Raw genomic sequence first — 114,893 nt, forward strand, 5'->3', positions numbered from 1 at the left:
ACACACCACCTGGACAAACCAATCCTTCAAAAGAGGTTTGCCCATCAAGGGTGGTACAAAGATAACAAGACTGCTTGCGTCCACTATGTGGTTCCCAACCAACAAACCCGTTGCGTGAGGAACAAAAACACAACAACACAACAACACCACAGTTGTAACCACAGATTTCCCACCACCACGCCCAGGCGCGGAACGGTGCGGACACAAAGTTACGGCGGTCATAGCGTGGGGGAAACGCCCGGTCCCATTCCGAACCCGGAAGCTAAGACCCACAGCGCCGATGGTACTGCACCCGGGAGGGTGTGGGAGAGTAGGTCACCGCCGGAACATCATTAAACGGTCGAGGACCCCCAACCACGTTGGGGGTCCTCCCGCATTTAACACCCCACCCAAAAACACCCCCACCGGGAACCCCACCCGGCTCAGCGGGAACATTGGCGGTGCCGGCATCGTTGTGGTTCGGTGGGCTTGTTTCCAAAAGCGCCGCTTCCCGCTTTCGCTCAAAGGATTCCCATGACCCAGCGCACCATCGTTATCACCGGCGCCAGTGACGGGATCGGCGCCTCCGCTGCCCGGACCCTTGCCAAAGCAGGGGAGCGGGTGGTCGTCGTCGGACGTTCCGTGGAGAAGACCGAGCGGGTAGCAACGGAGATCGGTGCTGACTACTTCGTCGCGGATTTTGGCGTCCTGGCGCAGGTGCGCCGGCTTGCAGCGCAGCTCAAGGCGAAGTACCCGCAGATCGACGTCCTGGCAAACAATGCCGGCGGGATCATGGGCAAGCGTGAGCTCACCGTCGACGGGCACGAAAAGACCTTCCAGATCAACCACCTGGCACCGTTCCTGCTGACCACCGAGCTGCTGGACGTGCTCACGGCCAGCAACGCGACAGTGATCAACACCGCCAGCGCCGCCAACGGTTTCGGCAGGCTGGACCTGACGGACCTGGACGCGGCCAGAAGCTACTCGACCAACCGCGCCTACGGGACCGCCAAGCTGGCCAACATCCTCTTCACCAGCGAACTGAACACCCGCTACGGTGCCGCGGGAATTTCCACGGCGGCCTTCCACCCGGGCGTGGTGGCCACCAACTTCGCGGCCGAGTCGACCAGCCCCATGCGGCACGCGTACAAATCCATCCTCAACCGTTTCCTGCTCAGCCCCGAACAGGGCGCAGACACGCTTGTTTGGCTCGCGACGTCGACGCCGGGGCGGGACTGGATGCCGGGGGCCTACTACGCCAAGCGGGCGCTGGCCAAGGCCAACAAACAGGCCTACGACGCGCAGCTCGCACGCGGACTGTGGGAGCGCAGCGAGGCCATGGTGACCCAGCCGCTCGAGGAACTCGATCCCCGGGTGTAACCGGATTCAACCGGGCGTCACCCGGCGGGGCGTCACCGCGCCGGGTCTACCGCGCCGGGTCTACCGCGCCGGGGCTACCGGGCGGCGTCGACCCTGTCGATTGCGGCCAGGGCGCTTTCCATGGTCCCGGCCAGTTCACTGGCCGGGGCGGGCTTGGCGAAAAGGTACCCCTGGAGTGCATCGCAGCCGCGGTCCATCAGGTATTTGGCCTGCGCGGGCGTCTCGATGCCCTCCGCGGTGACCGTCAGGCCGAGGTCGTGGGCGGCCTTGATCATGGTGTCGAAGAACGGCAGGTGTTCCAGGCCGGTGGCGACCATCGATATAAAGGACCGGTCGATTTTGACGATGTCCAGCGGCAGCTCCTTGAGCCGGCGCAGCGACGAATAGCCCGTTCCGAAGTCGTCCATCGCAACCCGGACCCCGGCGTCCCGGAGCTGCCGGAGCTGGCGGAGCACATCGCTGCCGGCGTCAAAAAACGCGCTTTCGGTCAGTTCCAGCGTCAGCTGGCGCGGGCTCACGCCGGTGGCGGCCACGATCGCGAGAATATCCGTGCCGAACTCGCGGTTCTGGAACTGCAGGCCGGAGACGTTTACCGCGACGCTGTGGCTGGCATCGCCGGCCAGCCAGGGCCGGATTTCCGCGCAGGCACGGCGCATGACCTCATCGCCGATTTCACGGATCAAGCCGCTTTGCTCAGCCACCGGCAGGAACTGGTTCGGCGGCACCAATCGGCCGTGCAGTTCCCAGCGCGCGAAGGCCTCGAACTGGACCACTGAACCGATCCCCGGCGACACCACCGGCTGGTAATGCACCGAGATCTGGCCCAATTCCACGGCCTGCCGGAGCCCGGCCTCGCCTTCGGCTCTGTGGCCCGGGGCGTGCAGCATGTCCGGACGGAAGCGCAGCCAGGTGTTTTTTCCATCGGATTTGGCGGCATTCAGGGCCGCATCGGCCTGCCGCAGCAGCTCGGCTCCGTCCAGCGTGTGCGCGGACTTGGACGCCAGGCCCATGCTGACGCCCGGCCGGACAGGGGAGCCACCAACGCGCGGTGGTTCGTACAGTGAATCGGCGATCCGTTTCGCCACCGCGTCGGCGTTGAGGCACTCGGTCAGCAGCACCGCGAACTCATCTCCGCCGAGCCTGGCAACTGTGTCGTGGGGGCGTACGCAGTTGCGCAGCCGGTTCGCGACCTCGACGAGGAGTTCATCGGCCGATGACCGGCCCAGTATGTCGTTGAGGCCTTTGAAATCGTCCAGGTTCAGCAGGAGCACATCCACCGGGTCCGGACGGCGCAGGGCAGCGGCCAGGCGGTCGTTGAACTGGGTGCCGTTAGGCAGCGCGGTGAGCGGGTCCCGCAGCGTGCCGGCCCTGAGCTCGTCGTCGTGCTCGGCGACGGCGGAGGGAATACGAACGGACGCGGTGGCACCCGGGCGGCTCCGCGCCGTCTGAGCTGTTCCGGAGACGTAGCCTGGGCGGCTGGGCGGCAGCCCGTTCCGGGGGCCGGTGCCGCGGACCGCCAATGCGACGGACGGCGCAGCAGACACTGATGAGCCTGCGGCCGCGGGGATCAGCGAGCAGGTGATCTCGACCGGAAGCGCGCTTCCGTCGAAGCGGCGGCCGGAGCCGGCGAAGGGCGCTGCGGAGCGGGGTGTTGCGGCGTCCAGCCCGGCGAGCACGCCATGGAACTCCTCACGGGATACTTCGGCCAGCAGCAAGGACGCATCAGCGCCCAACAGCTGCGTCCGGGAGTAGCCGAAGAGCTCCTCCGCCGCGTGGTTCAGGAAGGAGATTGATCCGTCCGGATCGAGCAGCAGCAGTGGATCCGGGCTGTGCTCCAGAAGTGATTGTGCAAACCCTGGGTCCATGCTGTTTTGTCTGCCCTCGAAGCGACCGATACGGATGGCAGGGGCCGTGTGAAGATCACGCGACGCTGCCCTCACTGAATCATAGGCGGTCGACGGCACGGTAGCCTGATTCGGCCCATGCGGGGGCGGAGTGTGTCGGCGCAGGCCTTTGCAGGCCGGCGGAACGCACGGCTAGACCGGGAGCGGCTCCGCCTCGGGTGCCGCCTCGAGTGCCTCGATGGCGGCCATTGAGCGGCGGATCGCGAGTTCGCGCCGGGCTTCGGGCTCCGGCCGGGAGAACAGGAAGCCCTGCAGGGCGTCGCAGCCACGTTCCATCAGGTAGCTGGCCTGCGCCGGCGTTTCGATGCCTTCGGCGGTGACCTTCAACCCCAGGCTGCTGGCCATGTTAATCATGGACGTCAGGATGGGGAGCTTCTCGGCCCCGGAACGCAGCATGGAAATAAAGGACTTGTCGATTTTGACCACGTCCACCGGGAGCTCCTGTAGCCGGCCCAGCGAGGAGTAGCCGGTCCCGAAATCGTCCAGTGCCACCCTGATCCCGGCACCGCGCAGGCGTTCCAGCTGCTCGATGACGTGGGAGTGGGCATCAAAGAACACACTCTCCGTGACCTCCAGGACCAGCTGGTGCGGATCCGTGCCGCCACACGCCGCGATGTCCAGGACCCGCTCCGCGAAGTCCCGGTGCTGCAACTGCACGCCGGAGACGTTCACCGCCAGGGACCGGGCCGGATCCTCCGCAAGCCACCCTGAGAGTTCTGCGCAGCTGCGCCGCAGCACTTCGGCTCCGATCTCCCGGATCAGTCCGCTGCGCTCGGCAATCTCGATAAACCGTCCGGGGCCATCAGCTGGCCCTGCCATTCCCAGCGGGCCAGGGCCTCGAACTGCACGACTTTAAGTTGTTCGCTGGAGACCACCGGCTGGTAGTGAACCCTGATCTGTCCCAGTTCCACCGCCCGGCGAAGCCCAGCGGTGAGCTGGGTGCGCTCCAGCAGTGCCGTGAGCATCTCCGGACGAAAGTGGACGTAGCAGTTTTTGCCGGCTTCCTTGGCCGCGTACATCGCGAGGTCAGCCCGCCGCAGCAGTTCTGAGGAGGTGGCGGTCCCGTCATCGCTTGAGGCGACGCCGAGGCTCAGGCCCGGCCGCATCAGGGTCCCTTCAATCGAGACCGGGGCGTTCAGGGCCCCGACGACCCGCTGGGCTACAGCGTCGGCGTCCCGGCAGCCCACGAGCAACACGACAAACTCGTCCCCGCCCAGCCTCGCGACGGTGCCGTGGGGTCCGACGCATCCCTGCAGCCGCCGGGAGATTTCCACCAGCATCTCGTCCCCGGCGTGGTGGCCCAGGACGTCGTTGACTTCCTTGAAGTCGTCCAAATCCAGCAGCAGCACGTGCACCGGTTCGCTGGTCAGCAGCGCAGCGGCGGCGCGTTCGTTGAACAGCATCCGGTTGGCCAGGCCGGTAAGCGGGTCGCGGAAGGCCAGTTCCTTGAGCTTGGCCGCCTGTTCGGCGAGCTCTTCCATGGCGCGCCGCGCCTGGTGCTGGGCTCGGCTGCGCGAAGTGATATCCCGGAAGTTCCAGATCCGTCCAACAACCGCGCCTGCGACCTCCTGCGGCCGTGAGTTGAGCTCCACGGTGCGGCCGTCGCTGAACTCCAGGAGGTCGTTGCTTTGCATCAGCTTGTCCGCATACAGCAGGGAAACTCTCCCCCGGAAGTAGTCCGGGTTTGCCAGCTGCCCGGCGATGAAGTCGATCAGGGCCATCGGGTCGGAAGCCGCAACGAGATTCGGCGGCATGCTCCACAGCTTGAGGTACTGATCGTTGACCCCGGTGATCTGCCCGTCGTTGGAGACCACCAGGATCGCGTCGGCGGTGGTTTCCAGCGTGGCATCCAGCAGCGAGACGGCCAGGCGCCGGCCGGCATCGGTGTCCTGGCGGTGGCTTCCGTCGCGGAGGGCGACCGCCATGGCCGCGCCGCCGTCGTGCTGAACCAGTGAGCAGGTGATCTCCAGGAAAATTTCGCGGCCATCCTGGTGTCGGCCTGCCGCCGCGACCGGGAGCGTCGCGGCTGGGTTGCCCCTGCCCAGCCTGCCGAACACACGCAGGAAACCGCCGCGCTCGTCGTCGGAGAGCAGGATCTGGTGCCCGCCGCCGAGCAGTTGTTCCCGCCGATATCCAAAGAGCCGCTCCGCCGCCGCGTTGACGAACACGATGGTTCCGTCCGCGGTCAACAGCATAAAGGCATCGGGCCCCTGCTCCAGCAAGGTCTTTTCAATCCCAGGTCCCACGGCGATACCGGCCCCCAAAGCTTCGGATGGTGATGGTGTCCGACGGTCTTGCCGCGGGCAATGCGTTTCACTGAATCATATGGTCCCCGACGCCAGTGTCCAGCACCCCGGGGCCGGGCAGATCGCGGCTTTTCCTGCGGAATTGCCGCCGGTGCCACCCACACCGGCGTTCGGCTCAGCGGGTTTCGGAGACCCGGCCGCCCCGGAGCGTGCCGAAGACCTCGGTAGAACGCGCAATCGCCGAATTCAGCGCGGACTGCGCCTCCGCGCCGGAAAAGAGGAACCCCTGCAGGGACTCGCAATCCAGCCCCATCAGGTATTCGGCCTGCGCGGCTGTCTCGACGCCCTCCGCTGTAACGGTCAGCCCGAGGCCGTGGGCCATGGTGACCATACAGCTAAGGATCGGCAGCTTTTCGGTACCCGTTTGGATCATGGCGGTGAAGGACTGGTCGATTTTGAGGGTGTCCACCGGAAGCTCCTGCAACCGGCCCAACGAGGAGTAGCCGGTGCCGAAGTCATCCAGCGCCACCCCCACCCCGGCGTTTCGTAGGGCGTTGAGCTGCTGGATTACGTGGCCGTCGTCGTCGAAAAAGACACTCTCGGTGACTTCCAGGATCAGCTGCCGCGGATCAACCCCGCACGAGGCGGTAGCCGCCTGGACCAGTTCGGCAAAATCCCCATGTTGGAGCTGAACGCCGGACACATTGACGGCCAGGCGACGTGCGGAATCCTCCGCCAGCCAAGGCTTCAGCTCGGTGCAGGCCTTCAGCAGCACCTCGGTACCGATCTCGACAATCAGTCCGCTGCGTTCCGCGGCCGGGATGAAGCGCTCCGGCGGGATGGTCTCGCCGTCGCGCACCCAGCGGGCCAATGCCTCAACAGTAACCACGGCGCCCAGCGTGGCCGAGATGATCGGTTGGTAGAGCACTGTGATCTGGCCACTGTCCACTGCCAGTCGAAGGCCGGTCTCCAGCTCGGTGCGCTGCACGAGGGACTGCAGCATTTCGGGCCGGAACCGCAGGTAGCGGTTCTTTCCGGCGGCCTTCGCCGCGTACATGGCGACGTCGGCCCGGCGCAGCAGTTCCGAGGCGCCAACGGCGTCGTCGCTGATGGAGGCCAGGCCCAGGCTGAGGCTGGGCCGCAGCATGGTCCCGTCAATCCAGACCGGTACCTTCAAGGACTCGACGATCCGGCCGGCCACCTCGTCGGGGTCCAGCGAGCCGACCAGCAGGACCACGAACTCGTCACCGCCCAGGCGTGCTACAACGTCGTTCGGGCGTACGCAGCCGCGCAGCCGCCGGCCCACTTCGATCAGCATCTGGTCTCCGGCGTGGTGGCCCAGGATGTCGTTGACCTCCTTGAAATCATCAAGGTCCAGCAGCAGGAGGTCGACGGCGGTCCCGTACGGCCCGAGCAGGGCGGCGGCGAGGTGGTCGTTGAAGAGCTTGCGGTTGGAGAGGCCGGTGAGCGGGTCCTGGAACGCGAGGGCCTTGAGCTGGGCCGACTGCTCGGCCAGATCGGCCATAGCCTTGGTGATCTGTTCCTGGGCAAGCCGGGCAGCGGTGACGTCGCGGAAGCTCCAGACGCGGCCCACCACCTGATTGGCAACCGTTTGTGGCCGGGAATAGCGCTCAAAGGTCCGGCCGTCACGGAAGTCCAGGACATCGTGGCTTTCCGCGGCAGGGTCGGAGTAGAGCGCGGTGACCTTTTCGACAAATTTGGCAGGATCTTTGAGTTGGTCCAGCACGTAGCCCATCACGGCTTCGTCGTTCTGGCTGGCCAGCAGGTTCCGGGGGATCCCCCACATGGAGACAAACTGGTTATTGACTCCCGCGATTTGGCCTTCGGCGCTGACCACCAGGATGCCATCAGCAGTGGATTCCAGTGTGGCACTGAGCAGCGACATGGCTTCTCGGAGCCCGGCATCCGTCTGCACCCGGCGGGAGGTGTCCCGGATGGTGACGGCCATGCTGGCCGGTCCCGCGGCTGGGGTCCCGGCGTCGTGCGGAAGCAGGGAATAGGTCAGCTCGCCCTGGAACTCACTGCCATCCCGCCGGACGGCGTAGGCCTCGACCGGGGGCGGCCAGGCGTCCTCGCGGAGCACAAAGAACAGTCGGTGAAATCCGCTCCGGAATCCTTTGGCGAGCAGCACACGGTGGTCGTGTCCCAGCAGTTCGTCCCGGGAGTAGCCGAACATACGTTCGGCGGCTGCGTTGACCATCAAGATGGTGCCGTCCTCGGCCACCACCAGCAGGGCGTCAGGACCCGCCTCCAGAATGGCTTCGGGGCTCGGTGCCGGGTACGCGGACGCCGTCACGCGGCTTTCACCGTGAACATCTGCGACCACCTGTATTCCATCGACGAGTCCTGCCCTCAGAAAATCATAGGGGCATCACCGGGGTACCAACACCAGGCCGGGGACACCGGCGTTTCACCCTGCCCGCACCGGCTGCCTCCGGCGGGAGCCGCTGCGGGAAGCCGGCGGGAGCACGGTGGGAGAGCAGGCGGGAGCCCGGCTCCGCAGCCGGTCGCTGAAATTCTTACCGGGCGGCTCTTTCGCGGGTGCCGTGTTCGCGGGTGCCGTGCGATGTGGAGGTGTGGGAGGTGCCGGGGTCCTCCGCGGCGGCGAGGACCGCTTGATAGTGCGCGACAAGTTCGGCGCCAAGCATGGACCATGTACGGCCCTGGACCGAAGCATGTGCAGTGGTTGCGAACGCACGGCGCTTGGCGTCGTCGCCCATCAGGTCCACCACCCGGTCCCGGAGCGCCACCAGGTCACCGGGTTCGTAGAGCCAGCCGGTGCGGGAGTTCTCCACCAGGTCCAGCGGGCCGCCGCGGCCGGTGGCGACCACCGGAACGCCGGAGGCCATGGCTTCCTGGATGGTCTGACAGAACGTTTCCAACTCGCCGGGGTGGACAAAAAGGTCAAAGGACGCCACCGCCCGAGCCAGTTCCTCACCGCCGAGGAAGCCGGTAAATACGGCGTTGGGCAGGGCGTCCTCGAGGGCTTGCCGCTGCGGTCCGTCGCCCACAATGACCAGCCGGGTGCCTGGCACGTCGGCCAGCACCGCCAGGTCCTGCACCTGCTTCTCGGCCGCCAGCCGGCCTACGTAGCCGATGAGGCGCTCGCCGGCCGGGGCGACGGAAGCCCGCCAGCCGGCGTCGCGCTTGTCCGGGGAGAACCGCCGGGTGTCCACGCCGCGACGCCACATCTCGATCCGTGGGATGCCGCGGCCGCGGAGTTGCTGGAGTGCGAAGCTGGAGGGGACGAGGGTGCGTGAGGCCAGCAGATGAATGTTCTCCACCCTGCTCCACGCCCAGTTCTCCAGGAACGGCACACCGTAGCGGCCGGCATAGCTGGGGACCTCGGTCTGGTAGATGGCGATAGTGGGGATCCCCAGCTGGTGCGCTGCCTGCGCGGCCCGCCAGCCAAGGACAAATGGTGACGCCAGGTGGACCACGTCCGGTGCATACTCGGCAAGGATTCGCTTGACCCGGTAAACACCGCCCATGGCTACCCGGACGTTCGTGTAGCCGGCGAGCGGGACCGAGGGCAGCCGGTGGATGCTCGCTCCATAGACCTCGTCGGGGGCTCCGGTGTCCTGGGTCGACGGAGCAATTACCAGCACCTCGTCCCCGCGCTCCTGAAGATGCTCCAGGACGCGCAGGATGGAATTTGTTACGCCGTTCATCAAGGGCAGGAATGATTCAGCCACAATTGCGATCCTCACCCCTCAACACTGCGGGGGCAGGCTTTCGGCACGGGGTAGGGCGCGTTGCGGGGGAGAAAAGAGTGGGTTAACGGGGTGTGGTCGCTTTGCCTCGCACGCGTCCGAGTGGGCATGCTCCGCGGCCGGGGTGAGGGGTGGACATAGGCCGCAGATGCGCCCGGGTCGCCGCCAAGAGTGGGCATGTCCAACGGTTGGGGCGGGGATGCGCTTGGGCCGGGGCCAAGAGTGGGCATGCTCCGCGGCCGGACCTACAGCAGCTCGACAGCTTTCCCTGGTTAAGCTTCCGGCGGCCCGAGGAGTTCCCGGGCCTGCCGCTGGGACTCAAGTTGTTCGGCGGTGACGACGGAGTCACGCAGGAATCCGGCGCCGGCGATGATCCGGCGCAATTCGGCGACGGTCCGGGCCGTGCTCCCGCCCCGGTGGGCCACGGCGTGGCAGTTGCCGCAGAGCGGGACGAGGTCTGTGAGGGGGTCCAGTTCATAGCGGCTGCCGAGACGGGACACCGGGACAAGGTGGTGTACGGGCATCAAGTCCGCGCCGACGTCTCCGTAGGTGAGTTCGAAGGAAAAGCCGCATGCTGCGCAGCTTGTGCCGTGGAGCGCGATGCAGGCCCGCCGCGCGTCGGGATCACGTTCGTAGCGGTTCACCTCCGCCCGGGTAACGGCGCCCTGCGGGTAGGTGCCGGGAGGGTGTTGGGTGGGGTCCGCGCCCGCCGGAGGCCCGGCGTCGCGCCACAGGGCCCTGAGCGCCGCTTCGTCCGCCGGTTCAACGCCCAGCCCGAATGCGTCGACATCCTCCCACTCGATCCCGGGAACCGCAGCCTTGAGGACGGCGACGGCGATGTGCTCACCGGGCGGCAGCAGCGCATCGACGGCCAGGTGCACAAACACCGGCGCATCGTCCTGCACGGTGCCCGGTATCCGGGCAGCCACCTGCCCGGCTACCGCCTGCCCGGCTACCGCCTGCCCGGATTCCTGTTGCCCGGATTCCTGTTGCGCCGCCGCCCGTTGCGCCGCGTCCTGCTGCTCGGAGACCACAACACCATGGCCGATCAGTCCGCGGCCGCCAGGCCCCTGCAGAAAAAGCCAAGCGTCGGTGCCAGCGGACAAGTTCCACGCACCGTTGACGCGCCACGGCACAAAACACCGGCCGGCCTCGGCGACACGGCCGCGAACTGTTGCGTCATTCCAGTCGTTCCGAGGGTCCGGGTCCCAGCCCAGGATGATGGCGCTCATCGGGCCATTCTCGCAGTCGGGCGGCCATCGGCGCAGGCAATTCGACACAAACGGCCGTCAAGCGGGGCGCTTGACGGCCGGGTCCTGCAAGTGACTGCGGGTTTGTGCTGCGGGTTTGTGCTGCGATTTTGTGCTGCGGGTCCGGGCCCGCGACAACACCGCGCCGGCTCCGCACGCCGGGACCTAGCGGGCCGGTACGGGTTCCCGGTCCACCACCGGGTGGTCGCGGCCCAGGTTCCCGACCGTGGCGGCCCCCTGTGGTGACCCGAGCTCCTCGAAGAACTCGACGTTGGCCCGGACGTAGTCGGCCCACTCATCCGGAACGTCCTCCGAATAGTAGATCGCTTCGACCGGGCAGACCGGGTCGCAGGCGCCGCAGTCCACACACTCGGCGGGATGGATGTACAGCGCCCGTTCACCCTCGTAAATGCAGTCCACCGGGCACTCGTCGATGCACGCCTTGTCCTTGACATCTACGCAGGGCTGGGCGATCACGTACGTCATGGCGGGCTACACCCCCGTGTAGACGGTCTTGCCCCAGGTGAAGAAGTCCAGGGCCGACTTTCCTTGTTCGCGGAATGTGTTTGTGGAGGAGTCCTTGACGCCGCCGAACGGCACGTTGAGGTCCAGGCCCGCCGTCGGACGGTTGACCTTAATAACGCCGGCCTGCGCCCGCGCGGCGAAGTCCGTGGCGAACGCCAGCGAATCGGTGCAGATGCCGGCGGTGAGGCCGTAGCGGGAATCGTTGATCGCGGCGAGTCCGGCCTGGTAGTCGGCGACCTCCAGCACGGCCACCACCGGGCCGAAGATCTCCTCGGACACGGCGGCGTCATCGAACGGCAGCTCGGTGAGCACCGCCGCCGGGAAGACCAGCGGCCCGGCGGGGTCGCCGTCGTATGAACCGGCCAGCAGCGTGGCGCCGCGTTCGACGGCGGAGCGCACCGCCGCCTGGTTCTGCTCGAACTGCTGCCGGCTCACCACGGCACCCATCGCAGCGTCCAGTCCGTCCCCGGGCGTGTACGCCGCGGCCTCCTCCGTCAGTGCGGCAAGGAATTCCGAGCGGATGCCGGGCGTGACGTAGACGCGGGACGTTGCGGTGCAGGCCTGGCCGGTGAGCCCGAACGCTCCGGCGGCGACCACCTTGGCGGCCTTGCGGGCATCGGCGTCGTCAAGCACCAGAACACCGTTTTTGCCGCCCATCTCCAGCTGCACCCGGGCCCGGCGGGCGTTCAGGATCTCCTGCAGGCCCAGGCCCACCGCCGTCGAACCGGTGAAGGACAGCCCCGCGATCCGCGGGTCGCGGGCCAGGGCGTCGCCCACCACCCGGCCCTTGCCGTGCACCACGTTGAACACCCCGGCGGGCAGCCCGGCGTCCTGCAGCGCGCGGGCGAGGTGGGTGGCGGAGAGCGGAGTGAGCTCGGCCGGTTTGATCACCACGGCGTTGCCGCTGATCAGCGCGGGGGCGGATTTCCACGCCGGGATGGCGATGGGGAAGTTCCAGGGCGTGATCAGCCCGACGACGCCGAGCGGCTCGCGCCTGGTGGTGATGGTGGTGTCCGGCAGGCCGCTGGGGAGGACTTCGCCGGTCGCGGCCCAGCCGAGGGAGCCGAAGAAGCGCAGCACGTCGGCGGCACGCTTGACCTCGCCCTTGGCCTCGGCGAGGGTCTTGCCTTCCTCACGGACCAGGTCCCCGGCGATGGCGGCTTGGCGGTCCAGGAGCAGGTTGCCGGCGGCCAGCAGGATCGCGCCGCGGGAGGGGGCCGGCAGTGCAGCCCAGGCCGGCTGCGCGGCGGCGGCTGCGCTAACGGCGGCGTCGACGTCCGCGGCGGTGCCGCTGGGGGAGAGGGCAGCGAGCTCGCCGGGCCGGGCCGGGTTGAACCGCTCGGTGTCTGCGCTGCCGAGCCATTGGCCGTTGATGAGGTGCCGGGCGGTGATGAGTTCGCGGTCGGCGGAGGTCTCTGCGGGGGTGGTGAAGTCTGTTGCCGTGGAAGTCATGGTGTTCCTTCGGGTGGTCGGGAAGAGTTCGGAGGTCTGGAAGCGGTCGGTTAGAGGCTGCGGATCAGGCCGCCGTCGCACCGCAGCGCGATGCCGGTGATGTACGAGGCCGGAGCGCTGCAGAGGAACGCGGCAGCAGCGCCGAACTCCGCGGGTTCGCCGTAGCGGCGGGCGGGTATGGTCTTGCGGGACTCGAGCTGGATTTCCTCGACGGTGCTGCCGCGGCGCTTGGCGGCGGCTTGGTCCAGTTCGGCCACGCGGTCGGTGGCGATCCGGCCGGGAAGGAGCATGTTCACCGTGACGGCGTCCAGCGCGACCTCGGCGGCGAGGGTTTTCAGGTAGCCGGCCAGCGCTGCGCGTCCGGTGTTGGACACTGCCAGGTTGGTCAGCGGCGCCACCACACCGCTGGAGCCGACGGCGAGGATCCGTCCCCAGCGCCGTTCCCGCATGCCAGGCAGCACGTGGGAAATGAGCGCGTGGTGCGGCTTGACCAGGAGGTCGAAGGCGGCCGCGAGGTCGTCCGCGCTGAGGGTGGCCGCAGCGCCGGGCTTGGGGCCGGGCCCGTTGAGCACAAGGATGTCGATAGGGCCGAGTTCCGCCACGGCCTGCTCGACGGCGGCCGCCACCCCTTCGGCCGTGCCGAGGTCCGCCTCGATCGCGACGGCGCCCGGCCCGTAGGCGTCCGTCAGTTCGGCCACGATTTCCTTGGCGCGGACCTGGCGCCGGCCGGTGACGGCCACACGCACGCCTTCGGCGGCGAGGGCTCGGGCGATGGCAAGCCCCAGGCCGCCGGTGGACGCGGCCACAAATGCGGTCTTTGTGCTGATTCCGAGGTCCATCAGAAACTCCCTGCCGTTGTGTGTATGTCCGTGGCCGGCACCGTGGCCGGCACCGTGGCCGGTTCGGGGGGCTGTGCGTCAAGGGCCGCCGCGGCCTCCGCCAGGTGCGTGAGCATGCTCAGCCGGAGGGTTTCCGGGAACGGCGCGGCCGGGGCGCGGACGCCGGCGTCGGCGATGAGGCCCCGCCGGCGCAGGCACTCCTTGCGGACGGACAGCGCGATCCGGGCCTGCTGCTCGAAGTTGATCAGCGGCAGGTAGGGCAGCAGTGCGTCCCGGGCCGACTCGTACCCGTCCCGCTGCCAGGCGCGGACGCAGGCGATCAGGGCCTCGGGGTAGGAGAATCCGGTCATGGCACCGGCGGCACCGGACTGCAGCTCGTCCAGCAGCCCCTGGCCGCCGAGCCCGCCGAACACGGACACTTCGAGGGCCCGGCTGAGCCGTCCGATGGCCACGGAGGTGGGCGGCGCCTCGGCCTTGACGGCGATGACGTGGCCGCATGCCTGCACCACCGAGATCAGCGCTTCGGTGCTGATGCTGACTCCGCTGGCCAGCGGATAGTCCTGCAGCACCACGTTGGCGCCGGTTGCCTGATGGATCGCGTTCAGGTGCGCGCTGACCACGGCGGGGTTAGCGGAGTTGGCCTGCACCATCACGGCTGCGAGGCGCTCGCCGGCCACGGCCTGGGCTGCCCGTATTTCCTCGACAGCCGTGCCGGTGTACAGCGAGGTTACGCCCACCACCAGGGGAAGGGTCGTTTCCTCGACAACGACTTCCAAGACCAAGCCGCGTTCCGCCGGGGTCAGGGCCGCGGCCTCGCCGAACACACCCAGGACGGTCAGGCCGGTAGCGCCGATGGATTCGTAGTAGGCCACGAGACGGGCGAGGCTGTCGGTGTCGACATCCAGGGTGCTGCCCTGGAATGGCGTTGCGAGAACACCCCACACTCCGGGTGCCAGTGACTGCCGCATCTGCTTCTCCTTAGTTTTTGGTCGCTCAAAGGGCTGCATCTCTAATGTCCCGGCCAGACCGGCGCGCGCTTGTCCTGGAAGGCGCGTACACCCTCCGTCGAGTCCGCGCTGTCAAGTGCCGCCATGAGGGCCGGCAGCCGCTGGCCGCGCGCCTCGGTGGCAGTCAGGTGCCCGGTCCGGGTGACCATTTGCTTGACTGCCCGCACGGAGGTGGGGGCGCAGGCGAGGATCTGGTCCAGCCAGCGCTGCACCGCGGCGTCGAGGTCCCCTGCGGGGACCACCTCGTTGACCAGGCCCATGGACTGCATTTCGGCGGCCGGCACTTTCCGTCCGGTGAGGAGCATGCCCATCGCCTGTGTGTAGGGGATACGCCGCACCAGCTGGTGGATGCCGCCGTCTAGCGCCAAACGCCCGACGCGCGGTTCAGTCAGGCCAAAGCGCGCGGTGTCCGCGGCGACCACGACGTCCGCGCCGAGCACGATCTCCATCCCACCGCCAAGCGCATAGCCGTTGACCTTGGCGATAACCGGGATGTCCAGGCTGGTGCGCAGGCTGAGGCCGCCGAAGCCGTTCGGGTCCAGGCCGGCCCAATACTGCAGCCCGGTCTTGTCCGCAGCGGCGGTGGACATGTCCGCTCCGACGCAGAACGCCCGGGTGCCGGCGCCGGTGATGACGACGGCGCGGACGTCCGGATCTGCTTCCAGTTGCGCCCAGATCGCGTTGAGCCGTGCCTGGGCGGTGCTGTCGACGGCGTTGAGCACGTGCTGGCGGTCGATGACCACAGTGGCAACGTGGTTCTCGATGACCAAGGTGACCTGATCCACCCTGGTCTCCCCAGCTTCTGCAACGGACGTCACTTCAGCACCCCCAGCTGCTGCAGGCGTTTGATGGCGTCGGCGTCGAAACCGTTTTCCAGCAGCACCTCCACGTTGTGCTGGCCAAGCTGCGGGGCGGGCCGGCGAACCGTGGGCGGGGTCGCGGAGAGCCGGATCGGTGCGTTGAGCATCCGCACAGTTCCGACGCCGGGGTGCTCGGCCTCCACGATCATGCCGTTGGCGTGCGTTTGCGCGTCGGCGAGGGCCTGCTCCAAGGTGTGCACCGGGGCGTTCAGCAGGCCTTGGTCCTCCAGCTTTGTGGTCCAGTATTCGGTACTGTTCGTGGCGATGCGCTCGCGGAAGATCGCCTGCAGCTCCGGCTTGTGCTGGAATTGCTGCTCCAGATTGGCGAACTCGGGCCGGAGCGTGAGGTCCTCGGCCAGGCCCAGGGCTTCGGAGATCCGCGCCAGCGGGTCCGGCGTGAAACCGCCCACCATGCACACTGCGCCGTCGGTGGTTTCGAAAACGCCGCTGAGCGGCATGGCACCCCAGTTGACCTCGTAGCCGCGGTTGAGCTGCATACACGCCTCCTGCATCTGCAGGTGCAGCATGGAGTCGTACATGGTCACCTCCACCTTCTGCCCGACGCCGGCGGTTTCGCGGGTGCGCAGCGCCAGCAGAATGCCCTGCATCAGGTGCATGCCGGTGATGTAGTCACACAGCGTGGTGGGGTAGATCGAGGGCTTCTGGTCGTCCGATTCGCGGCGCCACATGACACCGGAGTAGGCCTGGGCGATCGCGTCCTGGCCGCCCTTGTGCGAGTAAGGACCGATGGGGCCAAAACCCGTTCCGGAGGCCCAGATGATGCCCGGGTTCTGTTCCTTGAGCTCCTCATAGCCAAAGCCCATCCGCTCCATCACGCCGGAGCGGAAGTTGCTGACCACCACATCGGCATCGGAAAGCAGGCGGCGGAGCACTGCCTTGCCCTCCTCGGTGCGGGTGTCCACGGAGATGCTGCGCTTGTTCCGGTTGATGGACAGGAAGATCGGGTTGTCCTGGCCGTCCTTGTCCGGGAACGAGTTGCGCGAGATGTCCCCGGCGCCGGGGCGTTCGACCTTAATGATGTCAGCGCCGTAGTCGCCGAGGAGCTGGGTGCAGGACGGGCCCATAAACACCTGGGTGAAGTCCACGATCTTGATTCCGTCCAGCGGCAAGGGCGTGCCGGCGGGCGCTGGTGCCGTCCCGGGCGCGGCTGCCGCGCCCGGCAGGTCATCGATAGCCAGGCTCATACCGCCACCACCGAATCCAGGTCCAGGGTGGCGTTCGACGACGGGACGTCGCCCGGGTCCGCGCCGTGGACGCGCATGCCCTGCTGGATTTCCGCTGCGGAGACGTCGCGGACCAGGGTGCCGTTCCGGACGGCCAGCGCGGCGGCGACGCCGACGGCCTGGCCCATGGCCATGCAGGGCGGGATCTCGCGGGACATCTTTTGCGCCTCGGGGGTCGCGGAATAGTGGCGTCCGGCCACAAGCAGCTGGTCCACTTCCTTCGGCAGCAGCGAGCGGTACGGGTAGTAGTAGTCCCGGCCGCGGGCTACGGTATCGGCAAAGTGCCGGCGGGTGGTGACGTCATCCTTGGTCATGACGTACTCGCCCTCCAGCAGGCGGGTCTGCCGAACACCCATCTGGGAGGCGACGTCGAGCATGTAGCACTTCTCGAAGCCGGGGAGGTTGGCGCGGACGTAGTCCACGGCCTCGGAGATCTTGTCCCGGGCCGCGAACTCGGCCGCGGTCATGTCCGCCGGGTCGACGCCGTCGTAGCCGGTCATGTGCGGGGCATTGCACCAGACCACGCCGTCAATCGGGGTTTTCAGCCACCACAGCTCCCAGGCGCCGCCGAGGAGGCGCTTGATGGTGCGGTTGATGGCTCGGGCTTCCTTGGGGTTGGCCTGCTCAAACGCCTCGGCGGCGTTGGTATCGACGTTGCCGAGCCGGAAGACCAAGGTGGTGAGGTAGCTGTCCTTGATGTGGCTGGCGCCGGCCCGGGACGCGACGTCGATGTCGCCGGTGGTGTCGATGACAACGTCGGCCATAAAGGCCTGCGGGCCGGACTTGGTCTCGCAGATGACACCCTTTATCACGCCGTTGTCCACAATCGGGCGGGAGAACCAGGAGTGCAGGCGCAGGTTCACGCCGGCTTCCCGGACGAGGTCGTTGGAGATCCGCTTCCAGCCGTCGGGATCAAAGGCCGCTGCGTAGCAGATGGGCTTCGGTGTGACGTGGGTGTGGAAGTCGAAGGTACCGAAGCGGCCCCACTTGTTCCACAGTTCCTCGGAGGCCTTGCGGTCCTCCGCGGGCGGGACGATGGCCAGGCCCAGCTTCTGCAGCCGTTCGACGTATTCGGAGACGATGCCCGTGACGGTGATTTCCTGGCCGTTGATCATGTCATCGAGGACCAGGACCATCCCGCCGGAGGCGAGCCCGCCGAGCGAGGAGTAGCGTTCCAGCAGGGTGACGGAGGAGCCGGCCCGGGCTGCCGTCACGGCGGCGGCGACACCTGCGGGGCCACCGCCCACCACAAGGACATCGGAGCGGGAGATCACGGGGGCGGTGAGGTCCGCCGTCGTGGTGCTGAGTTCAAGGGAAGTCATGGAATTCATGGAGGGATCCTTAGTTTCCGACGAAGATGCCGTTGGCACGGCGGGCGGCGAGGTAGAGGACGATGGACAGGACGGAGAGGACCGCGACGTACACCGGGAAGACCCAGCCGGCGCCGACGGACTGCAGCCAGACCAGGAGGAAGGACGCGGTGCCGCCGAAGAGCGCGACGCCAATGCCGTAGCCCAGCGCCACACCGGTGCCGCGGCAGTTTTTGGGCATCAGCGAGGTGCTGACCACGTTGTAGAGGGTCATGTTCAGCACCAGGACGAGGGAACCGCCGAGCAGGACCGCGGCGAACCCGCCGATGCCGGGCTGGACGTACATCAGCATGAGGAAGACGGAAGGAATGGCCAGGATCCGGGTGACGAGGAACCAGCGGGACATGGACCGGCCGTCAGCCAGCTTCCCGATGATCCAGCTGCCCACCACGAGGATCACGCCCAGGACGGTGGTGAGGGCGAAGACAGCCGTGGGATCTTCCTTGAAGTTGCTGCGGGCGGCGCTGGGCAGCCCCACGTTCCAGGCGTAGTTGTAGGCCTGGGCCGCGCCGACAACAAAAACGATCGCCAGCACGGAAAGCCAGTGTTTACGGACCCCGGTCCAGACGGCGCCGGCGGAGTTGTTGGCCAGCTCTTCCGGGTTCATGGTTTCCGGCAAGGCGCGGCGAAGGTAAAGGACAACAAAGCCAAAGGCAGCGCCGATAAAGAACGGCACCCGCCAGCCCCAGTCACCCATCACGGCCCCGCCGAGCGTGAGGCTGCAGAGGAAGCTGACCAGTGAGGCGAGCAGGATGCCGATGTTGACGTAGAAGGACATGATCCCGGCGACGTAGCCTTCACGGCCTTCCGGAGCCAGCTCCACGGCGTGCGAGGTGGAGAGCGGGGCCTCGATGCCGGTGGAGATGCCCTGCAGGACGCGGCAGATGACGAGGATGATCCCGGCCCAAGCACCGATCTCCTGGTAGCTGGGCGTGACGGCGATGACCAGGGTGGTGCCCGCCATCAGCATGATGGAGAGCAGCATCACCCGGCGCCGGCCGATCCGGTCGGCCAGGGTGCCCAGCAGCACGCCGCCGAGCGGCCGGAACGCGAACCCGACGGCGAAGACGGCGAGTGTGTTCAGGGTCGCGGAGAGGGGGTCGGTGCTTGGAAAGAAGTTCGGGCCAATGAACGCCGAGAGGAGGCCGAAGACCATCCAGTCGTACCATTCCAGGGCGTTGCCGAGGCCCAGGCTCAGCAGGCCCCTGCGGACTTCAGGGGCGAACTTCTTGGCGGCCGGGCGGGTGGTTGCCGCGACGTCGTCGTCGGGCTGCGGAGTGTTCAGCATGGGTGTTTCAAGCATGGAAGTGTCCTTACGCTTACGCCTTGGGGGCGTGGGAGGGTATGACGCATCGCCGTCCGGGGATTACGGTCGTTGGCTGCGAATGTGGCAAGGACTGTCGGCGGTCAGGGTCGGACAGCGACAGTGGGTGGGACGGTAGGGGCCGCTTGGGGTCGGCGCCGCTACCACGCGTGAGGTGCGTTGACCCAGATTGCTACGCATACCTCTTCGTAGCTGTTTTTGTACCAGTGCGGGGTGTCCGAGGCGAAAGTGATGGAATCGCCGGCCTCGAGCGAATAGCATTCCCCGTCCAGGAAAATGTCTTTCCGGCCGGAGAGGATGAGCCCGAACTCCTCGCCGCTGTGGCGGAAAGGAGTGGCGCTGGTGTCGTGGCCGGGCGGGCTGACAATCCATTGGGCCTCAAGAGCGCCGTTAAGATCAGGCGTGAGCAGCTCATAGACCGCCTCGCCTACTGACTTCTTGGTGACGCCCTTCAGGTTGCGCCGATCGGCTTTGCGGACCACCGGGGACCTGGGCTTTTCCTGGCCGACAAAGAATTTCCCGACCGGGATGTCCAGGCCGTGGGCCAGTTGCGCCAGGGTGGTGAAGGACGGGTTGGCCAGGCCGCGTTCGATCTGGCTGACGATTGCCGGGCTGAGGCCCGTGATCTCCGAAAGCTTAGCGAGCGTCATGCCTTTTTCCTTGCGCATGGAGCGCACCTTGTTGCCGACAGTGGCAAGCAGTGCACTTGTAGCTACCGGGACGCTGCCCGTGGCGCTTTCGGTGGTCATTCGATGTCCTTCACTTGGTGAGCTGACTCACATAACTATAGTGAAGATTTTTAGCGGGTCAATGATTTTGCCCTAAGTAAAATGAAAATATTTACAGAAGCGGGGTTTTGCGACCCGCGCCCTCCGCTGCTCGATGCATCCGTGACCCGACGCCGCCACACAGAAGCTGGTGCAGCAACTGCGCTTTTACGCAGTGGCTGCACCAGCAGGTAGAACGAATTTTCTGCTTACTATGAAACGGTACTCATTCGCGGCTCCCTTGGTCCCGGTGGTTCGTTTACCGGGTATTTGCGTCTTCGGCCAGATGCCTGGACATCAGCCAACCGGCGCCGGCCATTGCCAGGCCCAGGATCATAAAGGCCCAGGCATCGATGGCGTTCAGCGACAGGAAATTGGCCGCCGAACCCACCCCGACGATGAGCCCGTAGACGCTAAGGACGATGTACAGCAGGCCAAAGCCCATCAGGAAGTTCCGGGAACCCACGGGATTCCGGGACATGGCCCAGCCGGTGGCGCCGATCGCGAGCTGAACGATGTTCAGCAGCATCGATACCTGGAACAGGCCCAGGAACAGGGCCGTGGATCCGGGTCCGAAGAACGCCAGGGAACTGTACTGCGTGGTGATGCCCGGGATGAATCCCAGGATGCCCACGACGATAAGGACGGTACCAACACCCATGCCGACGTTCTGGACATCTGTCCGTCCGAAGTGAACGCCGTGTGCATGTGGAGATGCGGTAGTCATTTTGTGCCTCCAACCACTGATTGCGGACACTCCAATTTTACGGCCGAGACAGGAAAAAAGCGCTGCTCCGTGTCGCTGTGGAATGCCGGATGTAACGTCGCCAGCGGGCGGAAGTGCAGTGAAGTGCGGCAGTTGCGCCTGTCGCACCGGCAGGGGGGCGCGCACGTGGCACCATGGAACACGATGAAACTGCGCGCTGATCAGACCGGGGAACGTGGACTTCCGATGCCGCTATGGCTGCAGGGAGCCCTCGAGTCCGCGCAGGCAGCCGTCATTTCCGCCCTGGTGGTTGCCGCCCCGATTTTTGTCGTGTGGGCCACCGCGGGATTTCAGAACGGCGCCACCGAGGTGCTGGCCCGCCTCGCAGGCCAGTCCTGGCTGCTGATCCACGGTGTTCCGCTACTGCTGGACACCGTTGGGATGGGCGCGACAGCCCAACCTCAGTCCGGCGTTTTGTCCCTTACCCCGCTGGGGTTGACGCTGATCCCGTTCCTGCTTGCCTGGCGCGCCGGCCGCCGGCTCGCCCGGGCCTCCTATACTGACCAGCTGTGGCAGGCGCTGCTGGGGTCCTCGCTGGTGTACGCAGGCTTTGGCCTGGCCACCGGCTTCATTTGCCGCACCGCCGACGTCGGCGTGGGCCTGTGGTCCGCCGCGCTTATCCCGTTGATCCCGTTCGGCATGGGCATGGTGGTCGGAGCCCGCCGCGAGGCCGGTTCCTGGAGCCGGCTGATCGGCGTCGACGCCGTCGCCTGGCTCTCCCGGACCAGTCAACACTCGCGCTGGGCCGGTTCCTACCTGGGCTCCGCGGTCAAAGCCGGTTTCGTGGCGCTGATGGCCAGCCTGGCGATGTGCTGCGTCCTGCTTGCCGTTACCCTGTTTATCCACTGGAACCTCGTGATCGCGGTCTACGAGGGGCTTGAGGCCGGACCCTTTGGGGGTGCCGCCCTGACCATCGCGCAGCTCGGATTCCTGCCCAACCTGGCGGTGTTCGCGCTCGCTTGGACGTCCGGGGCGGGCGTGGCCCTTGGCATCGGCTCCCAAGCGGGGGCGCTGGGCACCGCCGTCGGACCATTGCCGTCGATCCCGGTGTTCGCGGCGCTGCCAGCCGGGGCGCTGGACTTTGCGGCGGCTGCGCTGGTGGTGCCGGTCCTCGCCGGCACGCTGGCCGGGTGGTGGTTCCTGCGCGAAGGCGAAAACCACTTTGACGAATGGCTCTCCATCAAGATCCACGCCCGCTGGTTCACGGCCACGGCTTCCACACTGGTGCTCGGCGCGATGGTAGGCAGCATCGCCGGGCTGCTCGGTGCCGGCCTGGCCTGGCTGGCCGGGGGATCCGCCGGGATCGGGCGGCTCACCGATATTGGTCCCGACCCGCTTCGGCTGGCAGTGTTCCTGGCCGTGGAGGTGGCCGTCGGCGTCGTCATCGGCTCTGCCGCGGGACCGTGGCTGGAACGCCAGCAGACGCTGCGTGAATCGGAGCTGGAGCCGGCATCCCGGTAACCGGGCGCCGTGTTTAGCGGAACTGGGGCAGCGATTTTTCCAGCTGGGTCTGGCAGATGGACGACGCGTACTGGGTGAGGGCGTGGCGGCTGCATTGCTGGTAGTCCCGGACCTGGTTGAAGAACAGCACTGAGGTCAAAAGCAGCACCACCTGGATGGCCACGACCACCAGACCGGAAATCGTCCCGAACAGCACCAGCTTGGATTCCTTGAGCCTGGCGTAGCGGACCAGCACCATAATTCCCAGTACTGCGGCAACGGCCGTGAGGAGTCCGCTGAGCCAGAGGTAGCTGATATCCAGCTGGTAGACGAAGAACGATCCCAGCACCGCCACGATAAAGCTCCGGAACAGCAGATGGGTTTTTGCCTGCGCGGCTTTGGCTGCGTCGCTGAGCGGGTGCTGGCCGCCCGGGCCGGAGGCGGAGTCGTTCGGGGGATTCATGTTTTCCAGCCTACGCGAGCGGCCCCATAAGCTAGGACCATGCGCATCGTAGTCCTCGTCTCCGGCACCGGGTCCAATCTCCAGGCCGTCATCGACGCTGTCGCGGCGGGCGATCTCGACGTCGGGATCGCCGCCGTCGGGGCGGACCGGCCCGGAACCTACGGGGTGCAGCGGGCTGCCGCCGCCGGCATCCCGACCTTCGAGGTGGACTTCAAGGCATATCCGGACCGGGCTGACTGGAACGCCGCGCTGACCGGTGCTGTCGCCGCGTTTGCGCCCGACGTCGTGGTGTCCTCAGGCTTTATGCGGATTGTCAGCGCGGCGTTCATTGACTCGTTCGGCGGCAAATACCTCAACACCCACCCGGCCCTGCTGCCCTCATTCCCCGGCGCCCACGGGGTCCGCGATGCGCTGGCCTACGGCGTCAAGGTCACGGGCTGCACCGTGCACTGGGCCGACGCCGGCGTGGACACCGGGCCGATCATCGCCCAGGAAGCGGTGGCGGTCTCGGACGGCGAGACCGAGGAATCCCTGCACGAACGGATCAAGGTCGTGGAGCGCCGGCTGCTGGTCGCCACGCTGGCCGCCCTCGCCGCCCCTGAACCCAACTAGCGGACCCCAAGTAGCGCGCCCCCCCAAGTAGCGCGCCCCCCCAACTAGCGCCCCGCCCCCCCAACTGACTCGCAGCTAAGGCCGTTTTGGGCGCTCAAAACGGCGTTAGCTGCGAGTCAGTTGGGTTCACCCGCCATGGCTTGTGGATAACCCTCCGGCGAAGTCCTCGGCTTTGCGACGATGGGTCGATGAAGACACCCCGGCCGCTTCCGGCGCCGCTCGGACTGGCGCCCTTTACACTCCAGGAGGCACTTGATGCCGGAGCCAGCCGGCGCCGGCTCAGGCATCACTCCCTGGATGTTCCGAGCCGCGGGATCCGGCTGCCGTCAAAACCGTCCGCCGCATTGGATCTGCAGGCTCGTCCCCTCACCCTCGTGACGCAATTCTCCGCAGCATCCCATGCGACAGCCTTTCTGATCTGGGACTTCCCGGATTCCTGCCGGGCTCCTCTGCTCCAGGCATCCATATCTCCCGGCCGGACACGATGGCAATACCGCGGCGCAGGGGCGTGATCGGCCACGTCGGGCAGTTCTTCGACGACGAAATCACCCGGCTCGACGGCGTCCTGGTCACCACCCGGACCAGGACGTGGCTGGACTGTGCCCGAAAGATGAGCATCGACGAACTAACAGTGGTAGCGGACCATCTGCTGCGCCATCCCCGGCCTGCCTTTGAGAACCGGTCCGCGCCTTATGCCAGTCCGGAGCAACTCGCTGAGATGCTGGACCGGCACCGGGGTACGCCCGGCATCCGCAAGGCCCGGCTCGCCTTGGAGCAGGCCAGGATCGGCGCGGACTCGGGCCCGGAGACGAGGCTTCGGCTCGCACTGGGTCGCGCTGGCCTGCCGGAGCCGACACTGAACGCGGTCACGGTCCTGGGCTCCGGTATCGTACGTGAACCGGATATGGCCTATCCGGAGCACCGGGTTGCTGTGGAGTACGAGGGAGCCGTGCACTCAGCCGCGGCGCAGATCGTCCGGGACATCGCCAGGGAAGAGGATTTCAACGGCGCCGGTTGGATCCTGGTCCGAATCTCGAAACGGCACATGGAGAACGACGCACGCGCCGCCGTCGCCAAGGTGCTGACTGCCCTCGCCGGCCGCGGCTGGCAGCCCAACTGACTCGCAGCTCAGGTCGTTTTGAGCCCCCAAAACGACCTGAGCTGCGAGTCAGTTGGGAACGGGGGACGGAACGGGGGAACGGGGGAACGGGGGACGGGGCTAGGCGAGCTGGCGCTGCTTCGTTTCGGGAGCGAAGAACGCCATCCACAGCACACTGAGCAGCACCAACCCGCCGGCGAGGGCGAATGACGTCGCCAGACCCAGCTCCGGCCACAGGAACGCCGCGAAAATCAGCGGACCGAACCCTGCGCCGAGCCGGGAGAACGTCGAGGCCCAGCCAAAGCCCGAGCCGCGCAGTTCGGTCGGATACAGCTCGGAAACATAGGTGTAAAGCACCGGAATGGCTACCTGGACCACAAAGCCAAAGACCAGCAGCCAGAACACGGCCGCCGTCGGGATGTCCACCACAAACGCCACGATCACCAGGGTCAGCGCGGAGAGCGGTCCGGTGATTGCCAGGATCCACTTCCGTCCCACCCGTTCCACCAGCAGCGCGGCCACCACCACACCCAGGAGCCCGACGGCGGCCATGGAGGCGGTGGTGAGGAAGGCCTTGTACTCCTCGAAGCCGGCGCCGATCAGGATCCTCGGCATCCAGGTCAGCGACAGGTAGTAGACGAGCAGGATGCTGAAGAACAGGGACCACGCCGCCGTTGTGATCTTCCAGTTGTACTGCCAGAGCGCGCGCAGTTGGGTCCAGGCGCTGCCGGCGGAGAGCCGGGGCGCGTCTTGTGCCTCGGGCAGGCTGTAGGCGCGGGGCTCGGCCCCGGTCGCGGCGACGAGGTCGTCGATCACCTTGGCGGCTTCCTCCCGGCGGCCGTTGCGGATCAGGAACAGCGGGGACTCGGGGACGCTGCGGCGGACCCAGAACACCAGCAACGCCGGAAGCACCATCACCAGCATGGTCAGCCGCCAGTCCCCGTAAAGCGCCACCAGCCCGGCGGACACAAATCCGCACAACGCGGCCCCGATCGGCCACCAGCCGTCCATCGCGGTGAGGACCTTGCCGCGCTGTTTGCGGGGCGTGAATTCGCCCACCAGGGCATAGTCCACCGGGATGCAGCCGCCCAAACCGAAGCCGGCCATAAACCGGAACACCACAAACCAGAGGAAGTCGGGGGAGAAGGCGCCGAACACCGTAAACACCGAGAAGATCAACAACGTGGCGGTGAACGCCTTTTTGCGCCCTATGGTGTCCGCGATGGTGCCCCAGACGAATGCGCCCAGGGCCATGCCGATAAGGTTCGAGGCTCCGATCCAGGCGGCCTCCCCGGGGCTCAGGGACCAGTGCTTGGACAACAGCGGAATGAGGATGCCGTTGAGCGTGACGTCCCAGGCATCGAACATAAAGCCCAGGCCGCCGATCAGAAAGATCCGGCCCTGCACACGCCAGCGCCACGGCAGTTCCTGGACCACCTGTTCGCCGCTGGGCACAGTGGTGTATGTATTCATTAAAGCCTCCTGGGAAATTCTACGTGGCCCTCCGCCGCTGCGCTGCGCTTCATAACTCCGGCGCGCGGGAAGTCCCGGCGGCCCGACACGATAAACTGTGCCCATCCCCACCACCCGCGGCCCAGCCGCGATATAAGACGGAGACTTTTGTGAGCTTCACGCCGCTTGACCGTGTATCCATCGACCGTGTCCCCATCCGCCGGGCCCTGATTTCGGTCTACGACAAGACCGGTCTGGAGGAGCTCGCGAGGGGCCTGCACGAAGCCGGCGTCAAGATTGTCTCCACCGGCTCCACCGCCAAAAAGATTGCCGCCGCAGGCATTCCGGTGCAGGAAGTCGAGGAAGTCACCGGCTCGCCGGAAATGCTCGACGGCCGCGTCAAGACCCTGCACCCGCGCGTGCACGGCGGCATCCTCGCCGACCGCCGCGTCCCGGCCCATATGGAGACGCTCGCGTCGTTGGACATCGAGCCGTTCGACCTGGTGGTGGTGAACCTCTACCCCTTCGTGGAAACCGTGAAGTCCGGCGCTGCGCAGGACGACGTCGTTGAGCAGATCGACATCGGGGGCCCGGCGATGGTGCGTTCGGCCGCGAAGAACCACGCCGCCGTCACCATTGTGGTGGACCCCTCCTCGTACAACGACGTCGTTGCTGCCGCCGCCTCCGGCGGCTTTGACCTGAAGGCCCGGCGCCGGCTCGCCGCCAAGGCCTTCGCGCACACCGCCGCCTATGACACTGCCGTGGCCGGCTGGACTGCCAGCCAGTTCCTCGACGAGGACGGCGACGGCGTCATCGATTGGCCTGCCTACGCCGGACTGGCCCTGGAACGGTCCGAGGTGCTGCGCTACGGCGAAAATCCGCACCAGCAGGCCGCCCTCTACGTGGACAAGGCCGCCCCGGCCGGCATCGCCCAGGCCGACCAGCTGCACGGCAAGGCAATGAGCTACAACAACTTCGTCGACGCTGACGCCGCCCTGCGCGCTGCGTTCGACTTCGCTGAGCCCGCCGTTGCGGTCATCAAGCATGCCAACCCCTGCGGTGTGGCTGTGGGTTCCGCCTCCGCCGCCGACCCGATTGCGGACGCGCACGCCAAGGCGCACGCCTGCGATCCGGTCTCCGCATTTGGCGGCGTGATCGCGGCCAACCGCACCGTCACCGCCGGCATGGCGCGGACCGTCGCCGGCATCTTCACCGAGGTAGTGATTGCCCCGGGTTTCGAGGACGAAGCGGTGGAAATCCTGTCCAAGAAGAAGAATATCCGCCTCCTGGCCCTGCCCGAAGGTTACGGCCGTTACCCGACGGAGTTCCGCCAGGTTTCCGGCGGCATGCTGGTCCAGGCCACGGACAAGGTAGACGCCGAGGGTGATGACCCGGCCAACTGGACCCTCGCCGCCGGTGACGCCGCGGATCCCGGGACGCTTGCGGACCTCGCCTTCGCCTGGACCGCCTGCCGGGCCGCCAAATCCAATGCCATCCTGCTGGCACAGAACGGCGCCGCCGTGGGCATCGGCATGGGCCAGGTCAACCGGCTCGATTCCTGCAAGCTCGCCGTCGAGCGGGCCAACTCACTCGGCGTGAGCGTGGACTCCGAGGTTGATGGCGCGGGCGGCGCCTCGAACGCCGACGCCACGGGTGCCCCGGAACGTGCCCGTGGTGCCGTGGCGGCGTCGGACGCGTTTTTCCCGTTCGCAGACGGGCTCCAGATCCTGATCGACGCCGGCGTCCGCGCCGTGGTGCAGCCAGGCGGCTCGGTTCGGGACGATGAGGTCATCGCCGCGGCCAATGCGGCCGGCATCACGATGTACTTCACCGGCGCCCGGCACTTCTTCCACTAGGGGATCGCGTTCCACTGGGGATCGCGAGCACGCTTTCTGCGGGCCCGGCTTCACCAAGAATGGACATGTCCTCCCTTTCCGGGGGACATGTCCATTCTTCGCGGCACGGGCTGGGCACAATGGGATTATGTCCAGTCCTGGGCCTGTACGGCGGGCATGTCCCGCCGGCCGGATCCATCGCCGCGTCCATCGCCGCCGTCCATCCTTGCGTCCATCATCAGGCCAATCCCCCGGATACGGCAACGCGGTGCCACGGCGGCCCATCCCCGCTGCTGGAGATGGACCGCGCATGACCCCGCGCTGGTGTGGGTGTGGCTGCTTGTCCTAGGAAGCGGCCGCGGTGTTGTAGGCCTGCTGGATGACGGATCCCCAGTACGGGCCGAACATGGTGGTGGAGTTACTGCCGTAGCCGTAGCTGTTGACAGAGTTCTGGTAGCCGGTGGAGCTGGTTCCAATAAACCACGGGCCACCCGAGGAACCGCCGGTCATGTTGCACGGAATGCCCTGGGTATTGAATTGCGGGTTGGAGGAGTCGTTGACGGCGGTGCCGCTGCAGCTCTTGAGGGACTCACCGTTGAAGGGTGCGGCCGCGGGGTAGCCGAATGCCTTGTAGGCCAGGCCGCGGGCAGCGCTGAACTTCACGCCCGAGGCACCGACGGCATCCGCAAGCTTCTGGCCGTTGAGGGTGTTCATCACCGCGAAGCCGGTGTCGTACGTCATGTCGCCGCCGGAGCTCCACTGTGTCGGGGCGTAGAGGGCCTTGGCCGTCCACATGCCGTAGGGTGCGGACCCGTTGAGGTAGGCCGGGACAAACGTGAACTTGGTGGCGAAGGCACCCGGGCCCTCGTTGATGCAGTGGCCGGCCGTAGAGACGGTGCTTTTGTTCGTGGCGGAGACCGAATTGCCGGAGCACACGTAGTTAGTGCCGCCGAGCGTAAAAAAGACCTTGCCGATGTGCTTGACCGGAGTTTCGCTGGCGTTCGCCTTGGTCTGGATATCCGCCCCCTGTTTCTTCGGGGCAAGGGCCTCGACGGTACCCGGCGCTCCAGCCGCCGGGCGGTTCAGCGCGGCCTTTGACCCGGCGCCGCGCTGCACCGCTTTTTCGGCCAGCACGTCACCGGGGGCGGCGTTGCGCATCCGCTCCGCCGTCCAGTACTCCGCGCCGCCCGTTTCGAGAACGGCGTGGCTGGTGACACCCGACGCTTCCGTCGGTGCGTTGCCGGATGCCGGGGCTGCGTTCGCCGCGCCCGCGGCGCTCAACGCCAACAGCGCTGCTGCCGAGATGCTGAGCAGGCTGGTGGCCAGAGTCTTGGGTGTTCTCATGGGTGTCCTAACCGGTGGAGATCGGGACGGCCGGTGGTAGCGGCCGCGGTGATGGGAACGAAACTACGGCACTTTGACGAATCTGTAAAGTATCTTGTCAATTTTTGTCACGACCCGGCGGGGATGTCACGGACCCGTCGGAGCACGACGCCGGTAGGTGGCAACCGCGCTCCCTCGGGTAAGTTAGGGGGTGTTGAAATGGCACAAAATTCCGGAAATACCCAGACCTTCAGGGAGACGCCCGAGCAATGGCAAAGATTATCTATACCCACACCGACGAAGCGCCGATGCTGGCAACCTATTCGTTCTTGCCGATTGTCGAAGCCTTCGCTTCGACGGCCGGTGTGGCAGTGGAGACCCGCGACATTTCGCTGGCCGGCCGCATCATCGCCGCGTTTGGCGACTACCTCACCGAAGAGCAGCGTGTCAGTGACGCCCTGGCCGAACTTGGTGCACTGGTCAAGCAGCCCGAAGCCAACATCATCAAGCTGCCCAACATCAGCGCGTCGACGCCTCAGCTGAAGGCCGCCGTCGCGGAACTCCAGGCCCAGGGCTACGCCCTGCCGGACTACCCGGACAACCCCTCCTCGGACGAAGAGACGGACGTCCGCTCCCGCTACGACAAGATCAAGGGTTCCGCCGTCAACCCGGTGCTGCGTGAAGGCAACTCGGACCGCCGCGCACCCCTCTCGGTCAAGGCCTACGCCCGCCAGAACCCGCACAGCATGGGCGCCTGGAGCTCCGCGTCGAAGACCAACGTGGCTACCATGGATGCCGAGGATTTCCGCTCCAACGAGAAATCCGTGGTCATCGAGGCCGACGGAAAAGTCAAGATCCAGCTGGTCAAGGCCGACGGCACGGTCAAGGTCCTCAAGCGGGCCTTCCCCGTCCTGGCCGGCGAGGTCATCGACGGTACAGTGATGCGCGCGGCCGCCCTGGACACCTTCCTCGCGGCCCAGGTGGCACGGGCCAAGGACGAGGGTGTGCTGTTCTCCGCCCACCTCAAGGCGACCATGATGAAAATCTCGGACCCGATCATCTTCGGCCATGTTGTCACCGCTTACTTCTCGGAACTCTTTGACAGCTACGGTGCCCAGATCGCCGCCGCAGGACTGAGCCCGAACAACGGCCTGGCCTCGATCCTCAATGGCCTTGAGGACCTCCCCGAGGAGATCCGCGGCGAAGTTGAAGCGGCTATCAAGAAGGGCCTCAACGACGGGCCTGAGCTGGCCATGGTTGACTCCGACAAGGGCATCACCAACCTGCACGTGCCCTCCGACGTGATCGTGGACGCCTCCATGCCGGCCATGATCCGCAGCTCCGGCCACATGTGGGGCCGTGACGGCCAGGAGGCCGACACGCTCGCCGTCTTGCCGGACAGCAGCTACGCCGGTATCTACCAGGTGGTCATCGACGACTGCCGCGCCCACGGTGCCTTTGACCCGACCACGATGGGTACCGTCCCGAACGTCGGCCTGATGGCCCAGGCCGCAGAGGAATACGGCAGCCACGACAAGACTTTCGAGATCCAGTCCGCGGGCACCGTCCAGCTCATTGACGACGCCGGCACCGTGCTGATCGAGCACCAGGTCGCCCCGGGTGATATCTGGCGTGCCTGCCAGACCAAGGATGTGCCGATCCGTGACTGGGTCAAGCTGGCCGTCACCCGTGCACGCGCCTCGGCCATGCCGGCTATTTTCTGGCTGGATAAGAGCCGTGCCCATGACGCCCGGATGATCGCCAAGGTTGAGGAGTACCTCAAGGACTACGACACCGAGGGCCTGCAGCTCGCCATTATGACCCCGGAAGATGCCACGGCCTTTACCTTGGAACGAATCCGCAAGGGCGAAGACACCATCTCGGTGACCGGGAACGTGCTGCGCGACTACCTGACGGACCTGTTCCCGATCCTGGAACTGGGCACCAGCGCCAAGATGCTCTCAGTGGTTCCGTTGATCAACGGCGGCGGACTGTTCGAAACCGGCGCCGGCGGGTCCGCCCCGAAGCACGTCCAGCAGCTGCTCAGCGAAAACCACCTGCGCTGGGACAGCCTGGGTGAGTTCCTGGCCCTCGCCGTCAGCTTCGAGCACCTTGCCACCTCCACGGACAACGCCCGTGCGCAGATCCTGGCCGACACCCTGGACCGCGCCACCGGGACCTTCCTGTTGGAGAACAAGTCCCCTAAGCGCAAGGCCGGCGAGCTTGATAACCGCGGCAGCCACTTCTACCTGGCCAAGTTCTGGGCCCAGGAACTGTCCCGCCAGACCGACGACGCCGAGCTGGCCGCAGCGTTTGCCGCAGTCTCCGGGGCGCTGGACTCCGGTGAGGACACTATCATCGGCGAGCTTCTGGCAGTCCAGGGTTCCCCGGTGGACCTCGGCGGCTACTACCACCCGGACGAGGCCAAGGTCACCGCCGCCATGCGGCCGTCGGCGAAGTTCAGCGACGTGCTCTCCATGCTCGGCTAGCAGCCGTCCGGCGACACACAACGCCCCGCCTTCCGAAAGGAACGCGGGGCGTTGTGCCGTCTCGGCTCGGGCTGCTCGGGCGGCCCGGGCGGCTTGGCCACCGTGGTTGGACCCGGCGTCGTCCGGGCCGAGCTGACGGTCCAGTGGACTGACTCAGTCCTTGCCCTTGCCCTTTCCCTTGGCCTTGCCGGTGTCGGCCGGCGGTTCCGCCGGCGCTGCAGGCGCGATCGCGGGCGCAGGAGCTGAGGCGGCGGCTTGGGCCTGGGCGGCGGCCGCTGCGGCCTGCGCGGCAGCTTGGGCCTGGGCCGCCGCTTCCTGTTCGGCGGCGACCCGCGCCGCTTCGGCGGCCGCCTGCTTGGCGTTGAGGTCCGTGCGGACGGTATCGATGGACTTCCGGATGCTCTGGTGGCGTTGGAAGGACACCTCGCCGCGGCCGGCCGCCTCGTCCAGTTTCTGGACGAGCCCGTCCAGTTGCCGCAGGGCCGCTGCCGGATCGTTGGCGGCGGCTGCTTCGGTCACGGTAAGGACCTGCGATTGCAGTTCCCGGGCGGCATCGCCGTTTAGCTCCGGGGCCGCGGCGCAGCCGGAAACCGTGCCGCAGAGCAACACGATGGCGAGGACCACCTTGCCGAGGAGCCGGCCGGCGGCGGACGGGCCGGGGCGGCAGGGACGGTTTCCCCGGGCCGGCTGGATGGTCGGCTTCATGGTTCCACCTTGTCCTGGAGTTCCTGCAGGTGCTGGCCGAGGTCCCCGGTCACGGCCGGATAGGGAACGACGGCGGGTGGTTCCGGTGCCGAGAGCGCTACGCCGACGGCGAGGATCCCGGCCGCCAACGCCAGGGGTATAAGGAAGAGCAGCATCCGGGTGCTGCGCCGGGCCCGCCCGAAGCGAACCGCGGATCGGGCCCGCCCGAAGGGAACGGCGGATCGCGCCGGCCGGGAGCCGGTTTTCGACGGCGGCAAGGACACGGTGTCCGGGTCGAGCCGGTGCAGGGACCGGGTGCCGGTGGCGGGGCCGCCGAGGTTGTTCGACGCGGCAGGCCGGCCCTGGCCTGCGTCGTGACCGGGGGAGGGCGGCAGTGGCGGCCGGGCCGGCGGTGCCGGAAGTACCCGGGTGCGTTCTTCAACGAGGAGTCCCGGGAGGGACCGGGGCGAAATCAGGGCGTGACGCAACACCACCTCAAGTTCGGCGGCAGTCGGCCGGCTCTGCGGATCCAGCGCCGTCATGGCCCGGATGAGCCGGGCCCACGCGGCCGGCACCGAATCGGGGATGGCCGGGGCACGGTGCAGCCTCGCGACGGCGGATTCCACGGCGTTGCCCGGATACTCGACGTCGCCTTTGATCGCTTCGAGCAGCACCAGCCCCAACGAATAGATGTCACTGGCAGGGCCGAGGTCCGCGCCCCGGGCCTGTTCCGGACTTAGGTAGGCGGCGGTGCCCACCATCGTGCCGGTGGCGGTCAGCCGGGTTCCGTCCATGATGCGGGCGATCCCAAAATCCGTGAGTTTTGGTCGCAGCGGCTCCCCGGGCCGGAGCGGAACCAGCATGATGTTGGCCGGTTTAATGTCCCGGTGAATGATCCCGAGTGAATGTACGTAGGCCAGGGCGTCTGACAGGCCGGCCCCGATGACCGCTATCTCATCGAGCGGCAGCGGGCTGTGCCGGATCCGGGCGCGGAGGTCCTGCCCGTCCACCAGCTCCATGGTCAGGAACGGCCGGGGTTCCCCGGGAACGCGGGTATCGACACCGGAGTCGAAGAGGGTCACCAGGCCCGGATGGTTCAGAGTTGCCAGCAACTGCACCTCCGCCTCCTGGCGCCGGATGTCTTCCGGATCCGTGGACTTCGGCGCAAAGAGTTTGAGGGCCACGTCCCGGCCCAGGTTCGTATCCTTGGCGGAGTAGACCGAAGCCATGCCGCCCCGGCCGATCATCTCGGCCAGCAGGTAGCGACCACCGACGAGTGTTGCGGTGTCGTAATTGGGCGAACTCGTCACACTGGTCCCCGTCCGTTCCCGTGCGCCAAGGCGGCGCCTCCCAAGAATGATACCGGGACGGCACGGCCCCCCGGATGGCGGCCGCGGACCGACGGCTGCCATCCGGGGCCAAACGTTGCCGGAACGCGATTGCCGGTGAGTCCCCCAGCGGACCCACCGACGTCGCCCGGCCCCACGAAGGCCTGGTCGGAAGGCGTTAGCGTCCTACGGCGGATGCCGCCCCGCCGGCCGGGGCGACGGTCTGCGGCGCGTTGGCGGTCCGGCAGGCGGGTTCGCTTCGGGTTTGGGCTCTGCCGGTGTCAGCGCGGGGGCGGCGGAAGGGTGGGTGCCGCAATGACGGCAGCGGACCATGGCGTCCATTGGGGATCTCCTGAATGACTGTTGGCGGGCGCTCACAAGCGCCCGGTTGGCCGTGCACAGTGGAGGTAGGGGACGGCCGATTAGTCGGGAGATGAACCCGGGTCCGCAGCGGCGGCCGGGTGTGCGTGCTGGAGCGGGCCGCGGATCGGTTCAGCGGCGGCCGTGGGAATGATCAAGTACAGGCTGGGAAGCCAAGCGGCGCCACCTGAAGGCCCGCCGGAGGAGATGGTGTTGCCGGAGCCCGAACCCGGCGCGGCGGGCAGGGCAGTGGGTGTCGGTAGATTCTTCTCGTTATGAAAAGGGGCGCGGGGTGCTTGGCCCGCAGGGGACTGGGGTGCCTTTGCGCCCGGGCCGGAGCCCGATGCGGGAACGGAGTCTGGTTTCTGTCCGTCCGCTCTCGGCCGCGTTGCGGTATCCAGAGCCGGTGGGTAGGTGCTGCCGGAATAGAACCCGGCGGGAACGGCTGACGGGGCAGGACCCCGCGCGGCCAGGGCTACGTCGAGTGCCGCGGATGCCGGGTCCGAAGCCGGCGGCACCGGACCGGGAAGCGCCGGGTCACCAGGAGTCCGGTCCGTCGCCGCCGGCGGTGCCGTGGGGACGGTGGATGTTGCGGCCGGCTGCGTCGATTCGGGACCGGCGACCGAAGGGTCGTTCGGAACAGGACCCGCTGCGGGGACGGCGACCGGGAGGGTCGGGTCGGGGACGGGGACCGGGTCCGGGACAGTGACCGGGTCGGGAACCGGGAGGGTCGGGTCGGGGACCGGGACCGGGTCCGGGACAGTGACCGGGAGGGTCGGATCGGGGACCGGGACGGGGGTCGGGTCGGGGACCAGGACCGGGTCGGGGACAGTGACCGGGAGCGGCGGCACCTCGACGACCGGGGACAGTACCACTGTAGGGTCCGCCGCCGGGACCGTCGTCCACGGCACATCCGCGGCTGCTGCGGCATCCGTCACGGCGTCTGCCACCGCATCCGAAGCTGCCCCGGCGGGGGCAGGAAGGTAGGCGGCCGGGTCGGGAGGTAGGGGGACCACTGCAACGTCCACGATCGTTGCGGCCGAGGCCGGAGCGGAGGCGGCCGAGTCGTCTGCGGTGGCAACTGACGCGGAGACAGCCAGCCAGGCGACGCCGGCGAGGCTTCCCAAGATCATCCGCCGGAGCGGGCGGCGCGTGCGGAACGGCGCTGATGTTGAGTCCATGCCTGCACCCCACTCCCGCGAAATCCCGATGGTTGCCTCTAGGATAAGCCCGCACTCGGGGTGCTAGTCCAGAGCCCGCCGTAAAATCGATGCAGGCCGGGGCGGCGGGAACGCCGTCAGCGGGCGTCGTTTGGGTAGCTTACCCCCAGCTGGGAGCGCACCCCGTCGAAGAGCCGCATGGTGTTGAGGGAGTCCTCCAGGGGCATCACGGGACTCTCCGCGAGGTCCTGCTGGATGCAGCGCGTCACCTCGCGCAGTTCATAGCTATAGCCGCGCCCAACGACGTCGAAGGACTCGATGCGGGGCTCGTCGAAGCCAACCCGAACGAGCAGCTCCTTCGGGTTGTTGATCGAGCCGATGGACTGCAGGAATCCCTTGCTGCCGGCCACCGTGGCGGTCCGCGGGCCGTACGCCAGCAGGGACGAGGTCAGCTGCGCCTGGGCGCCGTGCCGGTAGCCAAGGGTCAGCGCATTCTGGGCGTCCACGCCGTCCTCGTTCAGCCAGCCCGTGGCGCTGACGGTCGCCGGGAAACCCAGGGTGCCCAGGGCCCAGAGCAGCGGGTAAACGGTGAGGTCAAGCAGCGCGCCGCCGCCGTCGTTCGGAGCCCATAGGCGCGAGGTGGGCGAATACGGTGCCGGGAATCCCAGATCCGCCGCTACCCACTTGACGTCGCCGAGCTCGCCGGACGCCGCGATCTCGAAAGCCCGCTGCATGCCCGGCAGGAAGCGGCTCCACATGGCCTCCATCAGGAACAGGCCCTTGACCCGGGCCACGGACACAAGCTCGGCGGCCTCGCGTGCATTGACGGTGAGCGCCTTTTCGCACAGGACGTGCTTGCCCGCGTTGAGGGCTGCCAGCGCGATGCGGTGATGGTGGGCGTGCGGGGTGGCAACGTAGACGACGTCGACCGCGTCGTCGGCGAGCAGCCGCTCAAAGCCGCTGCGTCCGTCACCGTCTCCGTAGGCCCGGGCGAAGCCGAAATCGGCTGCGAACGCATCGGCGCCCGGCTGGCTGCGCGAGCTGACTGCGTAGAGCTCGGCATCGGCCAAGAGTTCCAGGTCGCGGGTCACCGCCGCGGCGATGCCTCCCGTGGCGATGACCCCCCAGCGCAGCCGGGCACCGGTGGCGGTGCGGGGATCGGAGTCCGGCTGGCTGAACAGCCAGGGCGTGGCGATGTGGGCGGTCATGGTGCCATCCTCTCACCCGGGCCGGCGGTGTGCGGGACTGCGCCGGCCCGTGCCGGGGACAGCGTCCGGGGCCGTGCCCTGACGTTAGGCGGGAGTCGCGGCGCTGAGCCGGCTGCGGGCCGCCTCCTCCGTCAGCCGGCCCTGCTGGAGCCGGAACCGCCGGTCGGTCTTGTTGGCCAGCGAACGGTCGTGCGTGACCACCAGGATAGTGGTGTTATGGTCCCGGCTGAGCGAGCTGAGGAGCTCGATGATGTGTTCGCCGGTCTGTTCGTCCAGGTTGCCCGTTGGTTCATCCGCGAGGATCAGCGCGGGGGAGTTGGCAAGTGCCCGGGCGATGGCCACCCGTTGTTGCTCCCCGCCGGAGAGCCGGTTAATGCGCCGCCCGTGCTTGTCCGGATCCAGCTGCACCTGCTCGAGCAACGCCCGGGCCCGCTCCAGGCGCGCAGCCCTGCGCACCCCGGCAAACTCCATTGGCAACATCACGTTGTCCGCCGCGGAAAGGTTGGGAATCAGGTTGAACTGTTGGAACACAAAGCCGATGTCCCGACGCCGGTACTCGGTGAGCCTGCTGTCCGGCATGTCGGCCAGGCTCACGCCATTGACCAGCACGTCGCCGCTCGTTGGTTTGTCGAGGGCGCCAAGCAGGGACAACAAGGTGCTCTTGCCGCTGCCGCTCTTGCCGACGATTGAGGCCAAGGTGCCCTGCTCCAGCGAGAAGCTGACATCGTTGACGGGTTTGATGGTGCGGTCGCCGGAATTGAACGTCCGGACCAGGTTCTTGACTTCGATCATGGCTATTCTCCTCGGAGGACTTCGATGGGGCGGATGCGGGCCGTAAGCAGGGCCGGGACCAGCGCCCCGACGATGGCGACACCAAAGACTGCGGCAATGCCCGCGGCAATAACGCCGGGGGAGGCGCTCGCGGTCACGGAGGTCAGCAATTGGCTGGCCCCGCCGACGGGGTCGCCGCCGGGGAATCCGCCGGGGAATCCGCGGGCCCCGGCGCGCGGGACGGGGGTGGCCGCGGCGGTGCTGTTGGAACTGATCAGTGCGCTGGCGATGCCGCCGCTGGCGAAGGACGCGACGGCGGCGCCCACCACACTGCCCAAGGCCACAAGAACGAGTGCCTCCAGCACAAACTGCAGGCCGATGGTGCGGTTCGGTGCGCCAATGGCCTTCAGGACACCGATTTCCCGGCGGCGCTCGCGGACCAGCATGACCATGATCAGCAGGATGATCAGCCCGGCGGTGGCCAAGGCCGCCACGAAGGCGATGAGGGAGATGTTCTTGACGCTGCCCAGTGAGCTGACAGCGGTTTCGAGGTTGCGCTGGCCCTGGCTGACATCCGCCTTATCGGTGCCGAGCGCAGCCTGCAGCGCTGTCTTGGCGGCGTCGACGTTCTCCAGGGAGTTGACGGTGACGATCATGGTGGAGAGTTCGCCGGGAAGTTCCGCGAGGGTCTGGGCGGTGGGGAGAGTGAGGTAGAGGGCGTTATTGCCGAAGGCCGTGCCGGCATCGAACAGGCCAGTCACGGTGAACGTCTGGTTGTTGATGGTGAATGCGGAACCGACCGTAAGGCCGTTCTTCTCGGCCAGGGTGGCTCCCAGGAGGGCGCCGGTGGAGGCGGCCGTATAATCGCCGAGGCCCGTGCCGCCGGTCAGTGCAAGGGCCTTGCCGGCGGTATCGACTTCGGCTCCGATGCCGGTGGCGGTGACGGGCACGGAGAACGCCGGTGCCGTTGCTGGACTGCTGCCCGTTGCGGCCTGGTTGCGGGCGCCGAGGGTCCCGGCGTCGATGGCTGCCTTAAGGCTTGTGGTAACGGTCGTGGCGGACCGGCCGCCCGGGCCGCCTTGCCCGCCCGGGCCTCCTGTCCCGCCTTGGGCGGCGGCCGCCTCGGCGTTGCGCAAACGGAGTGCCTTGGTGCCCACGACGGTGCTTACATTGGCCACTGCGGCCGCGGTCGTGGCTTGTTCAGCGGTGAGCGGCTCGCCGCCGCCTTCGAAGCCCTGGCCACCGGCGGGGTTGATTGTCAGCACGGTGCCTACCGAGGCATTGAGCGACGCTCACGTGACTCCTAGGAAAACTCAGTCCGGCCCGAGCGGCCGGAGGATGAGACCACACTGGTACTCGCTGCTGTGCAGTTCACCCGCCGGAGCTATGGATCTGCTGTGAAGCCCGCCGCCGGCCGCTGGCATGAGGGCAGCAAAAAGCCCCGGCCCGCCGTCAGGCGGAGCCGGGGCTCAATGCTGGATCAACGAATGAACTACTTCGTCAGCGGCCCGAGTACCGGATCGTCGGTGTAAGCAGTCTTGACGTTTTCCTTGGTCACGATAACCGGCTCCAGCAGGAACGCGGGAACTACCTTGACCTTGTTGTTGTAGGACTTGTCGTCATTGACCTCAGGCTTTTTGCCGGCCTGGAGATCCTTGACCATGGTGATTGCGTGCTCAACGAGCTTGCGGGTGTCCTTGTTGATGGTGGAGTACTGCTCACCGGCAAGGATGGACTTGACGGATTCAACTTCCGAGTCCTGGCCGGTGATGACCGGGAGCGGCTTGCCGGCGGCCTTGACCGAGGTCAGGACTGCGCGGGCCAGCGTGTCGTTGGGGGAGAGCACACCATCCAGGGTTGCCGAGCCGTAGCTGCCGGTCAGCAGGGTGTCGGCCCGCTTCTGGGCGTTCTCGGCCTTCCAGCCCTGGGTTACGGCCTGTTCGAACGAGGTCTGGCCGGAAAGGACCTTGAGGGTGCCGTCGTCGATTTTCGGCTTGAGCACGCTCATGGCGCCGTCGAAGAAGACCTTCGCATTGGCATCATCCGGGGAACCGGCGAACAGTTCGATGTTGTACGGGCCTTGGGGCTTCTTGGCCTTCATACCGTCCAGCAGGGCCTGGCCCTGAAGTACGCCGACCTTGAAGTTGTCGTAGGCCACGTAGTAGTCCACGTTCTCGGTGTTCAGCAGCAGCCGGTCATACGCGATGATCGTAGCGCCGGCGTCCTTGGCCTGCTTGAGCTGGGTGCCCAGCTGTGCACCGTCGATGGCGCCGACGATGATGACCTTGGCGCCCTTGGTGACCATGGCGCTGATCTGGTTCTGCTGCTCGGACACGCCGCCGTTGGCGAATTGCACATCTGCCTTGAAGCCGGCGCCGTTGAGGCCGTCGTTGAACAGCTTCTCGGCCAGGACCCAGTTCTCGGACGTCTTCTGCGGGAGTGCGACGCCGATCGAGGATTCCTGCGGGAATCCGCCCGCTGCCCCGGAGGTTCCGCCGGTAGTGGCGGTATCCGTGCGGCCGCAGGCCGTCAGCGCCAGTGCTGCGATAGCGGCGATAGCCGCTGCCTTTCCTGCTTTACCAATCAGTTGCATTGCTTGGTTCTCTTTCTTTAGATGGGGTGCGGAGAATCGTGGTGGAGCGGATCAGGGGGAGAACTAGGCGCCCTTGGCGATGACCTCTTTGGTGGAGGTGGTCTCGTCGGGTTTGATCTCGTTGTTGCGGCCGAAGTTTTTCATCATCATTCCGATGAGCGATTTTTTGCCCTGCGTCTTGTTGTAGACGTCGAAGGCGACGGCGATCAGGAGCACGAGGCCCTTGATGATCTGGGTGAGGTCCGCGCCGACACCGAGCAGCTGCAGGCCGTTGTTCAGCACCGCCATCACCAGGCCGCCGACGATCGAGCCGATCACGGTGCCGACGCCGCCGGTGACGGCCGCGCCGCCGATGAAGACGGCCGCGATGGCGTCAAGTTCCCAGCCGACGCCGTCGAACGGGCCGGAAGCGGTGGAGCGGCCAACGAAGATCATGCCGGCGAGTCCTGCCAGGACGGACATGTTCATCATCACCAGGAAGTTGACCTTCTTGGACTGCACCCCGGAGAGCTCGGCCGCATGGCGGTTGCCGCCGACGGCGTAGACATGGCGGCCGATGATTGTCTTGGACGAGATGAAGCCGTAAATCAGGACCAGGACGGCAAGGATCAGCCCCGGGATCGGGAACGAGGTGCCGGGCCGGCCGGTCGCGAACAGGTACGTGGCGTACAGGATGGCGCCGCAGATCAGGACCAGTTTGGTGACGGTCACCCAGGATTCGGGCACCTCGGCGCCCAAGGCCTTGGCCTTGCGGCGGGAGCGGATTTCGCTGACGATCACGAAGGCCACACCGGCAAGTCCCAGCAGCAGGGTCAGGTTGTTGTAGCCGGTGTTGGGCCCGAACTCGGGCAGGTAACCGGAACCGATGTACTGGAAATCGGCTGGGACCGGGATGGTGTTGGACTTACCGACGAACTGGTTGAAGCCGCGGAACAGCAGCATACCGGCCAGCGTGACGATGAAGGCCGGGATCCCGACGTAGGCCGTCCAGAAGCCCTGCCAGGCCCCGATCAGGGCACCGAGCAGCAGTCCAAAGAGGACGCCGAGGTACCAGGGGATGCCCCAGTCACGGATCATGAGGGCCACGCTGACGCCCACGAATGCCGCGACCGAGCCCACCGAGAGGTCGATGTGGCCGGCGATAATCACCAGCACCATCCCGATGGCGAGGATCAGGATGTAGGAGTTGCCGTTGAAGAGGTTGATGACGTTGCCCGGGGTGAGCGTGCGTCCCTCGGTGAATATTTGGAAGAAGACGATCAGTGCAACCAGGGCGAAGATCATGCCGAATTGGCGGGTATTGCCGCCAAAGAGCTTCTTGAGCGCGTTCATTGTGTCAGTCCTTGTGGTCCGGAATGTTCTGGATGGTCCAGAGTGTCAGGCGGTCTTGCGGGCGGAAGTCATGAGTTTCATGAGGCTTTCCTGGCTGGCTTCGTCCTTGTCGAGCACACCGGTGATGGCGCCCTCAAAGATGGTGTAGATGCGGTCGGAGAGTCCCAGGAGTTCGGGAAGTTCCGAGGAGATGACGATGACGCCCTTCCCCTGGTTGGCCAGCTGCTGAATGATGCCGTAGATCTCGTACTTGGCACCGACGTCGATCCCGCGGGTGGGCTCGTCCAGGATCAGCAGGTCCGGATCGGTAAACATCCACTTCGCCAGGACAACCTTTTGCTGGTTGCCGCCGGAAAGCTTGGCGACGCCTTCTTCCACGGAGGGCGCCTTGGTGCGCAGCGACTTGCGGTACTGCTCGGCGACGCTGAATTCCCGGTCGGCATCAACGATGTTGTGCTTGCTGACCTTCTTCAGCGCGGCGGAGACTGTGGTGGCCTTGATGTCATCGAGCAGGTTCAGGCCCAGGGACTTGCGGTCCTCGGTGACGTAGCCAAGACCGGCGTCGATGGCCTGCTTGACGTTCTTGAGGTGCAGTTCCTTGCCGTCCTTGTACACCTGGCCGGAGATAAAACGACCGTAGGAGCGGCCGAAGAGGGACCGTGCGAGCTCGGTGCGGCCGGCACCCATCAAACCGGCGAAGCCAACGATTTCACCGCGGCGGACAAAAAAGTTGGAGTTCTTGCAGACCAGTCGGTCCTGGATCTGCGGGTGCCCCACATTCCAGTTCTTCACCTCGAAGAAGGTCTGGCCGATCTTGGGCTCGTGGTCCGGGAACCTGGATTCCAGGGTCCGGCCCACCATGCCCTTGATGATGCGGTCTTCATCGACGCCGTCGGCCTTGACGTCAAGCGTTTCGATCGATTTGCCGTCGCGGATGATCGTAATGGAATCCGCGATCTGCTCGATCTCGTTGAGCTTGTGCGAAATGATGATCGAGGTAATGCCGCGGCCCTTGAGGCCGAGGATCAGGTCCAGCAGGTGCTGGGAGTCGGATTCGTTCAGCGCCGCGGTGGGCTCGTCCAGGATGAGGAGCTTGACTTTTTTGTTTAGCGCCTTGGCGATTTCCACGAGCTGCTGCTTGCCGACGCCGATTTCCTTGACCGGTGTGTCCGGATCCTCGCGCAGGCCGACCCGGGCCAGGAGTTCGATGGAGCGGCTGCGGGCCTCATCCCAGTTGATGACCCCGCGCCTGGTGGGTTCGTTGCCCAGGAAGATGTTTTCCATGATGGAAAGCTCCGGGATCAGCGCGAGTTCCTGGTGGATGATCACAATGCCGGCCTGCTCGCTGGCCCGGATGTCCTTGAATTCCTGGACTTCGCTCTGGTAGACGATGTCCCCGGTGTAGGTGCCGTGCGGATAGACGCCGGAGAGTACTTTCATCAGGGTGGACTTGCCGGCGCCGTTTTCACCGCAGATCGCGTGGATTTCTCCGGCCTTCACCAGCAGGGTCACCTCGGCCAATGCTTTAACGCCGGGGAACTCTTTGGTGATGGAGCGCATCTCGAGGATTATCGGATCGCTGTGCGTGTTGAGGGACGTCATTTGCCCTTACGCCTCCAATGCATGACTTCGTTGTCCGCCCCTGCAAACCGCAGGGCCGTCTGATGAAAAAGTAAACTGGATCACAGGCGTTGTCGTCAAGTCTTTAACGCAACAGCCCGATAACAAAAATCTCAATTCCGCCGGATTCCGGCGTGCTGGAAGACCAGCGCGGTGGCACCGAGGGCCTCCGCGCGGCCACCCAGGGAGGACATTGTCAGGACAGTTGTCTCGCCGACCACGGGTACCGCGTGCCGGACCAGGCCCCGGCGGATCGGGTCCAGCAGCAGTTCCCCGAGTTCCGCCAGCGGGCCTCCCACCACTATCACTTCGGGATTGATCAGATTCGCCACGTTGCCCAGGGCGCGGCCGGCGGCGAGGCCGGCGTCGTCGACCACCCGCAGGGTCGCAGAGTCCCGGGCGAGGGCCTTGCGGACAATGTCCTCCGGGGTTAACGGCTTGTCCTCGCCGCGGCCCAGGAGCTCGATCATTGTGGTGGTGGAGGCGATGGTTTCCAGGCAGCCGCGGTTCCCGCAGCGGCAGACCAGCCCGTGTTCATGGATGGTCGCATGGCCGATTTCACCGGTGATTCCCACGTTGCCGTAGTAGGGCATCCCGTTCAGGATCAGCCCCGCGCCGATGCCGGAGCCGATCTTGAGGAACATCAGGTTGTTGATGCCCGTGTGCGGACCCCAGGTGACTTCCGACAAGGCTCCCAGGTTGGCGTCGTTGTCCACAAAAACCGGGAGATCCAGGGCTTCCTCGAGGCGCTGCAGGATGTTGATCCCCACCCATTCGGGCAGGATCGCACCCTGCACCACGGTCCCCGTCCGGCGGTCAATGGGGCCGGGGATGCCGACGCCGGCGCCAACCACCGCGCTGCGTTCCACGCCACTGTCCGCCAGGAGCCGATCCAGGAGTCCGACGGCGGCTTTGATGCCCTCCTCGGCGTGGTGCCCCAAGGGCAGCAGTACCGATTCCTCGGCGATGACGTGATAGCTCAGGGACGCCAGGACCACCCGCAGGTGCCGGCGGCCGAAGTCGATGCCAACGGCGACGGCGCCGTTGCTGTTGAGCCGGACGTTCAGGGCCCGCCGGCCGGAGCTGGTGATCGGTTCGGTGGAGGCCAGTCCGGCGTCCTGCATGATCTTGACAATATTTGAAACCGTGGCCGTCGACAGGCCGGTTTGCCGTGCGAGTTCGGCCTGGGTGGAGGGGCCGGCGAGCAGGCATTCAATGATCCGCTGCTGGTTTAAATGCCGGAGCGCGGATTGTGATCCCGGGTTTTTGGTTCGGCTCCTCGTTGAGCGAGTTGGTGGTGGCATAAAATGAAGCGTGCCGTATTTGCATCTTGTAGTCAAGAAGTTAACGCATGGCAGCTTGGCGGCCGGGGCGAACGACTGGCTACCGGCCCCGCGTGGTGCCGGTGCCCTGGGCCGGGGGCGAAGGAGGGGGCATTCCGCCCCACTGCTGCACCCTTCGGGCCGGAATGCACCAGGACGGCAGGGGTGCCGCCTCGCTACGCTGGAACTGCGAGAGTCCGCCGCCGAGGGCGGGCCCCGGACGCTGAGGTGGTAATGGTGCTACTGGCCCTGATGCAGGCGAATGCTGCCGTGCTGGACGTAGAAGCGAATTGCGCTGCGGTGGATGCGGCTGCCGGTGAGGCGGCCGCGGCCGGCGCCGGGCTGCTGCTTACGCCCGAGCTTTTCCCGGTGGGGTATGCGCCCCTCCGGCTGCGGGCGGAGTTCGACCCTGCTGCGCTGCCGGCCATCCGGAACGCCCTCGCAGGGATCGCCCGCAACCACAGCATTGCGCTGGTTTTCAGCCTTCCCGCGGTCACGGCGGCAGGGGAGTGGCAAATTACCTCCACCCTCGTCGATGAGAACGGCGAGGAGCTCCTGAGTTACGCCAAGGTGCACCTCTTCGGCCCGGCGGAGAACCAGGCATTTGTTCCGGCCCGGGCCCGTCCCCGGGTGGTGGATTTCCGCGGCTTCAAGATCTCGATGGTGATTTGCTATGACGTTGAATTTCCGGAGGCTGTCCGCGCAGCCGCCGCCGGCGGTGCCGAACTGCTGCTGGTGCCGACGGCCCTCGCTGCCGGGTTCGAGTCCGTGCCGCAGCTGCTGGTCAGGGCGCGGGCACTGGAAAACCACGTGACGGTGGCCTACGCCAACCACTCCGGAACCGAGGACGGCTGCGACTTCCTGGGCGGCAGTGTTATTGCGGCTCCGGATGGCTCGCTGCTGGCGTCGGCCGGAACCGCTGCCGAGTTGCTGTTCGCGGAACTGCCCGCGCCGGGCAGGGCCGGGCACAGCGTCGACTATCTCGGTGACCGCCGCCCGCAGACCTACCGCTCCTGGGGCAGCTGACCCGGACCTGGCGCTAGGCGACGCCAGGATCGGGGGAGTCAGCCGCCGTCATGCCGGCCGGATCGTGAACGTACTGCAAGGCAAACCAGAGCTCCGCCCGGGCTTGGGCGGCGTTAAGGTCGAGGTCCAGGAGTTCGGCCAGGATGCCGATCTGCCGCCGGACGCTGTTGCGGTGCAGGCCCGTCGACTTCGCGGTGGCATCCCAGCTGCCGTTCGCGCCAAGCCACGCGCGGAGGATCCCAATCAGGTTGTCCCGGCGCTCCGGTTCCAGCGCCAGTACGGGGGCCAGCAGCCGGGTGGCCAGGAGGGTCCCCGCCTCCTTGCCGAGCAGCCCGCCCACCGACCACGTCACCTCATCGACCCGGACGCTGGTTCCGGTGGCCTCGACGCGGCCGCGAAGGGACGAGGCCTGCCGGAAAGCGTTCGACAGTCCGGACAGTTCGGTCGCGCTCCCGACCACAAGGCGCCAGCCGAGCCGCTCCACACCGGCCAGCACGCCGTCGTCGACCTTCAGCCTGGTAATGGCGGCAAAACCGTCGTCGGTGATCTCCACGAGCTTTGTATCGAACATCCTGCGCCACTCCAGCAACTCCCGAACGGGGCTGTCGCCGGCACGACCGGCCCTGCCGGCCGGGCCGTCCGCGGCCGCGGGGGCAGGCCGGACGCCAAGAACCACACGCAGCTGGCCGGACCGGGTGGAGGAAATGCTCTGCGCCAGGAGGTCCTTGAGCCCGTTGAGCTGGCGGGTGCCTGCCGTCGCCAGGCTCTCCGGGTGCAGCAGCAGCGCCGTCGCGAGCTGGCTCGGGGCCAGCGAACCGCTGGTGCGCTGGCGTACCAGCAGTTCCAGGAGCCCCACGGCCGTGGAGACAACGCTGTTCTGGGCCGGCGTCAGCGGTGCGCCGGTGCCCAGCACCAGCGCGCCCAGATTGGCGTCCCGGGTGCTGCGCAGGGGATAGCCGAAGACCAGCTCAGACCCGGCCGTGCCGAATGAGTCCAGCTCCACCCGCGGGCCGCTGCCGGCCAGCAGCCGCGCCAGCAGCGGCTGCAGCGTTGCCATGTCCGCGGCCGGTGTGGTGCCCGCTCCCGGCGCTCGGGCGGATCCGCGGGCGCGCAGCCGGCCGTCGGACCCCACAAGCGCCGCCCACACGGGCACCTGCTGCACCAGCGCGGCCAGGAGTTCATGTTCCGGCCGCGCCGAAAGCACCGCTCGCATCAGCTGCCTGTTTGTGTCCGCGAGCTGCCGGAACGTGGTGGCGTTGTCCGATTCCAGCAGCTGCGAGAACTCCAGTCCGACCGCGGCGAAGGGAACAGTCTTCGGCACGGCCACAAGGGTCAGGTTGTGCCGCCGGCAGGCCAGGACAACGGCTTCCGGGACGGTGTCGAAATAGGGTTCCAGGCCAAAGCCCAGCGCGCAGACGCGGGCGGCAACCAGCCGCTGCACGTAGGCGTCCGCGAAATCCTCCTGTCCGCCCCCGCCCAGGAACGGAAGGCCGGCGGTGAGCAGGAACTCGCCATCGAGCAGATACGGGGTGGGGTCCGCCAGCTCGCTCGGCTCCACCCAGCGAAGCCGTTCCGAGCCGTTGCCGCCGTCGTAAAGGACTTCCAGCTCCGGCGGCAGCTGCTGCAGGAACCGGTCCAGGGTGACAAAACCCAAGCGCTCGGAGCCGTCAGCAGCCACGGTTGCCATCGGCGCCCCGAATCTGGAACGGTAGTGCATAAAGTCTCATGAATGAATACTCTAGGTCATTTTGCACATCCGTGAGAGCTGGCTCACACGCTTACGCTGGAGCCGGGGAAATTACCACTACTGCAGAACGGACGTCGACGATGACTGTGCCAACCCTTATGGGAGAACGGCCGCCGGCCACAACAGGCCGGCCCCGGCTTGCGGCGCAGCTGCTCCGCCGCAAGCCGATCGGACAGCTCGTCAGCGAAGCGGAAACCGGCCACGGCGGCACGCGGCTGGTCCGCAGCTTCGGTGTGCTGCAACTGACGATGATCAGCGTTGGCGCCACCCTCGGAACCGGCATCCTGGTGATCCTGGGCGAATCCGTCCCGCTGGCCGGCCCGGCCATCTGGATCTCCTTCGCCATCGCCGGACTCGCCGCGCTGCTCTCCGCCGTCTCCTATGCCGAGATGGCCGGGATGGTCCCCGCGGCAGGATCGAGCTATTCGTACACCTACGCGACCATGGGCGAAGGCATGGCCTGGATCTGTGGCTGGTGCCTGGTGCTCGAATACGCTGTTTCCGTGGCCGCCGTCGCAGTCGGTGCCGGCCAGTACGTCAACGAAGCCCTCGCCGTCTTTGGCCTGGCCCTGCCGGACGCTCTTTCGCAGCCTCCCGGCGACGGCGGAGTGCTGAACGCGCCGGCGATCCTGATCGTGGTCCTGGCCATGGCGCTGCTGGTCCGGGGCGCCAAGGAAAGCGCCGGGATCAACACGGCCATTGTCCTGATCAAGGTGGGCATCCTGGTCTTCTTCTGCGCCGTGGCCTTCACGGCATTCAACGGCGCACACTTCGAGCCGCTGATGCCGATGGGCGCTGCCGGCGTCTCGGCTGCAGCCTCCCGGGTCTTCTTCTCCTACATCGGCTTCGACGCGGCCTCCACGGCCGGCGAGGAAGCCCGCAATCCCAAACGCGATCTGCCCAGGGCCATCCTGCTCTCGATGCTCATTGTTACAACCATCTACGTGCTCGTCGCCGTCGCAGCGATCGGCGCACGTCCCTGGGGCTGGTTCGATGGCACCGAAGCCGCCCTCGTGAAAATCCTGGAGGAGACCACCGGCCAGCCCTGGGTTGGGCTGGTATTCGCCGTCGGGGCCGTGCTGGCCATCGCCAGCATCGTGCTGACGGTCCTCTACGGTCAGACCCGCATCCTGCTCGCGATGGCAAGGGACGGTATGGTCCCCAGGATCTTCGGCCGTGTCTCGCCCCGAACCGGCACCCCGGTCGCCGGGACCCTGATTGTCGGCGTCGTCGTCGCCCTCACGGCAGGCCTCGTTTCGCTCGGCGCCCTGGCGGACGCCACCAGCATCGGCACGCTTTTCGCTTTCGCCCTGGTCAACGTCGCCGTCATCTACCTGCGGCGCAGCCGGCCGGAACTCAAAAGGAGTTTCCGCGTTCCCCTGTTTCCGCTAACGCCCCTGCTGGGCGCCGCGATGTGCGGCTACCTGATGCTCAACCTTGGCGCCGAGACCTGGGTAGTCTTCGGGCTCTGGATGCTGGTGGGGCTCGCCGTCTACTTCGGCTACAGCCGCAGGAACTCCCGGGTGGCGGCACTCAGCTCCGAGGAATACCGTGAACTATCCGGCGCAGCCCTCGCCGACACCACTTCCGTCCCGAACCGATGAAAGCCAGCCACCTATGACAACCGCCACAGAACTGCCCGCTCCTGGAACCACAACTCCGGACTCCGGAGTCCAGGCTCCCATCACCATGCTGAACCCTGACTTCCCGTTCAGCTACGACCATTACCTGGCCCATCCGGACGGACTGGGCGCCATCCCGGAAGAGCTGTACGGGACCGAAGTGGCAGTAGTGGGCGCCGGCCTTTCCGGGCTGGTGGCGGCCTACGAGCTGATGAAACTGGGCCTCCGGCCCGTCATCTACGAGGCGGACAGGATCGGCGGGCGGCTGCGGACGGCCACCTTCCCCTCGGCCGCCGGCGTCGTGGCCGATCTGGGCGGGATGCGCTTTCCCGTCTCGGGGAAGGCTTTCTACCACTATGTGGAGATGCTCGGGCTGGAAACCCAGGAGTTCCCGAATCCGCTGGCCGCTGTTACCTCCAGCACCGTCATTGAGCTGGCGGGCCAAAAATACTACGCCAGCACGCCTGCGGACCTGCCGCCGTTCTTCCGCGAAGTCGCCGATGCCTGGAAAGCTGCCGTCAACGACGGCGCCAAGTTCAGCGAGATGCAGGACGCCATCCGCGCCCGGGACACCGCCCGGATCAAGGAACTGTGGAACGCGCTGCTGCCGCTGCTGGACGAACAGACCTTTTACGGATTCATCGCCGGCAGCGAATCGTTCAAGAAGGCCGGCTTCGCGCACCGCGAGGCCTTCGGCCAGGTGGGCTTCGGCACCGGCGGCTGGGACACGGACTTCCCCAACTCCATCCTGGAGATCCTGCGTGTGGTGTACACCGATGCCGACGACGCGCACCGGCTTATTGCCGGCGGAGCGCAACGGCTCCCGGACGCGCTCTGGGAGCATACGCCGTCGGGTATGGTGCACTGGCCCGACGGGACGTCACTGGCATCGCTGCACGCCGGCGCCCCCAGGGGCGCCGTGGACAGGATCGCCCGGGACGGCAGCAGTGATTTCCGGATCCGGGAACGGTGGGGCCGGGAGGCCGCCTATCCCGCTGTTATCAGCACGTGCCAGTCGTGGCTGCTGTCGACGCGGATCCACACCGAGGAAACCTTGTTCCCGGCAGAATTGTGGACTGCAATCGAGCGCTCGCACTACATGCAGTCGTCCAAGACCTTCGTGATGGTCGACAGGCCGTTCTGGAAGGACATCGATCCCGCCACCGGCCGCGAGGTGATGTCCATGACGCTGACGGACCGGCTGAACCGGGCCACCTACCTGCTGGACAACGGGCCGGACAAGCCTGCGGTGATCCTGCTCTCCTACACCTGGAATGACGACGCGCTCAAATGGCTGGCCCTGGACGCGGACCAGAGGACGGAACTGATGCTGCACTCGCTCGCGCAGATCTACCCGGGCGTGGACATTGCCAGCCACATCGTGGGCCAGCCCATCACAGTCTCCTGGGAAGCGGACCCCAACTTCATGGGGGCCTTCAAAGCCAACCTGCCGGGGCACTACCGCTACCAGCAGCGGCTGTTCAGCCACTTTAAGCAGGATCAGCTCCCGGAGCAGCAGCGGGGCATCTTCCTGGCTGGGGACGACGTGTCCTTTACTGCGGGCTGGGCCGAAGGCGCCGTTACCACCGGGCTGAACGCGGCCTGGGGAGTCGTCCGGCACCTCGGCGGGTCATCGGCCGCCGGCAACCCGGGGCCTGGCGATCTGCTGGCGGAATTGGGCCCGATCTCCCTGGACTGAGCTCCCTGGACCGAGCCGTCTGGATGAGGGTCCTTAGCCGTGCATTTCGAGGTGCGCCCGGGCCAGCTCCCGGTAGTGTGCCGCGTTCTGCTGGACGCCGGCGAACTCCTCATCGCTGAGTTCGCGGCGGACCTTTGCCGGCACCCCGGCGACTAGCGAGCGGGGCGGAATGATGGTTCCTTCCAGCACCACAGCGCCGGCTGCGACCAGTGACCCTGCCCCGATGACGGCGCCGTTGAGGATGGTGGCGCTCATGCCGATCAGGCAGTCGTCCTCGACCGTGCAGCCATGGACGACGGCGCTGTGCCCAACGCTGACCCGGGCGCCCACGGTGCAGGGGAAGCCCGGGTCAGCGTGCAGGACCACGTTGTCCTGTAGGTTGCTGCCGGCGCCGACGCTGATTGCGGCGGTGTCTGCCCGAACGGATACGCCATAAAACGCGCTGGAGTTTTCCGCGAGGGTCGCTTTGCCGATCACGGAGGCGCTCGGCGCGATGAAAACGGAGTTATGGACAGCCGGGGTGTCCCCGGCGAAAGCGTAAATGGGAGCCATGCCTCCAGCCTAGGACACGGACCTCCCCAACTGACTCGCAGCAGGGGTCGTTTTGAGCGCCCAAAACGACCCCTGCTGCGAGTCAGTTGGGTCAGGCGGGGGAGCGGAGGACTGTTACGCCTTCGCCGGGGCGTACGACGGCGATCGGCGCCCCGGGTGCCGCCACGCGGCCCAGTTCGCTCACGACGTCGTCCCATTCCGCCGGGGGCAGGCCCGCCAGGGCCTCGACCGCCCACACCGACGGGAACGCCGAGTCGGCAAAGGGCAGTGCGCGGGCCCCTGCGACCGAAGCCTCCAGCCCGTGGGCCCGGGCCGCATGGATGTTCTCCTCGGACCGGTCCACGCCGGTGAAATGGATGCCGGACTGGACAAAACGCAGTCCGTCCGCGCCCCGGCCGCAGTCAAGGCCCAGCACGCCGTCGCGGCTTTCGGCCTTGAGCAGGGCCAGGAACTCGGTCAGTGGGTCCTGCGGGGAAAATACCATACCCCTATTCAATGTCCGGGATCAGCTGAAAACAACCGTCCGGTTCCCATCCAACAGGACCCGGTGTTCGGCATGCCACTGCACCGCCTGGGCCAGGGTGCGGCCCTCCACGTCCCGGCCCATCTGGACAAACTGCCCGGCCGTACCCCGGTGGTCCACCCGGATGACTTCCTGTTCGATGATCGGGCCCTCGTCCAGGGCTGCCGTCACGTAGTGGGCGGTGGCGCCGATGAGCTTCACGCCGCGGGCGTGCGCCTGGTGGTAGGGCTTGGCGCCCTTGAAGGAGGGCAGGAAGGAATGGTGGATGTTGATGGCCTTGCCGGTCAGCTGCTGGCACAGTTCGTCGGAGATGATCTGCATGTACCGGGCCAGGACCGTCAGTTCGATGTTGTGCTGGGCCATCAGCGTTCTGAGCTCATCCTCGGCCTGGACCTTGGTCTCGGGTGTGACGGGGATGTGGTGGAAGGGGATGCCGTAGAACTCTGCGAGGCCGGCGAGGTCGCTGTGGTTGGACACGATGGCCGGGATCTCGATGGGCAGGGTGCCGGAGCGCTGCAGGAACAGCAGATCGTTGAGGCAGTGTGCTGAGGTACTGGCCATCAGCAGGGTGCGGATCTTGCGGCCGGCCGGATTGAGTCTCCACTGCATCTCGAACGCCTGGGCAACCGGCTCCAGCGCCGCGTAAAGTTCCGGCTGGGAGACCGCCGTCGTGGCCTCGACGCGCATAAAAAACGTGCCGGTGCTTTGGCTGCCGTACTGCTGCGAGTCGGTAATATTGCAGCCCGCAACGAGCAAGGCGCCTGCGACGGCGTGCACGATTCCGGGGCGGTCCGGGCAGGAGAGGGTCAGGATATACGAAGTGGTCAGCTGGTCGTCAGTCACGGAAGTCAAGCCTACCCGCGCTCGCTCGCGGGCTGGGCCCGGGCCGCGGCCCTGGGGTACTCCTGGGGTACTCTGGAACCGTCGCAACTGGCGTTGGGTGGCTAACCACCAGGGAGCGGCACTGACGAAGACCACGGATCGTACGCCTGGGCCGAGGGTTATGTTTTCCGGTTGGCAGCGCCTTGCTGCCGGCCCGCGTCGGCACCCGCTTGGGGGTGCAGGCACCTTTTTTGCGTCCCCGTCCGCGGAGGCCGTCATCAAGGGGCGCCGCCGCGGACCAGCCGGTAACCTGACCTTTAAGCAGTTCCCGTTGCCTAGCCAGGAGTTCCCCGTGACCACCTCCCTTAGCCTGTCGTCCGCCGTGAGCAACCAGCCACTTGCCGAACTTGACCCTGAAATCGCCGCAGTCCTCGCCCAGGAGCTGGGCCGCCAGCGCGGCACCCTGGAAATGATTGCCTCCGAGAACTTCGCCCCGCGCGCTGTGATGGAAGCCCAGGGCTCAGTCCTGACCAACAAGTACGCCGAGGGCTATCCCGGGCGCCGCTACTATGGCGGCTGCGAATACGTCGATATCGCCGAGCAGCTCGCGATCGACCGGGTCAAGGAACTTTTCGGCGCCGAATACGCCAACGTCCAACCGCACTCCGGCGCCCAGGCCAACGCCGCGGCGCTCTCCGCGATGATCACCCCGGGGCAAAAGATCCTCGGCCTGTCACTGGCCCACGGCGGCCACCTGACCCACGGCATGAAACTCAACTTCTCCGGCAAGCTCTACGAGGTTGCCGCCTACCAGGTCGAGGAAGAGAGCTTCCGGATCGACATGGACAAACTCCGCGAGCAGGCGATCGCGGAGAAACCCCAGGTCATCATCGCCGGCTGGTCCGCCTACCCGCGCCAGCTGGACTTCGCGGCCTTCCGCTCGATCGCCGATGAGGTCGGCGCGCTGCTCTGGACCGACATGGCACACTTCGCCGGCCTCGTGGCCGCCGGCCTGCACCCCAGCCCGGTCCCGTACTCCGACGTCGTCACCTCCACCGTGCACAAGACCCTCGCCGGCCCCCGCTCCGGCGTGATCCTGGCCAAAAAGGAGTGGGCCAAGAAAATCAACTCCAACGTCTTCCCGGGCCAGCAGGGCGGACCGCTTATGCACGTCATCGCCGCCAAGGCCGTTGCGTTCAAGATCGCCGGCACGGAGGAATTCAAGGAGCGCCAGCAGCGCGTCCTGGAAGGCGCCCGGATCATCGCCGACCGCCTGAACCAGGCCGATGTGTCCGACGCCGGCGTCTCTGTCCTCACCGGGGGCACCGACGTGCACCTGGTCCTGGTGGACTTGCGGAACTCCCAGCTCGACGGCCAGCAGGCGGAGGACCTCCTGCACTCGGTCGGCATCACTGTCAACCGCAACGCCGTGCCGTTCGACCCGCGCCCGCCGATGGTCACCTCGGGCCTGCGCATCGGCACCCCGGCCCTGGCCACCCGCGGCTTCGGCGCCGAGGAGTTCACGGAGGTCGCCGAGATCATCGCCACCGCGCTGAAGTCCGGCTCCGCCGCCGACATCGAGGCGCTCCAGTCCCGCGTGGACAAGCTCGCCGCCGACTTCCCGCTGTACCCGCAGCACGAGCAGTGGTAGGCCATGACTTCTGCAGAGACTGCACAAACGGCTGAACGGGCACAGATCCTGGACGGCAAAGCCACCGCCGCCATCATCAAGGCCGAACTGACCGAACGCGTGGCCGCGCTCAAGACCCGGGGCATCGTGCCGGGCCTGGGCACCATCCTGGTGGGCTCCGACCCGGGCAGCACCTGGTACGTCGGCGGCAAGCACAAGGACTGTGCCGAGGTGGGCATCACGTCCATCCGGCGTGACCTGCCGGCGGAAACCACCCAGGAGCAGCTGCTGGCCGTGGTCCGGGAGCTCAACGGGAACCCGGAGTGCACCGGCTACATCATCCAGCTCCCGCTGCCCAAGCACATCGACCAGGACGTCATCCTGGAGGCCATGGATCCGGACAAGGACGCCGACGGCCTGCACCCGATGAACCTCGGCCGGCTCGTGGCCAACGTCAGCGGGCCGATGAAGTCCCCGCTGCCGTGCACGCCCAAGGGTTGCGTGGAGCTGCTCACCCGGCACGGCATCAGCCTCAACGGCAAGCGCGTGCTCGTGGTTGGCCGCGGCGTCACGATCGGCCGCCCGGTGGGGCTGCTGCTCACCCGGAAGGACGTCAACGCCACTGTCATCCTGGCCCACACCGGCACGGTGGACCTGCCCGCCGAACTCCGCCGGGCCGACGTTGTGATTGCCGCGGCTGGCCAGCCGCACATGATCAAGGCGGCGGACCTCAAGCCGGGCGCCATCGTGCTCGACGTCGGCGTGAGCCGCGTCGACGACGGCTCCGGGAAGGCCGTCGTCACCGGAGACGTGGACCCCGCAGCTGCCGACGTCGCTGCTTGGCTGTCCCCGAACCCCGGGGGAGTGGGCCCGATGACCCGAGCCATGCTGCTGGCCAACGTGGTGGAAACCGCGGAACGCCGGCTGCACGGCTAACCCTCGGGGACGCCGTCAACTGAACCGCATCCCACCCAACTGACTCGCAGATCAGGCCGTTTTGGGCGCTCAAAACGGCCTGAACTGCGAGTCAGTTGGGTTTCGGCAAATGGATGGACTTTTTTACGAAAAGACTCTTTCATAGTTCGGCGGTTTCCACTACCGTGATTTGGGTGCCTGAACTAGTCTCAAAAGAATCCTCAGCCAAGGAAGCCTCTCAACAGGACGCACCATTGAGCCGCCCCGCCGAATCCGCCCCGCAGTATGTGATCACTGCCGAGAACCTGACGAAGCGCTACGGCGATGTCGTCGCCGTCGACGGTATCTCCTTCGCCGTCCCCGCCGGCGAGGCGTTTGGCCTGCTCGGCCCCAACGGCGCGGGCAAGTCCACCACCATGAAGATGATCGGCGGGGTGTCCCGGCGGACCTCCGGGAGCCTGAGCATCATGGGCCTGGACCCGGACCAGAACGGTCCGGAGGTGCGTGCCCACCTGGGCGTCGTCCCGCAGCAGGACAACCTCGACGAGGAACTCAAGGTCCGGGACAACCTCCTGGTCTACGGCCGCTACTTCGGCCTGCCGATGAGCTACCTCAAGCCCAAAGCCGATGAACTGCTGGAGTTCGCCCAGCTCACCGACAAGGCCAAGTCCAAGGTGGACGCGCTCTCCGGCGGCATGAAGCGCCGGCTGACGATCGCACGCTCCCTAATCAACGAACCCCGGATCCTGCTCCTGGATGAACCCACCACCGGGCTGGACCCGCAGGCGCGGCACATCCTCTGGGACCGGCTGTTCCGGCTCAAGGAGCAGGGTGTCACCCTGATCCTCACCACGCACTACATGGACGAGGCCGAGCAGCTCTGCGACCGCCTGATCGTGGTGGACAAGGGCAGGATCATGGCCGAGGGTTCGCCCGCCAGCCTGATCCGCGAATACTCCACCCGTGAAGTCCTGGAATTGCGCTTCGGCTCGGAACGCAACGCCACCATCGGTGCCGAACTCGAAGGCATCGGCGAACGGCTCGAAACCCTGCCGGACCGTGTCCTCATCTACGCCCACGACGGCGAGGCCGCCCTCGAAGAGGTCTCCGCCCGCGGGTTGCGGCCGGTGACGTCGCTGGTGCGCCGGTCCTCGCTCGAAGACGTTTTCCTGCGGCTGACCGGCAGGAGCCTCGTTGAGTAGGTCGGTGACGACGCCGGCTCCCGCACTGCGCGCCCATTCGCCGGAGGTCTCGGCCGCCCGCGCCCGGCGCTGGGGCTCGCTCTACTTCGCCGAGCACGTCCTCCGGGTGATGAAGAGCTACGGCTGGACCATCGTTATGTACGGCGTCGGGCAGCCAGTCGCCTACCTCTTCGCCATGGGCGTAGGGCTCGCAAGCCTCGTAGACACCAGCAGCACCGCAACCTTCGGCGGCGTCAGCTACCTGGTCTTCATTGCTCCGGCCCTGCTGGTCTCGGCCGCGGTCATGACGGCCGCCAGCGAATTGACCTTCCCGATCATGGACGGTTTCAAGTGGCGCCGCGTCTTCTACGGGCCGCACGCGTCGCCGTTGACGCCGGAGCAGATTGCCCTCGGACAGATCATCGCCGTCACTGTGCGTTTCGTGCTGCAGTCCGCGATCTACTTCGCCGTCATTGCGCTGTTCGGGGCGTCGCCGAGCGGCTGGGGCTGGGTCTCGATCCTGGTAGCCACCCTCGCGGGTTTGGCTTTTGGATTGCCGCTGATGGCCTACGCGGCTTCGATCAAGCAGGACAAAGGCCAGTTCGCCATGGTCATGCGGTTTATCGTGATGCCGCTGTTCCTGTTTTCGGGCACCTTCTTCCCGCTGGACTCGCTGCCCCTCGCCGTGCGCTGGATCGGCTGGATCTCACCGATCTGGCACGGCACCGAACTTGGCCGGGTCTTCAGCTACGGCTACCCGGAGGCCCCGTTGCTGACCATCGCGCACGTCGTTTTCCTGCTGGCCCTCACGGTGCTCGGCTGGGTCCTGACCAAACGCCGGTTCATCAGGAGGATGGCCGGATGAGCGCCGTCACCACCAGCCACAGCGCCACCGAGGCCGCACGCAACCGGAAGTTCGGGCCGCTCTACTCCCGGAACGTGCGCGCCGTCGTCGCCCGCGGGCTGATGGCCACTAAGAGCAGCAACTGGATGGTCATGCTCTCCGGCTTCTTCGAGCCCGTGCTGTACCTGATTGCCATGGGCGTGGGCCTGGGCGCCATTGTGGGCCCGGTGCAGGGCCCGGGCGGCGGGGAGATTTCCTATGCCGCCTACATCGCGCCGGCCCTGCTGGCCGTGTCCGCCATGAACGGGGCCGTCTACGACTCGACCTGGAATGTCTTCTTTAAGATGAACTTCGCCAAGCTGTACCAGGGCATGCTTTACACCTCCCTGGGCCCGCTGGACGTCGCCATGGGGGAGATCTTCCTGGCCCTGCTGCGCGGCCTGATGTACGCCACCGGGTTCACCGCAGTTATGGGCCTTATGGGGCTGATCACCACGCCGTGGGCCGTCCTTATGATCCCGGCCGCCGTGTTGATCGCGTTCGGTTTCGCGAGCTTCGGGATGGGCATCACGAGCTTTATGAAGACGTTCCAGCAGATGGACTGGATCAACTTCGTTATGTTGCCGATGTTCCTGTTCAGCGCCACCTTCTACCCGCTCAGCGTCTACCCGCAGTACATCCAGTGGCTCATCCAGGCGATGCCGCTGTGGCACGGCGTGGAACTGCTCCGGCAAATCAGTGTGGGAGCCTTCACCCCGGCAACAGCTGTGCACATCGGCTACTACCTCGTGATGATCGCCTGCGGCCTGCTGCTGACCACCGGCCGGCTGCGCCGGCTGTTCCTCAAGTAGGGCCGGAGCGTTCGCCCCGGGTGGAAGCGGCCCGGGGCCGTGCGGGGATTTGCGATAATAGGCTCATGCAATCTCTGGGCAACCCCGCGTCTTCCAAGCCGTCCGCGAACAGCACCAAGTTCTCCATGCTCCGCATCAGCGGACCCGGGATGATGGTCTTTATCATCGCCTTTGTCGTCGCGGTCATCTTTGCCGCGAACCAGAACGACGTCGTCGGCTGGCTTGTGGCGATCATCGCCGGCTTCTGGCTCGCCCTGGCTTCCTTTGTGGTCTTCAGTATCCAGAAGGCCGCCAAGAAGGCCGGAGCCAAGATCACTGAAGCGCAGAACGCCTTCAACGCCGCGGCCGGCCGCGCGCCGTCGTCGGGCAGTGTTGACCATGGCAGCACCCGGCGCGTCGAGGTCCGCCGCGATGCCGATGAAGTCCGGGACCTGAAACTCGACCACTCGTTCAAGATCGTCCAGGTCCAGGTCCGCGTCGTCGAGCAGGAACGGGAGAAGGGCGCCGCCGCGGATCAGGACACGATCCGCCGGGCGCTGGAGACCATCGAGATCACTGCCACCAACGCCCGGGACATGATCAAGTCCGCCGGCACCGACGAACCTGTCGCCGGAACCATTGTCGACTAGAGTGGATCGGGTGAGTTCGGCATTGAAGAAGGACAACCTTCGCATCGCATCGGTCAACGTCAATGGCCTCCGTGCCGCGTATAGGAATGGCATGGCGGAATGGCTTGAGCCCCGCGAAGTGGACATTCTCTGCCTGCAGGAAGTCCGCGCGCCGGACGCGATCGTCCGTCAGCTGCTCGGCGAGGGATGGTTCATCCTGCACGCGGAAGCCGAAGCCAAGGGCCGCGCCGGCGTCGCCATAGCCGCCCGGACCGAACCCCTGCAGACCCGGGTGGGCATTGGGGACGACTACTTCGCCACCGCCGGCCGCTGGGTCGAAGCCGACTTCGCGGTCCGCAACGCCGCTGGCGAAGCCTCGCAGCTGACAGTCGTCAGCGCCTACGTGCACTCCGGCGAGGCCGGGACCCCAAAGCAGGACGACAAGTTCCGGTTCCTTGACGTGATGCTCAACCGGCTTCCCGAGCTGGGCAAACACAGCGACCACGCCCTCGTGGTGGGCGACCTCAACGTCGGCCACACGCAACTGGACATTCGAAACTGGAAGGGCAACGTCAAACGTGCCGGCTTCCTGCCGGAGGAACGGGCGTACTTCGACCGGTTCTTCGGCGCGGACATCGGCTGGAAGGATGTCCACAGGGGCCTGGCGGGCAACGTAGACGGCCCCTACACTTGGTGGTCGCAACGGGGACAGGCCTTCGACAACAACACCGGCTGGCGCATTGACTACCACATGGCCACGCCCGCTCTCGCGGCGGCCGCAGTCTCAGCCGTTGTTGACCGTGCACCGTCCTGGGACACCCGCTTCTCCGACCACGCCCCGCTGGTAGTGGACTACCGGCTCTAGTCTTAAGGCCCCACGAATGACTTCTCCCTCCACTGTGACCCCGGTCGACGATGCTGCCGCCGAAACCGCCGCCCCTGCCTCCGCCGCCCCCACTACCGGGGTCCGGCAGCGCATCCTCTCCGGCATGCAGCCTTCGGCAGATTCCCTGCACCTGGGCAATTACCTCGGCGCCCTGGTGAATTGGGTCCGGATGCAGGATGAGTTCGACGCTATCTTCTTCATCCCGGACCTGCACGCAATCACGGTTCCGCAGGACCCGGCCGAGCTGGCCCACCGCACCCGGGTCACGGCCGCGCAGTACATCGCCGGCGGCGTGGACGTGGACAAGTGCACGCTCTTCGTTCAGTCCCAGGTACCCGAGCACGCCCAGCTGGCCTGGGTGCTGAACTGCATCACCGGCTTCGGCGAGGCCTCCCGGATGACCCAGTTCAAGGACAAGGCCTCACGGCACGGCTCGGACCAGGCCAGCGTCGGCCTGTTCACCTACCCGGTCCTGCAGGCCGCGGATATCCTCCTCTACCAGCCGCACGGTGTGCCGGTAGGAGAGGACCAGCGGCAGCACGTGGAACTCAGCCGCGACCTGGCCCAGCGCTTCAATTCCCGCTTCGGCGAGACCTTCAACGTTCCGGCGCCCTTCATCCAGAAGGAATCGGCGAAAATCTACGACCTGCAAAACCCCACAGCCAAGATGTCCAAGTCGGCCGAATCACCAGCCGGGCTAATCAACCTGCTGGATGAGCCCAAGGTCATCGCCAAGCGGATCAAATCCGCGGTCACGGACGCGGAGACGGAGATCCGGTTCGACCGCGAGGCCAAGCCCGGGGTTTCGAACCTCCTGACCATCTACTCGGCGATCACCGGGCAAAGTGTGGATGCCCTTGTCGCTGCGTACCAGGGCAAAATGTACGGCCACCTGAAGGTCGACCTCGCCGAGGTGGTGGCAGATCGACTCACCCCCATCCGGGACCGGGCGAACGAATTGCTGGATGACCCCGCGGAGCTGGACCGGCTGCTGGCACTCGGCGCCGACAAGGCCCGAGAGATTGCCTCGGTCACCCTGCGCGACGTGTACGCCAAGGTGGGGTTCCTGCCCTACGCCGGAGCCCAGGGAGTCCGCTAGCGCAATGTCCTCCGTCAGCAGAGTCACCGCCAGCGAGCCGGCACGTGCCACGGCGCGTGCCGGCAGCGGCACGGGTTCCGGGAGCCAGGACGCCGAGGGCAATGGACACCGCGGCGAGGGCATCAGTATCGGGGTGATCCTGGGGTTTCCGGAGGCTATCGCCGAGGAACTTCAGCGCTGGCGGGCGTCCTTCGGTGACCCCATGGCGGGTGTCATCCCGGCACACATCACGCTGGTGACGACCACCACGACCCGGGACTGGGACGCGACCCGGAACCATGTCCGGGCCATCGCGAGCAGGCAGGAGCCCTTCCACGTGACCATCGCCGGGACGGGCTCCTTCCGGCCGGTGTCCCCGGTGGTCTTCCTGAACGTCGAGGATGGATTCGGCGATTGCGTTAGCCTGCACGAGCGGCTTCAGGCAGGTCCGTTGGAGCGGGAGCTGCCATTCGAGTACCACCCGCACGTTACTGTGGCCCATGACGTCGCGCCGGAAAGCCTTGATGAGGCCGAAACGGCGCTCAAGGATTACCGGGCGACGTTCCCGGTCGCTAGCATGGGACTCTACGAACACGACCAGAACGGTATCTGGCAGCTACGGGAAGAACTGGACTTTGGGACCGAATTCGACATCGACCGAGGCGAGGACGGGGCCCCAGACGCCCGCTGAACCACCCCTTCCGACCGATCTGGCCGGGCTACGGCTGGAAGTCATCCGCAAGAGGCTCGAGTGGGGCAAGGCGCGGCGCTCCGGCGGCGGGACGGCGGCGCTGCTGGCAATGCTGCCGTGGCTGATCGCCCGGCTCAACACCCTTCGCCCGCTGCGTGCGTTCCAGCACTACAACCGCCAGCACGGGCCGCTGATGAGCGCCGGCATCGGGTTCCGGATGTTCTTCTCCATCACCGGTCTGCTGGCCACCGGCTTCTCCCTCGCGGGCCTGTTCCTAAGCGGACAGCCCGCGCTGCTGGACCAAATCATCAAGAGTGTGGCCACAGCCGCACCGGGCCTGCTGCAGGTCGACGGCGGCGAGGGCCTGGTGGATCCCAAGAAACTGCTGAACCCCTCCGGCCTCGGCTGGACTGCTGTGATCGCCGCCGGGGTGACCGTTTTCACCGCCCTGGGCTGGATCAGCGGCATTCGCGACGGCGTGCGCGGCATGATGGGATGGGGTCCCCGCACTATCAACCCGGTCCTGCAAATACTGCGCGACGCGGGCATCCTGCTGCTGCTCGGAGTGGCCCTTGTGATCAGCTCGGCGGCCTCGCTGGTTTTCGGCACCGCTGCCGACTGGGTGGCCGAGCAGCTGAGCCTCGATCCGCTGATCGCCTGGCCGCTGACGACGTCCGTAACGATTGTGGTGCCGCTGCTGCTGGGTTGGGGCACCGCCTTGATTATGTTCCGGCTGGCCGCGGGGCTTAAAGCGGCCCGGCGCTCACTGCTGGAAGGGACCCTCATCGCAGCGGCCGGCACCACAGTGCTGCAGATCTTCAGCACCCAGCTACTGGCCAGCGCGGGAAAGAACCCCATCCTGGCGCCCTTCGCCATCATCATCGGCCTGCTCATCTGGTTCAACCTGGTCAGCCAGGTGTACGTTGTCAGCGCCGCATGGGTGTCGGTCCGGGAGAAGGACCTCAAGCTGCAGCCGGCCAGCACCAGGACCGGGTGGGGCGCCCGCCGGGTCCAGCCGGGCAAGACGCCCGTGGACCCCGGGGAAACCCGCCGCCCGGTCCCGGCTACGAGGTGGCGTCGAGGTACTGGTCGGCCCAGGCTGAAATAATCCGCGCCGCCCGCGCCGCCTGGCCCTTGCCGGTCAGGAGGTGGTCGCTTCCCTCCAGCGACACGAAGCTGCGCGGGTGGCGGGCCGTCTGGAAGATGGTGCTTGCGTTTTCGATGCCCACGGTGTTGTCGGTGGGGGAGTGCAGCACCATCAGCGGTTTGTGCAGCTGCCGGATGCAGTCCGTCAGGTCCGCCTGTTCCAGGTCCTCCACAAAATGCCGGCGGATCTCCACCCGTTTGCCGCCCAGGTCCACTTCGGCACTGCCCTCGTTGAGGATCCGGTCCAGCGCCGAGTCAAAGACGTGTGCCACATGCTTGGGCGAGAACGGGGCGCCCACTGTGGCAACGGCGTCGAGTTCCGGGATCTCCCGCGCGGCCGCCAGCACAGCGGCCCCGCCAAAGGAATGACCCACCAGCAGCGACACCGGACGGCCCGCCAGGCGCATAAACTCGGCCGCCTTGACGGTGTCCGCCACCTTGTGGCTAAAGGATCCCTCCGACCATAAGCCTGCGGATTCGCCCAGGCCCAGGTTGTCGAAGCGGAGCATGCCCACCCCGTTGTCCGCCAGCTCCTTGCACATCCTCGACGCCGAGGGGCTGTCCTTGCCCAGCGTAAAGCCGTGCGAGAACACACCCCAGCCTTTCACCGCGCCGTCGGGGACATCAATGATGCCGGAGAGGGTTTCCCCGGTGGAACCTTGGAAGGAGACCTTTTCGGAGCGGGACACGGGAACCTTTCGATGGTGGGGCCGACGACGACGGCGCCCCCAACCGCAAAGGTGGGAGGCGCCGTCGTCGTTTGTGCTGTGAAGCGGTTGCTAGATCTTGCGGGACAGGATTGCCTGCTTGACCTCGGCGATTGCCTGCGTGACCTGGATGCCGCGCGGGCATGCCTCGGTGCAGTTGAAGGTGGTGCGGCAACGCCACACACCTTCCTTGTCGTTGAGGATCTCCAGACGCATGTCGCCTGCGTCATCCCGGGAATCGAAGATGAAGCGGTGCGCGTTGACGATCGCTGCCGGGCCGAAGTACTGGCCGTCGGTCCAGAAAACCGGGCAGGACGAGGTGCACGCGGCGCAGAGGATGCACTTGGTCGTGTCATCGAACCGTTCGCGGTCCTCGGCCGACTGCAGGCGTTCCTTGGTGGGCTCATGGCCGCGGTTGATCAGGAACGGCATCACCTCGCGGAAGGACTGGAAGAACGGTTCCATGTCCACAATCAGGTCCTTTTCCACCGGAAGACCCTTGATCGGCTCGACGGTGATGGGCTTGGAGGTATCCAGGTCCTTCAGCAGCGTTTTGCAGGCAAGGCGGTTGCGGCCGTTGATGCGCATGGCATCGGAGCCGCAGACACCGTGTGCACAGGAGCGGCGGAAGGAGACGCTGCCGTCGATTTCCCACTTCACCTTGTGCAGGGCGTCCAGGACGCGGTCCGTGCCGTACATGGTGACGTGGAAGTCGTCCCAGGTGGACTCGTCGGAGACCTCCGGGTTGTAGCGGCGCACCCGCAGGTGGACGTCGAAGGACGGAATGTCTCCGCCGCCGCCGATGTGGGCGGGCAGTTCGATCTTGGAAGCTGGCTCAGCGAGTTCAGCGGTCATCTTAGTACTTCCTCACCATCGGCTCGTAGCGCGTAAAGACCACCGGTTTGGTGGAGAGACGGATGCCCGCAATAGCCTCCGCGGAACCATCCGCCGGAGCATGCTCATCCTTGTACGCCATGGAGTGTTTCATGAATTTTTCGTCGTCGCGCTCGGGGAAGTCCTCGCGGAAGTGGCCGCCGCGGGATTCCTCGCGGTGCAGGGCCGCCACGGTCATAACCTTGGCCAGTTCCAGCAGGAAGCCCAACTCCACGGCTTCGAGGAGGTCCAGGTTAAAGCGTTTGCCCTTGTCCTGGACACTGATCCGCTGGTACCGCTCCTCGAAGGACGCAATGTCAGACAAGACCTGGTTCAGGGTCTCTGCGGTGCGGAACACCTGCATGTTGGCGTCCATCGTGTCCTGCAGTTCCTTGCGGATCGCAGCAACCTTCTCAGTGCCGTCAGCGGTGCGGACGTGGTTGAGCAGGTCCAGTGTGTAGGCCTCCGGGTCGCCGGGAAGATCAACGAAATCGGCGGTCTTGGCGTACTCGGCGGCGGCAATGCCGGCGCGCTTGCCGAAGACGTTGATGTCCAGCAGCGAGTTGGTGCCCAGGCGGTTGGAGCCGTGCACCGAGACGCAGGCGACCTCGCCGGCCGCGTAAAGGCCCGGGACAACGGTGTTGTTGTCCTGGAGCACTTCGGCGCTGATATTGGTGGGAATGCCGCCCATGGCGTAGTGCGCCGTCGGGAAGACCGGTACCGGCTCCGTGTACGGCTCGACACCGAGGTAGGTGCGGGCGAACTCGGTGATGTCCGGCAGCTTGGCGTCGATATGTGCCGGCTCAAGGTGCGTCAGGTCCAGCAGGACGTAGTCCTTGTTCGGGCCGCAACCGCGTCCCTCACGGACTTCGTTGGCCATGGAGCGGGCCACGATGTCGCGGGGTGCGAGGTCTTTGATGGTGGGGGCATAGCGCTCCATAAAGCGCTCACCTTCGGAGTTGCGCAGAATCGCTCCTTCGCCGCGGGCGGCCTCGGAGAGGAGGATGCCCAGGCCGGCGAGGCCTGTCGGGTGGAACTGGAAGAACTCCATGTCCTCCAGCGGGATGCCGCTGCGGAAGGCAATGCCCATGCCGTCACCGGTGAGGGTGTGGGCATTGGAGGTGGTTTTAAAGACTTTGCCCGCGCCGCCCGTGGCGAAAACCACCGACTTGGCCTGGAAGACATGCAGTTCACCGGAGGCAAGGTCGTAGGACACAACGCCGGAAACGCGCTTTTGCTTGTACGGCGTGCCGTCTTCGCGGACAGCGTCTTCCTCGACGGTCAGGAGGTCAAGGACGTAGTACTCGTTGTAGAACTCAACGTTGTGCTTGACGCAGTTCTGGTACAGGGTCTGCAGGATCATGTGGCCGGTGCGGTCAGCGGCGTAGCAGGCGCGGCGGACCGGAGCCTTGCCGTGATCGCGGGTGTGGCCGCCGAAACGGCGCTGGTCAATCCGGCCTTCGGGCGTGCGGTTGAACGGCAGGCCCATCTTTTCCAGGTCCAGGACGGCGTCGATTGCTTCTTTGGCCATCACCTCGGCCGCGTCCTGGTCAACCAGGTAGTCGCCGCCCTTGATCGTGTCAAAGGTGTGCCATTCCCAGTTGTCTTCCTCGACGTTCGCCAGGGCTGCGCACATGCCGCCCTGCGCCGCACCGGTGTGGGAGCGGGTGGGGTACAGCTTGGTCAGTACCGCTGTTCGGGCGCGCTGACCGGATTCGATCGCCGCGCGCATCCCGGCGCCACCGGCACCGACGATGACGACGTCGTACTTATGGACCTGCATACCAGACGCTCTTTCTCTCAAAATTCGCTTACAACACCGGCCGGCGGAGCCGGGCCGGTGACATCTCGTGGACCTGCCGTACCTGCACCGGGCAGGGACGGGTCGGTTGCCGCTGGGGCCGCGCCGTTAGGGCGCCGGGCAGAAGCCGCCGGGCAGCTGGACACCGTTGACCACAGGGCACGGATCAAAGGTGAAGATGACCAGGGTGCCCAGGATGATGATGGCGGTGGTGGCGGCGTACAGCACGATCTTCAGCCACAGTCGTGTGGCGTCCTTTTCGGCGTAGTCGTTGATGATGGTCCGCACACCGTTGGTGCCGTGCAGCATGGCCAGCCACAGCATCGCCAGGTCCCAGATCTGCCAGAACGGGTCAGCCCATTTACCGGCCACAAAACCGAAGTCGATCGCGTGGATTCCCTCGCCCACCATCAGGTTGACAAAAAGGTGGCCGAAGATCAGCACAACCAGGACAACGCCGGAAAGCCGCATAAAGAGCCAGGCGATCATTTCGAAGTTGCCTTTTGAACTGCCGTTGCGGCGGTACTGCGGCGCAATCCGGTTGCTGCCGACCTTTGGGCTGCGCGGGCTCTGAATCTGCGTTGCACTCATGGCTAGTGGCCTCCAAGGGCGAGGGACAGGTGGCGGATGGAGAAGCCAACCATAACGACTGCCCAGAGGATGAGCACCGTCCATAGCATCTGGCGCTGGTACTTGGCGCCCTTCTTCCAGAAATCGACGGCGATGACCCGCAGGCCGTTAAAGGCGTGGAAGACGATCGCTGCGACGAGGCCCGTTTCACCCAGGGCCATCAGGGGGTTCTTGTAGGCACCGATCACGGCGGTGTAGGCCTCGGGGGATACACGCACCAATGAGGTGTCCAGTACATGGACCAACAAGAAGAAAAAAATCACTACACCAGTTATGCGGTGTCCAACCCAGGACCACATGCCTTCACGGCCGCGGTACAAGGTGCCAGCTGGTTTTGTCGGCACTGAATAAACCTCCCTGCAACACAGCGGCGCTGGCATGGGATCCACGCGGGGGGAACGCCTGCTGCGAGAGCACTCGTAAGCTCAAGCCTAAATCTAGGCTTCGCTCGCAGCTTATTCAATTCAGCCACCCGCTGGTGACGTCGCCCATCGGGGTTTTGGTCCGCTTTTGAGACGAACGGCACATTCCGCGCGGGAGTGAGGCGGGAGTGAGGCAGAAGTGTGGGCGGGGCCCGGACTGCTTCGGATCAGTGCCCGCAGCGGTGCCCGTTGCCTGCTCCGGCGCCGGTTCAGGGCTCTGTGCGCCGGTGTCGGCTAAAGTAGCCGTGATGACTACAGACAAAGTGACAAGCCAGGACGCGCTGCAGGGTACGGCTCAGGGCCCGGCCCTGAGCCGGTTTATTGCGGTGATTCCGGCAGGCGGAGTGGGGACCCGCCTCTGGCCCCTGTCACGAGCGGCAGCCCCCAAGTTCCTTCATGACCTCACGGGCTCGGGCAGCACGCTGCTGAGATCGACGTACGACCGGCTGGAGCCGCTCGCCGGCAAGCACATGCTTGTGGTAACCGGGAAGGCGCACCGGGATGCAGTCTGCCGGCAGTTGCCCGAGATCGATGACGCGGACCTGGTGCTGGAGAGCGAGCCGAAGGACTCCGGCGCCGCCATCGGGCTGGCCGCCGCAATCCTGCACGAACGCGATCCGGACACCATCATGGGCTCCTTCGCCGCGGACCAGGTGATCAGCCCCGACGAGCTGTTCCATGCAGCCGTGCGGGAAGCCATCCATGCGGCCGCGGCCGGCAAGATCGTTACCATCGGCATTAAGCCAACCCACCCCTCCACTGGCTTCGGTTACATCCGGTCGGGCAAAAACCTCGGCGTCGACGGGGCCCCCAGTGCCCAGGCCGTTGTTGAGTTCGTGGAGAAGCCCAGCGAAGAGGTTGCCCAGGAGTACCTCGACAGCGGCGACTACGTCTGGAACGCCGGGATGTTTGTGGCTCCCGTCGCGCTGATGCTCAAACACCTCGAAGCCAACCAGCCCGAGCTCTACGCCGGCGTGCAGGAAATCGCCAAGGCCTGGGACACCCCGCAGCGCGACGAGGTCCAGGCCCGGGTCTGGCCCACCCTGCCCAAGATCGCCATTGACTACGCCGTGGCCGAACCGGCAGCCGCCGCGGGCGACGTCGCCGTCGTTCCCGGTACTTTCCGCTGGGACGACGTCGGTGACTTCGCCTCGGTGGGCCGGCTCAACAGCGCCAAAGAAGTTAAGGACGTGACAGTGATCGGTGAGGGCGCCCGCGTCTTCACCGAGGACGCCAGCGGTGTGGTGGTCTCCGACACCAAGCGTGTGATCGCCCTGATCGGGATCAAGGACGTGGTGGTGGTTGACACCCCGGATGCCCTGCTCGTGATGCACAAAGAGCATTCGCAGCGGGTCAAGCAGGCCGTTGATGCGCTTAAGGCCAGCGGCGACACGGACGTCCTCTAGCCTCGGGATCCGTAACGCACCGGCCGCGATGCAGCTATTTTATCTGCGCTCGCTAGAGTTATTGGGTGCGTAACTACTCTACTGAAGCTGAACCCACCACACTGGTGGGGCCGTGGCTCGAGCCTCTCCTGCCGGAGCTGATCGCCTTCCGCCGGGACCTGCATGCGCACCCCGAGCTTTCGTTCAAGGAGTTCCGCACCACGGACAAGCTGGCGCAGCGACTCGAGCAAGCTGGCCTCAAGCCGCGGCGCCTCGCCGGAACGGGCCTGACGGTGGACATCGGGGAGGGCCCGATCGCCACGGCCCTGCGCGGTGATATTGATGCCCTCCCCATCATCGAAGAGACGGGGCTTGCCTTCGCCTCGAAGAACCACGGTGTCACCCACGCCTGCGGCCATGATGTGCACACTGCCACCATGCTCGGCGCGGCGTTGGTCCTGCAGCGGATGCACCAGGAGTCGCCGCTGCGCGGCACCGTGCGGATCATTTTCCAGCCGGCCGAGGAAACCATGCCCGGCGGTGCGCAGAGCTGTATCGAGCAAGGCGTCCTGGAAGGGGTCCCCCGGATCCTGGCCTTGCATTGTGATCCCCGGATTGAGGTGGGCAAGATCGGCACCCGGATCGGCGCCATCACCTCCGCCTCGGACACGATCAAGATCGAACTGACCGGCCGTGGCGGCCACACTTCACGGCCGCACCTGACCGAGGAACTCGTCTTTGCCCTGGCACAGATCGCCGTTAACGTCCCGGCGGTGCTTTCCCGCCGGGTTGACGTGCGCAGCGGGGTGTCAGTGGTCTGGGGCCATATCTCGGCCGGTTCCGCGCCCAACGCAATCCCGGCCAGCGGCTACATGGCCGGCACCATGCGCTGCCTGGACCGCGACGCCTGGCACAGTGCCGGCGAGATCCTCGACGAGGTCATCCAGCAGATCGCGGCACCGTACGGCGTTGATGTGCACCTGGAACACACCCGAGGCGTGCCTCCCGTGGTGAACTCCGAACACGAAACCGCACTGATTGAAGCCGCGGCCCGTGCCGAAATCGGCGAAGGCGCAGTCGTCCTGACGCCCCAGTCCATGGGCGGTGAAGACTTTGCCTGGTTCCTGGCCGACCTTCCCGGCGCCATGATGCGGCTCGGCACCAAGACCCCCGGCGGCGAGGAGTACGATCTGCACCGCGGTGACTACATCCTGGATGAACGTGCCCTGGGCCTGGGTGTTAAGGTGCTTACGGCCGCTGCGCTGCGAACCCTGCGCGACCTCTAGCCGGCAGGCTTCCAAAGCCGGAGGTGGACACCTCGTTCCGGGCCGGGTAGATCGGCGGGAGCGAATGGCCACCAGGCCGGTTGAACGCAGTTAGCTTTCCCGTATTTGAATTGCGCACAATTGAGTTGTGCACAATTGAATTGTGGAGTATGTTTATTTCATGAGCGAAACACAGCACTCCGCGGACGCGGGCAGCCAGACCGCCGCACCCGACGCCGCTGGAATCGACGCTCCGCGCTTGAACCGCCAGGTGTGTTTCGCCATGTATTCCGCAACACGGGCCACGACGGCGGCGTATCGGCCGATGCTCGAAGAGCTTGGCCTGACCTACCCGCAGTACCTCGTCATGATGGTGCTGTGGGAAGCGCAGCCGCGCAGCGTGCGCGAGTTGGGGGCCGAGCTCGCACTTGATTCGGGAACGCTCTCGCCGCTGCTGAAGCGGCTTGAAGCCCTTGGCCTGGTGCGGCGTCTGCGCTCTTCGGCCGATGAGCGCCGCGTGGAGGTCTTCCTCACCGCTGACGGCGCTGCCCTGAGCGCGAAAGCCGCGGAAATCCCGCAGCGGCTCGCGGCGGCCGCCGGCCTGTCGGCTGTTGAACTCGACCAATTGCGTGACACCTTGGGCCGGCTCACCGCCGCACTGCAGGCACCCCGCTAGCCCGCACAATTTTTCCCGAATTTCCCGCCAACAGATTGGACCGCGCATGAAGACTCTATACACCGCCGAGGCGCTGGCCTCGGGCGAAGGCCGCGACGGCACCGCCGTCACCAAGGACGGCAAACTTAACGTCGCGCTGGCAAGCCCGGTGGAACTGGGCGGCAGCGGCGAGGGCACCAACCCCGAGCAGCTCTTTGCCGCCGGCTACGCAGCCTGCTTCCACTCCGCGCTGCGGCTCGTTGGCCGCCAGCAGCACGCCGACCTCACAGACTCCGCCGTCGCCGCGAAGATCCACCTGGGCGCGCTGGCCGATGGAGCCGGCTACGGCATCGCCGCAGAACTCGAGATCGCCCTGCCCGCCGTGGACCGGGCCACCGCCGAGGCCCTCGTGGCCAAGGCGCACGAAGTCTGCCCCTATTCCAATGCCACCCGTGGCAACATCACTGTCGACATCAACATCATGGAGGTAGCCGCATGAGCACCGACACCGAAACCACAGTCCTTCCCGCCGCCACGCGGGAGATCCAGCTGGCATCCCGGCCGCACGGCCGTCCCGTACCGGAGAATTTCCGCATCGCCGAGACGGCGCTGCCCGAACTGCAGGACGGCCAGGTCCTGGTCCGCAACCTCTTTATCTCCGTGGACCCCTACATGCGCGGCCGGATGAATGACGTCAAGTCCTACTCGGCGCCCTTTGCCTTGGACGTCGCGATGGAAGGCGGCGCCGTGGGCGAAGTAATTGCCTCCCGCTCCGCGGACCGTAAGGTGGGCGACGCCGTCGTCCATTCACTGGGATGGCGTGAATACGCCGTGCTCGACGCCGGAGCCACCTCGCCGGCCCGCACGGACCTGGCACCCGCCTCCGCGTTCCTCGGCGCGCTGGGGATGACCGGCCTGACGGCGTACGCGGGCCTGCTCAAGGTGGCCGATTTCAAGGCCGGCGACGCCGTTTTCGTCTCCGGCGCGGCCGGTGCCGTCGGCTCGCTGGTGGGACAGATTGCCAAGGCCATGGGCGCTTCCCGCGTGATCGGCAGCGCTGGGTCCCCGGAAAAGGTGGCCCGCCTGCTCGAACTCGGCTTCGATGCCGCCTTCAATTACCACGACGGACCCGTTGTTGACCAGCTCACCGCCGCCGCAGGCGAAGCGGGCATCGATGTGTACTTCGACAACGTCGGCGGCGAACACCTCGAAGCAGCCCTGAGTGTGCTCAACGTCGGTGGCCGGGTCGCCATGTGCGGCGCCATCGCGCAGTACAACTCAACCGAGCCCGCGACGGCCCCGCGCAACCTTATGCTCGCCATCGGCAAGCAGCTGACCCTCAAGGGCTTCCTGGTCGGCGGCTACTGGCAGCACATGAGCGAGTTTGTCCAGACCATGTCCGGTTGGATCGCGGACGGCACTGTCAGCTACGACGAGACCATCGTGGACGGACTCGAGAACGCACCGCAGGCCTTTATGGACCTCCTCGATGGTGCCAACACCGGCAAGATGCTGGTCCGGCTCTAACCGCACACCCCGCCTGCCCGCAGGCCGCAAGCCCCGCACCGGAATCCACCCGGTGCGGGGCTTTTTGTCTACCGCTTGGTAACAAGTTCTCAACAATCTGGGAAATCCCTGTGAACTGCGGTACACGGACGTGTTAGAGGACACTAAAGTTGCTTTCATCAGTGCGCTTCGGCGCAGTGCTGCGAAATCCATCAGTGAAAACAGCGTTTCAGCGGCAACCCCGCCAACAGACACTCATTGAGCTTCCGTCGTAGCGCCTACTCTTTTCTCCTGGAGGAAAATTGAAGAACTCTCTGCGTGCAACCTTCAAGCGCGGTTCGGTGGCAGGAGTCGCCACCGCCGGCGCGGCTGCGCTGCTACTCACCGGTTGCGGGGCCGCACCGACAGCCAGCAGCAGTGCCTCCGCCTCGGCCAGCAACTACACCGGCTGCATCGTGTCCGACTCGGGCGGATTCGACGACCAGTCATTCAACCAGTCCTCCTACGAGGGGCTGAAGAAGGCCGAGAAGGATCTGGGCATCAAGGTCAACCAGGCCGAGTCCAAGACCAATAACGACTTCGAGCCCAACCTGCGGGCAATGGTCACGGCCGGCTGCGACCTGACAGTCACTGTCGGCTTCCTGCTCGGCGACGCCACCAAGGCCCAGGCCACGGCGAACCCGGACAAACACTTCGCCATTATCGACTTCGGCTATGACACCCCGATCAGCAACGTCAAGCCGATCATTTATGACACGGCCCAGGCCGCCTTCCTGGCGGGCTACCTCGCAGCCGGCACCACCAAGACCGGAACGGTCGCCACCTTCGGCGGTATCAAGATCCCCACCGTCACCATCTTTATGGACGGCTATGCCGACGGCGTCAAGTACTACAACGAGAAAAACGGCAAGACCGTGAAAGTGCTCGGCTGGGACAAGGCCAAGCAGGACGGTTCCTTCACCGGTGACTTCGAAAAGCAGGACAAGGGCAAGCAGTTCACCCAGAACTTCCTGGACCAGGGCGCTGACATCGTGATGCCCGTCGCCGGTCCGGTTGGCAAGGGTGCCGGCGCGGCCCTGAAGGAAGCCAAGGCAGCAGGCAAGGACGTTAAGCTCATCTGGGTTGACTCCGACGGCTTCCTCACGGCACCGGACTACAAGGACATTATGCTTTCCTCCGTGATGAAGCAGATGGGCGAGGCTGTCGAGACCGTTGTGAAGGAAGACAAGGACGGCAAGTTCACCAACACGCCGTACGTTGGCACCCTCGCGAACGACGGCGTGCAGCTGGCGCCGTTCCACGACCAGGACTCCGCGGTCCCGGCCGAAGTGAAGACCCAGCTGGAGCAGATCAAAAAGGATATCGCCGACGGCAAGCTGAAGGTTGAATCCGCAGCCAGCCCGAAGCTCTAGCTTCCGCCGCTAAGCGCCACGGCCCGTCCGGTCATCACCGCACGGGCTGTGGCGCTTTTCGTTGAGCGGACCGGCTCCGCCTCCGGCTGCAGGCACTAGGCTGATCCTGCGGCCCCATCATCCGTCCGGGCCACGACTGCCGGATACTTCTAGATTGGTCAGAGTTTTGAAACTTGAACTCAAGGGGATCACCAAACGCTTCGGCTCCCTGGTAGCCAACGACCACATTGACGTGGTGGTTGAGCCCGGGCAGATTCATTGTCTGCTCGGCGAAAACGGCGCGGGCAAGTCCACGCTGATGAATGTCCTGTACGGTCTGTACGAGCCGACCGAGGGCCAGATCCTGGTCGACGGCAAACCCGTCACCTTCCGCGGCCCGGGCGACGCCATGGCCGCCGGCATCGGGATGGTCCACCAGCACTTTATGCTCGTTCCGGTCTTTACGGTCGCGGAAAACGTCGCCCTGGGAGCGGAAACCACCACGGCCGGGGGGTTCCTGAACCTGGATGACACCCGGCGGAAGATCCGGGAAATCTCGGACCGGTACGGCTTTGACGTCGACCCCGATGCCCTGGTGGAGGACCTCCCGGTGGGGGTGCAGCAGCGCGTAGAAATCATCAAGGCACTCGTCCGCGACGCCAGGGTCCTGATTCTCGATGAACCCACTGCCGTACTGACCCCGCAGGACACCGATGAGCTGCTGGACATTATGCGCCAGCTCAAGAGCCACGGCACATCGATTGTCTTCATCTCGCACAAGCTTCGTGAAGTCAAAGCCGTCTCGGACACCATCACTGTGATCCGGCGGGGCAAGGTCGTTGGTACCGCCGATCCCGGCGCCTCGACGACGGAACTTGCTTCCATGATGGTGGGCCGGGCCGTGAACCTGACCCTGGACAAGGCCCCGGCGAAGCCCCAGGAGACGACCTTCCAGGTGACGGACCTCACGGTGATTGCGCCCAGCGGCCAGCACGTGGTGGACGGCATCAGCTTCGACATCGCCCGCGGTGAGATCCTCGCCATCGCCGGCGTCCAGGGCAATGGGCAGACCGAACTGACCGAGGCCATCCTGGGCCTCCAGGACCGGGTCCATGGCTCCATCCTGCTCGACGGTGCGGAACTTATTGGCCGCAGCGTCAAGGAAGTCCTCAACGCCGGGGTCGGCTTCGTGCCGGAAGACCGCAACGTTGACGGCCTGATCGGCACCTTCTCGATTGCCGAAAACCTGATTCTTGACCGATACGACCAGGCCCCGTTCGCCAAAGGCATCAGCATGCGGCCGGCCAAGGTCCTGGAGAACGCCAAGGGCCGGATCGAGGAGTTTGACGTGCGCACTCCCTCGGGTTCGCTCGCGGCTGGCACCTTGTCCGGCGGAAACCAGCAGAAAGTGGTGATGGCCCGGGAACTCTCCCGGCCGCTGCGGCTCTTCATCGCCTCCCAGCCCACCCGCGGCGTGGACGTCGGGTCCATCGAGTTCCTGCATAAGCGCATCGTGGCCGAGCGCGACGTTGGCACGCCCGTGATGATCGTCTCCACCGAACTCGATGAAGTCATCGACCTCGCGGACCGGATCGCAGTGCTCTACAAGGGCAAAATCGTCGGGATTGTCCCGTCCGGCACCGGCCGCGACGTCCTTGGCCTGATGATGGCCGGGCTCTCCCCGCAGGACGCACACGCCGATTCCGCGGGTAAGCCCGCACCCGGCGGGCCCGCAGAGAGCCCCGCCGCACCCCCAGCAAAGAACCAGGCGCCCGCCGCGCCGACCGTGCCCGAGTCCGGCTCCGGCGCCGTAGGAGACGACCATGAGTGAAAACAACGAGCCTCGACGCTCGAGCGAACCGGATCCGGACCTGAATCCGGAACCCCTCGACGCCCCGGAAACCGGGCCGGCCGCTGTGGCCGAAACGAAGACCGGGGCCCCCGCAGATGACGCAGCCCTGGCCACATCCCTGGACACAGCCGGCGGTGCAATGCGGCCATCGGCGGTTCCCGTCTCGGCCCAGAGCGGCTCCCTTGCAGCTGCGGGGGACTCGGATTCGGTGCTGCGCCAGATCTTCACCGGAAACGGCATTGTGACAGCACTGGCTGTCCTCCTTGCCTTGATTCTTGGGGGACTGCTTATTGCCAGCACCGACAAGGAGGTCGCGGCGACGTCGAGCTACTTCTTTGCCCGCCCGGCCGACTTCCTCGCCGCCGTCTGGTCAGCCGCGACAAGTTCCTACGTCGCGCTCTTCCAGGGCTCGGTATTCAACCCGCGGGGCAGCGGCTTGGGCGGACAGTTCGCCCCGCTGCTGGAAACCCTCACCATCGCCACTCCGCTGATCACCGCCGGCCTCGGTGTCGCCCTGGCATTCCGCGCGGGACTCTTTAACATCGGCGCGCAGGGCCAGATCATCATGGCCGGCATCGTGGCCGCCTGGGTCGGTTTCGAGCTGGAGCTGCCGGTGGGCCTTCACCTGCTGCTTGTGGTGCTTGCCGGCGTCGTTGGCGGCGCCGTCTGGGGCGGCCTGGTCGGCGTGCTTAAAGCGCGGACCGGGGCCCATGAGGTCATCGTGACCATCATGTTCAACTACATTGCCCTGTACCTGGTGCGCTACCTCCTGGACACACCGGCGTTCCAGCGTCCCGGGGAAACCACACCTATCTCACCGCTGCTGGACCCGTCGGCCGTATATCCGCAGCTTTTCGGCAGCCAGTACCGGCTGCACCTTGGCTTCCTGCTGGCCATCGCGGCAACGGTGTTCGTCTGGTGGCTGCTGAACCGCTCGACCATCGGCTTCGAGTTCCGCGCGGTGGGAGCCAACCCAAATGCGGCCCTCACCGCAGGCATCAACGTCCCGCGCGCCACCATCCTGGTGATGGCGATCGCCGGCGGCCTCGCCGGACTGGCCGGCGTCGCGCAGGTAGCGGGAACCGAAAAAGTACTCACCGACGGTGTAGCGGCGACCTACGGCTTTGACGCCATTACCGTCGCACTGCTGGGACGTTCGACGCCGTGGGGCACCTTCGCCGCCGGTGTGCTGTTCGGCGCCTTCCGCGCCGGTGCGGTCCAGATGCAGATCCAGACCGGAACCCCGATAGACATTGTGCTGGTGGTGCAGTCGCTCATTGTGCTGTTCATCGCGGCGCCACCCCTGGTCCGGGCCGTTTTTGGGCTCAACCCGCGCAAAAAGAAGGCCGTATCCGCCGGCAAGTCCCAGCAGGCAGCAGCCACCGGAGGTGCAGCATGAGCACAACAACAACGTCCCCCGTCCCGGGAGAACCCCGTAAGCAAGAGCAGGACCGCCCGCGTCCAGAGGCGAACAGGAAGCCGACGGTCTCCGCCAAACCGGTCACCTGGAAGCTGCCCGTGACGCTGCTGGTCCTGGCCGTCATCGCATTCGTCTTTTTTGGCCTGCTGGGCCCGCACGAGACGGCAAAATTCGGCATCTCCTCCGGCGGGGATTTCTTCCAGCTGCCGGCTATCGAGGCGCCGGCCTACCTCACCGGGCTGGTGCTGTCCGTGATCCTGCTGGCCCTGGCCGGCTACGCGATGTTCCTCAAGACAAAAATCCAGCGGCCCCCGCGCTGGCTGCCTGTCCTGTTCACGGTCCTGTTCGTGGTGGCCTTCCTGGTCTGGGTGGTCGGCGGCGCCCGGACCCCCAGCATCTCGCTGGCGGGCCTGATCGCCGGATCCGTGACCCTCGCCGTACCGATTGTCTTCGGCTCCCTGTCAGGGGTGCTGTGCGAACGAGCCGGCGTTGTGAACATCGCCATTGAAGGCCAGTTGCTTGGCGGTGCCTTCACCGCCGCTATCGTTGCCAGCCTGACCGGCAGCCCGTACCTGGGTCTGCTCGCGGCAGCCGTGGCCGGAGCCCTCGTCTCGATGGTGCTGGCAGTGTTCAGCATCAAGTACGTGGTCAACCAGATCATCGTCGGTGTGGTGCTCAACGTCCTGATCTCGGGCCTCACGGGCTTTCTGTTCAGCACCGTGATGCAGGCGGACAAGGAAATGTTTAACTCGCCGGGGCGGCTTCCCATCATCGAAATTCCGGGGCTGTCCAGCATCCCGGTCCTCGGACCCATCCTCTTCAAGCAGTCCGTTGTTGGCTACCTGATGTACGTGGCCGTGATCGTGGTGTGGATTGCGCTGTTCAAGACCAAGTGGGGCCTGCGGGTCCGCGCCGTCGGCGAACACCCGCAGGCTGCCGACACCCTGGGCATCAACGTCAACGCAACCCGGTTCTGGAACGTCACGCTCGGCGGCGCTGTAGCCGGTATCGGTGGATCGTTCTTCACGCTGGTGGCGATCGACAGCTTCACGAAGGAGATCTCCGGTGGCCGCGGCTTTATTGCCCTCGCGGCGATGATCCTGGGGCGCTGGAATCCGTTGGGGGCGTTCTTCGCAGCGCTGCTGTTTGGTTTCGCCGACAACCTGCAGAGCATTGTGACGATCATCGGCACCCCGGTGCCGAGCCAGTTTATGGCAATGCTGCCCTACCTCGTAACCGTGTTTGCGGTCGCCGGACTCGTTGGCCGGTCCCGGCCGCCGGCGGCCGACGGCATACCGTATGTGAAGGGTTGACGATGGAGTGCACCAACGTTGACTGGGCGGCCCTCAAGGCCGCCGCGGTCACCGCGATGGCCAATGCCTACGCGCCGTATTCGAAGTTCGCGGTCGGGGCAGCAGCCCTCACCGCGGACGGCCGGATTGTGAGCGGCTGCAACGTCGAAAATGCCAGCTACGGGCTGACGCTGTGTGCCGAGTGCGCCCTCGTCGGTAATTTGCAGATGACCGGCGGCGGCCTGCTCCGTGCCTTCTACTGCGTCGACGCCGGCGGCAACGTGCTGATGCCGTGCGGTCGCTGCCGGCAGTTGCTCTATGAATTCAGGGCTCCCGACATGGAGCTTATGACCACGCAGGGAATCAAGACCATGGGCCAGGTCCTTCCCGATGCTTTTGGCCCCCAACACCTGGAGGAACCCCGGTGACACCACCGAACATGACCGAATCGTTTGACGCCGTCGACATCATCCGCATCAAGCGTGACAAGGGTGTGCTCAGTCCCGCCCAAATTGACTGGACGATCGACGCGTACACCCGCGGTGCGATCGCCGACGAGCAGATGGCCGCCTTGAACATGGCAATCCTGCTTAACGGCATGGACCGGGCCGAGATTTCACGCTGGACCGCGGCGATGATCGCTTCCGGTGAACGGATGGACTTCTCCAGCCTGCGCCGGCCCGACGGCAGCGTAAAGCCCACCTCCGACAAGCACTCCACCGGCGGCGTCGGAGATAAGATCACCCTGCCGCTGGCACCCCTGGTGGCGGTCTTCGGCGTTGCTGTCCCGCAGCTGTCCGGTCGCGGCCTGGGCCACACCGGCGGCACCCTGGACAAGCTCGAGTCGATCCCGGGTTGGCGCGCCGCGCTGAGCAACGAGGAAATGCTGGCGCAGCTCCAGGACGTCGGAGCCGTCATCTGCGCAGCCGGGGCCGGGCTGGCTCCGGCGGATAAGAAGCTCTACGCCCTGCGGGACGTCACGGGCACCGTCGAGGCCATCCCGCTGATCGCGTCGTCGATCATGAGCAAAAAAATCGCGGAGGGCACCGGATCCTTGGTGCTGGACGTCAAGGTCGGCAGCGGCGCGTTTATGAAAAACGAGGCGCGCGCCCGCGAACTCGCCGAGACCATGGTGGCCCTGGGCAAGGACGCCGGTGTTAACACAGTGGCCCTGCTGACCAACATGAACACACCGCTGGGCCTCACCGCCGGCAACGCGATCGAGGTCGAGGAATCGGTGGAGGTCCTTGCCGGCGGCGGACCGGAGGACGTTGTGGAGCTCACGGTCCGGCTCGCGGAGGAGATGCTCGCCTGCGCAGGCGTCCACGACGCCGATCCCCGGGCGGCGCTGAAGGACGGCCGGGCGATGGACGTCTGGAACCGCATGATCGAGGCGCAGGGCGGCGACCCGCGGGCAACCCTCCCGGTGGCCAGGGAATCCGAAGTGCTCTACGCGCCCGCCGACGGCGTGTTGGTGGAGCTCGACGCGATGGCCGTCGGAGTCGCAGCCTGGCGCCTTGGTGCCGGACGCGCGCGCAAGGAGGACCAGGTCCAGGCCGGTGCCGGGGTGCGGATGCACGCCAAACCCGGCGCGACGGTCAAAGCCGGCGAACCGCTGATGACGCTGCTGACGGATACCCCGGAGAAGTTCGAACGGGCCAGGGAAGCCCTCGAACATGCCGTGGTGATTGCCCCGGAAGGGTCCCGCCCGGCGCAGCAGCTCATCATCGACCGCATCGCCTAGCCGCCGGGTTGCCCTATCGGCGGTGGGCCAAACCCTCGGGGTTTGGCCGCCACAAGTGATAGGGCAAGCCGGCAGTACACTTGCACAACAGCAGTCCTCCCGTTGTTTGTTAGGAAACCGTGCAGGCAATCAACGACTTCATCCTTGCCGCCGCAGGCCAACCCTGGGTGCTCCTCCTGGTGTTTGTATGCTGCGTGATTGACGGCTTCTTCCCGCCTGTTCCCAGCGAATCCGTGGTCGTCGGACTGGCCTCGGTGGCGGCCAGCGCCGGTGTTCCCAACGCGTTGCTGCTCGCCGCGACGGCGGCCGCGGGCGCGTTCCTCGGGGACAACATCGCCTACCTGATCGGCCGCAACACCGGCACGCAGCGCTGGGCCTGGTCGCGCGGGCATCGTATGCAGCGCGCGTTCCGCTGGGCCGGCACCGAGCTGCGCAAACGGCCCGCCTCCCTGGTCCTGGTGGCGCGGTTCGTCCCGATCGGCCGGGTGGCGGTCAACCTGACGGCCGGCGCCACCGGGTTCCCGCGTCCGCGCTTTGTTGGGTTGACGGTGCTCTCCGCGGTGCTCTGGGCCTTGTACTCGGTCGCAACGGGACTGTTTTTTGGCCAATGGTTTGCGGAGAACCACCTGCTCGGGGTCATCGTCGCCGTGATTTGCGCGATCGGCCTGGGCATCCTGGTGGACGTCCTCATCCGCTGGCTCCGCGGAACCCTTCCCGTGGAGCCCGAACTGCCGGTCCCGCCTTCCGGGTCCCAACCGACTGAGCGCTGAAACCGGGAGATTCATCCGCCGGGAACGTAGCGTATCCGTTTCCGACATGGGACACTGAAGAGCGCTTTTCACCACTTTCCTAGGAGCAACGCCCGCGTGGAATTTATCAATGAGGCAATTCTCCATGCCGCGGGTCAATGGTGGATTTTTCCAATTCTGACGATCTTCTGCTTCATTGACGGATTTGTGCCGATTCTGCCGAGCGAAACCCTGATCGTCGCCCTGGGTGCCCTGTCCGTGACATCCGGGCAGCCGAACATGTGGTTTGTGATGGCAGCGGCCGCCGTCGGCGCTATTGCCGGCGACAACATGGCCTACCTGCTGGGCCGGCATGTCGGCGTCGAGCGCTTCCGCTGGATGCGCAGGCCCAAGGTCCAGCGGGCGCTGAACTGGGCCCGCTACGAACTGGACAAACGTGGCGCCATGCTGATCTTCACGGCCCGCTACATTCCGGTCGGGCGCGTGGCGGTCAACTGGATTGCCGGTACCACCGCCTACCCGCGCCGGCGGTTCGTCATCCTGGACATCTGCGCCTCAGTCACCTGGGTCGCGTATTCGGCCGGTGTTGGCATCCTCGCCGGCAACTGGGTCCATGAACACCCCCTGCTGGGCGTCGGCATCGCCATCGCCTTCGCCATTGTGCTGGGTATTGTCGTCGATCACCTCCTGACCTGGCTGCACCGCTGGCGCGACGCCCGGGGCGCCGCCACGGCAGCCGGCCGATCCGCCAACGCTGGCGCCACAGCCAAGACCGGACCCGCCCCGGCAGGCGCTGCCGGCTCGCCGGGCCAGGCTTCCGGCACTGCACCGGCGCCCAAGACCCGGGAGACACCGGCGGACGTCGAAGCCTGATTCCTGGCTCCGGGCCCGGCTGGTATTGCACGGCATCGGACCCTAAGGTTGGAACGTGACTGAGATAATTCTTGACGCTGCCCCTGACCTCGACTTTGACCTGAAGGGCCTCCCCAAGGTTTCCCTTCACGACCACCTGGACGGCGGACTCCGTCCGGCCACCATCATTGAACTTGCCGAGGCCGCGGGACACACCCTGCCCTCCACCGATCCGGTCGCACTGGGGGAGTGGTTCCGCGAATCCGCGGACTCCGGCTCCCTGGTCCGCTACCTGGAGACCTTCGACCACACCATCGCCGTGATGCAGACCAAGGCCGGACTCTTCCGTGTCGCCCAGGAATTCGTCGAAGACCTCGCCGACGACGGTGTTGTCTACGGTGAAGTGCGCTGGGCCCCCGAACAGCACCTCCAGCAGGGCCTGAGCCTGGACGAGGCCGTCGAAGCCGTACAGGCCGGCCTGGAGGCCGGTGTGGATGCCGTCGCCGAGACCGGCCGCGACATCCAGGTCGGCCAGCTCATCACCGCCATGCGCCATGCCGACCGCGGCCAGGAAATCGCGGAACTGGCGGTCCGCCACCGCAACAACGGTGCCGTAGGCTTCGACATCGCCGGCGCCGAAGACGGCTTCCTGCCATCCCGGTTCAAGGACGCCTTCACCTACCTTGCCCAGCACAACTTCCCGGCGACGGTGCATGCCGGGGAAGCCGCCGGCCTTGAAAGCATCCAATCGGCGCTGGTCGACGGCCGCGCTCTGCGCTTGGGCCACGGCGTCCGGATCGCCGAGGACGTTACCGTTGAATTCGAAGCAGACGACGATGCCGACGGTGCCGGGGACGAGCTCGATGACAACATCGGCATGGTGACCTTGGGTGACCTGGCCAGCTGGGTCCGCGACCGCGGCATCGCCCTGGAGATCTGCCCTTCCTCCAACCTGCAGACCGGCGCCGTCGCAGGGTTCGGCGAGGGCATCGAAAGCCACCCGCTGGACATGCTTTACCAGCTCGGCTTCAACGTCACCATCAACACCGACAACCGGCTGATGAGCGGCGTGACGCTCACGGACGAGTTTGAGCTCCTGGTCGAGACTTTCGACTACGACCTCGATGACCTGCTGGAACTGACGCTGAACGCGGCCGAGGCCGCTTTCCTGCCGCTGGAGGAGAAGGAAGCCCTCGTCGAGTACATCAACGAGGCTTACGCCGACCTTGGCTAGCCTGGAGGACGCCGCGGGACGGCCGGTGCTGTCGAAACGCTGGCGGAGACGATTGGCGCGCTGCGCGCCCACTGCCCCTGGATGGCTGCCCTCACCCATGAATCCCTCGTGGAGTACCTGCTTGAGGAGGCCTTCGAGGTGGCCGAAACCATCGAGACGGCCGGTGGCGACGCTGAGCTGAAAGCCGAACTTGGCGACGTCCTGCTTCAGGTGGTCCTCCATGCCCGGCTCGCCCAGGAACGCGGCGCCTTCGACCTCGACGACGTGGCCCGCGGACTCACGGCCAAAATGGTCCGGCGCAACCCGCATGTGTTCCGCCGGGACGGTTCGCTGCAGGAGTCCTTTCCGGCCACGGTTGAGGAAATCGTCCGAACCTGGGACGCGGTTAAGCGCTCGGAACGGCTCGTCCCCGCCGGCCCGGAAGCCAACGGAGCCCTCGGCGGTGTCCCCGCAGCCCTTCCCGCGCTGGCACGGGCGCAAAAACTCCAGGACCGCGCCGAACGGGCCGGCTTCCCGCCGTCAACCGGGCCGGTAGGGATAGCGGTTCCGCCCTCGGAAGAGCAACTCGGGGACCTGCTGTTCGCAATGGCGGCCGCCGCCCGGGCCCGGGGCCTGGACGCCGAACGGGCCCTCCGCGGCGCCAACCGCCGCTTCCAGGACGGCCAACACCCGCCGCGGTCACCCTAATCGGCCAAAATGACGTCCGCCGCCGGATAGCTTTCTGTAACTTATCCCACTCTCGACTAGGCTGGTAGCGACGAGGACGTCGGTTTTTCAGCTTGATTCCCAGCCTCTCCCATCAGATTCCCAGCAGATCGCTTCACCCTAAGGAGCCTATCCATGGCGCTTATCGATGCCATCCACGCCCGCGAGATCCTCGATTCCCGTGGCAACCCCACCGTAGAAGTTGAAGTCCTGCTCTCGGACGGCCAGATCGGCCGTGCAGCAGTTCCCTCCGGAGCCTCCACCGGCGAGCACGAAGCCGTTGAACTCCGCGACGGGGACAAAGGCCGGTACCTCGGCAAGGGCGTCCAGAAGGCCGTCGACGCGGTCATCGACCAGATCGCCCCGGCCCTGATCGGTTTCGACGCCACTGACCAGCGCAGCATCGACCAGTCGATGATTGACTTGGACGGAACCGCCAACAAGAGCAAGCTCGGCGCCAACGCCATCCTGGGCGTATCCCTGGCCGTCGCCAACGCCGCCGCAGCCTCCGCTGACCTGCCGCTGTACAAGTACCTCGGCGGACCGAACGCCCACGTCCTGCCCGTGCCGCTGATGAACATCCTCAACGGCGGCTCGCACGCCGACTCCGACGTCGACATCCAGGAATTCATGGTTGTCCCGCTCGGCGCCGAGACCTTCTCCGAAGGACTGCGCTGGGGCGTGGAGGTCTACCACGCGCTCAAAGCGGTCCTGCAGGCAAAGGGCCTGTCCACCGGCCTCGGCGACGAGGGCGGCTTTGCACCCAACCTGCCCTCCAACCGGGCTGCCCTGGACCTCATCCAGGAAGCCATCCGGAACGCCGGCTACACCCCGGGCCAGGACATTGCACTCGCCCTGGACGTCGCCTCTTCGGAGTTCTTCACGGACGGCGCCTACCAGTTCGAGGGCAAATCCCTGAGCTCTACGGAGATGAGCGCCTACTACGCCGAGCTCGTGGCCGACTACCCGCTGGTCTCCATCGAGGATCCGCTGGACGAAAACGACTGGGAGGGCTGGAAGGCCCTCACCGACGCCATCGGCGACAAGGTCCAGATCGTCGGTGACGATCTCTTCGTCACCAACCCCGAACGCCTGCAGACCGGCATCGATTCGGCAACCGCCAACTCGCTGCTGGTGAAGGTCAACCAGATCGGTTCCCTGACCGAAACCCTGGATGCCGTTTCCCTTGCGCAGCGCGCCGGGTACACCACCATCACCTCACACCGCTCCGGCGAGACCGAGGACACCACAATCGCCGACATCGCCGTTGCCACCAACGCGGGGCAGATCAAAACCGGGGCTCCGGCGCGGTCCGAGCGTGTCGCCAAGTACAACCAGCTGCTGCGGATCGAAGAGGAACTCGACGACGCCGCACGCTACGCCGGCCGCAGCGCTTTCCCGCGTTTCAAGGGCTAATAACCGCAGGAACACAAAACCGGTGGCTATGGTTGAAAGACCATGGCTGCCGGTTTGTTTTTGAGACCGGCCTCGTGGCACCGTACGAGCGGAGCAGCACCCCGGCCCCTCGCCTGTGCCGCGGGCCGCGGGACCCAGCACTGAATGCAGCAAGCCAGCCGGGGGAGAACCTGGCATTACAGGAGTGAGATGGCTACCCGCCGACCCAAGGTTCCCCGGGCCACGCCCGCGGCCCCGAAGTCTCCGGCCACCGGCGACGTCATCGAGGCTGATTTCGGCGGCTCCCGCGGAGCAGCGGGCCACGAGGGCAGCAACGCCGCGGCGGATGGGCGCGGATCCGGCCGCACCGCGGGCCAGCACGCCGGCACTGCACCCTCGACACGGCAGGCCGGCGCTGCACGCCGTACACCGGCCCCGCGCAACGCTGTGCCCGGAGCGGCCACGAGCGGCACGGGCACGTCCAAGGCCGGTGCCGAAGCCGGCGGAGAACACCTCGACCCCGTGCCGGCGAAAGCCTTCTCCGGACGCATGCTGGCGCTTTTGGTCGTGATGATTGCCATCACGATCATGCTGGCGCCCACGGTCAAGATCTTCATTGAAAAACGAGGCGAAATAGCCGAACTCCAGGCGGACATCTCCGCCAAGCAGTCGCAGCAAAATGAGCTTAAACGCCAGGTCTCGCGGTGGCAGGATCCGAACTATGTAAAGCAGCAGGCCCGGGACCGCATTAACATGGTTATGCCCGGCGAAACGGGCTACTGGGTCTTCGGCAGCGATTTGCCTGCCGGGGCGGGCAGTGGCGCGGCCGGGGCGCAATCCCAACAAGACCCGGCCGAGCTGCCTTGGGTCGATTCCCTCTGGGACTCGATCCGGCGCTCGGCAACAGACTAAAAAAGCGGCGCCCGCCGCAGGATCGTCGGACCGACAATCCAGACAGGGCAGGAAGGTGCCGCGCCCGTGGACGAGAACCGAGTGGACCAGACCCCGACTGCAGTGAATCCGGGATCCCCTGAGACGGCCCGGTCCGTGGCGGAAACCCGCCGGCCCTCGGCCCGTGACCTCGATGTCCTGAGCCGGCAGTTGGGACGCCCCGTGCGGGACGTCGTGGAGATCCCGGCCCGCTGCGTGTGCGGCAACCCGCTGGTGGCGGCCACGTCCCCACGGCTGAGCAACGGCACACCCTTCCCCACGACCTTCTACCTCACCCACCCGGTCATCACATCCGCGGTCTCGCGGCTTGAAGCTGCCGGCCTGATGAACGAGATGAACGAACGGCTTGGGGCGGACGCGGAACTGGCCTTGGACTACCGGGCCGCCCACCGGGCCTACCTCGCGTCCCGTGCGGAGATCGGCGCCAGGTCCGGAATCGGTCCCGTGCCCGAAATTGACGGCATCTCCGCCGGGGGTATGCCCACCCGCGTCAAATGCCTGCACGTCCTGGTGGGCCAGTCGCTCGCAGCAGGACCGGGTGTGAATCCGCTCGGCGACGAGGCTATTGCGGCCATCAGCGAATGGTGGACACAGGAGCGCTGCTACTGCGACGGCGCCTGGCACACCGGCGGCGAGGCCCCCTCCCAGGACCTGAGCAGGCACGGCCCGCAGGGGCTGCCGGCGATCGTCGGCCGGCCGGCCCCGGTCCGTAAGGCACGTCCCGAGGACCCCGGCATCACGCCCGGGACCGAAACCGCCGGAGCCGGCAAATGACCCGCGTCGCCGCCATCGACTGCGGCACCAACTCGATCCGGTTGCTGATCGCCGATGTGGACACGGCCGGCCCGGCACCCCGGCTGAACGACGTTGTGCGCGAAATGCGCGTCGTCAGGCTCGGCCAGGGCGTGGACGCCACCGGCGAACTCTCCTGGGAGGCCCTCGACCGGACCTTCGCCGCCGCCAGCGACTATGCCGAGCAGATCCGCCGGCATGCGGCCACCAAAGTCCGTTTTGTGGCGACTTCGGCCACCCGCGATGCCCGCAACCGGCAGGTCTTCGTTGATGGCATCCGCGGGCTTTTGGCCGTCGAACCTGAGGTCATCAGCGGGGACAGCGAGGCCGCCCTGTCCTTCGCGGGCGCGAGCAGCGTCCTGCCCTCCCGGGGCGCGGATCCCGTCCTTGTGGTGGACCTCGGCGGGGGCAGTACCGAGTTTGTGCTGGGCAACGCCGGCGGTGTTATTGCCGCCAGGAGCGTTGACATTGGCTGTGTGCGGCTGACCGAACGCCACCTGCGCAGCGACCCGCCCACGGCAGCAGAGATCGCCGCTGCGGAGGCAGACGTCGACGCTGCCCTCGATGAGGCCGCCGGTGCAGTCCCGCTGGACCAAACTGCCGCCGTCGTTGGGGTGGCCGGTTCCATCACCACCATCACCGCCCATGCGCTCGCGCTGGAGGAGTACTCCTCCGCTGCGATCCACGGCACCGAACTTTCGCTCGACGCCATACGCCGGGCCTGCACCGAACTGCTGGAGATGTCACGTGCGGACCGGGCCGTCCTGCCCTACATGCACCCGGGCCGGGTAGATGTCATCGGAGCGGGTGCCCTCGTCTGGCGGCGCGCTGTGGATCGGCTGGCCGCGGTAACCCAGGGCAGGGTCGGGACGGCAGTGACCAGCGAACACGATATTCTTGATGGAATTGCCTTGAGTATCAGCTAAGCGGCCGCTTGGCTTGACTGCGTTGGCCGGACGCGCCACCCGGCCTCACACCGTCCCCGCATCCCACCCGGCGTTTCGCGCCGCCACCTCACCGCAGCGCCCAAAGCTGACCCGCCGATAGGACCCGAATGACCAGAGCAACAGCCCGGCGCCGCCGGACCGCCTCCGCGTTGATGGCCGTGGCCCTTGCCGGCGGCGCGTTGGCGGCCACCCTGACGGCTGCCCCTGCCGCGCACGCCGACCCCTGGCGCGACAAGGAATACTGGCTGGCAGAATCCGGCATCACCAAGGCCTGGGAAGTTTCCAGGGGCGCCAACGTCAAGGTTGCCGTGATTGACAGCGGCGTGGACGGCAAACACCCCGATCTGGCCGGGGTGCTTGCCGGCGGCGTCGACATCTCCGGCGCCGGCAGTCCTGACGGCCAGAAGAGCATCGGTGCCAAGCCCGAGCACGGAACCCTGGTCGCGACCATGCTGGCGGGCCGGGGACATCAGCCTGCCGGTGCAACTGCCACACCCAGTGCCGGCCCCGCCCCGTCCGTCGCGCCGGACGGCATCGTGGGGGTCGCGCCCGAAGCGCAGTTGCTCTCCGTCTCCACGTGGCTCGGATCGCCGAACCCCGGCGGTAAGACCGACCAGGACCAGATACCCCAGGCCGTCCGCTGGGCCGTCGATAACGGCGCCCGCGTCATCAATATCTCCCTTGGCAGCACCTCGCCCGAGTGGCCGCAGAGCTGGGACGCGGCATTCCTGTACGCCGAACAGAAGGACGTGGTGATTGTTGCCGCTGCGGGTAACCGCGGGGGCGGCAACGTCCAGGTCGGTGCGCCGGCCACCATCCCGGGCGTGCTGACTGTCGCCGGGCTGGACCGCAAGGGAATTGCCAGTATTGACTCCTCATCCCAGGGCATCAGCATCGGCGTTGCGGCGCCCGCCGAAAACCTGATCGGAGGCTTGCCCGGGGGCGGCTACGCAGAGTGGGCCGGCACCTCGGGTGCTACCCCGATCGTGGCCGGGGTTGCGGCGCTGATCCGCTCCAAATGGCCGGACATGACGGCCAGCCAGGTCATCAACAGAATAGTCACCACCGCCAAGGACGCCGGCGCTCCGGGGAAGGATCCGTTATACGGGTTCGGGATCCTCGACGCCGAGGCGGCGCTCAAGGCCGACGTGCCGGACACCAAAATCAATCCACTTGGCACGATTTCGGACTGGATCCGGGTCCACCGGCGGGGAAACCTGGCGACGGCGCCCGCGCCGGCACCCGCCGTGCCCTCCAGCGCGGCGCCCACCCTGCCGGAACCCACAGTCCCCGTCGCGGAGCGCCCGTCCGAGCTCGATGCTGCCGTGCCGGCCCTGGTGGTGCTGGGCTTCGGCGGGCTTTTCCTCTGCATCCTGGCCGCCGCAGCCTTCCAGCTCCGCCGTGGCGCCCGGACGGCCGGCCAGGGAAGCCCCGACGGCCCGGCCGCCGCCGATACCGGTGTGCTCGATTCGGCGGATTCCAACGGAAAACCATAGTTAGTGAAGTTTTTCACAAAGTACGGTATTCTTGGGGAATGGCACTCTCCCCTCAGCTCCAGGACCGTCCCAGGGTACTCGTCGTCGGCGGCGGATACGTCGGCCTGTACGTAGCCCTCAAACTGCAGAAGAAGATCGCTAACGCCGGTGGCATTGTCACCGTGGTTGATCCACTGCCGTACATGACCTATCAGCCCTTCCTCCCCGAGGTTGCCGGCGGAAACATCGAGGCACGGCACGCCGTCGTCTCGCACCGCCAGCACCTCAAGCAGACCGAGCTCATTCAGGGCCGCGTCACCTCGATCGACCACGAAAACCGCACGGCAGTGATCGCCCCGGCTGACGGCGGCGAAAACTTCGAAATTCCCTACTTCGACGTTGTGGTGGCCGCCGGTGCTATTACCCGCACCTTCCCGATCAAGGGACTTGCGGACAAGGGCATCGGCCTCAAGACCATCGAGGAAGCCGTCGCCCTGCGCAACAAGGTCCTGGACCGGATCGAAGCCGGCTCGCTAATGACCGATCCCGCCGAACGCGCCCGCGCCCTGACCTTCGTGGTCGTCGGCGGCGGCTTCGCCGGCATCGAGTGCATTACCGAAATGGAAGACCTCGCCCGCGCCGCGGTCAAGAACAACTCCCGCATCAGCCAGGAGGAAGTCCGCTTCGTCCTGGTCGAGGCCATGGGACGCATTATGCCTGAGGTCACCGCCAGCCAGGCAGACTGGGTGGTTGAGCACCTGCGCAGCCGCGGCATCGAAGTCCTGCTTAACACCTCGCTGGACAACGCCGAAGGTTCCCTGAAGCTGATCAACCTTCCGGACAAGACCGCGGCCCAGGAATTCCAGGCCGACACCCTCGTCTGGACCGCCGGTGTGCAGGCCAACCCCATGGTCCGCTCCACCGACTTCCCGCTCGAACCCCGCGGCCGCGTCCGTGTCCTCGCGGACCTGCGCATCGCCGGGGACGAAGGCATCATCGAGAACGCCTGGGCCGCCGGCGACGTCGCGGCAGTGCCGGACCTTACAGGCAGCGGCCTGCCGGACGGTACCTGCGTCCCGAACGCGCAGCACGCGCTGCGCCAGGCCAAACGCCTGGCCAAGAACCTGTGGGCTTCCCGCTGGGACAAGCCGCTCACGGACTACAAACACAAAAACCTGGGCGCGGTCGCCGGTTTCGGCGAATGGAAGGGTGTTGCAAACATCAACCTTCTGGGCCGGATCGGACTCAAGGGACCGCTTGCCTGGCTGGCACACCGTGGTTACCACGGATTCGCCATGCCCACCGTTGAGCGCAAGGTCCGGGTGATCTTCGGTTGGATCCTGGCTTTCTTTATGGGCCGCGACACGACCCAGCTGATCGACTTGGACAACCCCCGCGGCGCATTCGTCGCTGCGGCAACGCCCGCGCCCAAGCCGGCCTCGGCTCCCGCCCCTGAGAAGCAGGCAGCAGAGGCCAGCCCGGCCAGCAGCAAGGAAAGTGTGTCGGCTGACGCCAAGTAGCCAGCACTTGCCCGCGACGGCGGCCGTTCCCTTCCGGGGCGCGGCCGCCGCCGCCGTTAACCGGAAGGTCGGCCGTAGGTCCACCCGGGAAGGGCGCGGGCCGGCCGTCGTCGGGCCAACCCCGGCGGGGTAGGCCCCTAGACTGGCTCCATGACAGCCGCAACGGACCTCCGCACCCTGCTCGCCACGATGCGCCCGGAACTGCGCGGAGGCGAGTTCGTCTACACCCTCTGGCCGCACGGACGGCCGCTTGAAGGGACGATCGAAGCCGCCGTTCGCGAGGCGGAAGGAATGACTGTTGTCCTGCCGCGCAAGGACGCTGACACCCTCGGACTGTCCTACGGCTTCGTCGGCGCCTGGATCACCCTCCAGGTACATTCCTCGCTTGACGCCATCGGCCTGACGGCAGCCGTCAGCACCGCCCTCACGGAGGCCAAAATCAGCTGCAATGTCCTCGCCGGCTTCCATCATGACCACATCCTGGTCCCCGTCGCAGATGCCGACCGGGCGCTGGAGGCGCTGCACGAACTGTCCGCCGCGCACGGCGGGCACACGCCTGCCCCGGAGCTGGTGCTCCGCACAGGGCGGCCCGCGGACCGGTCCGCCATCCTCGCCCTCACCGCCGCCGCCTTCGTCCTCTCGCCGGTCAGCGGACTGCCGGCCGACGGCGGGCCCGGGGAAGTCCGTTTGGTGGGTGCGCTCTTTGACTGTGCCGAATTCCTGCCGGAGTTCAGCATCGTTGCGGAGCTCGACGGCGCCGTCGTGGGGCACGTGATCAGCACCCGCGGGCGCGCGGGCGAATTGGACCTGCTGGGACTGGGGCCGATCGGTGTGCTGCCGAGACTGCAGCGCCACGGCATTGGCAGCGCGCTGATGCAGGAGACCATTGCCCGGGCCAACGCTGCGGGGGAGCGGGGCATCGCACTGCTCGGCGACCCGGAATACTACTCGCGCTTTGGCTTTGTGCCATCGACATCCCTCGGGGTTGAGCCACCCTGTGCAGCCTGGGGTCCGCACTTCCAGTTGCTGCCGCTGGCACTCTGGCCGGGCGGGGTGAGCGGAAGCTTCCACTACGCCGAGGCGTTTGGCATCGCTGAGACCAGCGCCCGGCGGGCTATTATGGACCGGGCGCCCCAGTAGCCCAATTGGCAGAGGCAGCGGACTTAAAATCCGCGTGTTGTGGGTTCGAGTCCCACCTGGGGCACACTTTATGGCGCCTGCCGATTCCTGGCCAGATTTCCTCTATGCAACGAGTGTTATAAGGATGTGACCGTAGTCACTTTGGATCGGGCCGGAAGTGCACTAGCTTGAAGGTAAATCAGGAACACCTGATCTTTCGCATCAAAGGCCGTTCGCACCTTTAGATCGAGGAGATTGTAAATGACTTCACTCCCCCAGGCGGCACCCCGCATCGCTAAGCTGACCGCGCTTAGCATCGGCGTTGCCCTTCTGGCTACGGCTTGTGGTGGCTCGTCCACCCCGTCGTCGTCCGGATCCGGAACCGCTTCGGCCAACGCCGCTGCAGGCATCGCGTGCCCCGCACCGAGCGCCACTGCCGGCGCCAAGTCGACCGCCGCAGCCGGCGGGGCCGTTCCGGCCTCCACGACCACCACCGAAACCGCTCTTAAGCTTGGATCGCTCCTGCCGACAACGGGGTCGCTGGCGTTCCTGGGCCCGCCCGAAATCGCTGGCGTCAACCTTGGTATCAAGGAAGTCAATGACGCCGGGGGTGTGCTGGGCAAGCCCGTTGAAATCATCCACCGCGACTCCGGTGACACCAAAACCGATATTGCCACGCAGTCCACCAGCGCCCTGCTCGGACAGGGTGTCAGCGCAGTCATTGGTGCCGCTTCTTCGGGTGTCTCCAAGACCGTCATCAACCAGATCACCGGCGCAGGCGTCATCCAGTTCTCGCCGGCAAATACCTCCCCGGACTTCACCGCCTGGGATGACAAGGGTTTGTTCTGGCGCACCGCCCCGTCGGACGTTCTCCAGGGCAAGGTCCTCGGCAACTACATGGCGACCTGTGGCGCCCAGACCGTTGGCATGATCGTCCTGAACGACGCGTACGGGACCGGCCTGGCCAAGAACGTACAGTCCGCTTTTGAGGCAGCCGGCGGCAAGGTTGTTGCCCAGGAGCTCTTCAACGAAGGCGATTCGCAGTTCAGCAGCCAGGTGGACAAGGTGCTTGCGGCCAAGCCGGATGCCATCGCCCTGATCACCTTTGACCAGGCCAAGAGCATTGTTCCGCTGATGACGGGCAAGGGCGTCAAGCCCACCCAGATGTTCCTGGTGGACGGCAACATGTCCGACTACAGCAAGGACTTCCAGGCAGGCACCCTGAAGGGCGCCCAGGGCACCATCCCGGGTACCTTCGCCAAGGACGACTTCAAGAAGAAGCTGCTGGCCATCGATCCCGCGCTGAAGGACTACAGCTATTCAGGCGAGTCCTACGATGCCGTGAACCTGATCGCACTGGCAGCAGAGGAAGCCAAGAGCACCAAGGGAACTGACATCGCGGCGCACCTGAAGGACGTGTCTGAAGGCGGCGAAAAGTGCAACGACTTCCCCTCCTGCGTCACCCTGCTGCGCAACGGCAAGGACATCGACTACGACGGCCAGTCCGGCCCCGTAACGTTCTCCGACGCCGGCGACCCGACAGAGGCCTACATCGGCATCTACGAGTTCCAGGATGACAACACCTACAAGCCGGTCAAGGAAGAATTCGGCAAGCTGTAAGCTCGCCCTTCCCTAGCCGCAAAAGGCCCCCGCCCAATGGGCGGGGGCCTTTTGTATGCCCGGGAGGAAGGCTGCCAACAATGCCGCCCGGCTTGGCGATGCTGCCCGGCGTGGCGCCGCTGCCGCCGTTGCGCCGGGACGCCGGCGGCCGCACCCGTTGCCCCGGCGGGGACCCGGCGGCCGCAGCCGTTGCGCCGGGACTGGCGGTCGCATCCGGGACTGGCGGCCGCACCCGGTACCCGGCGGTCGCATCCGGGACCGGGGATCCCGCCGGTCCCGTGAGTGCGGAGCTGGCGGCGCCGGGCGCGCAGAAGGGCCGCCACCGGTTGGTGACGGCCCCTGCTGTTGCTGCGGAGTTGCGGAGAACTACTCGACGGTGTCGGCGAGCGTACCCAGGTACAGCTGGATGACCTTGGGGTCCTTCATCAGTTCCCGGCCGGTGCCGGTGTACGCGTCCTTGCCCTGGTCCAGGACGTAGCCGCGGTCACAGATCTGCAGGCAGCGCCGGGCGTTCTGTTCGACCATAATGACCGAGACGCCCGCACGGTTGATTTCGTGGACCCGGAGGAAGGTCTCGTCCTGTTTGACCGGGGAAAGGCCGGCGGAGGGCTCGTCGAGCAGCAGCACTGCCGGGTCCATCATCAGGGCCCGGCCCATCGCCACCATCTGGCGTTCACCGCCGGAGAGTGATCCCGCGCGCTGGGCCCGCCGCTTGCCAAGTTCCGGGAACAGGCCGGTGACGAAGTCGAAGCGCTCGGCAAAGTCCTTGGGCCGCTGGAACATGCCCATCTGGAGGTTCTCCTCGATGGTCAGCGCCGCGAACACGTTGTTGTTCTGCGGCACAAAACCGATGCCCCGGCTGACGAGCTTGTTGGCCTTAAGCCCGGTGATGTCCTGGCCGCGGACCACAACGGAACCGGAGTGGACCTTCACCAGGCCGAACATCGCCTTCAGGAGTGTGGACTTGCCGGCTCCGTTGGGGCCGATGATGCCGATGAGCTCGCCCTTGCGGGCCTCGATACTGCAGCCGTTGAGGATATTAACGCCGGGGATGTAGCCCGCCACCAGGTCGGTGACCTTGACGACCGAATCCTCGTCGTGGACTGGCGTAGCGGCGGGGGCCGCACTGGTGGCGCTCATTGGGTGTCCTTTTCTGTGCTGTTCGGCTCATCTGCGCTGCGCCTGCCGTGCGCGGCACCGTTGCCGTCCGCCGGCGCATCCGTTTCGGAACCGACGATATCCAGGGAGATGATGCCGGCGTTGTCGGTGCCCACAATCGACTCCTCGTCGGCCCCCAGTTCGGCCGCGAGCTCTTTGATGCCTTCCGAATCGCCGAGATCCACGTCGTGGTGGGCGCCCAGGTAGGCGTCGATCACGGCGGGGTTCTTCATTACGTCGGCAGGCGGACCTTCGGCTACGATCCGGCCCTCGGCCATCACCACCACCCAGTCGGCGATGTGCCGGACCATGTGCATGTCGTGTTCAACAAACAACACGGTCATGCCCTCAGCCTTGAGGTTCTTGATGTGGTCCAGGAGCGACTGGGTCAGCGCGGGGTTGACGCCGGCCATCGGTTCGTCAAGCATCACGAGCTTGGGCCTGACCATCAGCGAACGGGCCATTTCCAGGAGCTTGCGCTGGCCGCCGGAAAGTGACGCAGCATAGTCGTCCTTTTTGGCGTCCAGCTTGAACTTCCGCAGCAGCACGTCGGCGTCGGCGGTAATCTGCTTTTCCTGGCCGCCCCAGATTCCTTTGAACAGGGCCTTGGAAAGTCGTTCACCGGACTGGTTGGAGGCACCAAGACGCATGTTTTCCATCACCGTCAGCTTGCCCATCACCTTGGTCAGCTGGAAGGTGCGGACCATGCCCATCCGGGCCACCTTGTAGGAGGAGACGCCGGCCAGACTGTTGCCTTCGAACTGCCACTTGCCCGTGTTGGGTGTGTCGAAGCCGGTCAGCAGGTTAAACAGCGTGGTCTTGCCGGCGCCGTTGGGCCCGATGAGTGCGGTGATTTTGTGCCGGGGGATCTCGAGGTACTCGACGTCGACGGCGTTGATGCCGCCGAAGCTGCGGGTGACGTTTTCGGCCACCACGATCGGGTCGCGCTTTTTGCAGCCCGGAGCAGTCTCCCCGGCCGCGATCGGCCGCGAATCCGTCATGTAGTCGATTTCTTCCGGGTTATCCGCGGGACGGGGTGTATCGCTCTGCGTGCTCATGCGAAAGCCAGCTCCTTTTTGTTGCCGAGGACACCCTGGGGCCTGAAGATCATCAACAGCATCAGCGCGACACCCACAAGGATGTACCGCAGCTGCCCGGCCTGGACCGTGTTGAGCCAGGTGACGGCGCCGGATTCGATCAGGCCATACAGGATGCCTTGTGTGAGGGACAGGACGACCCAGAAGATCATGGCGCCAATCACCGGCCCCAGCACCGTGCCCAGGCCGCCAAGCAGCAGGCAGGTGTAGAGGAAGAACGTCAGTTCGGTCCCGTAGTTCGCCGGCTGGACTGCGCCGCGGGGGAGGGTGAAGATCATGCCTGCGAGGGCGCCGAGGACGCCGCCGATGATCAAAGCCTGCATCTTGTAGGCGTACACGTTCTTGCCCAGCGAACGGACAGCATTTTCGTCCTCGCGGATGCCCTTAAGGACTCGGCCCCAGGGGCTGCGCATAAGCAGCCAGATCACCAGGCAGAGAAGGGCCACCACGGTCCAGGCGACAACCCGGATGAAGAAGTCGCGGTTGTTCATCCCCAGGTAGGAACCTTCGGGGAAAGGGTTCATGGCATAGAAGTCGCCTTCGAAAGCGGCGAGGCCGTTGGCCGAACCGGTGACGGCGGTCAGCTGGTTGGTTGTGACAATGTAGCGGACGATTTCCGCCGCCGCGATTGTCACGATGGCCAAGTAGTCGGCCCGCAGCCGGAGGGTGGGGATACCGAGGAGCAGGGCGAAGATGGCTGAACACACCACGGCGATGAGGAGCCCGACGAAGAACGGGGCGCCGAAGGTCAGGGTGGAGATGGCGAAACCGTAGGCGCCCACCGCCATAAAGCCGGCTTGACCGAAGTTGAGCAGGCCTGAGTAGCCAAAGTGAACCGCAAGGCCGAGGGTTGCGAGGGCGTATGCCGCCGTCGTCGGGCTGAACAGTTCACCGGCAGCACTGGAAAATATGAATCCGAAGTCCATGGCTGTCTCCTAACCCACGCGCTCGCGCCGGCCCAAGATGCCTTGGGGCCGGAACAGAAGGACAATAATCATAATGAACAGTGCTCCCACGTATTTGAGGTCGGCGGCGAGGCCGAACACGGTGGTCAGCTCCACAAAGATACCGACGATGATGGATCCGATCAGGGCGCCCCATACCGTGCCAAGGCCACCCAGGGTGACGCCGGCGAAGATGAGCAGCAGGATCTGCGATCCCATATCGAAGGTGACGCCGGGCCGGTAGTAGGCCCACAGGATGCCGCCGAGAGAGGCCAGCATGCCGCCGGTGACCCAGACAATCCGGATCACAGAGTCGACGTCGATGCCCGAAGCCGCCGCCAGCGCCGGGTTGTCGGCGACCGCGCGGGTGGCTTTGCCGAGCCGGGTCTTGAGCAGGATGATCCCGAGCAGCGCGATCACCACGGCGCTGATCACAAGGGACCACAGGTTGTTGGGGGAAATGGAGATCAACCCGATCTGGATCTCCGTGCTCTGTGCGTACGGCAGCTGCTGGGTGGCGCCGCCGAAGAAGAACTGGATGACGTAGCGCACGGCCAGGGCGAGGCCGATGCTGACGATCATCATGGGCACCAGGCCGGTGCCCCGGCGGCGCAGCGGCTTCCACAGGCCAGCGTCCTGGAAGTAGCCAAAGAGGCCGCCGCCGAGCAGCGCGAGCACAACGGCCAGCCAGAACGGGAGGTTCATGGCGTTGAAAGCGAAGACCAGGACGGCGCCGAGGGTGACCATTTCGCCGTGTGCGAAGTTGGTCAGCCCGGTAGTGCCGAAAATCAGCGACAGACCCACCGATGCGAGGGCCAGCAGAAGTCCGAAACTCAGGCCCGCCACCAGGCGGTTGACCAGGTTCTTGCCAAAGTCCTGCTGTTGGACGACGATGCCTTCACCGAAGGCGAAGATCACCGAAAGGTTCGACGTCTGGCTAAAGGTGACCTGGCGGGGGTTCTCCTGGCCGGCTGCGAGCTTGCGGCCGTCCGGGAGGGTGGATTCGTTGAGTTTGACCTCATAGGTTCCCTGCTTCGGGACACCAATGGACCACGAACCGTTTTCCGCGGATTTCGTCGACCCGGTGAAGCCGTCGCCGGTGGCACTGATTTCTACGCCGACAAGCGGGGTGCGGTCGTCGCCGCGCAGGAATCCGCTGATGTTGTTGGTAAACGTCCCGGTCGGTTGAGACGTGGTTGCCGACGGTGATGGTGCCGGTGCGGGGCTCGTGGCCTGCGATGCCGGCGCGACGATCAGCAGCAGTGCGGCGACGGCGGCAAAAACGGCCCCCACAGCTTTCAGCAATCTGCCGCGCCGTCTTTGCGACAGGCCTCTCGGTGTGCTTCTCAAAATGAAAACCTCCACATGGGGTGGTGTGGGTTGCGCCATTGCAACCGATGCGAACAGTCAAGGTGACGGAAGGTAAAACCTGGTGCGATGCGGTCGAGATGTCCAGCTTGTGATATCCGTCACCCTATTTGGCCCATGTTACAGCCCGTCCGGGGCAATGAATGCCCTCCGGAGCAGGCAGAACGTCGCGATCAGGTAACAACCGTGAAGCATCGGCGACGGGGTGGTTTACCCGGCCTAAAGTAAACTTTTGTTGATCTGGAGTATGCCTAAACAGTCGTCGGTCGACGGTGCCCGCGGCCCGCGGCCCGGCGGCAGGGAGGTCACAGTCGGGTTGCAGCCAAGCGCTGGCGGGAACTAACGCTGCCCGTCAGCGGTTGGAATTGGTAGCGTGTACTTAGCTGACACGAACAGTTCACCACCGGATCACCACACCCCTTTATATGGAGGACAGCTTCAATGGCACTTGGCGGAAACCCAGTCTTCAACGGAAAGAACTTCCGTGGAGCAACCCAGGCACCGCCTGCCCCGCAGGCGTTCGGGCAGGGCGCCCACGGCCGGTCCGGCTGGAACGCGTCCCCCCAGGCGATGACGCAGGACCAGCTCCAGGACATGTACAACCGGCCCGCCGCCGGCCCCGCGGACACGGGCCGGATGAGCTATGACGATGTCATCATAAAGACCGCTGTCTGCCTTGGCGCCGTGATCGCCGGCGCCGCAGTCACGCTCGTGGTGGCGGAGGGCTTGGCCTATACGCTGATGATTGCCGGTGCGCTGGGCGGTTTTGTCCTCGCCCTTGTCAACACCTTCAAGAAGCAGCCCTCACCGGCGCTGATCCTCGCCTACGCGGGACTCGAGGGGTTGTTCCTCGGTGGCCTGACGCGGATCCTCGACGGGATGTTCCCGGGTGTCGGACTGCAAGCCGTGATCGGCACTCTCTCCGTGTTCGCTGTGACCCTGGTGCTCTTCAGGAGCGGCAAGGTTCGGGCCACACCGAAGGCCATGCGCTTTTTTATGATTGCCTTGATTGGCTACGCCGTCTTCGCGCTCATCAACATGGTGATGATGTGGACCGGCGCGGTCCAGGAGCCGTTTGGGCTCCGGACCAGCGTGGAGATCTTCGGCATTCCCCTCGGTGTTTTTATCGGCGTGCTGGCGATCGGTCTGGCCGCGTTCTCGCTGATCATGGACTTCACCAGCATTGAAGCCGGCGTCCGCAGCGGCGCCCCGCAGCGCTTCTCCTGGACCGCCGCCTTCGGCCTCACTGTGACGCTGGTATGGCTATACGTGGAGATCATCCGGCTGCTGGCGATCCTGCGCGGCAACGACTAACAGAGTCAGGCCACACCGGCCGCCGTGAGCTCAGAAAGCGGGCCCAGCCAGTTCACTTGGCGGGGCCCGCTTTTGTGCGCCGGGGCCGCTTTTTGTGCGCCGGGCCCGAGGGCATCAGCTGAGCCGCTCCAGCACCACGGCCATGCCCTGGCCGCCGCCAACACAGAGCGTGGCCAGACCCAGCTGGGCATCCCGCTCCCTGAGCCCGTTCAACAGGGTGGTGGTCATTCGGGCGCCGGTCATACCAAACGGATGCCCCAACGCGATGGCGCCGCCGTTGACGTTGAGTTTGCTGTGGTCGATGCCAAGCTCCTTGGCGCTGGCGAGGACCTGGACGGCGAAGGCCTCGTTGAGTTCCACGAGGTCGATATCCCCGATGCCCAGCCCGGCGAGCTGCAGAGCCCGCCTGCTGGCCTCTACCGGGCCCAGTCCCATCAGCTCGGGGGACAGGGCGCTGACGCCGGTGGAGAGAATCCGGGCCAGCGGCGTCAGCCCGAGTTCGGCGGCCCGACGGTCGCTCATGACCACGAGGGCGGCGGCCCCGTCGTTCAGCGGGCAGGCGTTCCCGGCAGTAACGGTGCCACCAGCGCGGAACGCCGGCTGCAGTGCGCTGACCGAGCCAAGGGTCACCGCAGCCCGGGGGGAGTCGTCCCGGTCGATCACGGTGCCGTCCCTGCGCGTGTAGGGGGTGATTTCGCGGGCATAGAATCCGGCGGCGATGGCTGCCTCGGTGCGGTTTTGGCTCAGCACGGCCCAGTCGTCCTGGTCGGCCCGGCTGATGCCGTACGTCGTGGCGACGTTCTCGGCGGTCTGGCCCATGGCGATGTAGATGTCCGGCATCCGCCCGCCCAGCCGCGGATCCGTCCACGGTGTATTCGATGCGGCCCGCGCAGCCGTGCGTTGGCGGGCGGCATCGAAGAGCGGGTTATGTGTGCTTGCGTCCGTCTCGCCGGCGCCGGTCCAGTCCCGGTACCGTGAGACCGCTTCGACTCCCGCCGCCACAAATGCCCGGCCTTCGCCGGCCTTGATGGCGTGGAAGGCCATGCGGAGCGTTTGCAGGCTGGAGGCGCAGAACCGGTTGACTGTGGCGGCCGGGACGTTGTCCAGCCCGGCCAGGATGGTGACCACCCTGGCCATATTGGAACCCGCTTCGCCGCTGGGCTCAGCACAGCCAAGATAGAGATCGTCCAGGCCCTGGCCGGTGGCATCAGCGGCGTCGAACGATGGAATCCGGGCCAGTGCCGCGGCGACCATGGCGGCAGCGATGTCGTCGGGCCGCTCATCTTTCAGCGAGCCTTTAAAAGCGCGTCCGATGGGGCTTCTGGCAGTGGAAACAATGACTGCTTCTGGCATGCGCCCAGCCTACGCTCCGGTCAGGCCAGGCGCAGGGCTCCTGCGGCGGGACGCACGGTAAAGATGTCCGGCGGTGCAAAACCGGCAGCGCCGAAGGCCTGTTCGATGGCGGCACGGACCTGCCGTTGGGCCGCCACCGGGGTGAGCGCAATCGCTGAGCCGCCGAAGCCGCCACCGGTCATCCTGGCGCCGAGGGCGCCGGCCGAACGGGCGGCGTGCACCGCGAGATCCAGCTCGGCGCAGGAGATCTCGAAGTCGTCGCGCATCGAGGCGTGGGACGCATCCAGCACCGGCCCGATCGCGGCCGGCCCGGCGCTGCCGAGCAGCTCGAGGATCTGCAGCACACGGTTGTTTTCCGTCACAACGTGCCGCACCCGACGGAACGTCTTGTCGTCCAGAAGTCCAGCAGCTTCCGCCAGGTCCTCGAGTTCGACGTCGCGAAGGGCCTTCACCCCGAGGACCTCCGAGCCGAGTTCGCAGGCGGCCCGCCGGGCGGCATAGCCGCCGGCGGAGTGGGAATGCGACACCTTGGTGTCGATCACAAGCGTGACCAGCCCGGCGCTTTCGGCATCGAAGGGCACGAGCCGGAAGCTCCGGTCCCGGCAGTCCAGGAACACGGCCTGCCCGGCCGCGCCGCGCAAGGAGGCGGTCTGGTCCATGATGCCGGTCGGCGCGCCGACAAAGTCGTTCTCCGCTTGCCGGGTGGCCAGCACCATCTCGTCCACACCCAGCCCGGCAGCAGTAAGTTCATTCAGCGCCGTAATGACGGCGCATTCAATGGCATGGGACGAGGACAGCCCGGCCCCCCGGGGTATGTCCGAGGCCAGGAGGATGTCCAGGCCCGGGACCGGGAGCCCGCGCTGCTGCAGTGCCCAGAGAACACCGAGTGGATACTTCGTCCAGCCTCGGGCCGTGCCGCGGTCCAGGGCGCCGGCGTCCGCCGTCGTCATTCCCTGGTTGCCGAACGTGGACAGCAGCCGGAGGGTCGAATCGGGCCGGATCCGGACGGCCACCCGGGCTGCCTTGTCGATCGCAAACGGCAGCACGAACCCCTCGTTGTAATCGGTGTGCTCGCCGATCAGGTTGACCCGGCCCGGGGCCTGCCAGACGCCGTCGGGGGCCACCCCGAACGCGCTGTGGAACCGGGCCGCCAGTTCGCCATTGCCCGGCGGCCGGGTCATGGCTGTGCGGCTAACGTGATGCGGCTCATGGGTCCACGCTATACGGATTGCCGGGCCGGTCTGTACGGTGGTGCGCATGGATCAGACGAGCTTCCTTCCCCACAACGAATCCGCGGCAGGCGGCGGCAGGGCGCGGCGTTATGCCTCCGGCAGGCAATACGAGCTGCGGCGCGGTGACGCCCTGGCCGTGGTGACCGAACTGGCAGCCGGCCTTCGGGTCTACAGCCGCGGCGGCACCCAGTTGACCGAGAGCTACGGCGAGGCCGAGATTCCGCCCGGTGCCACCGGCATCACCCTGGCGCCCTGGGCCAACCGGGTGGAAGACGGGCTGTGGTACCTCAACGGCAAAAAACAACAGCTCGACATCACCGAGGTCTCGCGCAACAACGCCAGCCACGGGCTGCTGCGCAACACCGCTTACATGCTGGTGGAGGAATCGGAGTTCTCGGTCACCCTCGAAGCAGTGATCTTTCCCCAGCACGGCTATCCATTCCTGCTCCGCCACCGGGTCCGCTACGAACTCGCCGGGGACCTGGGCCTGGTGGTGCGGCAGAGCCTCGTCAACGACTCGCAGGAACCGGCCCCCTTTGTCCTGGGCGCGCACCCCTATCTCCGGTTGGGGGAGCTGCCCGGCGAGGAGCTCACGCTCACGGTCCGCGCCCGCACCAGGCTCGTGACGGACGGCCGGCTCATTCCGCGCAGCACCGAACCGGCCAGCGGGGACTTTGACCTGCGTGCCGGACGGCCCGTCGCGGCACTGGATATCGATGCTGCCTACACGGATCTGGAGTTCGACGGCGGCATCGCCCGCCACACGCTCAGCGCGCCGGACGGCCAGAGTGTGACCCTCTGGCAGGAGGCCAACTGCGGCTACGTCCATGTTTTTGTCACTACCGAATTTCCCGGCCGGACCAAAGCGGTGGCCCTTGAACCCATGACCGGGCCGGCCAATGCCTTTAACAGCGGCGACGGTCTCCGCTGGCTGGACCCGGGGGAACCGTTCACGATGACGTGGGGCATCAGCGCGGACCTCAAGCGCTGAGCGGGCTCCGGGTTTCCCATCCGGGCGGCGCTGGTGAATCATTGGGCTATGACGCCAGCTGACGATGCCGCATTGCCGAACCGGCCGACCACACACGGCCCGGCCGCACCGCTGCGGTCCGTCACGGACCGGGAAATCGACGAGGACATCCCTTACGGCGTGCGGATCGCGGCGTCCTGGTCCTGGCGGCTCTTGCTCATCATTGTTGTGGCCGGTGCCCTCGTGTGGCTGCTGGGCAGGATCAGTTTTCTGGTGATTCCGGTGATGGTTGCGGCCCTCCTCGCCGGGCTGCTGGCCCCGGTCAAGGACCTGCTCCGGAGAAGCCACGTCCCGAACGGCCTCGCCGTCGCCTTCACCGTCCTGGGCTTTATCGGTGTGATCGGCGGTTCCCTGGCACTCGTCGGCCGGCAGCTCACGTCCGGTTTCGCCGAACTGTGGAGTCAGGCCCTGACCGGAGTCCAAAAAGTCCAGGTCTGGCTCGCGGACGGCCCGCTGCACCTGACGGCGGCCCAGATCGACCAGTACCTGCAGGACGGCACCGCCGCCTTGCAGAACAACAGCAGCAGCATCCTCAACGGCGCTCTGTCCTTCGGCAGCACCGCCGGGCATTTCGCTGCCGGAATGATCCTGGCGCTTTTTATCCTCATCTTCTTCCTGCTGGAAGGGGACCGCATCTGGGCCTTCCTTGTCCGGCTGCTGCCCAGGCAGGCCCGCCCCGCGACGGACGGGGCCGGGCGGGTGGGCTGGTCCTCGATGGTGAGCTACGCGCGGATCCAGATGTTCGTGGCCTTTGTGGACGCGGTGGGGATCGGTGTGGGTGCGGCAGTTATCGGTGTGCCGCTGGCGTTGCCGCTGGGCGTGCTGGTGTTCCTGGGCTCCTTTATCCCGATTATCGGCGCCCTCGTGACCGGCGCCGTTGCCGTCCTGCTGGCCCTCGTCGCCAACGGCTGGGTCAACGCCTTGATTATGCTGGGCATCGTCCTGCTGGTCCAGCAACTGGAGAGCCACATCCTGCAGCCGCTGGTTATGGGCAAGGCTGTATCGCTGCACCCGGTGGCCGTGATCCTCGCCGTCGCCGCAGGCTCCTATCTCGCCGGGATTCCCGGAGCCCTGTTCTCCGTTCCCATCCTCGCCGTAGCAAACTCGTCGATTCGCTACATTGCGGGCAGAACGTGGGAACATAAAAGTGCGTCGGCCACCGCGGGCCAGCAGGGCTTCCCTGTTCCTGCAGCCGGCGCCGATACCACCGTGAGGGACGCCCGGCTGCCGGGCGCAGCCGCCGGTCGCGGCGACGATGCCGGTACTGAGCCAACAGAAGGAGACTAGTTCGTGAACACCCTGGAGAGCCTGCCCGTCACGCTGGACGATGTCCTGGAGGCGCAGAAGCTGCTCGACGGGATCATTACGCGGACGCCCGTTGAATCCTCCCGCGCCCTGGGCGGGATGGTCGGCGGCGAGGTGTTCCTCAAGTGTGAGAACCTGCAGCGGGCCGGTTCCTTTAAAGTCCGTGGTGCCTACGTCCGGATGGCCAAACTCTCCCCGGCGGAGAAGAAGCGCGGCGTGGTGGCGGCCTCGGCCGGCAACCACGCCCAGGGCGTGGCCGTTGCCGCCAAGAGCCTGGGCATCAATGCCCGCATCTACATGCCGCTCGGCGTCGCGTTGCCCAAGCTCGCCGCGACCCGCAGCCACGGGGCCGAAGTGGTCCTGCACGGCCATAATGTTGACGAGGCCCTCGCCGAAGCCAAACGCTATGCGGACGAGACCGGCGCAGTTTTCGTCCACCCCTTTGACGACGTCGACATCGTCGCCGGGCAGGGCACCGTGGGGCTGGAAATCCTGGAACAGCTGCCCCAGGTCGACACCATCCTGATGGGCGTCGGCGGCGGCGGGCTGCTCGCCGGGGTGGCCGTGGCCGTAAAGGCCAGGGCCAAGGAACTCGGCCGGGAGATCAGGATCATCGGCGTCCAGGCCGAGAACGCCGCCGCCTACCCGCCGTCGCTCGCCGCGGACGCCCTAGTCCCGCTCAAACGCGTGTCCACGATGGCCGACGGCATCGCCGTCGGCCGGCCGGGCCAGCTGCCCTTCAGCATCATCAGGGAACTTGTCGACGACGTCGTCACCGTCAGCGAGGACGCCCTCGCCCGGGCGCTGATCTTCCTGCTCGAACGGGCCAAAATGGTGGTGGAGCCGGCCGGGGCCGTGGGGGTTGCTGCCCTGATGGAAGGAAAGATCGAAAATCCCGGCACCGTGGCCGTGGTGCTCTCCGGCGGGAACATCGATCCGATGCTGATGCTCAAGGTCATCCAGCGCGGGCTCTCCGCCGCCGGCCGGTACATGACCGTCCGGATGATGCTTGACGACCGTCCCGGCTCACTGGCGACGATCGCCCGGATCATCGCCGAGAACGACGCCAACGTGACGGGTCTGGACCACACCCGGGTGGGCGGTTCGATCAGTATGGGCGATGTGTCCATCACGGTGAACCTGGAAACAAAGGGCCACGAGCACGGCGAGAAAGTCCTCGCGGCGCTGCGGGCCGAAGGCTTCCAACCGATCGTTGTGCATTAGGGGACCACTGTGCTTAACTCCACCAGCGGCAGGCCGCGTGCCGGCGACACCACAGCCGGGCGTGCCCGCACGGGATTGCTGGTCGTGGGTTCGTTTGTGCTGGTGCTCTACGTCATCGAGATCATCAACACCCTGCTGCAGCATTCGCTCAATGGCGTGTTCGGCCTGCGGCCGCGCAGCCCCGACGGGATCCTGGACATCCTGACGTTCCCGCTGCTGCACGCGAACCTGGCGCACCTGTTCTCCAACACACTTCCGTTGATCATCTTCGGTTTCCTGGTGTTGCTCTCAGGGCTGCGGGTGTTTTTTACCACACTGGCGCTGAGCTGGCTGGCCTCGGGCGCGGCGGTGTGGCTGATCGGCGGTTTGCGCGTCACGGTTGGGGCGTCGGGCCTGGTTTTCGGGCTCCTCGCGTTTTTGCTGGTGCGCGGCTTTTTCAACCGCAACTGGTGGCAGATCCTGCTCTCGGTGGTGCTCTTCCTGAGCTACGGCGGCATCCTGTTCGGTGTACTGCCCACTGTGACGGCGTTCATCTCCTGGCAGGCGCACCTGGGCGGCGCAATCGGCGGAGTACTCGCAGCCCTGCTTTTGCGTTCGCCCCGGGCCGCTACCCGCGCGAACTAGCGGCAACCTGGCAACGAACGACGCCGGCCCTCCCGTGGGGGAGGGCCGGCGTCGTTTGCTGCTGGCAGTTCAGGGCAGGTCAGCCGGCGTACGGCTTGGCGGAGATGATCTCCACCGTGATGTCCTTGCCGTTCGGGGCGGTGTAGCTGAGCTTGTCGCCCTCCTTGTGGCCGACGATGGCAGCGCCCAGGGGGGACTTCTCACTGAAGACGTCAAGATCCGAGTCACCCGCGATCTCCCGTGAGCCGAGCAGGAACGACTCCTCATCGCCGGCGATTTTGGCAACAACAATCATGCCGGGCTCGACGATTCCGTCATCGGCAGGGGATTCGCCCACATGGGCGTCCCGGAGCAACGCGGTCAGCTGGCGGATGCGGGCTTCGATCTTGCCCTGCTCCTCCTTGGCCGCGTGGTAGCCGCCGTTTTCCTTGAGGTCGCCTTCCTGGCGGGCGGCCTCAATCTTCTGGACGATTTCCGCCCGGCCGGGGCCGGAGAGGTGGTCCAGCTCTGCCTTCAGGCGGTCAAAAGCTTCCTGGGTAAGCCAAGCTGCAGTTGCGCTGTTGGTGGTAGACACGGACTTCTCCTTTATGGTCAAACAAGCAAAGACCCCGCCACGGTGGCCACTTTTAGGACGCAGTAACCAGCTCAGCGGGGCAAAGGTATTGATCCATTGTAGTCAATCCCTTGGATAAACCAAAGATTGCTGCGGCCTGGATCACACCGTGTTCCCGAACCGAGTCCGTACGTTGCGCTATTTGCTTGCGTCAGGGATCCAGCAAGTGTCCACGAGGCCGGAGACGGCCTGGGACTCGGTGCGCACAGTGGCGCGGTGGGAGGTGGTGCGCCCGCCGTCGGTTCCCGCGTCGGCGGCATTGGGGGCAATGTCCACGACCTTCCAGCCGACGACGGCGAACTTGGCATCCAGCGTTTTGACAGCGCATTTCGCTGCCGTGCCCGGTTCCTTGGTGACCTGAAAATCGACCTCCGCGACCGTGGCGTCCGGGGTGCTGTAGCCGATGTCCTTGGAGGTGACGCTCGCTGTCGCGTTGGACGCCGCGACCCATGCCAAAAAGGCCAGCCCGACCGCGAGGGCCAGCACGAGGATGGCGCGTTTTGCCTTGCGGCTCAGCGCCGGCTTTTGACCACCGTAACGATTGGCTAGGCTGGGAGATACCGGCGCGGGCGCGGCAGGCTGATCCTTGGAAGTCACTGCTTCAGTTTAGTGTGGATCGGGCGCGCTGTTCACCGTGGCGCCGATCCGGCTTGTTGTGCCCGCCAATATTCCTGTCCCTGAAGATGAAAGAGGAGCCGTCCACGATGACAGCGTCCACCACCTCGTCAGCGCCGCTCCGGCTGTTGGCCGTCCATGCGCATCCCGACGACGAATCCAGCAAGGGTGCCGCCACGATGGCCATGTACGCCGCAGCCGGCGTTGACGTCCTGGTGGCCACCTGCACGGACGGCTCGCGCGGTGACATCCAGAATCCGGCCATGGCGGCCATGCCGCACCCCAAACGCGATATGGCCGGAGCCCGCAACCTGGAGATGGCGCGTGCCGCCGCGGTACTGGGAGTCCGCCAGCGCTGGCTCGGTTTCGTCGACTCCGGGTTGCCCGAAGGTGATCCGCTCCCGCCGTTGCCGGTTGGCTCTTTCGCGACGCTGCCGCTGGAACAGGCGGCAGCGCCCCTCGTCCGGCTGGTCCGCAGCTTCAAGCCCCAAGTCATCCTGAGCTACGACGAGAACGGTGGCTACCCGCACCCGGACCACATTATGGCCCACCGTGTTGCCGTCGAGGCCTTCGAAGCCGCAGGTGACCCGGCCCGCTACCCGGAGGCCGGCGCAGCCTGGGCGCCGAGCAAGCTCTACTACGACCGTGCGTTCAGCCCCGAACGTTTCCATGCCCTGCATGTGGCGCTGGAGGAAACCGGTCTCCAGTCGCCCTACGCCGAGCGCATCGCTGCCTGGCTCGAAGCCGACGCGGAAGGCCACACCCCGCCGGCGCCCACCCATCCGACGACCACCCAGATCGAGTGCGGGGATTTCTTCGAAGCCCGCGACGACGCGCTCCGTGCCCACCGCACCCAGGTTGACCCGGAAGGCTTCTTCTTCGCCGTCACACCGGCAATGCAGCGCCGGGTCTGGCCCTGGGAGGACTACTCGCTGATCCAATCCCGGGTTAGCTCGGAACTGCCGGAAAAGGACTTCTTCGCCGGGCTAAGATAGAGCTAAAGGGCTTTTCTATGACGTGTAGAAGACGTCGTGGAAGCCGTTCCAACGCAGCTCCGCGTCCCGCCCCGCCGGACCGCCAACCAGCCCCACAGAAGGTCCTCACCGTGCATCCCTTGCTTATCGCCCTGGCAACCTCCCCGGCTCCCGCCCCGTCGCCGTCACTGCGTGAGGGCCTCTCCCAGGATCAGGTCACGCCCGGCCTGCTCGGGTTCCTCCTGACGGCCTTTATCGTGGTGCTGACAGCGCTCCTGATTGTGGACATGGTCCGGCGGATCCGCCGGGTCCGGTACCGCGCCCAGGTGGAGGAGGAACGCATGGCCGCCGCCGAAGCAGCCGCCAATGACGGAGCTGCGAAGACCCCCGCAGCCCGTGAATCCGGCCGGCCCGCGGACAGCCCGGAGACCACCGGCAAGGCAGAACCCGGAAACCACTGACGACTTCCCAGCCGCGGTCCGGCACCGTAGGGTGGCGCCGTCGTCGAAGACAGCTTGCGCACCTCCCCGGTGCCGCGGGGCGTGGATGCGGACTCTAGCTCAGCACGGCTATGGCAATGGCGATGTAGTGCGCAGCGAAAGCAAAAACCGTGAGTGCGTGGAAGAGCTCGTGGAAACCGAAGTGTTCATAGCTGAAGTTCGGCTTTTTCATCGCGTAGAAGACGGCGCCGGTGATGTAGAGGGCACCGCCGGCACAAATCAGCACGGCAGCGGCGACATTGGCGGTAAAAAAGTCCGGCAGGTAGAACAGCGCGCCGCAACCCAGTGCAATGTAGATCGGCACGTACAGCCACCGCGGCGCGTCCGTCCACAGCAAGCGGAACAGCACGCCCAGGATGGCCCCGGTCCAGATCACCCACAGCAGCACTTCGGCTTTGGGCCGGTCCAGGAGCGCCCAGGCGAGCGGCGTGTAGCTGCCGGCGATGACCAGCATGATGTTGGTATGGTCCAGCCGCTTCAACACGATCTTTACGCCCGCTGACCAGTTCCCGCGGTGGTAGATGGCGCTGATGCCGAACAACAGGACACCGGTGAAGGCGTAGACCGCGGACGCAATCTTCAGGTCCGGCGTCGGTGCCAGCAGCACCAGGACCAGGCCCGCTGCCAGTGCCAGCGGAGCCGTCACGGTGTGGATCCAGCCGCGCCACTTGGGTTTGATCATCAGGAGTTCGGCAAGTCGCACGGCAGCGTCGTCCATCGGGCCGGTCCCGCGCTCCGCAGGCTCATCCGGCCGGGGCTCGGGACTGTTGCTTTCCATGCCGCAATAATAAACTACGGCGCAGTAAGTTACCTTCGAGTAACAAGATGCCCGGTGCAGAATCGTCACGTTCATGCGCCACGGCCGGCACCGCGGCAGGTAGCCTAGGTTGTGCACTGACGTCGTACTTCAAGGAAGCCAGGTGAAACTCCGGATGGAAATGCCCGGGTTCCTCTATGGCTTCTATGAGCGCAAGTTACAGCGCTCCCTGGACCCGGAACGCATCCCCCGGCACATCGGCGTCATGGTGGACGGCAACCGCCGCTGGGCGCGGCAGTTCAACGCTCCAACCAGCCAGGGACACCAGGCCGGTGCCGACAAGATCCACGAGTTCCTCGGCTGGTGCCAGGAACTGGGCGTCAAGGTGGTCACCCTGTACATGCTGTCCACTGACAACATGAGCCGTTCCGGCGAAGAACTGGACCTGCTGATGGGGATCATTGCCAACACGCTGGACAGGCTGGACGGGGACGCCGAGATTTCGGTCCACGCCATGGGTGCACCGGAATTGCTCCCCGATTACCTCGCCGCCCGGCTCAACCGGCTCACGGCCCGTACCCCGGCGCGCGAGAAGCTCCACGTCAATGTTGCCGTCGGCTACGGCGGTCGCCGTGAAATCGTCGATGCCGTCCGGGAACTGCTGCACGACGCCGTCGGACGCGGTGCGGACATCGGGAAACTCTCCGAGGAACTCAGTGTTGATGACATCTCACGTTTCCTCTACACCCGCGGCCAGCCCGATCCGGACCTCGTGATCCGGACCTCCGGGGAGCAGCGGCTATCAGGGTTCCTGATGTGGCAAAGTGCTTACAGCGAGTTCTATTTCTGCGAAGCCCTGTGGCCGGCCTTCCGGAAAGTGGACTTCCTGCGGGCCCTGCGCGACTACGCCGGCAGGCAACGGCGCTACGGCTCCTGACGCGTCATCCCGTGTTCACCCGATGGCAACAGGAATCGCCGGGGAATGGACAACCAAACGCCGCCCGCGGGACGTACGTTAATCCCATCAGCAGGCAAGCCGCCGGCTGATCGGGGAGGCCAGTACATGGAGCGGAAGTTCGCACCGGGTGTATGGGAGGCCGTGTCCGGCCTCAAGGCCGAGCCGCCTCACCACTAACAATTCCGGGCATACGCCCCGGGGCTGGAGTCGATGTGGCTATTTCTGAACAACTGCCGGACGTTGCGAGCGACCAGGGACAGAAAGCTACCTCTCGCGCCAAGCGAGCCACCGCAGAGACCGGTACAGGGCAGAGCGCCGCTGGAGCCGGTCTTGCTGTTTCCGGGGAAGGAACAGCACAACCGGAACCGGCCCGGAGCTTCGTGATCGACACCTCGGTGCTGCTCTCTGACCCGCGGGCCCTGCTGCGCTTCGCGGAACACGAAGTGATTCTGCCGATAGTCGTCATCACCGAACTGGAAGGCAAGCGCCACGATCCCGAGCTCGGCTATTTCGCCCGCAAGGCGCTCCGGCTCCTCGATGACCTGCGGGTCCAGCACGGCGGACTCGACCGACCCATCCCGCTCGGCCACGACGGCGGCACGCTGATGGTGGAGCTGAACCACATTTCATCCGAGGTGCTCCCGGCCGGCTTCCGCGGCGGGGACAACGACAGCCGGATCCTCGCCGTCGCCAAGAACCTTGCCAACGAAGGCCGGGACGTCACTGTGGTGTCCAAAGACCTCCCAATGCGTGTCAAAGCGTCGGCCATGGGCCTGCAGGCCGACGAGTACCGCAATGAACTCGTTAAGGACTCCGGCTGGACCGGCGTCGCGGAAATTGATGCCAGCGAGCAGGACGTCTCGACGCTCTACGGCCACGAGCCCGTCTTCATCCCGGAAGCCGCGGAGCTGCCGACCAACACCGGCCTGGTGCTGCTCTCGCCGCGGGGCTCTGCCCTGGGCCGGGTAGGGGCTGACAAACAGGTCCGGCTGGTGCGGGGTGACCGGGACGTCTTCGGGCTGCACGGGCGGTCAGCCGAACAGCGGCTGGCGATCGACCTGCTGATGGACCCCGCGGTCGGTATTGTGTCCCTCGGCGGCCGGGCCGGCACCGGGAAGTCGGCGCTGGCCCTGTGCGCGGGGCTTGAGGCGGTCCTGGAGCGCCAGGAACACCGCAAGGTGATTGTCTTCCGTCCGCTCTACGCCGTGGGCGGCCAGGAGCTTGGCTACCTGCCCGGCTCCGAAGCGGAAAAAATGAACCCGTGGGCGCAGGCCGTCTTTGACACGCTCGGGGCACTGGTCAGCCAGGAAGTCGTGGAGGAAGTGATGGACCGCGGCATGCTCGAAGTGATGCCGTTGACCCACATCCGCGGGCGTTCGCTGCATGACGCGTTTGTGATCGTGGATGAGGCCCAGTCGCTCGAGAAGAACGTGCTGCTGACAGTGATGAGCCGGATCGGGCAGAACTCCAAGATTGTCCTCACCCACGACGTCGCCCAGCGCGACAACCTCCGGGTCGGCCGGCACGACGGCGTGGCCGCCGTCGTCGAGACACTCAAGGGACACCCGCTCTTCGGCCACGTCACCCTCACCCGTTCGGAGCGCTCGCCGATCGCCGCGTTGGTGACCGAACTGCTCGAAGGGGCGGAGATCTAAGTCCTCGGTCTTTGGCTCGCCTGTGCGGGGGGCCGCGGCACCTTCGCCGTCGCTTAGACACGACGGTTGCCGCCCGCTTCGGTCGCGGGGCTGCGGTGTTCCGCTAAGGAGCGCATCGCCGACCAAAGCGAAGCGAAGGTCGCCCAGCGACCGCAGCGGAGCGACGGGAGGTGTCTAAGCGACGGCGGGACGCCGCTGCCACGCTTCTGCTAGCTCTGGATCTCCAGGTACTTCGCCGTGGGTTCGTGGCCTTGGACCTGCAGCGTCCAGTCGGGGCGGTTGAACGTGGCGGGGGTGAGACGGACCTTCTGGGTTTCCTGGCGCCGGCCTCCCCAGACGGCGCGCGCAACGCCGTTGAGTTCGTAGCCGAGGGAACGGGAGACGCCGAGGGACTGCTGGTTCCAGAGGGCCGCTTCGGATTCCGCGACCTCCGCGCCGAGCCAGTCGAAGGCGTAGAGGGCTACCGCGGCCCGCATCTCCTTGCCAAGCCCCCTGCCCTGCGCGCCCTGCTTCAACCAGGAACCGGTGCTCACCGTCTTGAGGGTGGCGAAATCCTTGGCCTCGATGTCCTGGCAGCCGATGAATTCGCCGTCGAGCCAGATGCCCAGCAGCAGGGTCCATTCCTGCGGGGACATGTTTCCGCGGCACCGCCAGTACCACTGGGCCATGTTCCGGCCGAGCTCCTCGGCCGGAGCCTCCGCCCACGGGTTGCTGAAGGGGCTGCGGCCCGGTTCGTGGATGCCGGTCAAGGCAGCCTGCGCAGCCGCGGGGATCTCCTCGTCCCGGATCGGCCGCAACACCAGCCGGGGTGTGGTCAGGGTGAGGCCGAAGGGCGGCCAGAAGCGGGCGAGTTCAGTCATCCGGGAAGCCTAGCCGCGCCGCGCGCACCCGGCCAGTCATACGCGCCGTCAGCCGGCCGGGATTTCCCAACTAATGTGCCTGCGGACATCCGTCAGGTTCATGGACTCGGCGAGGAACAGGTCATCGAGCATGTACTCGTCCACGGCAAGGATCCGGAGCCAATGCCCATACCCGTCCGGTTCGTGGCCGGGCCCGCCAACTTCCAGCCAGCGGCTCGCCACACAGACGCCCGTGCCGGCGTCGATCCTTACCAGGGTGCGCCCTGGCCGGCACAGCGGCGCCCCGGGGTCGCCGGGACGGTAGCCGGGGTTCGGGGTTACGGTGCATTCCAGTGCTGTGCGGCCCTCGTGCATCACGTCCTTGATGGTGCCAAGCTCCACGGCGTTGGCCGCGGGAAACTCCAACGGCACCGGGGCGTTGCCTGCCAGTTCCACCGGGTCGAGGGCTGCGGCGAATCGGCCGTTGCCGAAGCCTGGCTCGCCGTAGGCGGCTTCGGGGCGGCGCCGGACCAGGCCGCGGTCATCGTAGACCGGGGTAACGAGGTGGGGCGGCAGCAGCCAGGTCTTCCTGGTCGAGCTGACGTAGAACACGTCACGGGAATCATTGATCCCGGTGGTGCTTTGCAGGACCAGCCCGTCCGCGGACTCCAGCCGCAGGGCTCCGGGGCGGCGCAGCCACGCACGCACCAGGCCCTGGGGATTGCCGTTAAGGGATGCGGCGGAACCGTCGGCGAGAGGACGGTCCACGTACTCGAAGCGCAGGGACTGCCACCGCCATGGCGAGGAACGGCACAGGTTACGGAACGCGGCAGCCTGCTCCCCGGGGTCCCCGGGGCCGCTTGGCCCGCGCGCGTACGAACTTTCCCATCCGGCCATATCCACAGTTTACGCGCGTGCCCGGCCACGGCAGCGGAATTTCCCGTAGCATCCGAGGATGATCCAACGACTCGGCGGGCTGGGGGAAGTGGCGCCGCTGGCCTTCTGGCTGATGCTGCTGGCGTGCCTCTTCCTGGCGGTGACAGCCGTCCGGCTCGCCGTCATCGACGTCAGGCACCATCTGCTACCGGACCGGATCGTGTTTCCGGCCTACGCGGTCGCCGCTGCGCTGCTGCTGGGTTCGGTGGCCGCCCATGCGGCGGCGGGCGCCCCCGCGCTGGCGGCGGTGCCGGACGGCGGTGCCGGACTCTTCGGGCTGCCCGGACTGCGTGTGGTGGCCGGGGGAGCGGCGCTGTGGGTTTTCTACTTCCTGCTCCGGGCCGTGTATCCGCCGGGGATGGGATTTGGCGACGTTAAGCTCGCCGGGGTACTCGGAATGTATCTGGGGTTCCTCGGCTGGCAGCACGTTTTTGCCGGGACCTTCGCTGCGTTCCTGCTCGGCGGACTATGGAGCCTGGCGCTGATCGTTTCGCGGCGCGGGACGGTCAAATCGAGCATTCCCTTCGGACCGTTTATGCTGGCCGGCACCGCGGCGGCCATGCTGCTCCTGCCTGCCGGCTAAGGCGGGGACTACAGCGTCCGCTGGCTAGGCTGGGGGTATGGCTACCCCCGACTTCATTCTCAAGCTTCGCGGCAGGATCGGCCATGAGAGCCTCTGGATTCCAGGAGCCCGGGCCGTTGTGTTCGACGACGACGGCAGGGTCCTCCTAGGCCAGCGGGCGGACAACGGCAAATGGGGACTGATCACCGGGATTCTGGAGCCCGGGGAAGAGGCTGCCGCGGGCATACTGCGGGAAATCCTGGAGGAGACCGGCGTTGTGGCCGCGGCTGAACGGCTTGTCTCGGTGGACTCCGTCGGGCCCACCACCTATCCGAACGGCGACGTCTGCCACTTCCTGACCCTGGTGTTCCGGTGCCGCTACATTTCCGGGGATGCGCGTGTCAACGACGACGAGTCCCTCGCCGTGGACTGGTTCCGGCCGGAGGATTTTCCCGAGTTGCCGCCCGGGCATCTGGAGAGCATCAAACGTGCCGCACCAGCGGCCGGGGACGCGCACTTCCGGCGCTGACAGCCGCCGGCCCGGCACGCACGCAGGGACGCCGCAACCCAAAGGGGTACGGCGTCCCGGCAAGCTAAGCTCCGGCGTCTAGCGGTCCAGGCTGTGCAGTTCCGCTGCCGGTGCCGCATCAGTTTGACCCGCAACGGCTTTGGTCCCGGCCCGGCGTTCGGCCTCCAAACGGTCTGCTTCCTCGCCGCCCACTGCTTCGCCCCGGGCTACCATGCCGGCGGTGTCAGCGAGCGGGATCTGCCGCAGCGCCAGCGCCAGCGCCAGGGCGATCGCGAGGAACGGCAGCAGGTACCAAAACACCGGGGCCAGCGAATCGGCGTAGGCGTTGACGATGGCGTCCTTGAGCTGGGCCGGGAGCTGGCTCAGGGCCTGCGGATCGAGGGTCCGGGTGGACTGTGAGGCCTCTTCGGCCGAGGCGCCTGCCCCGGTGAATGCCCGGGCCAGTGACTCCGAGAGCCGGGCGGTGAAGATGGAACCGAAGACGGCCACACCCAGCGAGGCTCCCACTTCGCGGAAGTAATTGTTGGTGCTGGTTGCCGTGCCGATCTGTTCAGCGGGCACGGAGTTCTGCACCACCAGCACTATCACCTGCATGATGGAGCCCAGGCCCGCACCGAAGATGAAAAGCTGGACGCAGATGATCCAGATGGGGGTCGCCGCCGTGAGCGTGGTCAGCCACAGCATTGCGGCAATGGTCAGGACAGCGCCGAGGATCGGGAACATCTTGTACTTGCCGGTCTTGGAGATCCTGATGCCGGAGAAGATTGCCATGCCCATCAGCCCCACCATCATCGGCAGCATCAGCAGCCCGGATTCCGCGGCGGAGGTGCCGGCGGACATCTGCAGGAACGTGGGGACAAACGCGATCGCGGCAAACATGCCCAGGCCAAGGGTAAAGCCGATCGCCGTGGAGTTCACGAAGATCCGGTTTTTGAACAGGTTCAGCGGGATGATGGGGTCCTCGGCCTTGCGCTCCACGAGAACAAATGCCACGGCGGCCAGCACGGTGCCGGCACCAAAGGCCCAGGTCAGCGGGGAATCCCAGCCTTCATCCTTTTTGCCGCCGAAATCGGTGAAGAAGATCAGGCAAGTGGTGGCCGCGGACAGCAGGAGTACGCCCAGGATGTCGATCCGCTTTTCGGCCTTCTTGTTCGGCAGGGTCAGTGTGAACCACGCGATGGTAAAAGCCGCGATGCCGATCGGGATGTTGATGTAGAAGGCCCATTCCCAGGTCAGGTGGTCCACAAAATAGCCGCCCAGCAGCGGACCGGCCACTGCGGACAGGCCGAAGATGGCGCCGAGCGGGCCCATGTACTTTCCGCGGTCCTTGGCCGGAACAATGTCGGCGATGATCGCCTGGGAGAGGATCATGAGACCGCCGCCGCCCAGGCCCTGGACGGCGCGGAAGATCACGAAGCCCCAGAAGTCAGTGGCAAAGGCGCAGC

The 114,893-nt window shown here is 66.2% G+C and carries 102 protein-coding genes, 1 tRNA gene, 1 rRNA gene, 1 pseudogene and 1 riboswitch (1 of these 106 running past the window's edge); of the genes and pseudogenes, 55 read left to right on the forward strand and 50 right to left on the reverse strand.

The genetic code is table 11. From position 1 onward, the window contains the following. The first annotated feature begins 210 nt into the window (after nt 1-210). Both rrf and QMG72_RS04035 read left to right on the forward strand, forming a co-directional pair. Nucleotides 211-327, forward strand: a 5S ribosomal RNA gene (gene rrf, locus QMG72_RS04030). Nucleotides 328-513: 186 nt separating this feature from the next. Continuing rightward, nucleotides 514-1,359, forward strand: coding sequence for an SDR family NAD(P)-dependent oxidoreductase (locus QMG72_RS04035; protein ID WP_283479746.1), 846 nt, complete (start codon nt 514-516; stop codon nt 1,357-1,359). Nucleotides 1,360-1,433: 74 nt separating this feature from the next. On the opposite strand, the gene QMG72_RS04040 is transcribed toward QMG72_RS04035, so the two are convergent. From QMG72_RS04040 to QMG72_RS04115, 16 genes are all read right to left on the reverse strand, one after another. Then, nucleotides 1,434-3,224 (reverse strand): putative bifunctional diguanylate cyclase/phosphodiesterase, encoded by a 1,791-nt coding sequence (locus QMG72_RS04040; protein ID WP_283479747.1) that lies wholly within the window; start codon nt 3,222-3,224, stop codon nt 1,434-1,436. Nucleotides 3,225-3,395: 171 nt separating this feature from the next. Continuing rightward, nucleotides 3,396-4,082 carry an EAL domain-containing protein gene (locus tag QMG72_RS04045; protein ID WP_283479748.1) on the reverse strand — a complete coding sequence of 229 codons (687 nt, stop codon included), beginning with the start codon at nt 4,080-4,082 and terminating at the stop codon, nt 3,396-3,398. Next, entirely contained in the window at nt 4,022-5,509 is a 1,488-nt protein-coding gene (locus QMG72_RS04050; RefSeq protein ID WP_283479749.1) for a diguanylate cyclase domain-containing protein, read from the reverse strand. The genes QMG72_RS04045 and QMG72_RS04050 overlap by 61 nt, the downstream gene beginning before the upstream one ends. Before the next feature lie 175 nt (nt 5,510-5,684). After that, entirely contained in the window at nt 5,685-7,856 is a 2,172-nt protein-coding gene (locus tag QMG72_RS04055) for a putative bifunctional diguanylate cyclase/phosphodiesterase (protein WP_502934645.1), read from the reverse strand. 193 nt (nt 7,857-8,049) lie between these two features. Then, the gene (locus QMG72_RS04060; protein ID WP_283479750.1) at nt 8,050-9,240 is read right to left on the reverse strand and encodes a glycosyltransferase family 4 protein; all 1,191 of its coding nucleotides are present in this window, start codon (nt 9,238-9,240) and stop codon (nt 8,050-8,052) included. A 275-nt stretch (nt 9,241-9,515) separates the two neighbouring features. After that, nucleotides 9,516-10,475: an HNH endonuclease gene (locus tag QMG72_RS04065; RefSeq protein WP_282359056.1), complete on the reverse strand. Its 960-nt coding sequence runs from the start codon at nt 10,473-10,475 to the stop codon at nt 9,516-9,518. 183 nt (nt 10,476-10,658) lie between these two features. Then, nucleotides 10,659-10,979, reverse strand: a complete 321-nt coding sequence (gene fdxA, locus QMG72_RS04070) for a ferredoxin (RefSeq protein ID WP_282359057.1) — start codon at nt 10,977-10,979, stop codon at nt 10,659-10,661. Nucleotides 10,980-10,985: 6 nt separating this feature from the next. Next, entirely contained in the window at nt 10,986-12,470 is a 1,485-nt protein-coding gene (locus QMG72_RS04075) for an aldehyde dehydrogenase family protein (RefSeq protein WP_226776306.1), read from the reverse strand. A gap of 50 nt (nt 12,471-12,520) precedes the next feature. Further along, nucleotides 12,521-13,309, reverse strand: coding sequence for an SDR family oxidoreductase (locus QMG72_RS04080; RefSeq protein WP_282359059.1), 789 nt, complete (start codon nt 13,307-13,309; stop codon nt 12,521-12,523). Beyond that, complete coding sequence (locus QMG72_RS04085) at nt 13,309-14,277, reverse strand: dihydrodipicolinate synthase family protein (RefSeq protein WP_282359060.1); 969 nt, start codon at nt 14,275-14,277, stop codon at nt 13,309-13,311. The genes QMG72_RS04080 and QMG72_RS04085 overlap by 1 nt, the downstream gene beginning before the upstream one ends. Before the next feature lie 41 nt (nt 14,278-14,318). After that, nucleotides 14,319-15,134, reverse strand: a complete 816-nt coding sequence (locus QMG72_RS04090) for an enoyl-CoA hydratase-related protein (protein ID WP_282359062.1) — start codon at nt 15,132-15,134, stop codon at nt 14,319-14,321. Beyond that, nucleotides 15,131-16,381: a CaiB/BaiF CoA transferase family protein gene (locus tag QMG72_RS04095; protein WP_226776302.1), complete on the reverse strand. Its 1,251-nt coding sequence runs from the start codon at nt 16,379-16,381 to the stop codon at nt 15,131-15,133. Before QMG72_RS04095 ends, QMG72_RS04090 begins: the two co-directional genes overlap by 4 nt. Next, nucleotides 16,378-17,742, reverse strand: coding sequence for an FAD-dependent oxidoreductase (locus tag QMG72_RS04100; RefSeq protein ID WP_396021319.1), 1,365 nt, complete (start codon nt 17,740-17,742; stop codon nt 16,378-16,380). The genes QMG72_RS04095 and QMG72_RS04100 overlap by 4 nt, the downstream gene beginning before the upstream one ends. Nucleotides 17,743-17,761: 19 nt before the next feature. Next, nucleotides 17,762-19,078 carry an MFS transporter gene (locus tag QMG72_RS04105; RefSeq protein WP_226776313.1) on the reverse strand — a complete coding sequence of 439 codons (1,317 nt, stop codon included), beginning with the start codon at nt 19,076-19,078 and terminating at the stop codon, nt 17,762-17,764. A gap of 176 nt (nt 19,079-19,254) precedes the next feature. Further along, nucleotides 19,255-19,863, reverse strand: a complete 609-nt coding sequence (locus tag QMG72_RS04110) for a helix-turn-helix domain-containing protein (RefSeq protein ID WP_226776300.1) — start codon at nt 19,861-19,863, stop codon at nt 19,255-19,257. 277 nt (nt 19,864-20,140) lie between these two features. After that, nucleotides 20,141-20,608, reverse strand: a complete 468-nt coding sequence (locus QMG72_RS04115) for a DUF4383 domain-containing protein (RefSeq protein WP_283479752.1) — start codon at nt 20,606-20,608, stop codon at nt 20,141-20,143. A gap of 183 nt (nt 20,609-20,791) precedes the next feature. Here QMG72_RS04115 and QMG72_RS04120 point away from each other — a divergent pair, with 183 nt between their 5' ends. After that, complete coding sequence (locus QMG72_RS04120; RefSeq protein WP_283479753.1) at nt 20,792-22,108, forward strand: cell division protein PerM; 1,317 nt, start codon at nt 20,792-20,794, stop codon at nt 22,106-22,108. 13 nt (nt 22,109-22,121) lie between these two features. On the opposite strand, the gene QMG72_RS04125 is transcribed toward QMG72_RS04120, so the two are convergent. After that, entirely contained in the window at nt 22,122-22,550 is a 429-nt protein-coding gene (locus tag QMG72_RS04125) for a hypothetical protein (RefSeq protein ID WP_226776297.1), read from the reverse strand. A gap of 39 nt (nt 22,551-22,589) precedes the next feature. Between QMG72_RS04125 and purN the strand changes: the two genes are divergently transcribed. Both purN and QMG72_RS04135 read left to right on the forward strand, forming a co-directional pair. After that, nucleotides 22,590-23,162 (forward strand): phosphoribosylglycinamide formyltransferase, encoded by a 573-nt coding sequence (purN, locus tag QMG72_RS04130; RefSeq protein ID WP_283479754.1) that lies wholly within the window; start codon nt 22,590-22,592, stop codon nt 23,160-23,162. Nucleotides 23,163-23,646: 484 nt separating this feature from the next. Next, nucleotides 23,647-24,282, forward strand: a complete 636-nt coding sequence (locus QMG72_RS04135; RefSeq protein ID WP_283479755.1) for an endonuclease domain-containing protein — start codon at nt 23,647-23,649, stop codon at nt 24,280-24,282. Between the two features lie 99 nt (nt 24,283-24,381). Here QMG72_RS04135 and QMG72_RS04140 read toward each other — a convergent pair whose 3' ends face one another. Next, the gene (locus tag QMG72_RS04140) at nt 24,382-25,734 is read right to left on the reverse strand and encodes an MFS transporter (protein WP_282359067.1); all 1,353 of its coding nucleotides are present in this window, start codon (nt 25,732-25,734) and stop codon (nt 24,382-24,384) included. 149 nt (nt 25,735-25,883) lie between these two features. Between QMG72_RS04140 and purH the strand changes: the two genes are divergently transcribed. After that, on the forward strand, nt 25,884-27,569 hold the full coding sequence (gene purH, locus QMG72_RS04145) for a bifunctional phosphoribosylaminoimidazolecarboxamide formyltransferase/IMP cyclohydrolase (RefSeq protein WP_282359069.1): 1,686 nt from the start codon (nt 25,884-25,886) through the stop codon (nt 27,567-27,569). A gap of 324 nt (nt 27,570-27,893) precedes the next feature. Here the strand turns inward: purH and QMG72_RS04150 are convergent, their stop codons facing one another. Further along, nucleotides 27,894-28,892 (reverse strand): trypsin-like serine peptidase, encoded by a 999-nt coding sequence (locus QMG72_RS04150; protein WP_282359070.1) that lies wholly within the window; start codon nt 28,890-28,892, stop codon nt 27,894-27,896. Nucleotides 28,893-29,140: 248 nt separating this feature from the next. Here QMG72_RS04150 and QMG72_RS04155 point away from each other — a divergent pair, with 248 nt between their 5' ends. Further along, a complete protein-coding gene (locus QMG72_RS04155; RefSeq protein ID WP_282359071.1) occupies nt 29,141-31,360 on the forward strand; it encodes an NADP-dependent isocitrate dehydrogenase in 2,220 nt (739 codons plus the stop codon). 153 nt (nt 31,361-31,513) lie between these two features. Here QMG72_RS04155 and QMG72_RS04160 read toward each other — a convergent pair whose 3' ends face one another. The 10 genes and pseudogenes from QMG72_RS04160 to QMG72_RS04205 all read right to left on the reverse strand — a co-directional run bounded on the left by QMG72_RS04160 (nt 31,514) and on the right by QMG72_RS04205 (nt 43,720). Continuing rightward, nucleotides 31,514-32,065: a mucin-associated surface protein gene (locus tag QMG72_RS04160; protein WP_282359072.1), complete on the reverse strand. Its 552-nt coding sequence runs from the start codon at nt 32,063-32,065 to the stop codon at nt 31,514-31,516. Then, on the reverse strand, nt 32,062-33,354 hold the full coding sequence (locus QMG72_RS04165; RefSeq protein WP_282359073.1) for a serine/threonine-protein kinase: 1,293 nt from the start codon (nt 33,352-33,354) through the stop codon (nt 32,062-32,064). The genes QMG72_RS04160 and QMG72_RS04165 overlap by 4 nt, the downstream gene beginning before the upstream one ends. Before the next feature lie 440 nt (nt 33,355-33,794). Next, a complete protein-coding gene (locus QMG72_RS04170) occupies nt 33,795-34,913 on the reverse strand; it encodes a hypothetical protein (RefSeq protein ID WP_282359074.1) in 1,119 nt (372 codons plus the stop codon). Nucleotides 34,914-35,029: 116 nt separating this feature from the next. Beyond that, a complete protein-coding gene (locus tag QMG72_RS04175) occupies nt 35,030-36,100 on the reverse strand; it encodes a Gfo/Idh/MocA family protein (protein WP_282359076.1) in 1,071 nt (356 codons plus the stop codon). An 84-nt stretch (nt 36,101-36,184) separates the two neighbouring features. After that, nucleotides 36,185-36,892: an ABC transporter ATP-binding protein gene (locus QMG72_RS04180; RefSeq protein WP_253033425.1), complete on the reverse strand. Its 708-nt coding sequence runs from the start codon at nt 36,890-36,892 to the stop codon at nt 36,185-36,187. A gap of 2 nt (nt 36,893-36,894) precedes the next feature. Next, a pseudogene (locus QMG72_RS04185) lies at nt 36,895-38,157 on the reverse strand (ABC transporter permease); the annotation flags it as partial. Between the two features lie 206 nt (nt 38,158-38,363). After that, the gene (locus QMG72_RS04190) at nt 38,364-39,464 is read right to left on the reverse strand and encodes a substrate-binding domain-containing protein (RefSeq protein ID WP_282359079.1); all 1,101 of its coding nucleotides are present in this window, start codon (nt 39,462-39,464) and stop codon (nt 38,364-38,366) included. A gap of 63 nt (nt 39,465-39,527) precedes the next feature. Then, nucleotides 39,528-40,796, reverse strand: coding sequence for a multiple monosaccharide ABC transporter permease (gene mmsB / locus QMG72_RS04195; RefSeq protein WP_283479757.1), 1,269 nt, complete (start codon nt 40,794-40,796; stop codon nt 39,528-39,530). 45 nt (nt 40,797-40,841) lie between these two features. Beyond that, complete coding sequence (gene mmsA / locus QMG72_RS04200) at nt 40,842-42,398, reverse strand: multiple monosaccharide ABC transporter ATP-binding protein (RefSeq protein ID WP_226774049.1); 1,557 nt, start codon at nt 42,396-42,398, stop codon at nt 40,842-40,844. Between the two features lie 131 nt (nt 42,399-42,529). Then, on the reverse strand, nt 42,530-43,720 hold the full coding sequence (locus QMG72_RS04205; RefSeq protein WP_226774048.1) for an ROK family transcriptional regulator: 1,191 nt from the start codon (nt 43,718-43,720) through the stop codon (nt 42,530-42,532). Between the two features lie 252 nt (nt 43,721-43,972). Here QMG72_RS04205 and QMG72_RS04210 point away from each other — a divergent pair, with 252 nt between their 5' ends. Beyond that, the gene (locus tag QMG72_RS04210; RefSeq protein WP_283479759.1) at nt 43,973-44,764 is read left to right on the forward strand and encodes a nitrilase-related carbon-nitrogen hydrolase; all 792 of its coding nucleotides are present in this window, start codon (nt 43,973-43,975) and stop codon (nt 44,762-44,764) included. 13 nt (nt 44,765-44,777) lie between these two features. Here QMG72_RS04210 and QMG72_RS04215 read toward each other — a convergent pair whose 3' ends face one another. Then, nucleotides 44,778-46,451, reverse strand: coding sequence for a PucR family transcriptional regulator (locus tag QMG72_RS04215; protein ID WP_283479761.1), 1,674 nt, complete (start codon nt 46,449-46,451; stop codon nt 44,778-44,780). Between the two features lie 140 nt (nt 46,452-46,591). On the opposite strand from QMG72_RS04215, the gene QMG72_RS04220 reads away from it, so the two are divergent. After that, nucleotides 46,592-48,115, forward strand: a complete 1,524-nt coding sequence (locus tag QMG72_RS04220) for an amino acid permease (RefSeq protein ID WP_283479762.1) — start codon at nt 46,592-46,594, stop codon at nt 48,113-48,115. Between the two features lie 13 nt (nt 48,116-48,128). Further along, nucleotides 48,129-49,832 (forward strand): flavin monoamine oxidase family protein, encoded by a 1,704-nt coding sequence (locus QMG72_RS04225; protein ID WP_226774044.1) that lies wholly within the window; start codon nt 48,129-48,131, stop codon nt 49,830-49,832. 33 nt (nt 49,833-49,865) lie between these two features. Here the strand turns inward: QMG72_RS04225 and QMG72_RS04230 are convergent, their stop codons facing one another. From QMG72_RS04230 to purU, 3 genes are all read right to left on the reverse strand, one after another. Continuing rightward, nucleotides 49,866-50,384 carry a gamma carbonic anhydrase family protein gene (locus QMG72_RS04230; protein ID WP_226774043.1) on the reverse strand — a complete coding sequence of 173 codons (519 nt, stop codon included), beginning with the start codon at nt 50,382-50,384 and terminating at the stop codon, nt 49,866-49,868. A 91-nt stretch (nt 50,385-50,475) separates the two neighbouring features. After that, nucleotides 50,476-50,868, reverse strand: a complete 393-nt coding sequence (locus QMG72_RS04235; RefSeq protein WP_226774042.1) for a class I SAM-dependent methyltransferase — start codon at nt 50,866-50,868, stop codon at nt 50,476-50,478. Nucleotides 50,869-50,889: 21 nt separating this feature from the next. Continuing rightward, on the reverse strand, nt 50,890-51,750 hold the full coding sequence (gene purU, locus QMG72_RS04240; protein ID WP_282359089.1) for a formyltetrahydrofolate deformylase: 861 nt from the start codon (nt 51,748-51,750) through the stop codon (nt 50,890-50,892). 73 nt (nt 51,751-51,823) lie between these two features. Beyond that, a riboswitch (ZMP/ZTP riboswitch) is annotated at nt 51,824-51,909 on the forward strand. 172 nt (nt 51,910-52,081) lie between these two features. Between purU and glyA the strand changes: the two genes are divergently transcribed. The 10 genes from glyA to QMG72_RS04290 all read left to right on the forward strand — a co-directional run bounded on the left by glyA (nt 52,082) and on the right by QMG72_RS04290 (nt 61,521). Beyond that, nucleotides 52,082-53,380 carry a serine hydroxymethyltransferase gene (gene glyA, locus QMG72_RS04245; RefSeq protein ID WP_283479765.1) on the forward strand — a complete coding sequence of 433 codons (1,299 nt, stop codon included), beginning with the start codon at nt 52,082-52,084 and terminating at the stop codon, nt 53,378-53,380. 3 nt (nt 53,381-53,383) lie between these two features. Then, entirely contained in the window at nt 53,384-54,295 is a 912-nt protein-coding gene (locus QMG72_RS04250) for a bifunctional methylenetetrahydrofolate dehydrogenase/methenyltetrahydrofolate cyclohydrolase (protein ID WP_283479767.1), read from the forward strand. A 173-nt stretch (nt 54,296-54,468) separates the two neighbouring features. Continuing rightward, nucleotides 54,469-55,476, forward strand: a complete 1,008-nt coding sequence (locus QMG72_RS04255) for an ABC transporter ATP-binding protein (protein WP_282468094.1) — start codon at nt 54,469-54,471, stop codon at nt 55,474-55,476. After that, a complete protein-coding gene (locus QMG72_RS04260) occupies nt 55,469-56,320 on the forward strand; it encodes an ABC transporter permease (RefSeq protein WP_226774039.1) in 852 nt (283 codons plus the stop codon). The genes QMG72_RS04255 and QMG72_RS04260 overlap by 8 nt, the downstream gene beginning before the upstream one ends. Further along, nucleotides 56,317-57,150 carry an ABC transporter permease gene (locus QMG72_RS04265; RefSeq protein WP_226774038.1) on the forward strand — a complete coding sequence of 278 codons (834 nt, stop codon included), beginning with the start codon at nt 56,317-56,319 and terminating at the stop codon, nt 57,148-57,150. Before QMG72_RS04260 ends, QMG72_RS04265 begins: the two co-directional genes overlap by 4 nt. A 65-nt stretch (nt 57,151-57,215) precedes the next feature. Then, complete coding sequence (locus QMG72_RS04270) at nt 57,216-57,779, forward strand: hypothetical protein (protein WP_226774037.1); 564 nt, start codon at nt 57,216-57,218, stop codon at nt 57,777-57,779. Between the two features lie 10 nt (nt 57,780-57,789). Beyond that, nucleotides 57,790-58,623 carry an exodeoxyribonuclease III gene (locus QMG72_RS04275; RefSeq protein ID WP_226774036.1) on the forward strand — a complete coding sequence of 278 codons (834 nt, stop codon included), beginning with the start codon at nt 57,790-57,792 and terminating at the stop codon, nt 58,621-58,623. 16 nt (nt 58,624-58,639) lie between these two features. Beyond that, the gene (gene trpS, locus QMG72_RS04280; protein WP_283479769.1) at nt 58,640-59,743 is read left to right on the forward strand and encodes a tryptophan--tRNA ligase; all 1,104 of its coding nucleotides are present in this window, start codon (nt 58,640-58,642) and stop codon (nt 59,741-59,743) included. A gap of 4 nt (nt 59,744-59,747) precedes the next feature. Continuing rightward, the gene (locus QMG72_RS04285) at nt 59,748-60,413 is read left to right on the forward strand and encodes a 2'-5' RNA ligase family protein (protein WP_283479771.1); all 666 of its coding nucleotides are present in this window, start codon (nt 59,748-59,750) and stop codon (nt 60,411-60,413) included. Then, on the forward strand, nt 60,358-61,521 hold the full coding sequence (locus QMG72_RS04290; RefSeq protein WP_282359100.1) for a YihY/virulence factor BrkB family protein: 1,164 nt from the start codon (nt 60,358-60,360) through the stop codon (nt 61,519-61,521). The genes QMG72_RS04285 and QMG72_RS04290 overlap by 56 nt, the downstream gene beginning before the upstream one ends. Here the strand turns inward: QMG72_RS04290 and QMG72_RS04295 are convergent. The 5 genes from QMG72_RS04295 to sdhC form a co-directional block, all read right to left on the reverse strand. Beyond that, complete coding sequence (locus QMG72_RS04295; RefSeq protein WP_226774032.1) at nt 61,478-62,248, reverse strand: alpha/beta hydrolase family protein; 771 nt, start codon at nt 62,246-62,248, stop codon at nt 61,478-61,480. The genes QMG72_RS04290 and QMG72_RS04295 overlap by 44 nt on opposite strands. A gap of 90 nt (nt 62,249-62,338) precedes the next feature. Then, nucleotides 62,339-63,121 (reverse strand): succinate dehydrogenase iron-sulfur subunit, encoded by a 783-nt coding sequence (locus tag QMG72_RS04300; protein WP_226774031.1) that lies wholly within the window; start codon nt 63,119-63,121, stop codon nt 62,339-62,341. A 1-nt stretch (nt 63,122) separates the two neighbouring features. Then, the gene (gene sdhA / locus QMG72_RS04305; RefSeq protein ID WP_282359101.1) at nt 63,123-64,922 is read right to left on the reverse strand and encodes a succinate dehydrogenase flavoprotein subunit; all 1,800 of its coding nucleotides are present in this window, start codon (nt 64,920-64,922) and stop codon (nt 63,123-63,125) included. Nucleotides 64,923-65,048: 126 nt separating this feature from the next. After that, nucleotides 65,049-65,531, reverse strand: a complete 483-nt coding sequence (locus QMG72_RS04310) for a succinate dehydrogenase hydrophobic membrane anchor subunit (RefSeq protein ID WP_226774029.1) — start codon at nt 65,529-65,531, stop codon at nt 65,049-65,051. Nucleotides 65,532-65,533: 2 nt separating this feature from the next. Next, nucleotides 65,534-65,914: a succinate dehydrogenase, cytochrome b556 subunit gene (sdhC, locus tag QMG72_RS04315; RefSeq protein WP_226774028.1), complete on the reverse strand. Its 381-nt coding sequence runs from the start codon at nt 65,912-65,914 to the stop codon at nt 65,534-65,536. Nucleotides 65,915-66,240: 326 nt separating this feature from the next. Here sdhC and QMG72_RS04320 point away from each other — a divergent pair, with 326 nt between their 5' ends. From QMG72_RS04320 to QMG72_RS04435, 24 genes are all read left to right on the forward strand, one after another. After that, complete coding sequence (locus tag QMG72_RS04320) at nt 66,241-67,398, forward strand: mannose-1-phosphate guanylyltransferase (protein WP_226775059.1); 1,158 nt, start codon at nt 66,241-66,243, stop codon at nt 67,396-67,398. Nucleotides 67,399-67,463: 65 nt separating this feature from the next. Beyond that, entirely contained in the window at nt 67,464-68,663 is a 1,200-nt protein-coding gene (locus tag QMG72_RS04325; RefSeq protein WP_226775058.1) for an amidohydrolase, read from the forward strand. Between the two features lie 262 nt (nt 68,664-68,925). Next, a complete protein-coding gene (locus QMG72_RS04330) occupies nt 68,926-69,318 on the forward strand; it encodes a MarR family winged helix-turn-helix transcriptional regulator (protein WP_226775063.1) in 393 nt (130 codons plus the stop codon). Between the two features lie 46 nt (nt 69,319-69,364). Further along, complete coding sequence (locus tag QMG72_RS04335; RefSeq protein ID WP_226775057.1) at nt 69,365-69,796, forward strand: organic hydroperoxide resistance protein; 432 nt, start codon at nt 69,365-69,367, stop codon at nt 69,794-69,796. Continuing rightward, nucleotides 69,793-70,824, forward strand: a complete 1,032-nt coding sequence (locus QMG72_RS04340) for an NADP-dependent oxidoreductase (RefSeq protein WP_226775056.1) — start codon at nt 69,793-69,795, stop codon at nt 70,822-70,824. The genes QMG72_RS04335 and QMG72_RS04340 overlap by 4 nt, the downstream gene beginning before the upstream one ends. A gap of 281 nt (nt 70,825-71,105) precedes the next feature. Beyond that, entirely contained in the window at nt 71,106-72,215 is a 1,110-nt protein-coding gene (locus QMG72_RS04345) for a BMP family lipoprotein (protein ID WP_226775055.1), read from the forward strand. Between the two features lie 166 nt (nt 72,216-72,381). Next, nucleotides 72,382-74,025 carry an ABC transporter ATP-binding protein gene (locus QMG72_RS04350; RefSeq protein WP_282359113.1) on the forward strand — a complete coding sequence of 548 codons (1,644 nt, stop codon included), beginning with the start codon at nt 72,382-72,384 and terminating at the stop codon, nt 74,023-74,025. Continuing rightward, nucleotides 74,018-75,445, forward strand: a complete 1,428-nt coding sequence (locus tag QMG72_RS04355) for an ABC transporter permease (RefSeq protein WP_282359114.1) — start codon at nt 74,018-74,020, stop codon at nt 75,443-75,445. Before QMG72_RS04350 ends, QMG72_RS04355 begins: the two co-directional genes overlap by 8 nt. Continuing rightward, nucleotides 75,442-76,779, forward strand: coding sequence for an ABC transporter permease (locus tag QMG72_RS04360; RefSeq protein ID WP_226775052.1), 1,338 nt, complete (start codon nt 75,442-75,444; stop codon nt 76,777-76,779). Before QMG72_RS04355 ends, QMG72_RS04360 begins: the two co-directional genes overlap by 4 nt. Before the next feature lie 2 nt (nt 76,780-76,781). Then, entirely contained in the window at nt 76,782-77,186 is a 405-nt protein-coding gene (locus QMG72_RS04365; protein WP_226775051.1) for a cytidine deaminase, read from the forward strand. An 11-nt stretch (nt 77,187-77,197) separates the two neighbouring features. Beyond that, nucleotides 77,198-78,502 carry a thymidine phosphorylase gene (locus tag QMG72_RS04370; protein ID WP_226775062.1) on the forward strand — a complete coding sequence of 435 codons (1,305 nt, stop codon included), beginning with the start codon at nt 77,198-77,200 and terminating at the stop codon, nt 78,500-78,502. Nucleotides 78,503-78,621: 119 nt separating this feature from the next. Beyond that, nucleotides 78,622-79,272, forward strand: coding sequence for a DedA family protein (locus tag QMG72_RS04375; protein ID WP_283479776.1), 651 nt, complete (start codon nt 78,622-78,624; stop codon nt 79,270-79,272). Between the two features lie 96 nt (nt 79,273-79,368). Continuing rightward, nucleotides 79,369-80,124, forward strand: a complete 756-nt coding sequence (locus QMG72_RS04380; protein ID WP_282468095.1) for a DedA family protein — start codon at nt 79,369-79,371, stop codon at nt 80,122-80,124. Nucleotides 80,125-80,179: 55 nt separating this feature from the next. Then, nucleotides 80,180-81,337: an adenosine deaminase gene (locus QMG72_RS04385; RefSeq protein WP_226775048.1), complete on the forward strand. Its 1,158-nt coding sequence runs from the start codon at nt 80,180-80,182 to the stop codon at nt 81,335-81,337. Nucleotides 81,338-81,418: 81 nt separating this feature from the next. Next, nucleotides 81,419-82,024 (forward strand): MazG nucleotide pyrophosphohydrolase domain-containing protein, encoded by a 606-nt coding sequence (locus QMG72_RS04390; protein WP_283479779.1) that lies wholly within the window; start codon nt 81,419-81,421, stop codon nt 82,022-82,024. A 153-nt stretch (nt 82,025-82,177) separates the two neighbouring features. Further along, entirely contained in the window at nt 82,178-83,458 is a 1,281-nt protein-coding gene (gene eno / locus QMG72_RS04395) for a phosphopyruvate hydratase (protein WP_283479780.1), read from the forward strand. A gap of 189 nt (nt 83,459-83,647) precedes the next feature. Continuing rightward, the gene (locus tag QMG72_RS04400) at nt 83,648-84,349 is read left to right on the forward strand and encodes an FtsB family cell division protein (protein WP_283479781.1); all 702 of its coding nucleotides are present in this window, start codon (nt 83,648-83,650) and stop codon (nt 84,347-84,349) included. Nucleotides 84,350-84,451: 102 nt separating this feature from the next. After that, nucleotides 84,452-85,162 carry a DUF501 domain-containing protein gene (locus QMG72_RS04405; RefSeq protein WP_226775060.1) on the forward strand — a complete coding sequence of 237 codons (711 nt, stop codon included), beginning with the start codon at nt 84,452-84,454 and terminating at the stop codon, nt 85,160-85,162. Beyond that, on the forward strand, nt 85,159-86,106 hold the full coding sequence (locus QMG72_RS04410) for a Ppx/GppA phosphatase family protein (protein ID WP_283479783.1): 948 nt from the start codon (nt 85,159-85,161) through the stop codon (nt 86,104-86,106). Before QMG72_RS04405 ends, QMG72_RS04410 begins: the two co-directional genes overlap by 4 nt. A gap of 128 nt (nt 86,107-86,234) precedes the next feature. Then, a complete protein-coding gene (locus QMG72_RS04415; protein ID WP_283479784.1) occupies nt 86,235-87,623 on the forward strand; it encodes a S8 family serine peptidase in 1,389 nt (462 codons plus the stop codon). 38 nt (nt 87,624-87,661) lie between these two features. Beyond that, entirely contained in the window at nt 87,662-89,122 is a 1,461-nt protein-coding gene (locus tag QMG72_RS04420; RefSeq protein ID WP_283479785.1) for an NAD(P)/FAD-dependent oxidoreductase, read from the forward strand. 150 nt (nt 89,123-89,272) lie between these two features. After that, on the forward strand, nt 89,273-90,262 hold the full coding sequence (locus QMG72_RS04425; protein ID WP_283479786.1) for an N-acetyltransferase: 990 nt from the start codon (nt 89,273-89,275) through the stop codon (nt 90,260-90,262). Then, nucleotides 90,253-90,326 (forward strand) — tRNA-Leu (locus QMG72_RS04430). Before QMG72_RS04425 ends, QMG72_RS04430 begins: the two co-directional genes overlap by 10 nt. Nucleotides 90,327-90,502: 176 nt before the next feature. Beyond that, nucleotides 90,503-91,861, forward strand: a complete 1,359-nt coding sequence (locus tag QMG72_RS04435; protein ID WP_253033397.1) for an ABC transporter substrate-binding protein — start codon at nt 90,503-90,505, stop codon at nt 91,859-91,861. 366 nt (nt 91,862-92,227) lie between these two features. Here the strand turns inward: QMG72_RS04435 and QMG72_RS04440 are convergent, their stop codons facing one another. From QMG72_RS04440 to QMG72_RS04455, 4 genes are read right to left on the reverse strand one after another with little or no spacing between them, the layout of a single operon-like run. After that, a complete protein-coding gene (locus QMG72_RS04440) occupies nt 92,228-93,001 on the reverse strand; it encodes an ABC transporter ATP-binding protein (RefSeq protein ID WP_226775040.1) in 774 nt (257 codons plus the stop codon). Next, nucleotides 92,998-94,077 carry an ABC transporter ATP-binding protein gene (locus QMG72_RS04445; protein WP_282359136.1) on the reverse strand — a complete coding sequence of 360 codons (1,080 nt, stop codon included), beginning with the start codon at nt 94,075-94,077 and terminating at the stop codon, nt 92,998-93,000. Before QMG72_RS04445 ends, QMG72_RS04440 begins: the two co-directional genes overlap by 4 nt. Continuing rightward, nucleotides 94,074-95,042 (reverse strand): branched-chain amino acid ABC transporter permease, encoded by a 969-nt coding sequence (locus tag QMG72_RS04450; protein WP_226775038.1) that lies wholly within the window; start codon nt 95,040-95,042, stop codon nt 94,074-94,076. The genes QMG72_RS04445 and QMG72_RS04450 overlap by 4 nt, the downstream gene beginning before the upstream one ends. A 9-nt stretch (nt 95,043-95,051) precedes the next feature. Beyond that, entirely contained in the window at nt 95,052-96,353 is a 1,302-nt protein-coding gene (locus QMG72_RS04455) for a branched-chain amino acid ABC transporter permease (RefSeq protein WP_226775037.1), read from the reverse strand. Nucleotides 96,354-96,869: 516 nt separating this feature from the next. Here QMG72_RS04455 and QMG72_RS04460 point away from each other — a divergent pair. Continuing rightward, entirely contained in the window at nt 96,870-97,742 is an 873-nt protein-coding gene (locus QMG72_RS04460) for a Bax inhibitor-1/YccA family protein (protein ID WP_282359139.1), read from the forward strand. A gap of 114 nt (nt 97,743-97,856) precedes the next feature. Here the strand turns inward: QMG72_RS04460 and QMG72_RS04465 are convergent, their stop codons facing one another. Together QMG72_RS04465 and galK are read right to left on the reverse strand one after the other, a co-directional pair. Further along, on the reverse strand, nt 97,857-99,095 hold the full coding sequence (locus QMG72_RS04465) for an acetyl-CoA C-acetyltransferase (protein ID WP_283479793.1): 1,239 nt from the start codon (nt 99,093-99,095) through the stop codon (nt 97,857-97,859). Between the two features lie 20 nt (nt 99,096-99,115). After that, entirely contained in the window at nt 99,116-100,276 is a 1,161-nt protein-coding gene (gene galK / locus QMG72_RS04470; RefSeq protein WP_283479990.1) for a galactokinase, read from the reverse strand. A 76-nt stretch (nt 100,277-100,352) separates the two neighbouring features. Between galK and QMG72_RS04475 the strand changes: the two genes are divergently transcribed. Genes QMG72_RS04475 through QMG72_RS04490 form a run of 4 tightly spaced genes read left to right on the forward strand, consistent with a single transcriptional unit; the run spans nt 100,353 to nt 104,510 of the window. Further along, nucleotides 100,353-101,318 (forward strand): aldose 1-epimerase family protein, encoded by a 966-nt coding sequence (locus tag QMG72_RS04475; protein WP_283479794.1) that lies wholly within the window; start codon nt 100,353-100,355, stop codon nt 101,316-101,318. Nucleotides 101,319-101,366: 48 nt separating this feature from the next. Continuing rightward, complete coding sequence (locus tag QMG72_RS04480) at nt 101,367-102,644, forward strand: AI-2E family transporter (RefSeq protein WP_283479796.1); 1,278 nt, start codon at nt 101,367-101,369, stop codon at nt 102,642-102,644. Nucleotides 102,645-102,647: 3 nt separating this feature from the next. Next, entirely contained in the window at nt 102,648-103,886 is a 1,239-nt protein-coding gene (gene ilvA, locus QMG72_RS04485; protein WP_226773527.1) for a threonine ammonia-lyase, read from the forward strand. A 9-nt stretch (nt 103,887-103,895) separates the two neighbouring features. After that, entirely contained in the window at nt 103,896-104,510 is a 615-nt protein-coding gene (locus tag QMG72_RS04490) for a rhomboid family intramembrane serine protease (protein WP_282359147.1), read from the forward strand. 79 nt (nt 104,511-104,589) lie between these two features. On the opposite strand, the gene greA is transcribed toward QMG72_RS04490, so the two are convergent. Both greA and QMG72_RS04500 read right to left on the reverse strand, forming a co-directional pair. After that, entirely contained in the window at nt 104,590-105,084 is a 495-nt protein-coding gene (gene greA / locus QMG72_RS04495; RefSeq protein ID WP_226773525.1) for a transcription elongation factor GreA, read from the reverse strand. A 177-nt stretch (nt 105,085-105,261) separates the two neighbouring features. Continuing rightward, complete coding sequence (locus QMG72_RS04500) at nt 105,262-105,720, reverse strand: DUF4307 domain-containing protein (RefSeq protein WP_226773524.1); 459 nt, start codon at nt 105,718-105,720, stop codon at nt 105,262-105,264. Between the two features lie 107 nt (nt 105,721-105,827). Between QMG72_RS04500 and mca the strand changes: the two genes are divergently transcribed. After that, the gene (gene mca / locus QMG72_RS04505; RefSeq protein WP_226773523.1) at nt 105,828-106,733 is read left to right on the forward strand and encodes a mycothiol conjugate amidase Mca; all 906 of its coding nucleotides are present in this window, start codon (nt 105,828-105,830) and stop codon (nt 106,731-106,733) included. 110 nt (nt 106,734-106,843) lie between these two features. Next, on the forward strand, nt 106,844-107,173 hold the full coding sequence (locus tag QMG72_RS04510; protein WP_226773522.1) for a hypothetical protein: 330 nt from the start codon (nt 106,844-106,846) through the stop codon (nt 107,171-107,173). 94 nt (nt 107,174-107,267) lie between these two features. Here the strand turns inward: QMG72_RS04510 and trhA are convergent, their stop codons facing one another. Beyond that, nucleotides 107,268-107,930: a PAQR family membrane homeostasis protein TrhA gene (gene trhA, locus QMG72_RS04515; protein ID WP_226773530.1), complete on the reverse strand. Its 663-nt coding sequence runs from the start codon at nt 107,928-107,930 to the stop codon at nt 107,268-107,270. 214 nt (nt 107,931-108,144) lie between these two features. On the opposite strand from trhA, the gene QMG72_RS04520 reads away from it, so the two are divergent. Both QMG72_RS04520 and phoH2 read left to right on the forward strand, forming a co-directional pair. Further along, on the forward strand, nt 108,145-108,906 hold the full coding sequence (locus QMG72_RS04520; RefSeq protein WP_226773529.1) for an isoprenyl transferase: 762 nt from the start codon (nt 108,145-108,147) through the stop codon (nt 108,904-108,906). Nucleotides 108,907-109,139: 233 nt separating this feature from the next. Continuing rightward, on the forward strand, nt 109,140-110,582 hold the full coding sequence (gene phoH2, locus QMG72_RS04525) for an RNA 5'-3' helicase PhoH2 (RefSeq protein WP_226773521.1): 1,443 nt from the start codon (nt 109,140-109,142) through the stop codon (nt 110,580-110,582). Between the two features lie 209 nt (nt 110,583-110,791). Here the strand turns inward: phoH2 and QMG72_RS04530 are convergent, their stop codons facing one another. Then, a complete protein-coding gene (locus QMG72_RS04530) occupies nt 110,792-111,442 on the reverse strand; it encodes a GNAT family N-acetyltransferase (RefSeq protein ID WP_283479799.1) in 651 nt (216 codons plus the stop codon). Nucleotides 111,443-111,490: 48 nt separating this feature from the next. After that, nucleotides 111,491-112,318, reverse strand: coding sequence for a hypothetical protein (locus QMG72_RS04535; protein ID WP_283479801.1), 828 nt, complete (start codon nt 112,316-112,318; stop codon nt 111,491-111,493). A gap of 58 nt (nt 112,319-112,376) precedes the next feature. Here QMG72_RS04535 and QMG72_RS04540 point away from each other — a divergent pair, with 58 nt between their 5' ends. Both QMG72_RS04540 and QMG72_RS04545 read left to right on the forward strand, forming a co-directional pair. Beyond that, a complete protein-coding gene (locus tag QMG72_RS04540) occupies nt 112,377-112,940 on the forward strand; it encodes a prepilin peptidase (RefSeq protein WP_283479803.1) in 564 nt (187 codons plus the stop codon). A gap of 37 nt (nt 112,941-112,977) precedes the next feature. Then, the gene (locus QMG72_RS04545) at nt 112,978-113,448 is read left to right on the forward strand and encodes an NUDIX hydrolase (RefSeq protein ID WP_283479805.1); all 471 of its coding nucleotides are present in this window, start codon (nt 112,978-112,980) and stop codon (nt 113,446-113,448) included. A gap of 78 nt (nt 113,449-113,526) precedes the next feature. On the opposite strand, the gene QMG72_RS04550 is transcribed toward QMG72_RS04545, so the two are convergent. Beyond that, on the reverse strand, nt 113,527-114,893 hold the 3' portion of the coding sequence (locus QMG72_RS04550) for an MDR family MFS transporter (protein ID WP_283479806.1). 307 nt of this gene lie beyond the right edge of the window; only the last 1,367 of its 1,674 coding nucleotides appear in the window; its start codon lies beyond the right edge, outside the window; it ends in the stop codon at nt 113,527-113,529.

It is taken from the genome of Pseudarthrobacter sp. PH31-O2, assembly GCF_030063265.1.
Lineage (GTDB): Bacteria > Actinomycetota > Actinomycetes > Actinomycetales > Micrococcaceae > Arthrobacter.

What these genes read in the sequence shown, in the direction of transcription:
- QMG72_RS04035 (WP_283479746.1), top strand. Translation starts at nt 514, where the DNA reads ATGACCCAGCGCACCATCGTTATCACCGGCGCCAGTGACGGGATCGGC.
- QMG72_RS04040 (WP_283479747.1), bottom strand. Translation starts at nt 3,224, where the DNA reads ATGGACCCAGGGTTTGCACAATCACTTCTGGAGCACAGCCCGGATCCA.
- QMG72_RS04045 (WP_283479748.1), bottom strand. Translation starts at nt 4,082, where the DNA reads ATGGCAGGGCCAGCTGATGGCCCCGGACGGTTTATCGAGATTGCCGAG.
- QMG72_RS04065 (WP_282359056.1), bottom strand. Translation starts at nt 10,475, where the DNA reads ATGAGCGCCATCATCCTGGGCTGGGACCCGGACCCTCGGAACGACTGG.
- fdxA (WP_282359057.1), bottom strand. Translation starts at nt 10,979, where the DNA reads ATGACGTACGTGATCGCCCAGCCCTGCGTAGATGTCAAGGACAAGGCG.
- QMG72_RS04075 (WP_226776306.1), bottom strand. Translation starts at nt 12,470, where the DNA reads ATGACTTCCACGGCAACAGACTTCACCACCCCCGCAGAGACCTCCGCC.
- QMG72_RS04080 (WP_282359059.1), bottom strand. Translation starts at nt 13,309, where the DNA reads ATGGACCTCGGAATCAGCACAAAGACCGCATTTGTGGCCGCGTCCACC.
- QMG72_RS04085 (WP_282359060.1), bottom strand. Translation starts at nt 14,277, where the DNA reads ATGCGGCAGTCACTGGCACCCGGAGTGTGGGGTGTTCTCGCAACGCCA.
- QMG72_RS04095 (WP_226776302.1), bottom strand. Translation starts at nt 16,381, where the DNA reads ATGAGCCTGGCTATCGATGACCTGCCGGGCGCGGCAGCCGCGCCCGGG.
- QMG72_RS04100 (WP_396021319.1), bottom strand. Translation starts at nt 17,742, where the DNA reads ATGACTTCCCTTGAACTCAGCACCACGACGGCGGACCTCACCGCCCCC.
- QMG72_RS04105 (WP_226776313.1), bottom strand. Translation starts at nt 19,078, where the DNA reads ATGCTGAACACTCCGCAGCCCGACGACGACGTCGCGGCAACCACCCGC.
- QMG72_RS04110 (WP_226776300.1), bottom strand. Translation starts at nt 19,863, where the DNA reads ATGACCACCGAAAGCGCCACGGGCAGCGTCCCGGTAGCTACAAGTGCA.
- QMG72_RS04115 (WP_283479752.1), bottom strand. Translation starts at nt 20,608, where the DNA reads ATGACTACCGCATCTCCACATGCACACGGCGTTCACTTCGGACGGACA.
- QMG72_RS04120 (WP_283479753.1), top strand. Translation starts at nt 20,792, where the DNA reads ATGAAACTGCGCGCTGATCAGACCGGGGAACGTGGACTTCCGATGCCG.
- QMG72_RS04125 (WP_226776297.1), bottom strand. Translation starts at nt 22,550, where the DNA reads ATGAATCCCCCGAACGACTCCGCCTCCGGCCCGGGCGGCCAGCACCCG.
- purN (WP_283479754.1), top strand. Translation starts at nt 22,590, where the DNA reads ATGCGCATCGTAGTCCTCGTCTCCGGCACCGGGTCCAATCTCCAGGCC.
- QMG72_RS04135 (WP_283479755.1), top strand. Translation starts at nt 23,647, where the DNA reads ATGGCAATACCGCGGCGCAGGGGCGTGATCGGCCACGTCGGGCAGTTC.
- QMG72_RS04140 (WP_282359067.1), bottom strand. Translation starts at nt 25,734, where the DNA reads ATGAATACATACACCACTGTGCCCAGCGGCGAACAGGTGGTCCAGGAA.
- QMG72_RS04150 (WP_282359070.1), bottom strand. Translation starts at nt 28,892, where the DNA reads ATGAGAACACCCAAGACTCTGGCCACCAGCCTGCTCAGCATCTCGGCA.
- QMG72_RS04155 (WP_282359071.1), top strand. Translation starts at nt 29,141, where the DNA reads ATGGCAAAGATTATCTATACCCACACCGACGAAGCGCCGATGCTGGCA.
- QMG72_RS04160 (WP_282359072.1), bottom strand. Translation starts at nt 32,065, where the DNA reads ATGAAGCCGACCATCCAGCCGGCCCGGGGAAACCGTCCCTGCCGCCCC.
- QMG72_RS04170 (WP_282359074.1), bottom strand. Translation starts at nt 34,913, where the DNA reads ATGGACTCAACATCAGCGCCGTTCCGCACGCGCCGCCCGCTCCGGCGG.
- QMG72_RS04175 (WP_282359076.1), bottom strand. Translation starts at nt 36,100, where the DNA reads ATGACCGCCCACATCGCCACGCCCTGGCTGTTCAGCCAGCCGGACTCC.
- QMG72_RS04180 (WP_253033425.1), bottom strand. Translation starts at nt 36,892, where the DNA reads ATGATCGAAGTCAAGAACCTGGTCCGGACGTTCAATTCCGGCGACCGC.
- QMG72_RS04190 (WP_282359079.1), bottom strand. Translation starts at nt 39,464, where the DNA reads ATGCAACTGATTGGTAAAGCAGGAAAGGCAGCGGCTATCGCCGCTATC.
- mmsB (WP_283479757.1), bottom strand. Translation starts at nt 40,796, where the DNA reads ATGAACGCGCTCAAGAAGCTCTTTGGCGGCAATACCCGCCAATTCGGC.
- mmsA (WP_226774049.1), bottom strand. Translation starts at nt 42,398, where the DNA reads ATGACGTCCCTCAACACGCACAGCGATCCGATAATCCTCGAGATGCGC.
- QMG72_RS04205 (WP_226774048.1), bottom strand. Translation starts at nt 43,720, where the DNA reads ATGCCACCACCAACTCGCTCAACGAGGAGCCGAACCAAAAACCCGGGA.
- QMG72_RS04210 (WP_283479759.1), top strand. Translation starts at nt 43,973, where the DNA reads ATGGTGCTACTGGCCCTGATGCAGGCGAATGCTGCCGTGCTGGACGTA.
- QMG72_RS04215 (WP_283479761.1), bottom strand. Translation starts at nt 46,451, where the DNA reads ATGGCAACCGTGGCTGCTGACGGCTCCGAGCGCTTGGGTTTTGTCACC.
- QMG72_RS04220 (WP_283479762.1), top strand. Translation starts at nt 46,592, where the DNA reads ATGACTGTGCCAACCCTTATGGGAGAACGGCCGCCGGCCACAACAGGC.
- QMG72_RS04225 (WP_226774044.1), top strand. Translation starts at nt 48,129, where the DNA reads ATGACAACCGCCACAGAACTGCCCGCTCCTGGAACCACAACTCCGGAC.
- QMG72_RS04230 (WP_226774043.1), bottom strand. Translation starts at nt 50,384, where the DNA reads ATGGCTCCCATTTACGCTTTCGCCGGGGACACCCCGGCTGTCCATAAC.
- QMG72_RS04235 (WP_226774042.1), bottom strand. Translation starts at nt 50,868, where the DNA reads ATGGTATTTTCCCCGCAGGACCCACTGACCGAGTTCCTGGCCCTGCTC.
- QMG72_RS04250 (WP_283479767.1), top strand. Translation starts at nt 53,384, where the DNA reads ATGACTTCTGCAGAGACTGCACAAACGGCTGAACGGGCACAGATCCTG.
- QMG72_RS04265 (WP_226774038.1), top strand. Translation starts at nt 56,317, where the DNA reads ATGAGCGCCGTCACCACCAGCCACAGCGCCACCGAGGCCGCACGCAAC.
- QMG72_RS04270 (WP_226774037.1), top strand. Translation starts at nt 57,216, where the DNA reads ATGCAATCTCTGGGCAACCCCGCGTCTTCCAAGCCGTCCGCGAACAGC.
- trpS (WP_283479769.1), top strand. Translation starts at nt 58,640, where the DNA reads ATGACTTCTCCCTCCACTGTGACCCCGGTCGACGATGCTGCCGCCGAA.
- QMG72_RS04285 (WP_283479771.1), top strand. Translation starts at nt 59,748, where the DNA reads ATGTCCTCCGTCAGCAGAGTCACCGCCAGCGAGCCGGCACGTGCCACG.
- QMG72_RS04300 (WP_226774031.1), bottom strand. Translation starts at nt 63,121, where the DNA reads ATGACCGCTGAACTCGCTGAGCCAGCTTCCAAGATCGAACTGCCCGCC.
- sdhA (WP_282359101.1), bottom strand. Translation starts at nt 64,922, where the DNA reads ATGCAGGTCCATAAGTACGACGTCGTCATCGTCGGTGCCGGTGGCGCC.
- QMG72_RS04310 (WP_226774029.1), bottom strand. Translation starts at nt 65,531, where the DNA reads ATGAGTGCAACGCAGATTCAGAGCCCGCGCAGCCCAAAGGTCGGCAGC.
- QMG72_RS04320 (WP_226775059.1), top strand. Translation starts at nt 66,241, where the DNA reads ATGACTACAGACAAAGTGACAAGCCAGGACGCGCTGCAGGGTACGGCT.
- QMG72_RS04330 (WP_226775063.1), top strand. Translation starts at nt 68,926, where the DNA reads ATGTATTCCGCAACACGGGCCACGACGGCGGCGTATCGGCCGATGCTC.
- QMG72_RS04335 (WP_226775057.1), top strand. Translation starts at nt 69,365, where the DNA reads ATGAAGACTCTATACACCGCCGAGGCGCTGGCCTCGGGCGAAGGCCGC.
- QMG72_RS04340 (WP_226775056.1), top strand. Translation starts at nt 69,793, where the DNA reads ATGAGCACCGACACCGAAACCACAGTCCTTCCCGCCGCCACGCGGGAG.
- QMG72_RS04355 (WP_282359114.1), top strand. Translation starts at nt 74,018, where the DNA reads ATGAGTGAAAACAACGAGCCTCGACGCTCGAGCGAACCGGATCCGGAC.
- QMG72_RS04360 (WP_226775052.1), top strand. Translation starts at nt 75,442, where the DNA reads ATGAGCACAACAACAACGTCCCCCGTCCCGGGAGAACCCCGTAAGCAA.
- QMG72_RS04365 (WP_226775051.1), top strand. Translation starts at nt 76,782, where the DNA reads ATGGAGTGCACCAACGTTGACTGGGCGGCCCTCAAGGCCGCCGCGGTC.
- QMG72_RS04370 (WP_226775062.1), top strand. Translation starts at nt 77,198, where the DNA reads ATGACCGAATCGTTTGACGCCGTCGACATCATCCGCATCAAGCGTGAC.
- QMG72_RS04390 (WP_283479779.1), top strand. Translation starts at nt 81,419, where the DNA reads ATGGCTGCCCTCACCCATGAATCCCTCGTGGAGTACCTGCTTGAGGAG.
- eno (WP_283479780.1), top strand. Translation starts at nt 82,178, where the DNA reads ATGGCGCTTATCGATGCCATCCACGCCCGCGAGATCCTCGATTCCCGT.
- QMG72_RS04400 (WP_283479781.1), top strand. Translation starts at nt 83,648, where the DNA reads ATGGCTACCCGCCGACCCAAGGTTCCCCGGGCCACGCCCGCGGCCCCG.
- QMG72_RS04410 (WP_283479783.1), top strand. Translation starts at nt 85,159, where the DNA reads ATGACCCGCGTCGCCGCCATCGACTGCGGCACCAACTCGATCCGGTTG.
- QMG72_RS04415 (WP_283479784.1), top strand. Translation starts at nt 86,235, where the DNA reads ATGACCAGAGCAACAGCCCGGCGCCGCCGGACCGCCTCCGCGTTGATG.
- QMG72_RS04420 (WP_283479785.1), top strand. Translation starts at nt 87,662, where the DNA reads ATGGCACTCTCCCCTCAGCTCCAGGACCGTCCCAGGGTACTCGTCGTC.
- QMG72_RS04425 (WP_283479786.1), top strand. Translation starts at nt 89,273, where the DNA reads ATGACAGCCGCAACGGACCTCCGCACCCTGCTCGCCACGATGCGCCCG.
- QMG72_RS04435 (WP_253033397.1), top strand. Translation starts at nt 90,503, where the DNA reads ATGACTTCACTCCCCCAGGCGGCACCCCGCATCGCTAAGCTGACCGCG.
- QMG72_RS04440 (WP_226775040.1), bottom strand. Translation starts at nt 93,001, where the DNA reads ATGAGCGCCACCAGTGCGGCCCCCGCCGCTACGCCAGTCCACGACGAG.
- QMG72_RS04445 (WP_282359136.1), bottom strand. Translation starts at nt 94,077, where the DNA reads ATGAGCACGCAGAGCGATACACCCCGTCCCGCGGATAACCCGGAAGAA.
- QMG72_RS04450 (WP_226775038.1), bottom strand. Translation starts at nt 95,042, where the DNA reads ATGGACTTCGGATTCATATTTTCCAGTGCTGCCGGTGAACTGTTCAGC.
- QMG72_RS04460 (WP_282359139.1), top strand. Translation starts at nt 96,870, where the DNA reads ATGGCACTTGGCGGAAACCCAGTCTTCAACGGAAAGAACTTCCGTGGA.
- QMG72_RS04465 (WP_283479793.1), bottom strand. Translation starts at nt 99,095, where the DNA reads ATGCCAGAAGCAGTCATTGTTTCCACTGCCAGAAGCCCCATCGGACGC.
- galK (WP_283479990.1), bottom strand. Translation starts at nt 100,276, where the DNA reads ATGACCCGGCCGCCGGGCAATGGCGAACTGGCGGCCCGGTTCCACAGC.
- QMG72_RS04475 (WP_283479794.1), top strand. Translation starts at nt 100,353, where the DNA reads ATGGATCAGACGAGCTTCCTTCCCCACAACGAATCCGCGGCAGGCGGC.
- QMG72_RS04480 (WP_283479796.1), top strand. Translation starts at nt 101,367, where the DNA reads ATGACGCCAGCTGACGATGCCGCATTGCCGAACCGGCCGACCACACAC.
- mca (WP_226773523.1), top strand. Translation starts at nt 105,828, where the DNA reads ATGACAGCGTCCACCACCTCGTCAGCGCCGCTCCGGCTGTTGGCCGTC.
- trhA (WP_226773530.1), bottom strand. Translation starts at nt 107,930, where the DNA reads ATGGACGACGCTGCCGTGCGACTTGCCGAACTCCTGATGATCAAACCC.
- QMG72_RS04520 (WP_226773529.1), top strand. Translation starts at nt 108,145, where the DNA reads ATGGAAATGCCCGGGTTCCTCTATGGCTTCTATGAGCGCAAGTTACAG.
- QMG72_RS04530 (WP_283479799.1), bottom strand. Translation starts at nt 111,442, where the DNA reads ATGACTGAACTCGCCCGCTTCTGGCCGCCCTTCGGCCTCACCCTGACC.
- QMG72_RS04535 (WP_283479801.1), bottom strand. Translation starts at nt 112,318, where the DNA reads ATGGCCGGATGGGAAAGTTCGTACGCGCGCGGGCCAAGCGGCCCCGGG.
- QMG72_RS04540 (WP_283479803.1), top strand. Translation starts at nt 112,377, where the DNA reads ATGATCCAACGACTCGGCGGGCTGGGGGAAGTGGCGCCGCTGGCCTTC.
- QMG72_RS04545 (WP_283479805.1), top strand. Translation starts at nt 112,978, where the DNA reads ATGGCTACCCCCGACTTCATTCTCAAGCTTCGCGGCAGGATCGGCCAT.